100 protein-coding genes, 5 pseudogenes and 1 other annotated feature (2 of these 106 cut by a window edge) are annotated in these 115343 nt (G+C 29.7%); of the genes and pseudogenes, 34 read left to right on the top strand and 71 right to left on the bottom strand.

Features of this window, described 5'->3' with window-relative positions; translation table 11 throughout:
* Nucleotides 1–785, bottom strand: partial view of a methyl-accepting chemotaxis protein gene (locus J2Z42_RS03440; protein WP_209700968.1) — the 5' portion only. 190 nt of this gene lie to the left of the window's left edge; the window shows 785 of its 975 coding nt (coding positions 1–785); the start codon lies at nucleotides 783–785; its stop codon lies off the left edge, out of view.
* Between the two features lie 12 nt (nucleotides 786–797).
* Complete coding sequence (locus J2Z42_RS03435; RefSeq protein ID WP_209700967.1) at nucleotides 798–1889, bottom strand: FIST signal transduction protein; 1092 nt, start codon at nucleotides 1887–1889, stop codon at nucleotides 798–800.
* Between the two features lie 179 nt (nucleotides 1890–2068).
* Between J2Z42_RS03435 and J2Z42_RS03430 the strand changes: the two genes are divergently transcribed.
* Both J2Z42_RS03430 and J2Z42_RS03425 read left to right on the top strand, forming a co-directional pair.
* Nucleotides 2069–2347, top strand: a complete 279-nt coding sequence (locus tag J2Z42_RS03430) for an ArsR/SmtB family transcription factor (protein ID WP_209701049.1) — start codon at nucleotides 2069–2071, stop codon at nucleotides 2345–2347.
* A 23-nt stretch (nucleotides 2348–2370) separates the two neighbouring features.
* Nucleotides 2371–4824, top strand: a complete 2454-nt coding sequence (locus tag J2Z42_RS03425; RefSeq protein ID WP_209700966.1) for a CoA-disulfide reductase — start codon at nucleotides 2371–2373, stop codon at nucleotides 4822–4824.
* Nucleotides 4825–4884: 60 nt separating this feature from the next.
* Here the strand turns inward: J2Z42_RS03425 and glyA are convergent, their stop codons facing one another.
* Nucleotides 4885–6120, bottom strand: coding sequence for a serine hydroxymethyltransferase (glyA, locus tag J2Z42_RS03420; protein WP_209700965.1), 1236 nt, complete (start codon nucleotides 6118–6120; stop codon nucleotides 4885–4887).
* Nucleotides 6121–6267: 147 nt separating this feature from the next.
* Between glyA and J2Z42_RS03415 the strand changes: the two genes are divergently transcribed.
* Together J2Z42_RS03415 and J2Z42_RS03410 are read left to right on the top strand one after the other, a co-directional pair.
* A complete protein-coding gene (locus J2Z42_RS03415) occupies nucleotides 6268–7023 on the top strand; it encodes a threonine/serine exporter family protein (RefSeq protein ID WP_209700964.1) in 756 nt (251 codons plus the stop codon).
* An 11-nt stretch (nucleotides 7024–7034) separates the two neighbouring features.
* The gene (locus J2Z42_RS03410) at nucleotides 7035–7481 is read left to right on the top strand and encodes a threonine/serine exporter family protein (RefSeq protein WP_209700963.1); all 447 of its coding nucleotides are present in this window, start codon (nucleotides 7035–7037) and stop codon (nucleotides 7479–7481) included.
* 52 nt (nucleotides 7482–7533) lie between these two features.
* Here J2Z42_RS03410 and J2Z42_RS03405 read toward each other — a convergent pair whose 3' ends face one another.
* Entirely contained in the window at nucleotides 7534–7806 is a 273-nt protein-coding gene (locus J2Z42_RS03405) for a metal-sensitive transcriptional regulator (RefSeq protein ID WP_209700962.1), read from the bottom strand.
* Between the two features lie 21 nt (nucleotides 7807–7827).
* Nucleotides 7828–8655, bottom strand: coding sequence for a Cof-type HAD-IIB family hydrolase (locus J2Z42_RS03400; protein WP_209700961.1), 828 nt, complete (start codon nucleotides 8653–8655; stop codon nucleotides 7828–7830).
* Nucleotides 8656–8753: 98 nt separating this feature from the next.
* Between J2Z42_RS03400 and J2Z42_RS03395 the strand changes: the two genes are divergently transcribed.
* Nucleotides 8754–9218 carry a DUF4883 family protein gene (locus J2Z42_RS03395; protein ID WP_209700960.1) on the top strand — a complete coding sequence of 155 codons (465 nt, stop codon included), beginning with the start codon at nucleotides 8754–8756 and terminating at the stop codon, nucleotides 9216–9218.
* 84 nt (nucleotides 9219–9302) lie between these two features.
* Complete coding sequence (locus J2Z42_RS03390; protein ID WP_209700959.1) at nucleotides 9303–9956, top strand: DUF4397 domain-containing protein; 654 nt, start codon at nucleotides 9303–9305, stop codon at nucleotides 9954–9956.
* An 88-nt stretch (nucleotides 9957–10044) separates the two neighbouring features.
* Here J2Z42_RS03390 and scpB read toward each other — a convergent pair whose 3' ends face one another.
* The 4 genes from scpB to J2Z42_RS03370 all read right to left on the bottom strand — a co-directional run bounded on the left by scpB (nucleotide 10045) and on the right by J2Z42_RS03370 (nucleotide 13837).
* Nucleotides 10045–10599, bottom strand: coding sequence for an SMC-Scp complex subunit ScpB (gene scpB, locus J2Z42_RS03385; protein ID WP_439897308.1), 555 nt, complete (start codon nucleotides 10597–10599; stop codon nucleotides 10045–10047).
* Nucleotide 10600: 1 nt separating this feature from the next.
* Nucleotides 10601–11353, bottom strand: coding sequence for a segregation/condensation protein A (locus J2Z42_RS03380; RefSeq protein WP_209700957.1), 753 nt, complete (start codon nucleotides 11351–11353; stop codon nucleotides 10601–10603).
* A complete protein-coding gene (locus J2Z42_RS03375; protein ID WP_209700956.1) occupies nucleotides 11322–12503 on the bottom strand; it encodes a tRNA nucleotidyltransferase/poly(A) polymerase family protein in 1182 nt (393 codons plus the stop codon). Before J2Z42_RS03375 ends, J2Z42_RS03380 begins: the two co-directional genes overlap by 32 nt.
* Nucleotides 12504–12571: 68 nt before the next feature.
* Nucleotides 12572–13837, bottom strand: a complete 1266-nt coding sequence (locus tag J2Z42_RS03370) for a D-alanyl-D-alanine carboxypeptidase family protein (RefSeq protein WP_245331468.1) — start codon at nucleotides 13835–13837, stop codon at nucleotides 12572–12574.
* A gap of 188 nt (nucleotides 13838–14025) precedes the next feature.
* On the opposite strand from J2Z42_RS03370, the gene J2Z42_RS03365 reads away from it, so the two are divergent.
* A complete protein-coding gene (locus J2Z42_RS03365) occupies nucleotides 14026–14751 on the top strand; it encodes a DUF434 domain-containing protein (protein ID WP_209700955.1) in 726 nt (241 codons plus the stop codon).
* A gap of 7 nt (nucleotides 14752–14758) precedes the next feature.
* On the opposite strand, the gene J2Z42_RS03360 is transcribed toward J2Z42_RS03365, so the two are convergent.
* From J2Z42_RS03360 to J2Z42_RS03350, 3 genes are all read right to left on the bottom strand, one after another.
* Nucleotides 14759–16195 carry an amino acid permease gene (locus J2Z42_RS03360; RefSeq protein ID WP_209700954.1) on the bottom strand — a complete coding sequence of 479 codons (1437 nt, stop codon included), beginning with the start codon at nucleotides 16193–16195 and terminating at the stop codon, nucleotides 14759–14761.
* A gap of 137 nt (nucleotides 16196–16332) precedes the next feature.
* Complete coding sequence (locus J2Z42_RS03355) at nucleotides 16333–16620, bottom strand: putative quinol monooxygenase (RefSeq protein WP_209700953.1); 288 nt, start codon at nucleotides 16618–16620, stop codon at nucleotides 16333–16335.
* Between the two features lie 106 nt (nucleotides 16621–16726).
* Complete coding sequence (locus J2Z42_RS03350) at nucleotides 16727–17380, bottom strand: pentapeptide repeat-containing protein (RefSeq protein WP_209700952.1); 654 nt, start codon at nucleotides 17378–17380, stop codon at nucleotides 16727–16729.
* Nucleotides 17381–17833: 453 nt separating this feature from the next.
* On the opposite strand from J2Z42_RS03350, the gene J2Z42_RS03345 reads away from it, so the two are divergent.
* Nucleotides 17834–19837, top strand: a complete 2004-nt coding sequence (locus J2Z42_RS03345) for an oxidoreductase (RefSeq protein WP_209700951.1) — start codon at nucleotides 17834–17836, stop codon at nucleotides 19835–19837.
* Nucleotides 19838–19921: 84 nt separating this feature from the next.
* Here the strand turns inward: J2Z42_RS03345 and J2Z42_RS03340 are convergent, their stop codons facing one another.
* The 4 genes from J2Z42_RS03340 to J2Z42_RS03325 form a co-directional block, all read right to left on the bottom strand.
* The gene (locus tag J2Z42_RS03340; RefSeq protein WP_209700950.1) at nucleotides 19922–21679 is read right to left on the bottom strand and encodes an ATP-binding protein; all 1758 of its coding nucleotides are present in this window, start codon (nucleotides 21677–21679) and stop codon (nucleotides 19922–19924) included.
* Nucleotides 21680–21758: 79 nt separating this feature from the next.
* On the bottom strand, nucleotides 21759–23105 hold the full coding sequence (locus J2Z42_RS03335; protein ID WP_209700949.1) for an FIST signal transduction protein: 1347 nt from the start codon (nucleotides 23103–23105) through the stop codon (nucleotides 21759–21761).
* A 300-nt stretch (nucleotides 23106–23405) separates the two neighbouring features.
* Entirely contained in the window at nucleotides 23406–23813 is a 408-nt protein-coding gene (locus J2Z42_RS03330) for a YjdF family protein (RefSeq protein WP_209700948.1), read from the bottom strand.
* Nucleotides 23814–24118: 305 nt separating this feature from the next.
* Entirely contained in the window at nucleotides 24119–25006 is an 888-nt protein-coding gene (locus J2Z42_RS03325; protein WP_209700947.1) for a LysR family transcriptional regulator, read from the bottom strand.
* A gap of 125 nt (nucleotides 25007–25131) precedes the next feature.
* Here J2Z42_RS03325 and J2Z42_RS03320 point away from each other — a divergent pair, with 125 nt between their 5' ends.
* The 5 genes and pseudogenes from J2Z42_RS03320 (at nucleotide 25132) to J2Z42_RS14620 (ending at nucleotide 30015) form a co-directional block, all read left to right on the top strand.
* Nucleotides 25132–26037, top strand: coding sequence for an NAD(P)-dependent oxidoreductase (locus J2Z42_RS03320; protein WP_209700946.1), 906 nt, complete (start codon nucleotides 25132–25134; stop codon nucleotides 26035–26037).
* Nucleotides 26038–26058: 21 nt separating this feature from the next.
* Entirely contained in the window at nucleotides 26059–27000 is a 942-nt protein-coding gene (locus tag J2Z42_RS03315) for an AEC family transporter (RefSeq protein WP_209700945.1), read from the top strand.
* A gap of 32 nt (nucleotides 27001–27032) precedes the next feature.
* Nucleotides 27033–27677, top strand: a complete 645-nt coding sequence (locus J2Z42_RS03310) for a lactate utilization protein (RefSeq protein ID WP_209700944.1) — start codon at nucleotides 27033–27035, stop codon at nucleotides 27675–27677.
* Nucleotides 27678–27808: 131 nt separating this feature from the next.
* A pseudogene (locus J2Z42_RS03305) lies at nucleotides 27809–29132 on the top strand (NAD(P)/FAD-dependent oxidoreductase).
* Nucleotides 29133–29364: 232 nt separating this feature from the next.
* Nucleotides 29365–30015: a collagen-like domain-containing protein gene (locus J2Z42_RS14620; RefSeq protein ID WP_209700943.1), complete on the top strand. Its 651-nt coding sequence runs from the start codon at nucleotides 29365–29367 to the stop codon at nucleotides 30013–30015.
* 198 nt (nucleotides 30016–30213) lie between these two features.
* Here J2Z42_RS14620 and J2Z42_RS03290 read toward each other — a convergent pair whose 3' ends face one another.
* The 3 genes from J2Z42_RS03290 to J2Z42_RS03280 form a co-directional block, all read right to left on the bottom strand.
* Nucleotides 30214–30726 (bottom strand): GNAT family N-acetyltransferase, encoded by a 513-nt coding sequence (locus J2Z42_RS03290; RefSeq protein ID WP_209700942.1) that lies wholly within the window; start codon nucleotides 30724–30726, stop codon nucleotides 30214–30216.
* 508 nt (nucleotides 30727–31234) lie between these two features.
* Nucleotides 31235–31765: a CDP-alcohol phosphatidyltransferase family protein gene (locus J2Z42_RS03285; protein ID WP_245331467.1), complete on the bottom strand. Its 531-nt coding sequence runs from the start codon at nucleotides 31763–31765 to the stop codon at nucleotides 31235–31237.
* Between the two features lie 88 nt (nucleotides 31766–31853).
* On the bottom strand, nucleotides 31854–32780 hold the full coding sequence (locus J2Z42_RS03280; protein WP_209700940.1) for an AEC family transporter: 927 nt from the start codon (nucleotides 32778–32780) through the stop codon (nucleotides 31854–31856).
* Between the two features lie 171 nt (nucleotides 32781–32951).
* On the opposite strand from J2Z42_RS03280, the gene J2Z42_RS03275 reads away from it, so the two are divergent.
* The 3 genes from J2Z42_RS03275 to J2Z42_RS03270 all read left to right on the top strand — a co-directional run bounded on the left by J2Z42_RS03275 (nucleotide 32952) and on the right by J2Z42_RS03270 (nucleotide 34129).
* Nucleotides 32952–33506 (top strand): helix-turn-helix domain-containing protein, encoded by a 555-nt coding sequence (locus tag J2Z42_RS03275; protein ID WP_209700939.1) that lies wholly within the window; start codon nucleotides 32952–32954, stop codon nucleotides 33504–33506.
* 139 nt (nucleotides 33507–33645) lie between these two features.
* Nucleotides 33646–33771 (top strand): hypothetical protein, encoded by a 126-nt coding sequence (locus J2Z42_RS14615; RefSeq protein WP_281063519.1) that lies wholly within the window; start codon nucleotides 33646–33648, stop codon nucleotides 33769–33771.
* A gap of 127 nt (nucleotides 33772–33898) precedes the next feature.
* Nucleotides 33899–34129 (top strand): hypothetical protein, encoded by a 231-nt coding sequence (locus J2Z42_RS03270; protein WP_209700938.1) that lies wholly within the window; start codon nucleotides 33899–33901, stop codon nucleotides 34127–34129.
* A gap of 31 nt (nucleotides 34130–34160) precedes the next feature.
* On the opposite strand, the gene hcp is transcribed toward J2Z42_RS03270, so the two are convergent.
* From hcp to J2Z42_RS03255, 3 genes and pseudogenes are all read right to left on the bottom strand, one after another.
* Nucleotides 34161–35813 (bottom strand): hydroxylamine reductase, encoded by a 1653-nt coding sequence (gene hcp / locus J2Z42_RS03265; protein ID WP_209700937.1) that lies wholly within the window; start codon nucleotides 35811–35813, stop codon nucleotides 34161–34163.
* A 309-nt stretch (nucleotides 35814–36122) separates the two neighbouring features.
* Nucleotides 36123–37835: a methyl-accepting chemotaxis protein gene (locus J2Z42_RS03260; RefSeq protein WP_209700936.1), complete on the bottom strand. Its 1713-nt coding sequence runs from the start codon at nucleotides 37833–37835 to the stop codon at nucleotides 36123–36125.
* Between the two features lie 85 nt (nucleotides 37836–37920).
* A pseudogene (locus tag J2Z42_RS03255) lies at nucleotides 37921–38253 on the bottom strand (EAL domain-containing protein); the annotation flags it as partial.
* Between the two features lie 601 nt (nucleotides 38254–38854).
* Here J2Z42_RS03255 and J2Z42_RS03250 point away from each other — a divergent pair.
* From J2Z42_RS03250 to J2Z42_RS03225, 6 genes and pseudogenes are all read left to right on the top strand, one after another.
* The gene (locus J2Z42_RS03250; RefSeq protein WP_209700935.1) at nucleotides 38855–39454 is read left to right on the top strand and encodes a tyrosine-type recombinase/integrase; all 600 of its coding nucleotides are present in this window, start codon (nucleotides 38855–38857) and stop codon (nucleotides 39452–39454) included.
* 90 nt (nucleotides 39455–39544) lie between these two features.
* A pseudogene (locus tag J2Z42_RS03245) lies at nucleotides 39545–39757 on the top strand (DUF3189 family protein); the annotation flags it as partial.
* A gap of 220 nt (nucleotides 39758–39977) precedes the next feature.
* Nucleotides 39978–40997, top strand: coding sequence for a 2-hydroxyacyl-CoA dehydratase family protein (locus J2Z42_RS03240; protein WP_209700934.1), 1020 nt, complete (start codon nucleotides 39978–39980; stop codon nucleotides 40995–40997).
* Nucleotides 40994–41758, top strand: a complete 765-nt coding sequence (locus J2Z42_RS03235; protein ID WP_209700933.1) for an acyl-CoA dehydratase activase — start codon at nucleotides 40994–40996, stop codon at nucleotides 41756–41758. Before J2Z42_RS03240 ends, J2Z42_RS03235 begins: the two co-directional genes overlap by 4 nt.
* Complete coding sequence (gene queC / locus J2Z42_RS03230; RefSeq protein WP_209700932.1) at nucleotides 41755–42438, top strand: 7-cyano-7-deazaguanine synthase QueC; 684 nt, start codon at nucleotides 41755–41757, stop codon at nucleotides 42436–42438. Before J2Z42_RS03235 ends, queC begins: the two co-directional genes overlap by 4 nt.
* Nucleotides 42435–42914 (top strand): QueT transporter family protein, encoded by a 480-nt coding sequence (locus J2Z42_RS03225; protein WP_209700931.1) that lies wholly within the window; start codon nucleotides 42435–42437, stop codon nucleotides 42912–42914. The genes queC and J2Z42_RS03225 overlap by 4 nt, the downstream gene beginning before the upstream one ends.
* A gap of 13 nt (nucleotides 42915–42927) precedes the next feature.
* On the opposite strand, the gene J2Z42_RS03220 is transcribed toward J2Z42_RS03225, so the two are convergent.
* The 7 genes from J2Z42_RS03220 to J2Z42_RS03190 all read right to left on the bottom strand — a co-directional run bounded on the left by J2Z42_RS03220 (nucleotide 42928) and on the right by J2Z42_RS03190 (nucleotide 53980).
* Nucleotides 42928–46422, bottom strand: coding sequence for an SbcC/MukB-like Walker B domain-containing protein (locus tag J2Z42_RS03220; RefSeq protein ID WP_209700930.1), 3495 nt, complete (start codon nucleotides 46420–46422; stop codon nucleotides 42928–42930).
* Nucleotides 46409–47632: an exonuclease SbcCD subunit D gene (locus J2Z42_RS03215; RefSeq protein ID WP_209700929.1), complete on the bottom strand. Its 1224-nt coding sequence runs from the start codon at nucleotides 47630–47632 to the stop codon at nucleotides 46409–46411. The genes J2Z42_RS03220 and J2Z42_RS03215 overlap by 14 nt, the downstream gene beginning before the upstream one ends.
* An 89-nt stretch (nucleotides 47633–47721) precedes the next feature.
* On the bottom strand, nucleotides 47722–49452 hold the full coding sequence (locus J2Z42_RS03210; RefSeq protein WP_209700928.1) for a penicillin-binding transpeptidase domain-containing protein: 1731 nt from the start codon (nucleotides 49450–49452) through the stop codon (nucleotides 47722–47724).
* A gap of 232 nt (nucleotides 49453–49684) precedes the next feature.
* On the bottom strand, nucleotides 49685–51559 hold the full coding sequence (htpG, locus tag J2Z42_RS03205) for a molecular chaperone HtpG (protein WP_209700927.1): 1875 nt from the start codon (nucleotides 51557–51559) through the stop codon (nucleotides 49685–49687).
* A 324-nt stretch (nucleotides 51560–51883) separates the two neighbouring features.
* The gene (locus tag J2Z42_RS03200) at nucleotides 51884–52864 is read right to left on the bottom strand and encodes a D-isomer specific 2-hydroxyacid dehydrogenase family protein (protein ID WP_209700926.1); all 981 of its coding nucleotides are present in this window, start codon (nucleotides 52862–52864) and stop codon (nucleotides 51884–51886) included.
* A gap of 156 nt (nucleotides 52865–53020) precedes the next feature.
* Nucleotides 53021–53215, bottom strand: a complete 195-nt coding sequence (locus tag J2Z42_RS03195) for an alpha/beta-type small acid-soluble spore protein (protein ID WP_209700925.1) — start codon at nucleotides 53213–53215, stop codon at nucleotides 53021–53023.
* 168 nt (nucleotides 53216–53383) lie between these two features.
* Nucleotides 53384–53980 carry a TraR/DksA C4-type zinc finger protein gene (locus J2Z42_RS03190; RefSeq protein ID WP_209700924.1) on the bottom strand — a complete coding sequence of 199 codons (597 nt, stop codon included), beginning with the start codon at nucleotides 53978–53980 and terminating at the stop codon, nucleotides 53384–53386.
* Nucleotides 53981–54157: 177 nt separating this feature from the next.
* Between J2Z42_RS03190 and J2Z42_RS03185 the strand changes: the two genes are divergently transcribed.
* Entirely contained in the window at nucleotides 54158–54835 is a 678-nt protein-coding gene (locus tag J2Z42_RS03185) for a hypothetical protein (protein WP_209700923.1), read from the top strand.
* Between the two features lie 131 nt (nucleotides 54836–54966).
* Here the strand turns inward: J2Z42_RS03185 and J2Z42_RS03180 are convergent, their stop codons facing one another.
* The 12 genes from J2Z42_RS03180 to J2Z42_RS03125 form a co-directional block, all read right to left on the bottom strand.
* Nucleotides 54967–55899, bottom strand: coding sequence for a ketopantoate reductase family protein (locus J2Z42_RS03180; RefSeq protein ID WP_209700922.1), 933 nt, complete (start codon nucleotides 55897–55899; stop codon nucleotides 54967–54969).
* A 276-nt stretch (nucleotides 55900–56175) separates the two neighbouring features.
* On the bottom strand, nucleotides 56176–56382 hold the full coding sequence (locus J2Z42_RS03175; protein ID WP_209700921.1) for a DUF1657 domain-containing protein: 207 nt from the start codon (nucleotides 56380–56382) through the stop codon (nucleotides 56176–56178).
* Nucleotides 56383–56397: 15 nt separating this feature from the next.
* Nucleotides 56398–57261: a DUF421 domain-containing protein gene (locus J2Z42_RS03170; RefSeq protein ID WP_209700920.1), complete on the bottom strand. Its 864-nt coding sequence runs from the start codon at nucleotides 57259–57261 to the stop codon at nucleotides 56398–56400.
* A 15-nt stretch (nucleotides 57262–57276) separates the two neighbouring features.
* Entirely contained in the window at nucleotides 57277–57483 is a 207-nt protein-coding gene (locus J2Z42_RS03165; protein WP_209700919.1) for a DUF1657 domain-containing protein, read from the bottom strand.
* A gap of 40 nt (nucleotides 57484–57523) precedes the next feature.
* Nucleotides 57524–58489 (bottom strand): rhomboid family intramembrane serine protease, encoded by a 966-nt coding sequence (locus tag J2Z42_RS14395; RefSeq protein WP_245331466.1) that lies wholly within the window; start codon nucleotides 58487–58489, stop codon nucleotides 57524–57526.
* Nucleotides 58490–58663: 174 nt separating this feature from the next.
* Nucleotides 58664–59437: an amino acid ABC transporter ATP-binding protein gene (locus tag J2Z42_RS03155; protein ID WP_281063518.1), complete on the bottom strand. Its 774-nt coding sequence runs from the start codon at nucleotides 59435–59437 to the stop codon at nucleotides 58664–58666.
* 33 nt (nucleotides 59438–59470) lie between these two features.
* Nucleotides 59471–60121 (bottom strand): amino acid ABC transporter permease, encoded by a 651-nt coding sequence (locus J2Z42_RS03150; RefSeq protein WP_209700918.1) that lies wholly within the window; start codon nucleotides 60119–60121, stop codon nucleotides 59471–59473.
* A 13-nt stretch (nucleotides 60122–60134) separates the two neighbouring features.
* Nucleotides 60135–60791: an amino acid ABC transporter permease gene (locus tag J2Z42_RS03145; protein ID WP_209700917.1), complete on the bottom strand. Its 657-nt coding sequence runs from the start codon at nucleotides 60789–60791 to the stop codon at nucleotides 60135–60137.
* A gap of 29 nt (nucleotides 60792–60820) precedes the next feature.
* Nucleotides 60821–61711, bottom strand: a complete 891-nt coding sequence (locus J2Z42_RS03140; RefSeq protein WP_209700916.1) for a transporter substrate-binding domain-containing protein — start codon at nucleotides 61709–61711, stop codon at nucleotides 60821–60823.
* A 15-nt stretch (nucleotides 61712–61726) separates the two neighbouring features.
* Nucleotides 61727–62680, bottom strand: coding sequence for an agmatinase (gene speB / locus J2Z42_RS03135; protein WP_209700915.1), 954 nt, complete (start codon nucleotides 62678–62680; stop codon nucleotides 61727–61729).
* A 288-nt stretch (nucleotides 62681–62968) separates the two neighbouring features.
* A complete protein-coding gene (locus J2Z42_RS03130) occupies nucleotides 62969–64036 on the bottom strand; it encodes a response regulator transcription factor (protein WP_209700914.1) in 1068 nt (355 codons plus the stop codon).
* Nucleotides 64037–64083: 47 nt separating this feature from the next.
* Nucleotides 64084–66756, bottom strand: a complete 2673-nt coding sequence (locus J2Z42_RS03125; RefSeq protein WP_209700913.1) for an ATP-binding protein — start codon at nucleotides 66754–66756, stop codon at nucleotides 64084–64086.
* A 143-nt stretch (nucleotides 66757–66899) separates the two neighbouring features.
* Here J2Z42_RS03125 and J2Z42_RS03120 point away from each other — a divergent pair, with 143 nt between their 5' ends.
* Nucleotides 66900–67994 carry a sensor histidine kinase gene (locus J2Z42_RS03120; RefSeq protein ID WP_245331477.1) on the top strand — a complete coding sequence of 365 codons (1095 nt, stop codon included), beginning with the start codon at nucleotides 66900–66902 and terminating at the stop codon, nucleotides 67992–67994.
* An 84-nt stretch (nucleotides 67995–68078) separates the two neighbouring features.
* On the opposite strand, the gene J2Z42_RS03115 is transcribed toward J2Z42_RS03120, so the two are convergent.
* From J2Z42_RS03115 to J2Z42_RS03080, 8 genes are all read right to left on the bottom strand, one after another.
* Nucleotides 68079–68573: a hypothetical protein gene (locus J2Z42_RS03115; protein WP_209700911.1), complete on the bottom strand. Its 495-nt coding sequence runs from the start codon at nucleotides 68571–68573 to the stop codon at nucleotides 68079–68081.
* A gap of 77 nt (nucleotides 68574–68650) precedes the next feature.
* Entirely contained in the window at nucleotides 68651–70285 is a 1635-nt protein-coding gene (locus J2Z42_RS03110) for an ABC transporter ATP-binding protein (RefSeq protein ID WP_209700910.1), read from the bottom strand.
* A 39-nt stretch (nucleotides 70286–70324) separates the two neighbouring features.
* Nucleotides 70325–70972, bottom strand: coding sequence for a chloramphenicol acetyltransferase (locus tag J2Z42_RS03105; RefSeq protein WP_209700909.1), 648 nt, complete (start codon nucleotides 70970–70972; stop codon nucleotides 70325–70327).
* 72 nt (nucleotides 70973–71044) lie between these two features.
* Entirely contained in the window at nucleotides 71045–72340 is a 1296-nt protein-coding gene (locus J2Z42_RS03100; protein ID WP_209700908.1) for a TIGR02679 domain-containing protein, read from the bottom strand.
* The gene (locus J2Z42_RS03095) at nucleotides 72330–76406 is read right to left on the bottom strand and encodes a TIGR02680 family protein (RefSeq protein ID WP_209700907.1); all 4077 of its coding nucleotides are present in this window, start codon (nucleotides 76404–76406) and stop codon (nucleotides 72330–72332) included. The genes J2Z42_RS03100 and J2Z42_RS03095 overlap by 11 nt, the downstream gene beginning before the upstream one ends.
* Before the next feature lie 15 nt (nucleotides 76407–76421).
* Complete coding sequence (locus J2Z42_RS03090) at nucleotides 76422–77552, bottom strand: TIGR02678 family protein (RefSeq protein WP_209700906.1); 1131 nt, start codon at nucleotides 77550–77552, stop codon at nucleotides 76422–76424.
* Between the two features lie 15 nt (nucleotides 77553–77567).
* Nucleotides 77568–79052 (bottom strand): TIGR02677 family protein, encoded by a 1485-nt coding sequence (locus J2Z42_RS03085; RefSeq protein WP_209700905.1) that lies wholly within the window; start codon nucleotides 79050–79052, stop codon nucleotides 77568–77570.
* Nucleotides 79053–79261: 209 nt separating this feature from the next.
* Nucleotides 79262–80578, bottom strand: a complete 1317-nt coding sequence (locus J2Z42_RS03080) for an MFS transporter (RefSeq protein WP_209700904.1) — start codon at nucleotides 80576–80578, stop codon at nucleotides 79262–79264.
* Nucleotides 80579–80756: 178 nt separating this feature from the next.
* Nucleotides 80757–81029, bottom strand: a binding site (T-box leader).
* A 260-nt stretch (nucleotides 81030–81289) separates the two neighbouring features.
* Between J2Z42_RS03080 and J2Z42_RS03075 the strand changes: the two genes are divergently transcribed.
* On the top strand, nucleotides 81290–82432 hold the full coding sequence (locus tag J2Z42_RS03075) for a hypothetical protein (RefSeq protein ID WP_209700903.1): 1143 nt from the start codon (nucleotides 81290–81292) through the stop codon (nucleotides 82430–82432).
* Between the two features lie 116 nt (nucleotides 82433–82548).
* Here the strand turns inward: J2Z42_RS03075 and J2Z42_RS03070 are convergent, their stop codons facing one another.
* The 7 genes and pseudogenes from J2Z42_RS03070 to J2Z42_RS14800 form a co-directional block, all read right to left on the bottom strand.
* Nucleotides 82549–83397 (bottom strand): helix-turn-helix domain-containing protein, encoded by an 849-nt coding sequence (locus J2Z42_RS03070; RefSeq protein ID WP_209700902.1) that lies wholly within the window; start codon nucleotides 83395–83397, stop codon nucleotides 82549–82551.
* A gap of 76 nt (nucleotides 83398–83473) precedes the next feature.
* Nucleotides 83474–84601, bottom strand: a complete 1128-nt coding sequence (locus J2Z42_RS03065) for an NAD(P)/FAD-dependent oxidoreductase (RefSeq protein WP_209700901.1) — start codon at nucleotides 84599–84601, stop codon at nucleotides 83474–83476.
* A 1-nt stretch (nucleotide 84602) separates the two neighbouring features.
* Nucleotides 84603–84725 (bottom strand): annotated as a pseudogene (locus J2Z42_RS14825) ((2Fe-2S)-binding protein); the annotation flags it as partial.
* On the bottom strand, nucleotides 84701–85099 hold the full coding sequence (locus J2Z42_RS03060) for a reverse transcriptase family protein (RefSeq protein WP_245331465.1): 399 nt from the start codon (nucleotides 85097–85099) through the stop codon (nucleotides 84701–84703). The pseudogene J2Z42_RS14825 and the gene J2Z42_RS03060, both read right to left, overlap by 25 nt.
* Before the next feature lie 531 nt (nucleotides 85100–85630).
* Nucleotides 85631–88894: an SNF2 helicase associated domain-containing protein gene (locus tag J2Z42_RS03055; protein WP_209700900.1), complete on the bottom strand. Its 3264-nt coding sequence runs from the start codon at nucleotides 88892–88894 to the stop codon at nucleotides 85631–85633.
* A gap of 516 nt (nucleotides 88895–89410) precedes the next feature.
* Nucleotides 89411–90571 carry an AAA family ATPase gene (locus J2Z42_RS03050; protein ID WP_209700899.1) on the bottom strand — a complete coding sequence of 387 codons (1161 nt, stop codon included), beginning with the start codon at nucleotides 90569–90571 and terminating at the stop codon, nucleotides 89411–89413.
* Nucleotides 90572–90651: 80 nt separating this feature from the next.
* Nucleotides 90652–90849, bottom strand: a pseudogene (locus J2Z42_RS14800) (transposase); the annotation flags it as partial.
* Between the two features lie 373 nt (nucleotides 90850–91222).
* Between J2Z42_RS14800 and J2Z42_RS03040 the strand changes: the two are divergent.
* Nucleotides 91223–91483: a hypothetical protein gene (locus tag J2Z42_RS03040; RefSeq protein ID WP_209700898.1), complete on the top strand. Its 261-nt coding sequence runs from the start codon at nucleotides 91223–91225 to the stop codon at nucleotides 91481–91483.
* A 42-nt stretch (nucleotides 91484–91525) separates the two neighbouring features.
* Here J2Z42_RS03040 and J2Z42_RS03035 read toward each other — a convergent pair whose 3' ends face one another.
* The 4 genes from J2Z42_RS03035 to J2Z42_RS03020 form a co-directional block, all read right to left on the bottom strand.
* Nucleotides 91526–92839, bottom strand: coding sequence for a type II restriction enzyme (locus J2Z42_RS03035; RefSeq protein ID WP_209700897.1), 1314 nt, complete (start codon nucleotides 92837–92839; stop codon nucleotides 91526–91528).
* A gap of 11 nt (nucleotides 92840–92850) precedes the next feature.
* Nucleotides 92851–93693 carry a DNA adenine methylase gene (locus tag J2Z42_RS03030; protein WP_209700896.1) on the bottom strand — a complete coding sequence of 281 codons (843 nt, stop codon included), beginning with the start codon at nucleotides 93691–93693 and terminating at the stop codon, nucleotides 92851–92853.
* Nucleotides 93694–93780: 87 nt separating this feature from the next.
* Nucleotides 93781–94494 carry a TRM11 family SAM-dependent methyltransferase gene (locus J2Z42_RS03025; RefSeq protein ID WP_209700895.1) on the bottom strand — a complete coding sequence of 238 codons (714 nt, stop codon included), beginning with the start codon at nucleotides 94492–94494 and terminating at the stop codon, nucleotides 93781–93783.
* 345 nt (nucleotides 94495–94839) lie between these two features.
* A complete protein-coding gene (locus tag J2Z42_RS03020) occupies nucleotides 94840–95211 on the bottom strand; it encodes a DUF3783 domain-containing protein (protein ID WP_209700894.1) in 372 nt (123 codons plus the stop codon).
* 518 nt (nucleotides 95212–95729) lie between these two features.
* Between J2Z42_RS03020 and J2Z42_RS03015 the strand changes: the two genes are divergently transcribed.
* On the top strand, nucleotides 95730–96356 hold the full coding sequence (locus J2Z42_RS03015; protein WP_209700893.1) for an ECF transporter S component: 627 nt from the start codon (nucleotides 95730–95732) through the stop codon (nucleotides 96354–96356).
* Nucleotides 96357–96438: 82 nt separating this feature from the next.
* Here J2Z42_RS03015 and J2Z42_RS03010 read toward each other — a convergent pair whose 3' ends face one another.
* The 4 genes from J2Z42_RS03010 to J2Z42_RS02995 all read right to left on the bottom strand — a co-directional run bounded on the left by J2Z42_RS03010 (nucleotide 96439) and on the right by J2Z42_RS02995 (nucleotide 100943).
* Nucleotides 96439–98382, bottom strand: coding sequence for an ABC transporter permease (locus J2Z42_RS03010; protein ID WP_209700892.1), 1944 nt, complete (start codon nucleotides 98380–98382; stop codon nucleotides 96439–96441).
* Nucleotides 98375–99142 (bottom strand): ABC transporter ATP-binding protein, encoded by a 768-nt coding sequence (locus tag J2Z42_RS03005; protein ID WP_209700891.1) that lies wholly within the window; start codon nucleotides 99140–99142, stop codon nucleotides 98375–98377. Before J2Z42_RS03005 ends, J2Z42_RS03010 begins: the two co-directional genes overlap by 8 nt.
* A gap of 114 nt (nucleotides 99143–99256) precedes the next feature.
* Complete coding sequence (locus J2Z42_RS03000) at nucleotides 99257–100270, bottom strand: sensor histidine kinase (protein ID WP_209700890.1); 1014 nt, start codon at nucleotides 100268–100270, stop codon at nucleotides 99257–99259.
* Nucleotide 100271: 1 nt separating this feature from the next.
* Nucleotides 100272–100943 carry a response regulator transcription factor gene (locus J2Z42_RS02995; RefSeq protein ID WP_209700889.1) on the bottom strand — a complete coding sequence of 224 codons (672 nt, stop codon included), beginning with the start codon at nucleotides 100941–100943 and terminating at the stop codon, nucleotides 100272–100274.
* Between the two features lie 160 nt (nucleotides 100944–101103).
* On the opposite strand from J2Z42_RS02995, the gene J2Z42_RS02990 reads away from it, so the two are divergent.
* The gene (locus J2Z42_RS02990; RefSeq protein WP_209700888.1) at nucleotides 101104–102144 is read left to right on the top strand and encodes a M42 family metallopeptidase; all 1041 of its coding nucleotides are present in this window, start codon (nucleotides 101104–101106) and stop codon (nucleotides 102142–102144) included.
* 102 nt (nucleotides 102145–102246) lie between these two features.
* On the opposite strand, the gene J2Z42_RS02985 is transcribed toward J2Z42_RS02990, so the two are convergent.
* From J2Z42_RS02985 to J2Z42_RS02965, 5 genes are read right to left on the bottom strand one after another with little or no spacing between them, the layout of a single operon-like run.
* Nucleotides 102247–103341, bottom strand: coding sequence for an ABC transporter ATP-binding protein (locus J2Z42_RS02985; protein ID WP_209700887.1), 1095 nt, complete (start codon nucleotides 103339–103341; stop codon nucleotides 102247–102249).
* 26 nt (nucleotides 103342–103367) lie between these two features.
* Nucleotides 103368–104096 (bottom strand): glycerophosphodiester phosphodiesterase, encoded by a 729-nt coding sequence (locus tag J2Z42_RS02980; protein ID WP_209700886.1) that lies wholly within the window; start codon nucleotides 104094–104096, stop codon nucleotides 103368–103370.
* A 33-nt stretch (nucleotides 104097–104129) separates the two neighbouring features.
* A complete protein-coding gene (locus J2Z42_RS02975; protein ID WP_209700885.1) occupies nucleotides 104130–105482 on the bottom strand; it encodes an ABC transporter substrate-binding protein in 1353 nt (450 codons plus the stop codon).
* 60 nt (nucleotides 105483–105542) lie between these two features.
* Nucleotides 105543–106364: a carbohydrate ABC transporter permease gene (locus J2Z42_RS02970; protein ID WP_209700884.1), complete on the bottom strand. Its 822-nt coding sequence runs from the start codon at nucleotides 106362–106364 to the stop codon at nucleotides 105543–105545.
* A gap of 26 nt (nucleotides 106365–106390) precedes the next feature.
* Nucleotides 106391–107314: a carbohydrate ABC transporter permease gene (locus J2Z42_RS02965; protein WP_209700883.1), complete on the bottom strand. Its 924-nt coding sequence runs from the start codon at nucleotides 107312–107314 to the stop codon at nucleotides 106391–106393.
* 316 nt (nucleotides 107315–107630) lie between these two features.
* Here J2Z42_RS02965 and J2Z42_RS02960 point away from each other — a divergent pair, with 316 nt between their 5' ends.
* From J2Z42_RS02960 to J2Z42_RS02950, 3 genes are all read left to right on the top strand, one after another.
* Nucleotides 107631–107774 (top strand): hypothetical protein, encoded by a 144-nt coding sequence (locus J2Z42_RS02960; RefSeq protein WP_209700882.1) that lies wholly within the window; start codon nucleotides 107631–107633, stop codon nucleotides 107772–107774.
* Between the two features lie 314 nt (nucleotides 107775–108088).
* Nucleotides 108089–109051, top strand: coding sequence for a biotin synthase BioB (bioB, locus tag J2Z42_RS02955; protein WP_209701043.1), 963 nt, complete (start codon nucleotides 108089–108091; stop codon nucleotides 109049–109051).
* Nucleotides 109052–109087: 36 nt separating this feature from the next.
* On the top strand, nucleotides 109088–109636 hold the full coding sequence (locus J2Z42_RS02950) for a biotin transporter BioY (RefSeq protein WP_209700881.1): 549 nt from the start codon (nucleotides 109088–109090) through the stop codon (nucleotides 109634–109636).
* A 133-nt stretch (nucleotides 109637–109769) separates the two neighbouring features.
* On the opposite strand, the gene J2Z42_RS02945 is transcribed toward J2Z42_RS02950, so the two are convergent.
* Nucleotides 109770–111056, bottom strand: coding sequence for a lactate racemase domain-containing protein (locus J2Z42_RS02945; RefSeq protein WP_209700880.1), 1287 nt, complete (start codon nucleotides 111054–111056; stop codon nucleotides 109770–109772).
* 282 nt (nucleotides 111057–111338) lie between these two features.
* Between J2Z42_RS02945 and J2Z42_RS02940 the strand changes: the two genes are divergently transcribed.
* From J2Z42_RS02940 to J2Z42_RS02930, 3 genes are read left to right on the top strand one after another with little or no spacing between them, the layout of a single operon-like run.
* Nucleotides 111339–112031: a GTP pyrophosphokinase gene (locus tag J2Z42_RS02940; protein ID WP_209700879.1), complete on the top strand. Its 693-nt coding sequence runs from the start codon at nucleotides 111339–111341 to the stop codon at nucleotides 112029–112031.
* Nucleotides 112006–112680 (top strand): response regulator transcription factor, encoded by a 675-nt coding sequence (locus J2Z42_RS02935; protein WP_209700878.1) that lies wholly within the window; start codon nucleotides 112006–112008, stop codon nucleotides 112678–112680. The genes J2Z42_RS02940 and J2Z42_RS02935 overlap by 26 nt, the downstream gene beginning before the upstream one ends.
* Complete coding sequence (locus tag J2Z42_RS02930) at nucleotides 112677–113918, top strand: sensor histidine kinase (RefSeq protein WP_209700877.1); 1242 nt, start codon at nucleotides 112677–112679, stop codon at nucleotides 113916–113918. Before J2Z42_RS02935 ends, J2Z42_RS02930 begins: the two co-directional genes overlap by 4 nt.
* A 100-nt stretch (nucleotides 113919–114018) precedes the next feature.
* Here the strand turns inward: J2Z42_RS02930 and asnB are convergent, their stop codons facing one another.
* Nucleotides 114019–115343 carry the 3' portion of an asparagine synthase B gene (gene asnB / locus J2Z42_RS02925; RefSeq protein ID WP_209700876.1) on the bottom strand. The gene runs 265 nt beyond the window's last position, so 1325 of the gene's 1590 nt are visible here — the last part of the coding sequence; its start codon lies beyond the right edge, outside the window; the stop codon is at nucleotides 114019–114021.

Here is a 115343-nt window from a genome sequence, read left to right as displayed (position 1 = left end):
CTAATGGAACCATTAACATTTTTAACTTTTTCATCAATATTTTCATTAGATTCTTTTATATTTGAAAATAATTCTAAAGATCTATTAGTTTCTTCTATACCAGCCTCCAATTTTTTAAAAATGCTATTCACACTTCCGTTCAATTCATCTGCTGATTTCTCAACACTGCTCAAGCTATCTTCTATTGACTGTGATAACTTTCTAGTTTCATCTGCTAACTTTTTTACCTCACTTGCTACAACAGAAAATCCTTTTCCCGCTTCTCCAGCACGTGAAGCTTCTATACCTGCATTTAATGAAAGAATATTGGTTTCATCAGATATATCAATTATCTCTCCAGAAAATGACTTAATCATGTCCAGTCTTTTCTTCAAATCAGAAAAATTTGATTTGAATGCTTTTACTGACTCAGATATAAAGCCCATTTGCTGCTGAACAGATCCTATACTTTTCTCACCTTCATTTATAATCTTACTTCCCATATTTAAATTATTAAATATATCTTCAGAATTTTCTGCAGTGCAGGATATATTTTTGTTGAATTTCTGAACAGCAGAAGATATATTATTCAATTTATTGTTCATATATTGAACCGACAATTCAATTCTATTAATATTTTCTATAAATCCACTTTCGTTATCCATCAATTTGTCAACTTTCTCTTCTGCTAATTTATTGCCTTCGTTAATAACTTCAATATTTGAATTTTTTTCTTTAATATCCACCTGTTTAAAATCATCACGAAGTATATTTTTTTCTTTCTTACTATTCTTAAAAAATATCATATCCTTCACCCTCTATTCAAAACAAATTAGAAGCATCGTTTGATTAAAATGCCTATTATTAAATTGCTCACCATAACTCGTTAAACCTACAAATTGCCCTAAGTTTGACAATTTTGATACAAAGCTAGAATTCAACTTTTTATTTTTGAATAAAAGAGTTCTGAATATGCAATTAATTACAATCGTACCTGATATAGATGGCATTTCATTCTTAACTTTACTTATAGTATTACTTAAAACAACCATAGGATCTTCAGGCTCCAATATATTTACATAAGAATTTATATATACCCTGCAATAAAAAGATATAGAGTTGTCCTTTTCAACCCTTCTAAAAGATGATATAGATATATCATCACCTATAACCCTGCCTATTGGATTACTCATAAAATAATCTGATATATCTGATTCCGGCACATTAAGTGCTTGTGCATATACTTTAGCTATTGGTTTATTATCAAGTTCAAAAACCTTTCTCTCCTTAAAGTCAGATTTGGTTACTACAAATCCACTTTTTGTTGGTTTGTATATGTTTTCCTTATATATATTTATTTTTCCATTTTTATTATGTATTAACGCTACAAGTGAAGCATTAGTATATACTTCTCCATTACAAGCTACATAAGTTTTCGTAAAAGTTAAATCATCTGCTGCACTAGCTCCAACTACAGGAATATTTTGCTTTTCAAAAACAGCACTTAGTACAGATAAAACCTTCTCTTCTGCATTAGATAGTCCATCTGTCATTTCTAATGCTACAGTATTGGTTTTATTAAAATTTTTTGACATTTCCCTCAATTCTTTTAAATAAATTATAGGTGCTTCTTTTACATTTTCAATAACAAGCGTCTTTACTTCGACATGATTTGAAAATGCAATAATTGATAATCCATAATCTATTCCACCTTTTGATATTTCTCCTGAAGAACTACATCCAATAACAACTGAATTTTTAAATTTAGAGCTTAAAAGTTTAGTTATTTCTTTAAAATAACCCACTTTGCTAAAATAAATTATTAGTTCTGCTTCTCTTATATTCTTAGTAGTCTCATGTATTGCAGTTTCTGGAATATCTGATCTACTAAAACCGCAAAATACGCTCATAAATATCCACTTCTTCCTTATTTTATATTAACATTATTATATTCGTATTTAAAACTGATTTATTTAGTTTTAAGCAAATCTAAATAAGTTATTGACTTTTATATTTTTATATCGTAATATATGGATATAGAGATGTATTAAATAATATTAAAAGAGGTAAGCTAATGAATAAGGATTTTATTGATAAAAATTACACAAAATACAACGATACAGCTGAACTTTTAAAAGTTCTTTCACACCCTATAAGGCTATGTATAGTTCGTGGTCTTATAGATAAAGGCAAATGCAATGTATCATATATGCAAAATTGTCTTGAAATTCCACAGTCTACCTTGTCCCAGCATTTACAAAAGCTGAGAATGACAGGAATTATACAAGGCAATAGAAATGGTCTTGAAATTAACTATACTGTCTGCAATGAAACAGTTATAAAATTAATTAATGTTTTATTTGAATAAAAAAATACTAAGGAGGCGTTCTTATGGGTAAAAAGGTATTAATAGTCGGAGGAGTTGCAGGAGGTGCATCTGCTGCTGCAAGACTTAGAAGATTAGATGAAAATGCAGAGATAATAATGTTTGAAAGAGGAAATTACATATCTTTTGCGAACTGCGGGCTTCCGTATTATATAGGTGAAACAATTAAAGATAGAAATAAATTATTAGTCCAAACTCCAGAAGCTATGAAAAAAAGGTTTAATATAGATGTAAGAATTAACAGTGATGTTATATCAGTTAATTCAATCAAAAAAACAATACAGGTAAAAAGCAGTGACAGAGGTGCTTATGAGGAAAGCTATGATTATTTAATTCTATCACCCGGTGCAAAAGCCATAAGACCAGGTATTGCAGGTATAGAAAGCAGTAGAATTTTAACTTTAAGAAATATTCCAGATACAGATCGTATAAAAACATTTATTGACAAAGAAGATGTAAATAGTGCTGTAGTTATAGGCGGCGGTTATGTTGGAATTGAAATGGTTGAAAACCTGAAGAAAAAAGGGCTTAATGTTACACTGGTTGAAGCTGCACCTCATATTCTGGCACCTTTTGATTCGGATATGGTAGCTTCAGTAGAAAAAGAACTTGAACAAAATAGCGTAGATTTAATTTTAAATGATGGTGTAAAATTTTTCAATGATAACAAAAATAATGTTGAAATAACTCTAAACAGTGGCACAAAAATTACTACTGACTTAGTTATACTTTCAATAGGAGTGTCTCCTGATACTAATTTTTTAAAAAACAGCGGAATAAAACTCGGAGTTAAAGGACATATCATTGTAAATGACAGACTTCAGACAAGTGCTCAAAATATATATGCTGTAGGAGATGCTATTTCTGTAACTGATTTTGTAAACAATCAAACTACTGCAATTGCCCTGGCCGGACCTGCAAATAAACAAGGAAGAATAGCTGCTGATAATATTGCTGGATTGAATTCAACATACAAAGGCACTCAGGGTACTGCAATAATCAAAGTATTTGGATTAACTGCTGCAAGTACGGGAAATAACGAGAGGACTTTAAAAAGGCTTAATATACCATATAAAGTTATTTATGTTCATCCTTCTTCCCATGCTTCCTATTATCCATCATCCTCTCCTCTATCTTTAAAATTAATATTCGATGATAGTGGTAAAATTTTAGGCGCACAGGCAACAGGATATGATGGAGTTGATAAAAGAATAGATGTCATTGCAGTAACTATGAGACTTGGCGGTACAGTATATGACTTAACGGAACTTGAGCTTTCCTATGCTCCTCCATTTTCATCTGCAAAAGATCCTGTAAATATGGCTGGTTTTGTAGCTGAAAATGTTCTTTCAGGAAAAATGGAAGTTATTACTCCTGAAGCTTTTACGAACTATGATAAAGAGAATACTGTACTTTTGGATGTACGTTCACCTATAGAATACAACAATGGTCACATTGATGGTGCTATAAACATTCCTGTAGACGCTCTACGTGAAAGAATAGGTGAATTGGATAAAAACAAAGAAATTATTGAATACTGCCAGGTTGGTTTAAGGGGATACATTGCATCAAGAATACTTTCACAAAATGGATATAAAGTTAAAAACATAACTGGAGGATATAAAAGTGCCTCAATTTTAAATTTCAAGCCTGGTAAATTTACTCATAAAGCACCTATTTCACAGCCAGAGGCAGCATTAGATACTGCTAATATTCCCTATGATGAATCCTTAGATGCCTGTGGGCTTTGCTGTCCAGGACCACTCATGCAAGTTAAAAAATCCATTGATGAATTGGATACAGGAAAAGTCCTTAAAGTAACAGCATCAGATCCCGGATTTTATGAAGATGTAAAAGCATGGTGCACAAGGACAAATAATGAACTTGTTGATTTAAATAAAAATGGCGCGGATATAATAGCTTTTATAAAAAAAAATAGTAAATCCTCAATATTAGAAAACTCAGTTAAAAATACAGTTGTAGAGCCTAAAGACAATAAAACAATTGTAGTATTTAGTGGTGATTTGGATAAAGCTATAGCTTCCTTCATTATAGCAAATGGAGCTGCCTCAATGGGTAAAAAAGTTACTATGTTCTTTACATTTTGGGGATTGAACATTTTAAGAAAACACGAAAAAGTATCTGTAAAAAAAGGATTCATGGACTCAATGTTTGGTTTTATGATGCCAAGGGGCAGCAAGAAATTAAAGCTTTCAAAGATGAATATGCTTGGAATGGGTACAAAAATGATGAGGAAGGTTATGAAAAACAAAAATGTAACCTCTCTTGAAGATTTAATTAAATCAGCTATAGACAGCGGCATACAAATAGTTGCCTGCCAGATGTCCATGGATGTTATGGGAATCAAAAAAGAGGAGCTTATAGATGGCGTAAAAATAGGCGGAGTCGGGTACTATTTAGGTGAGGCAGAAGATTCAAATGTAAATCTGTTTATATAAATTATATTTAATTAAAAGTGATAGCATAATCCATATGCTATCACTTTTAATTAATTCGTATTACTTGTAAATAGGGAATTTGCTGCAAAGTTTTTTTACTTCTTCTCTTAAACCTGATAAATCTTTGTCCCTATTTTCAACTACATAATTTATGAAATATGCAATTTTTTTCATTTCATTTTCTTTAAAACCTCTTGTAGTTACTGCAGGAGTTCCTATTCTAATTCCACTTGCAGTATTTGCACCTAATTTATCAAAAGGTATTGTATTCTTATTTACTGTGATTCCTGCATCTTCTAATAATTTTTCTGCATCTTTTCCTGTAATATTCTTATTTGTTAAATCAATTAAAATCAGATGGTTATCTGTTCCACCGCTTACTAGTCTAAAGCCATAATTTTTAAGCTCATCTGCCAATACTTTGGCATTTTTTACTATCTGGTCTATGTACTCTTTGTATTCATCTGTAAGTGCCTCACCAAAACATACAGCTTTAGCAGCAAGTATATGCATAAGAGGTCCACCCTGAACTCCAGGAAATACAGTTTTATCTAATGCTTTTGCATATTTTTCTTTGCATATTATTGCTCCGCCTCTTGGTCCTCTAAGTGTCTTGTGGGTGGTAGTAGTTACAAAATCAGCATAAGGTACTGGTGACATATGTGCTCCTGTTGCAACTAGTCCTGCAATATGTGCCATATCTACCATCATATATGCTCCTACTTCGTCACAAATTTCTCTTATCTTTTTAAAATCTATTTCTCTTGGATAAGCACTTGCTCCAGATACTATCATCTTAGGTTTGCATTCAAGAGCAATTTTTCTCATTTCATCATAGTCAATTGTTTCAGTTTTTTCATTTACTCCATAGGAAACAAAATTATATAATTTTCCTGAGAAACTTACTTTACTTCCATGTGTCAAATGTCCTCCATGGCTTAAGCTCATTCCCATAACTGTATCTCCAAGTTTAAGTACTGACATATAAACTGCCATATTTGCCTGGGAACCTGAATGAGGTTGTACATTTACATGTTCTGCTCCAAATAACTTTTTCATTCTATCTCTTGCCAGATCTTCAGCTTTATCTACAATATAACATCCACCATAATATCTTTTTCCAGGATAGCCCTCTGCATATTTATTAGTTAAAAAAGATCCCATAGCTTCCATTACTGCCTTACTTGTAAAATTTTCAGAAGCAATTAATTCTATTCCGTCTTCCTGCCTGTTTTCCTCATCATTGATAATATTATAAATTTTTTCATCAGTGTTTTTTAAATTATCAAAATCCATGATTATTCCTCCTTAGAATACAATAAAAATTATAATATTTATTATACAGCTTATACTAAACATAAGCAATTATTAAATTTATTATAGTAAATATATTAAACTTATATTATAATAATTTATAAATATGCATTTGTTCGAGGAGAAAATATGGATGCCAATCGTGTATTAAAAGTAGCTGCCTACGCAGGAAAAATAATTTTACAAAGTGGTGCTGAAATATACAGGGTAGAAGAAACTATAACCAGAATATGTAACTCTTTTGGTTTTACAAAAGTAGATGCTTTTGTAACTATAAATGTAATAATTATATGTGTCGAAAATGGGTCCGGGGAATCTGCATCTATCACAAAAAGAGTAAAGGGCAGAACTCAAAATCTTGAGAAAATATCTCAAGTAAACAATATATCAAGACATATATTAGATTGTAAGTATACACTTGAAGATGTGGAAAACAAATTAAAAGAAGTAGAAAAATTAAAACCATACAGTTATAAAGCTAATATATTTTCTTCAGGCGGTGCTTCCGCTTTTTTCTGTCTGGTATTTGGAGGAAATATAAGAGATTTCATTATTTCATTTTTAATAGGTTGTTTAGTAAACCTAACTTCAATATTACTCAAATATCTTCAGTCTAATGAATTTTTTATAAATACTATTTGTGGTGCTCTTGTTGCATTTATAGCTCTTTTAAGTACAAGTTTAAATCTAGCTGTACATTCGGGCACTATAATAATAGGTTCTCTTATGGTACTAGTACCTGGACTTTCAATAACAAACTCTATAAGAGATACTATAGCAGGTGATTTATTGTCAGGAATTCTAGGTGCAGTTGATGCTATTTTAGTAGCATCCGCTATTGCAGTAGGAACCGGAGTAGTGATGAAATTATGGATTGTTTTATAGGAGGCATAAAAATGATACTTAATTCAATATATGCACTTATAGCAACTTTATGCTTTGGTGTACTATTAAATACAAGAGGTAAAAAATTAATATTTTATTCTATAGGCGGCGGTCTAACCTGGTTTTTATACTTATTTTGTTTTTCTTATATTCATATATCCATGATATTATCTTATTTTTTGTCCTCCATGTTCGGTGCCATATATTCTGAAATTATGGCCAGGGTGCTTAAGACTCCTGTAACTACTTTCATAATAGGTGTTCTAATACCATTAGTCCCCGGAAGTGGTATGTACAATACTATGCTTGAAACAGTACAAGGCAATATAGATAAATCCATAAATACAGGAATCAATACTATAATCATAGCTGCTACTATTGCTGTAGGTATATTTAGCGTATCCTCAATATCAAAGTCTATAGTGCTTTTTAAACAAAAAATCAAGAAAATTAAATAAAAGTGGATTTGTAAAATTATTTTATCAAAATCCACTTTTATAGATATATTTTCTATTTTAAGAACATAGTCAAGGTCGAAACCAGTTCCTCTATTTTCTTTTCTTCAGAACTTTTATCACATTCACTAATAAAACATGATTTGGCATAATTTTGAAGCATTAATCCCCCCACTTTATTTATAGCTGCTCTAACTGCTGCAATTTGTATAAGTACATCCTTACAACATGTTTCGCAATCAATCATCTTTTCAATTCCTTTTATCTGCCCCTCTATCCTTCTCAGCCTAACCTGAATATCTTTTTTTGTTACTACTTTTCCATCCAAATATATCCACTTCCCATTTTGTTAATTTAATATAAATTTGTCTATAATTTCACCTATAGCTCCATCATTATTGTCTTTTAAAGTAATATAATCTGCATATTCCTTTACTTTCTGCGTAGCATTAGCTACTGCAGCTCCGAGTCCTGCAGTTTTAATCATGCTTATATCATTTTCATCATTTCCAACAGCTATACATTCTTCCATTCGTATATTATAATACCTCGAAAGAAGAGTTAATCCTCTTCCTTTAGATATTCCCTTATTCATTATTTCAATATTTCTTATATCTGAACTAGTAACTTCTAAATCTTCTATCTTCTCTATGCTCTTTCTTAACTCATTTAGATAGTCTATGTCATCATCTACTACTACTATTTTATTTATGGACTTCAATGATTTTTCTATAAATTCTTTGGAATCAGGTATAATTCTTATTTCCATCCTATAATTTCTATCTATTTTTTTATTGAATTCATAGAATTTTTCAGTAGACATAGCAAATTTTTCAGTGTACATTATATCTTCATCATAGAAATGATAATATGTATCCTTATTTTCTCTAAGTATATCTATAACTTTAAATATACTGTTTTTATTTATAGGACTTGAATATATTATCTTTCTTTTATTATCTAAAAGTATAGAGCCATTGCAGCAAATTACAGGCTGATTTTTAGCTACTGTCTCAGAGTAAATTTTAACTCCAGTTGGTACCCTCCCTGAAGCCAGCACAAATTTAACTCCCAAGGAAATAGCTTTTCTTATCCTATCTATGTTATATTCGCATATAGCTTTTTCATCATCTAAAAGTGTTCCGTCTAAATCAACAGCTACAAGTTTATATTTCACTAAAATACCTCCTACAAAATTGCTTTGTTTAATATATGTAATAATATACATCATCCAATCATATGTTTATTTATAATAATATGTATTAGGGTGTTAAAATGAAAAAACTATCAATCATATTTATAATAATATTTTTATTTACAGGATGTACTGATTATTTAAATATAATCCCGCTTAATTCAAAAAAGCCCAACAACTTTTACTACACAGAAGTTCTATTGAAAAATTTAACTTCTAAAAAACCTGAAAAATGCACTATAATTGAAACTAATTTTCATAAAGAAAAACAGCTTGATAGTACCAATATTTCAGATATAACAAAAATGTTAAAATCTTTAGACGATACAAATTTTATAAATATTCCTAAAGATCTACCTGCTAAACCAACATATAAAATAATTTTTTCATTCCATGATCAAAAACTGCTTATTAACATATACAATGAAAAGTATATATCTGTATATCCATGGGATGGAGATTATAATATGGATTACATATCCGTAAGTAAAATACCAATATCATTGAATTTGTATAACCTTGGAAATTATATTTTCAAACATTAAATTAATCCTATATATAATTGTATCATAGTTGCATTAGTAAACATACATTATAATGTGAACAAATATAATAAAAGGTGGAGCTTAATGTTTACTTATCCGTGTTTATCTTATAACAATTTTTATAGGATGCCTAATCCAATTTCCTATATGAGAATTTTAAATTCAAGTCCAAATTCAAAGCCATTGGATGTGTACTTAAATAATAATCTAGTATTTAGGAATTTGCCTTACAAAAAATTTTCCGACTATGTATCAATCCCAGCCGGAACTTACAATATTAAGATATTTCCTGCAAGAACTACTAGCGTACCTCTTTTTAATAGCAATATATTTATAGCACCAGAAAAAATATGGACTACAGCCATTATAGACAATTATCCAAATATAAATATATTACCTATAGAAGATACCATAATGCCTAAAATTCCACATAAAGCTTTAATTAGATTTATAAATTTATCACCTGATTCAAACAGACTTAATTTATATCTTCAAAATGGAAATGCCTTATTTAAAAATATGCCTTATAAAGGTCAATCTCCATATAGGCCATTAGACCCAGGCACATATACAATGTACATTACAGAAAGCGCAACTGGTAAAAAACTGCTTAATATTCCAAATATAAGACTTATACCTAATAGATTTTACAGTATATATACTGTCGGCAATAAAACAAAACCTCCTAAAATGCAGGTTCTTATTCCTCTTGACGGAAATAGTTATTTGCCAATGTAAGTATATTTTTATTTTATTATGGTTGGCGTAAAAATGCCAACCATTAAATAATATATTGTATTCTATCCATTAATTATAGTATAAATAATTAAATTTCTTTTTTCAACTCTTCATTGTCACATGCTATCTCATTTAAACTAGGTAGTTCCTCCATACTTTCAAGTCCAAAATACTTTAAGAATTCATCAGTAGTGCTGTAAAGTATTGGTCTGCCAGGTACATTTAATCGTCCACTTTCTTTTATTAAATTTTTTTCCAATAAATTATACACTGCCCTGTCACTTTTTACCCCTCTTATTTCATCTATATCTATTCTAGTTATAGGCTGTTTATACGCAATTATAGAAAGTGCTTCAAGAGATGCCTGTGATAATGACTGATGGGCGTTTATCCCAAGAAGTTTCTCAATGTACTCACTGTTTTCTGATTTAGTCACTAAAGTATATTTGTCTTCTATATTTATAACTTTTATCCCTCTATCTGAATTTTCATACATCTCTATCATTTCATCCATTATGCTTTTTGTAAAATTAAAACTGCATTCTATTATTTTAGCTATCTGACTAATTTTTATCGGTTCTCCAGCTGCAAAAAGTAGTGATTCAATTACTGAAAAATACTTGCTATTATCTCCTAATTTCATACTAATCTGCTTCATTTAAAATTAACCTTTCTACATAAATTTCATTAAAGCTTCCACTTTGAATTACACTAACTACACCAAGTCTTGTAAGTTCTAAAAGTGCAATAAAAGTAACTATCTTTTCAATTTTAAATGAACATTTATTTAAAATATTTGAAAACTTAAATGTTTGTCCAAAATCTACACTGCTTTTAATATACTCCATCTTATCTTCTATTTTAAATTTATCTTTTGGTATTTCCCTATTAATTCTATTTTCAACATTTATCTTTTCCATATATGTATTTATAAGTTTAGAATAAATATTATAAAGTTTAAGCATTGTCATACCTTTTAAAAAATCCTTGGGCTTTAGGTTTTCCATCTTTTTAACTATTATTTCCGGTTTTTTGCCAAAACATTTTCCAGTTTTAATCTCCTTGTTTTTCAAAAGTTCTGCAACTGATTTAAACTTATTATATTCTACTAATTTTTCTATCAATTCTTTTCTTGGATCTTCACCATCATCTTCGTCCTGAACCTGCTGTTTTGGTAAAAGCATTTTAGATTTTATTTCTAAAAGTGATGCTGCCATTACTATAAATTCAGAAGTTACTTCAAGATCCATTTCCCTTATTCTATGTATATATTCCAAATATTGATATGTAATTTCATGAATTTTTACATCATATATGTCCATTTTATTTTTTCTTATAAGATGGAGGAGCAAATCAAATGGTCCTTCAAAATTTTCTATCTTTATATTCAAGGGCATTTTGTATATCTCTCCTGTTCAAATCTTTCTCTATACCTGTATTTAGTTTTAATTTCTTAATATATCTTAATATACTTCCAACAGATTTTCCATCCTTTATACCAAAATCTTTTACCTTATTACCATTTATACATAATATACAATCTTTCAAATTGTATATGTAATTGTATATTTTATATGTTAATTTAAAATTCCAGCTTAAATAAGCTAACTCATATCTGCTCATATTTTTAAGCTGTCTAAAAATTTCATAATTGTCAATGGTCTCTTTCAAGAAATTTTCCACATCGATATTCTTTAATTGCATCATGGATTTTTTCAAGTCACTATCCATAATAGAATTATCCACTAAAATATCTGCATCCCTTTTATCTTTAAATGAGTAAAATAAATTTAAAAGTCTTATATTTACATGGTCATAATTTACTACTGGATTAGATTTACCTATAAGATTACAGTTTAAATCAAATATATTTAACCTTGCAAATAATAAAAAAGCATCTTTCCAATTTTTTTCAGTGCAAAGCAGACTTATTTCTTTTGCAATCCTATCATTACTTATGGTTTTAAATATTCCTTTACTTGCACAGCTTATTATTTCATCTCTGTCATACAATAAAAACTTATACCGTATGCTGTATTTGATTGCTCTAAATACTCTAGTGGGATCTTCTTCATAACTATTACTATGTATTTTCCTAATTAATTTATTTTTTATATCTCCTATTCCACCATATAAATCTATTAACTTATAGTATTTCAAATCATATGCAAGCGCATTTATTGTAAAATCCCTTCTAAACAAATCGTGATTTATATCAGAAGGTATAATTTTAGGCAGTGTTCCATACTCTGGATAAAATTCTCTTCTGCATCTTATAATGTCTATACTAACGCCTCTTTTAAATTCTACTGAAGCAGTTTGAAATTCACTATAATATTTGAATTCTTTAATCTCCTCCAAACTTTCAACAATTAATTTTGGATCTTTAGTTACACATATATCTATATCTCTTACTTTTGCATTAAGGAGTGCATCTCTAACCGCACCCCCAACTATATATGCATCTATATTTTTTAATATGCAAATTTTCTTTATAGAATTTATAACATATATCTGTTCATAACTAAGTCCACTCAATATATTCATTTTATCTCTCCATGCCATAATTAAAGGCAGAAATTTTTCTGCCTTTATTATACCATTATAAATTTATATCAAACACCTTTATTTAATATGCTTGTAAAATTGTTTTTTAAGTTTTCCATAATTCCAGGCAATTTTACATCTCTATCACTGCACAACTGAGATTTACCAACTATTTTGCCATTTATATATACATTACAGTAACCTATTGTATCACCTTTTTTATATTTTTTCTTATTCTTATTCAAGACACATTCATAAACAACCCTATCTTTATTACTTTTTTCAACTACAGCATTCAAATCATCTTTAGCTACTGCATAGAAAAATTTATCTCCTTTTTTGTTTATATTTATTTTCTTGACTTCTTTTCCCTTAGTAAGTACCTTTAAGGATTTATATTTAGAAAAGCCATAATTCATCATCGTGCTTGCGTCTTTATTTCTAATTTTATAACTTGGAGATCCCATTATAACCGCCAGCATCCTTACATTGTCTCTAGTTGAAGTAGCTGATATACAATATTTAGCTGCATTTGTAAATCCAGTTTTAAGTCCATCACAACCTTTGAAAAATCTAACAAGCTTGTTGTGATTTACAAGCTCTATAGGTGATTTTCTGCCTTCTGATATTGTCTCCATATAAGTACCTGTATATTTCAGTATTTTAGGATGCTTTAGCAGTTCTCTTGACATTATGGATATATCATACGCAGATGTAACATGACCTGGAGCTGTAAGTCCTGTACAGTTTTTAAAAGTTGTATCCTTCATTCCGAGTTCTTGTGCTCTTTTATTCATTAAACTTACAAATGCAGATTCGCTGCCTCCTAAATATTCTGCCATGGTAACTGCCGCATCATTTCCTGAAGCTATTCCTATACCCTTTATAAGTTCTTCTACCGTTCTTACCTCACCTGTATCCAAAAGCATTGAACTTCCGCCCATCTTTTTTGCGTTTTCACTTACAGTTACTTTATCTTTCAAGCTTATTTTCCCGGAATCTACAGCTTCCATAGTTAAAAGCATTGTCATTATCTTAGTAACAGATGCCGGTTCCAATTTTTCATGAGCATTTTTTTCGAATATTATTTTTCCTGATACAGGCTCCATAAGCAAAGCTGACCTAGCATCCACATTCATTCCTGTAGAATTTTCAGTTTCATTTTCTTTAGCTTGACGTTTATATGTACTTTTCATACTATACTTATTCTGCAGCATTTTATTACTTGAAGATGCCTCATAAGCTTTAACGCCAAACACACAATTCATACAAATTGTAATTGTAAAAAATACAACCAATAATCTACTAAAAAGAATTTTTTGTATTTTCTCCATTGTTCTATCTCTCCCTTCAAAAATATTTTGCCAAAAATTCTATAATATTATTCTCATTTTATTTCGAAATAAAAAAGCACCTAATTTTTTTAATCGTTCCCCTATACATTAATAAGACATAATAGTACGATATTGTTATTAAAAACATAGCGTAAATAATGAACTGAGAGAAATGGAAGTGTTTTGAAATGAAATACAATTTAAAATCAGTTAATCGTGGAAGCAGCCCCAAGGATAATATATGGTTTTCAAGTGAAGCTGTTTTAAAACTTCAAAAAGCACAAAAAGAGCTGCTCTGGCTTTTAAACAGAGATTATAATATACATTCAGTTATAGAACTTGTTGGCAATCATTATCAATTTTCAACAAGGCAACGGAATGCACTACAGAGAGCTACCTCACCAAAAACAAAGTGCAGAAATAGACTATTAAAATGCCTTCACCCAGTATCTGCTTCTAAAGACTGCTTATACATAGATGGTTTTAACCTAATCATAACATTAGAAGTTGCCATTTCCAGGGGAATAATTTTATTATGTAATGACGGCACTATACGTGATATAGCAGGACTTAGGGGTACTTATAAGATTATAGATAAGACAGATGCAGTTCTAAATATAATAGGAAAAGAATTTAGTAATTTATCTGTACCTAAAGCTAATTTTTTTCTAGATTCTGCAGTTTCAAATTCAGGCAGGCTTGGAGCCTTTATTCTGGAACATTCGAAAGAATGGAATATCCCGGTAGAAGTTGAACTCTCCTCTAAGGTTGATTCCATTCTTTCTAAAATGCCAAGAATTGTAACAAGCGATTCTATTATACTTGATAGCTGCACAAGTTGGTTTAATATAGCTAAAAAAATAATAGATGATTACATTCCTTCAGCTCACATAATAAATTTAACTAGTTATTAATATAATTTTAATTTTTATCATGATGTTTTTTATTTCTGCGTTTATACAATTTTTTCTTGCCATGTGATAACTCTTTGGAAAACTCTGTATTTAAGCCTAATTGATGCCTTATCCTGTTTAATCTGTTGTAATCAACGGCTGTTTTACTAATCTTTTTATATGGTTTCATTATCGTATATATCAGTAAATATATGCCAATAATCATAAGTCCTACTATAAGTCCTGATGTCTGTCCCGAAATAAACGGCATACTAAAAAGAATAACAATCAGACTTATTAAAGTTATCCATGAAATAATATATATGTTTAAATTATTCTTTCGTAGTTTAATTTCAGATGCAACAATCATTATATATGTAAAAATCACTGCAAAACCGCCAGAGCTTACAAGGAATACATAAGCTCTTGGAAATAAAAAGCTAATTACAAGCCCTAAAAGCATTGTAAAACCTGAAAATAGCATTCCCCTATAAGGTACATCTTTTTTATCCTTTAACCAAGCAGGAGCATAGTTCTCATTTGCAAGGGAACGAATCATTCTGCCAAGTCCAAACATGGCCGCAAGCATAGTTGAAAGTATGGCTGTAACCATAACAAAATTCATAGCATTGCCTGCCCAAGTTATTCCCCAACTATTAAGAGCCATTACCATTGGACTGACATTTTCACTAACAGCTGCAGTAGGAATTAAAAGTATAAGTACAATAGTGGAAATTATATAAAGTCCAACAAGACTAAATGTGGTATATCTAATAGCTTTCGGAATTGTGTTTTGCGGATCATCTGCCTCTGAAGAAGCTAGACCAATTATTTCAAATCCAGCATATGCAAACATAACTATGAGCATACTTCCTGCAATACCTTTTATTCCTGAAGGAAATAAAGGCTGATGTGTTATTTTGCTAAAAGTAATTACCGGAACTTTACCTATAACTCCTGTAACTAGAAGTACTCCAGTAATTATAAAAAATATTATTGCCATAAGCTTAAAAGCTGCAAGAATACTTTCCAGATTGCTTAATTTTCTGGCACCCAGGAGATTAAGCAAAGTAATACTAATAATGGTTATACTTCCAAACACTGCTGTAGATATGCCTGGAAACCATTTGCGCATCAAAATTGATACTGCTACAGCTTCACTTGACATAGCCAAAGTCATTCCAGTCCAGTAAACCCATCCAACAACAAATCCTGTTCTATGTCCAAAAGCTTTTTCAGAAAAAGATCGAAAGGAATCCTGTGACGGATCAGATACTGTCATTTCTGAAAGTGCACGAAGTATAAAATATACTAAAATTCCACCCAATATATAAGAAATTATTACAGAAGGTCCTGCAGCATGAATTGCTATAGATGATCCTAGAAAAAAAGAACCTCCAATAACGGTTCCTAATGCCATCATTGTAATTTGCCATGCTGAGAGTCCTTTACGTTTGTTTTTCATTATTGCATCACCTCAAGGTTATATAATCTTGAGATTAGTGTCTCTTAAAAATAAAAAAATATTCTACAATAGAAAAGAGATTGTCCTATAATTTTTTTAGAACAATCTCTCTAAGAAACCATTTGTAACTAAATATACTATAAACAGATAGTATATATATTTATTTCCATATCGTTTTCTTGTAGATCTACAAGTTTTGCCATAGTATTTACAAAATGATCTGTCTTCATGTGCTTGTCAAGTCCAGCTTTGTCCTTCCATTCTTCCATGAAAGTTAGTATTTGATTATCTTCAATATCTTGATAAAGACCATAAGCTATATTTGCCTCTTCTTTTCTACTCTTTTTAATCATTTCAGAAGATAATTCTTTAAATTTTTCTGTTTGTCCAGTCTTAACATGAGCCTTCGCTACAACTTTAACCATAATATCACATACCTTTCCTTTATTTCATATATTTAAAATATATCATTATTATATTATCTCATCTTAAAAAGTACAAGCTCATTTCTTGATTCAATATACCCTCCTGCTATTCTTTAATTATAATACCAAGCAGCTTTGAAATTGAAATAGCCTGTATAGGTGTTACTACGATTCCTTTTACATCTTCAATTCTAGCTGACATTCCATCAATTTTACAGCTTCTAAAATCTATTCCTTCAAGACCTATACCAAAAAATTGACACTGGGTCATATCTGTATTTTTAAACTCAACTTTTAAAAATTTGCTATCCTGAAAATCAGAAAAACCAAAATCACAATTATTAAATAACACTTGTCTACAATCTGTAAATCTAAAAGAACCATACCTGCCACTACACCCATTAAAAACAACATTCCTAAGTGTAGACTCACTTAAATTAATACCAACAAGCTTACAATTTATAAATTCTGCTCTATGTATAGATGACTCCATAAAATCTGTATTTGATAAATCACAATTTTCAAATCTTACATTTATAAACTCACTGTGTTCAAGTAAAGTATTTGAAAATTTCACATTCTTAAATACTGTTTTATCAAAAGAAACTCTATCTGCTTTGCAATTTTCAATATGACAATCATTTAAAATTACTTCTGAAAATGACATCTCATCTAATATATTTTCTTCTTGAAATTTGAGCACAGATAATTCTTTTGGAATTATTGGGCTTAATATTTTTGTATTGTTTTTACTCATCATTACATTATTTCCTCCTCAACTTTAACTATTTATTATGTTTTTAATTATTTTCAAGTTTATACAGCATATGTTACCATAATATATGCTAAAATTCATATTAGTTTTTAAAATATAGTATAGGTAAATAAGCATTAGAAAAATCGTTTACTTTATGGTATTTACTTAGAATTTATTATTATTTGCTTTTAAATAGTAAAATTTGTTGAAATATGATATTTATATGCTATTAACATTACCTTATCTTAAGTAGTATAATTTAAATAGTAAATACTTCTTTTTTACTTTCATAATTTCAAAATTTTTATTTCCCTGTAATTTATGTTTATTTAAAATATGTTATTAACTTTGCTGATACATTTTTATTCTATGTAATGTAATCGTTTATGTAACAGTAAAGTAAAATATAAAAATACTAATGTTTAAATTTAAAAATGTATGAGGGAGGTAAGTAGTATGAAAAATAATTCTTTGTTTAAACCTATCAAAATAGGTAATGTAGAAGTAAAAAACAAAATATCAATGGCACCTATGGGAGCTTTTGGACTTGTCGATAATGAAGGATGTTATAATCAAAGGGCTATTGACTATTACGTGGAAAGAGCTAAAGGTGGTACAGGACTTATTATAACGAGTATTACAAAAGTTGAGAACGAGCTAGACAAAGTTGTACCTGGTATAATTCCAATTGTCTCAATAAATCCAGGAAGATTTTTAATGACCTCCTCAGAAATGACAGAACGGGTTCATGCTTACGGTTCAAAAATATTTTTACAGTTAACAATGGGTTTTGGGCGAAGCGGTGCACCTGGAGCACTTTTAACGTCTCAGCCTGTTTCTGCTTCAGATATTCCAAATTATTGGGATCCAACTGTTACCTGTAGAGCACTTACAACTTCAGAAGTAGAATGGGTAGTTACAAAATTTATCGAAAGTGCCATTATTGCAAAAAAGGCTGGATTTGATGGTGTTGAAATACATGCAGTACATGAGGGATACTTACTTGACCAATTTACACTTTCAATATTCAATAGAAGAACAGATAAATATGGCGGAGATTTAAGAGGAAGACTTGAACTTCCTATAGAAATAGTACAAGGAATTAAAGCCGCCGTAGGAGAAGATTTTCCTGTTGGCTTGAGATATAGTGTTAAAAGTTGCATAAAGGATTGGAGACAAGGCGGACTTCCAGGCGAAGATTATATTGATAAAGGTCGTGATTTAAAGGAAGGACTTGAAGCTGCAAAAATTCTTGAGGCAGCAGGATATGATGAACTTAATACAGATATAGGAACATATGATGCATGGTACTGGTCTCATCCACCTGTTTATCAAAAAAATGGGTTATATCTTCCGTACACTAAAGAATTGAAAAAAGTTGTAAACATACCTGTTATAGTTGCAGGAAAACTAGGCATACCTGAAGATGCTGAAAGAGCTCTTGATGATGAAGCTGCTGATATGATTGGACTTGGAAGACCGCTCCTTTCAGATCCATACTGGCCTAAAAAAGTTCTTACAAATCATCCTGAAAGAATTCGTCCTTGTATTGCCTGCCATGCTGGGTGCCTTGGAAGAGGATTTGAAGGAAAACCTTTGAGTTGCGCAGTAAACCCTGCTGCTGGAAGAGAAAGATATTATGAAATAAAACCTGCTCTTAAATCAAAAAAAGTATTGATAGTAGGTGGCGGAGTTGCAGGAATGGAAGCTGCAATAACTTCTTCAATGAGAGGACATAAAGTTACAATTTATGAAAGTACAAATGAACTTGGCGGCGAAGTTATTCCGGGTTCAGTACCTGATTTTAAAGTAGATGACAGAAGATTAATCGCCTGGTACAAAAATGAAATTAAAGAACTTCAAATTGAAGTGGTTTTAAATACAAAAGTAACAGAGGAACTTGTAGAAAAAGAAAAGCCCGATATTGTTATTATTGCAACAGGTGCAAAAGAAATTAGGCTAAACTTACCAGGTATAGAAAAAGATAAAGTGGCAACAGCAGTTGAAATTTTAAATGGCAAAAAGAAAGCTGGCGAAAATATACTCATGATAGGCGGCGGACTTGTCGGATGTGAAACAGCTCTTTACCTTGCAAAACAAGGTAAAAAAGTTACAATTGTTGAATCAAAGGACAGCATATTGAGTGCTGGAAAACCAATTCCACATATGAATAAGATCATGCTTATAGATCTCCTTAAGAAATATAATGTAAAAACTATTACAAATAACTCTTTACTTGAAGTAACTGATGATGGTGCCATACTTATTAGCAATAAATTTAAAAAACAAAGTATGTCCGCTGATACAGTTGCAATAGCTGTTGGTTTTAAATCTGATAGAGAATTGTACAACAAACTTCATGGTAAAATTGCCGATTTATATATAATTGGTGATGCATATCAAGCTGCTAATATAATGGATGCCATCTGGAGTGCTAACGAAATTGGCCTTAACTGTTAGATAATAAAAGTTTAGTAATTTCAAATATAACTGGATTGATGATAGATTATTATTTTATATAAATCTATTATCAGTCCATTATTTTTAATTGTATATATCGGAGAATTCCAATTTAATTTTTTCAATACGGTTTTCATCTATTGTATTATCACATGATTTATCATTAGAAGTTTCACTATCTACTAGTTTACATGGAATATGTACAATAAATTCAGTTCCATAACCTTCTTTGCTTTTTACTGATATATCTCCACCATGTAGTTCTACTAATGCCTTTACCAGTGAAAGTCCTATTCCACTCCCTTCATGCTCTCTTGTAAGAGATTTATCAACCTGCATAAAGCGTTCAAATATAAAATTCAATTTTTCTTTAGGAATGCCTTTTCCAGTATCTTTTACCTTTATACAAATATTTTCAACGCCATCTTCCACATTAACCATAATATTGCCTCCACAAGGAGTAAACTTTATTGCATTTGATAATAAATTCAAAATAATTCGTTCTATTTTTCCTGGATCACAAGCAATAATTTTTTCCTCCACATCTGTATCAAATACTACAGATAAGCCTTTGTTTTCTATATAATCAGCTACAGAAAGAGTTATATCCTCTATGAGACTTACTATATTATTATTAGTTTCATTTATGGAAAAATATCCAGAATCTATCTTTGTTATATCAATCAAATTATTAACCAACCTCAAAAGGCGATAACAATTTTGCTTCATTATATTCGTATATTTATATTTGTCTATAGAAGCATCCTTCCAAATACAATCTTTTAGTTTGATATTATGCACCTGTATAGCAGAAAAAATAACATTAATTGGAGTTCTTAATTCATGAGAAATGTTAGCAAAAAAATCCGTTCTAATTCTATCATACTCTTTAATCTCATTTAATTTAACCTTTTCTTCTTCAATACGCTTTTTTAATTCATCAATACGCTTTTTTTCAGTTATGTCCATAGCCACTTTAACTAGCATATTACGTCCATCATCTAATCTTCCAATACATGCTGAATAAAAGTTCCAAATTCTTATACCTTCATTTTTCGTTTTCACAGAATATTCCCCGTTATTTTGCTTTTCATCCAAACTAAATGTACTAAATTCAACATTTTGTAAATTCTCTTTAAATATATCAGATACCTTCGCCCACTCAGATGTTGTTGGAATATCTTTAATCGTATATCCTGTGATATCAGCCCATGCACTATTGACCTTTATCACTTCACCATCATCAGCATATAACATTATAGGTACTGGTGCTTCCTGTACAGAATAGCGGAATTTTTTCTCACTTTCCCTCAGAGCTTCTTCAGTTTTTGTACGTTCAGTAATTTCTTTATCTAATACAACATTAAATTCCCTAAGTTCTTGAGTTATTTCTTCCAGCTGCTTATTTCTTTCCTCAACCTGTTTTTGCATATCATTATTCATTTTCATCAATTTTTCCATTTTAAGACTCATAAATCGTAATTGTAGATGAGTTTTAATACGAGCTAAAACTTCTTTACAATTAAATGGCATAGTTATATAATCCACAGCTTTAGAAGTAAATACCTTATTCTTGTCAATAGTTTCATTTTCACTGATAATAAAAATAATTGGAATTTCCCTTAGATTCTCATAATCTTTTAAAATTTCACAAGCTTTATATCCATCCATATTGCATATATTAGTTTTAAGTAAGATTATATCAGGTGGATTTTCCAATGCAGATTTCAGCCCTGCTTCATAACTTAGAGAACTTCTTACCTTATATCCATTTGGTTTAAGGATACTAATCAACGTTTCCGTATTATAATAAGAATCATCAGTAATAAGTACACTATCCATGATTTATTTCCCCATTTCACAAGATTTTATTCAAGATTTCATCTATACTTTCTTTTAATAATTATGTAAATATTTTCTTTTATATGTTTGTTTTTGATCTAAAGGCCAGCATAGTAGCTGTTTGACTTACATGACCTATAAATTCTTCACCATAACAAGAAAAACCAATGGTAGGAATATCACTAAACAGTTCGCCATATTCTTTTTCAAGATTTTTTTTCTCCAATTGAAGTGTACGCTCTATACAATTAAAATTTATAATTCCATCAATTTTTCCAAATTCATCAACTTCATCTTTAATTGCTTTTTTAGTATCCTCAATAATATTGGTAGATTGAAGCAATCTAACTTCCATCCCCTTTAGTATATTGCAATAAAATAGTATGCTTGTACCCTTTACTTGCTGTGGGCTCCTTACAAATATATTATTTTTTCCTATTAATAAACCTACAGGATTGGTCATAAAATGTCTTTTTGCATCTTCAATTGAGTCTGCTCCTACAGCATCTGCATATGCCAAAATAGCTGGTCTGTTATTAAATTCAATAACTTCTCTATTTTCTTCATTTACCTCATTTGCAGTCAATACAGTATCTAAGCACTTAAAACTTTGAGTCTTAATAATGCTGAATTCAGTATTATCATTTATCTTAAGCATTATAAGAACTGCTGAATCAGTATATGCTTTTCCATTTGCACAAACATATGTCTTTAAAAATCTACAATCATCTCCAGCAGAGCCGCCAACAAAGAAAACATTAGTTCTATTGCCAATTAAGTCCATAATTTTTTCTTCTTTCTTGCTCACACCATCTATTAGAATTATACCTACAAATTTTGTTGTATTCATCATATATGAACTCTCGTTAAAGTATTCTTCAAAAGAAGTAAATGCTGCCTCCACGTTTAAATTTTTTTTCATATTTTCAATTACTTCCACTTTTACATCAGAAACAATATTTGAATTTAAGGCCATTGCTACAACAGAGTTTTTTAATAATTTACCACTTACTATTTCACCAGAAGTAGAACATCCAACTACTATACAATCCTTAAAAGCTTCTTTCATTAAATTACTAAGGTTATATTGGTCAAAATTAGAAGAAGCAAAATATATTATTATCTTAGCGTTATAAACATTTAACTTACTTTTAATATCTGCTGCAACTTCTTTTTCTGAAAATTCAGTTGAAAATGCATATTTTATATTGATTCCATCATATTTTGAATTTTTTGAATCCATTTGTTTAGAAATTTTAAAAAGTTTTTCTATAATTACAGGGTCATCCTCAGAGTAACTATCAAATTTATTTGGATTAATACCTTTTAAAATAAATTTAGCTTTAGTCATTTCTGCAATAGCCGGATTGCCCTTAGACCTACGTTTAATAATATCATCGATAATTTTTTTTATTTTGCCAGCCAAGAATACCCACCCCTTTACACATTTACAAAGCTTAATACTGGATTTAAAATTAATTTGGCTTATATCTAATTATCTCAATCGAGTGAGTCCTTTTTTATATGCTATATGGAAATTTTAATATTTAATTCTATATATTTAAAAGGCTTACTTATAAATTCAATTTATACTTAAATATAAAATTATTATACCATAAGTTTCCTATAATTTACTTAATTTTCATTAAATTTATTTATTTACTTTATATTTTTGTTAATATACGAAAAGTACTTAAGGATTCCTCCACTAAGTACTTTTTATTTATTAATGTCCTCTTTTCTTCTGTTTTTTCTTTTCCTGTCTTTTTTGATATTCCAATTTTTCTATTTCTTCCCGTTTTTCTTTATATATTACCCTTCTTTCAATCTTTCTATTTTCATAATCAAGTTTCATTGCTTGCTGAGATTTTGTACCAATTCCTTTTTTCTGTAGCGTTCTTCGAATTTTTCTCTGCATTTTCTTAGGGTTTAATTTCAATTCAAGCTTTTCATCAACCAATAATGGTTTACTGAATTCAAGTTTATAATAATTTTTTAAAACGAACTCATATATTTCATAATCCTTGGGTTCTTTCCCAAAAACCACTTTGCATATTTCAAGCTTGCCATTACAAATTTTTTCGAAAACTCCCTTCCAAAATGGATCTTCAAAAAAAACCGTCAATTTAATCATTTTTCTCCTCCTGTTTATACACAAAGCTTATATAGAGAATGGACAACCCCAGGAGGGTAGGTTACTTACGTATAAAACGCATCCGGACTACCAACCGAATAGTGTTTTTATCTCAAAGCTTATTTATTTTACTATTATTATATCATTAGTATTAGCAATTTTTACTGCTTTTTAATTTAATGATAATAATTGTTGCCTTTAAAACTTAAATTTTATCTTTCTATTTATTAATTTGAATGTTTTAAAACAACACCGTGATGTTTTCTTATAAATCTTCATCATATATTTCTCAGGTATTGCTATAGTTAAAGGTAAGAATTAACACCCTCTATGTTTTTTACTTTTTTATCAAGTAATTGCAACAAAAATTTTATTAATTTCTTTGGTTGTTTCCCTAAAATATAATAAATAATTCTATCTGGAGGTCCATCTTCTATTTTGCAAACTTCAATGTCAACTGTCTTTGCAATTTTTAATGCTACTGATACAGGTACTACTGCCCAGTTTTTCTCAATATCTAAAAAATATTCCATCATGGACATTTGATCAAGTGTTACTCTCGGTTTTGCAAAAGTATTAAACCAATAATCATGCCATATATCAAATTGTGGACTCCAGGGTATCTTGATTTCATGAGCTACATCCAGTCTGGATGGATGTATTTTAGCTGAAATTGACACATTCTTTCCCGCAACAAAAACCATGGGTTCACGAAATGCAGGAATTGTTTCAACATTTTTGGAATACATGGCATCGGAAATAAAAGCAATATCTGCCAGCCCACTTTCAATGAAGCTATATGCTTCATAAGAATGATGATTTTGGATAGATAGACTTAAATCCTGGCTTTTATTTAAAAATTTTTGAAATACTTCTGGGAAAATATAAGTGAGCAGGCTTCCTATAGCAGATATGTTCAGATTCAGATTACCATCCAGTTTTGAAATCCTACCTGTCTCGCCCCACAGCATTTTCCATTTATGTGCAACGGCAACAAAAGCTTTTCCTTTCTCTGTAAGTTTTATTGATCGGATTCCCTTTCCACGTTCCATAAGACTGTATCCAAGTTCTTTTTCAAGTGCTGCAATCCGTCTACTTAATGCAGGCTGTGTAACATATAGTTGTTCAGCTGCAGCAGTAATACTTCCAATCTTTACAACCATAAGAAATGCATCTATTTCCAAAATCGTCATATATTCATCTCCTATAAATATGCATTATAGTTTATATATTAGATGAATTAAAAGCATTTTACAAGTATTTTTATGTGAGATAAAATAGCACTATATTAAAATATAATTTAAAGAGGAAGATTTTTATGAAAGTATACTTAAGTGAAAATATCGCAAAATCTGCCTACAACAGATTAGCTGAAAGAGCAGAAATTGTTACGAATTTTAAACATCCTGAGAAATTGGATGCAATAATGGTAAGACGTGTACATGTTACAAGAGAAATCATTGAAAAAGCAGTAAATCTAAAAGTAATTTCCATGCACGGTATTGGTCGTGATACCATCGACGTTGAAGCTGCAAGAGAACATGGAATACCAGTACCAAATGTGCCAAATCAAAGTATGGAATCTGTTGCAGAACTGGCTGTTGCACAGATAATGATTCTAAGCCGAAACATAAAAAAAGCAAATATTGGAATATGTCAAAATCGCTATAATTCTCATGGCCCAATAGAGCTAATTGGAAATGATATATATGGGAAAACATTGGGAATGGTTGGCATTGGAAAAATATCTTTGCGTATTGCTGAAATGATGGGTGCTGCATTCCATGTAAATTTAACAGGTTATGATCCATTTGTATCAAAGGATGAAGCATCTTCTCTTGGAATTAAAAAAATTAATACCATTCAGAAATTATTTTCAAATTCAGATTATGTAAATATCAGTGTTCCACTGACGGATTCAACTAAAAATTTAATTGGTAAAAATGCATTAGATGCAGCAAACCCTAACCTTATACTGGTTAATACCTCAAGAGGCGGAATTGTAGATGAAAAAGCTCTATATGATGCTTTAATCAATGGTAAAATAAAGGCTGCTGCTTCAGATGTTTTCTTATCTGAACCACCGAAAAAAGACAACCCCCTCGTATTACTTGAAAATTTTGTTGCTACACCACATATAGGTGGCAATACTAAAGAATGCCTGGAACGAGTTGGCAACACTGCCGTAGATAATCTTTTTACTGTAATTGATGCAGAAAAATAAGTTGTAAGGAGCTTTACTATAATGAAATTATTTTTACAGATGTTGAATTTACAACTTTCCATGTTGATTTTGATTATTATTGGAATTATTTCAAGAAGGCATAGAGTCATAAATGTAAGTGCTCAAAAAGGTCTATCCAATTTATTAATTTATTTGATATTGCCATGTAATATAATTGTTTCATTTCAAGGAAAACTAACACCTGATTTAATTAAAAATTCACTTACAGCTTTTTGTATTTCCATCGTTGTTCAGATTATTTCTATATTTTTAGGAAAGTTACTTTTTAGACGTTTTTCAGACAAGATGCAGCCTGTTATGAATTATGGACTTATATGTTCCAATTCCAGTTTTATTGGATTACCTGTTGTAAATAATATTTTTAATTCTACTGGTGTACTTTATGCCTCCATTTTTCAAATACCTATCAGAATTACAATGTGGACATCTGGATTAACTCAATTTACAGGTAGAAAAGTGGACGAAAATGGCAAAGAACAACTTGCTTTTACAAAACAGACAATTAAAAATTTAATTTTTCACCCGTGTATTATTGCGGTATTTCTGGGCCTTCTCATTATGGCTTTTAGTATAAAACTACCTGATTCTATAAATCGCAGTATTACTTTCATGAGTCAGTGCACAATTCCAATATCAATGATAATAATAGGTTGTATTTTATCAGCATGTAAAATAAGTCAGATTTTTGACAAAGCAACATTTTATTTTACATTTATTCGCTTGATTGCTTTTCCTTTACTTGTTTTTGTTTTATTAAAATTATTAAAGATAGACCCTCTTATTATAGGAATCTCAACTTTATTGACTGGAATGCCCGCAGGTACTACAACTGCAATACTTGCTGATAAATATGAATGTGATGCTGCTTTTGCTTCAGCCATTATATTTATATCCACTATATTTTCCATTGTTACCGTACCAATTTTATGTGCATTATTTTAATAATAAATTATTATAGAAAAGAGGTATATTATATGTCAAACAAAAAAGAATATTATAAAAAACTCGCAAATACAATTATCAACAATCTTTCACATAGAGGGATGGAAGGTTTTTGGACCAGTACAAAAGAAGAAGCTTTAGAAAAAGCCATATCATTTTTATCTCATAAAGATAAAATAGCTTGGGGAGATTCTCAGACTTTAAGAGAAATTGGTTTTTTTGATGCAGTAAAGTCGGATAAATATTCATACACTGATGTAGAAGATTTATTTAATGAAAAACTATTAGATAAAGGAGATGAAACCTATAGTAAAATAGTAACAAGTGACTACTATTTTTTAAGTTCTAATGCTATCACAATAAATGGTGAACTTGTAAATATTGATGGTAGTGGTAACCGTTTAGCTGCAATGATGTACGGACCCAAACATGTCGTTGTAGTTGTAGGAATGAACAAAGTATGCTCTGATATAGAAAGTGCTTATAAGAGAATTAAGTTAATAGCGTGTCCACAAAATACCATCAGATTTAATTACAAAACTCCGTGCTCTATTACGGGAAAATGTGCTGACTGTGTAGGAACTAACTGTATATGTACATATACAGTTATTACGCGTATTGGAAGGTTTCCAGGGCGAATCAAGGTAATTCTTGTTGGAGAAGAATTGGGATATTAAAATTTTAAGTAAAAATTATTTGTATAGTATACAAATAAATAGTAATATTTATAATCCAAATTAGTCTATTTTATACTAAAAATCCGTGTATATTACAAAAAAAGTGGAATACTAAGCATGAGGTGATTTACATGGAAAGTGTATGGAATTCTGAGGCTAATTTTAGAAGAAGAGAATCCTTAAATAAGGATATACAATGTGATATTATTATAACTAGGAGCTGGAATGGCTGGTCTTCTAACAGCATATATGCTTAATAAGGTCGGAAGAGACGTTGTTGTTATTGATTCCAAAAGTATTGCGGGCGGAGTTACAAAAACACAACTGCAAAGATAACATGCCAACATGACTTAATTTAATAAAAGAATTTGGTGAAGAAGGAGCAAGGCAATATGCTAAGGCTAATGGACTTGCAATACAAAAATATAAGGAAATAATTAATAAAGAAAACATTGATTGTAATTTTGAATACAAAGATGCATATGTGTATTCTTTAGATAATACTCAAAGTCTTGAAAATGAATATAATGCAGCTAAGAAATTAGGAATCGATGCAGAATTAGCAGATAAAGTAAATTTTCCCTTTAAGATTAAAAAAGCGTTAAAGTTTAAAAATCAAGCACAGTTTAATCCACTTAAATTTTTAAGAGCAATTTCAGAAAAATTGACTATTTATGAAAATACAACAGCACTTGATATTACTGAAGAAAATTCTGTAGTTACAAAAGATGGGATAGAAATTAAAGCAAATAAAATAGTAGTAGCAAAACATTATCCATTTTTAAATACTCCAGGCTATTACTTTATGAAAATGCATCAAGAAAGATCTTACGTTATAGCTTTAGAAAATGCTCAAGATGTAAATGGAATGTATATAGGCGTTGATAAAAACTCCTATTCATTTAGAAATTATAAAAATTTATTATTACTTGGAGGCATAGCTCAAAGAACTGGTGAAAACGAAGAAGGTGGAGCTTATAATAAATTAAGAAAAGTAGCCAAAGAGTTTTATCCAAATTCCGTAGAAAAATATCATTGGTCAGCACAAGATTGTATGACTTTAGATAGTATACCTTACATAGGTCATTACTCATCAAAAACTCCTAATATTTATGTTGAGACAGGATTTAAAAAATGGAGAATGACAAGTTCAATGGCAGCTGCAATGATAATAAGTGATATGATTCTTGAAAATGAAAATGAATTTTCAGAAATATTTTCACCTGGAAGATTTAATATATCCACAGCTATCAAAATGCTGCTAATGATCTTATAATAACAGCAAACAACTTTATTGCACAAAGGATTGATATTCCAGACGAAAATCTTGAATATATTCAAAAAGGCCATGGCGAGGATGAATTAACTTGAGATTGTCCTTGCCACGGTTCACGGTATGATTATAAAGGGAATTGGATACAAAGCCCTACAAATAAGTCTCTTCCTACAATATAATTTTATAAATAATTTATAATGTCCACTTTTTATATAAACATATCAGAACTGATACAAATAAATGTGCCTGATTCTTATTTTTCTAGAATTTTGTCGCAATATTAATAAATCAGCATATTATGTATTAAGGAGGAAATCCTTAAATTAAGTAATCCTTATTTCTACTAATTTTTAATTTGATATGACTTTAGATATGTTATCTAAATTATTATAAAAAGGAGGAAATAAATATATGGCAAAGCATAGAAGATTGGGGCACTCAAAAAGTAGCCGTGAATTTATTGATAAAAATGGAAGTGAAGATGTTGAGATACAGGAAATGAAATTTGATGAGACAAATAAAAACAATATGGAGAGTTCTGAATGCCCTGATAAATCAAAAGATGGTTGTTATCATAAGTGTATAACAGTTTGTGGTAAGGAAGGTCCAAAAGGCGATCCTGGCTGCACTGGACCTAAAGGAGATAAAGGAGATCCTGGGTGCACTGGACCTAAAGGAGATAAAGGAGATCCCGGTTGCACTGGACTTAAAGGAGATAAGGGAGATCCCGGTTGCACTGGACCTAAAGGAGATAAAGGAGATCCCGGTTGCACTGGACTTAAAGGAGATAAGGGAGATCCCGGTTGCACTGGAGATAGAGGTCCAAAAGGAGATTCTGGTTGTCCTGGACCTAGAGGACACCATGGAGATACAGGCTGTCCTGGACCTAGAGGTCCAAAAGGAGACCCTGGTTGTCCTGGACCTAGAGGTCCAAAAGGAGACCCTGGATTGGATGAAATGGAATTAAAGAAGATAAAGGAGATTTTGGCCGTCTTAGACCTAAAGAAAATAAAGCAGATTCAGGATGAAATAGAGCTAAAGGAGAACCACCTGGGTCAGTAAGCCACTGTTATTGTGAAGCTAGAGGCCTGGTTATTAGATTTTTATAATAAATATAACTATATTCAATTAATAATATAGGCATTCCTTTTAGGAATGCCTGAATAGTAACAAAAATTTATATCAACAACATTGATTACATTAATCTAATCTCAAAATCTTATAATGCTGATACTAAAAAAGTATACTTCATTTATTGAGTTATCCTTCTAAAGGCATTTTAGGTCCTGCTAAATTCAATTGATAAAAAGCAAGGTCTAGCCATTTACCAAATTTAAATCCTGCTTTTGTTACTGTACCTGAATACTTAAATCCTATTTTCTCATGCATTTTTATACTAATTTCATTTGATGCGTCAATTCCAGCAACAATCGTTGCATATTCTCTTTCATTAGCAATTTTTATTATCTCTTTCATTAATTTTGTTGCAATCCCTTGATTTCTATAATCCTTATGAACATATATGGAATGTTCTATTGTATATTTATATGCTGGCCAGTTCCTAAAAGGTCCAAATGTAGCAAATCCAACAACTGTATTATTTTTTTCAAATACTAACAATGGATATCCATCTCGTTTCTTTTCTTTATACCATTGTTTTTTCTCCTCAAGAGTCTGAATTTTATAAGCATAGATCGCTGTTGTGCTCAATATAGCATCGTTATAAATTTCTAAAATGCCCTTTAAATCTTTTTCACTTGCTTCTCTTATCATTTTTTACTCCTTTTACAATTACAATAAATTTGTTTTTCTATATATTATATTAAAAACTACTAATACAAACAGTAAAATTGATTTTATTAATCACCAGCTATAGAATAACGTTATAGCAAAGCACTTTATATGACTTAACCTAGGTGTCAGCAAATCTGATGAATTATTTTTTAGTATTAACTATTTCCTCGCTTTGCCGGAAATGTGCTCAATATTAATTTTTATTACTTTAGTTGCTTTACTTGCATTTTTAATATATTCCTTTCCTTTTTCAATATAATCTGTCGAATATTTATTTAATATTTCTAAAAGAACTGTATTTTTTTCATCATCAAAAACTTCAACCACAGTTCCAAATACAATTACACTTTTTATTTATATGATATATCATATTATTCAATTTTCAAAGAACATTTTTTTCTGGCTAATTCACAACATAAGAAAGTTATGTAAGAGATTGCTTTCCTAATATATTCAACAAATTGGAATTTGTAAATTACGTGCATTTTCATAATGAAAATATGGACTTAATATCTCTACATAACTTTTTAGAAACAGTATTAATAATTAATTCTTCCATCGCCGAAATGCTTGCAATAAAGCAAACTAAAATAGTTGTTGTGTATAATCCTAATCCAATATACATAAATGGGAAGCAAAACAAAACTATCCCCGTTAACTTATTAGCATAAGTGTGTAAAAATGTAAGCTGTTTATAACGTATAAAGCCAACACTCAACGATGTCAAGCGAATAATTAAAATAATGATTACCCAATGCGTACCAAATAAAGGGAATTTAAAATTAAGCATAAATATGAACACCAAAACTATAACCATAAAAAAGTCTGCAATACTATCAAGAATCTGCCCATTTTTACTTGCTAAATTCATCTTTCGTGCAATCATTCCATCTAAAATATCACTGATACCACATATAGAATATATGATAAAGAATGGTTCCGAAAATGGTTTTATAAACACCAAAACCGTTGTTCCTAATATTCTTGTTATTGTAATTAAGTTTGCAATATTCCTCATTTGTACCACCATCACTCTAATATAAATTTAGTACATTTTTATTGACTTAGATCCAAAATTGTTAAATTAAACATGAAAGTTGTAAATATCATTTATAAAAAACTATTAGCTGTATTATTGACATAATAAAAGGTATAGTAATTATAGATAAAACTGTAGTTAAAAAAGCACATTTTGAAGCATTGATTTTATCCCCATTATATTTCTCGGCAAATACCCCTATTAAACTTGCAGTTGGCATTGCTACTAAAATTGCGCATATATACAGAAGAGTTTTATTACTGCCTAAACTCTTTAATATAAAAGAAACTAGAAGTGGAGCGACTATAAGTTTTACAAAATTTAAATAGTAAATATCAATACCCTTAAACACATCTTTTAATTTAACATCTGCAAGCATAACTCCTATTATAAACATTGAAATTGGAGTTGTCATATTTCCTATACTTTCTATAGTTTTAAGTAATGGTGATGGGAGTTTTATAGAGAAAATAAATATTATGATACCTAAAGCAGTACACATAAGAGGCATGTTTATAAGATTTTTCTTTATACTTTTTATGTCACTTTTACCTGTAAAAAGTATAACTCCATAAGAAAACATAAAAATATTAAAAGGAATTGTAAAAATTGCCGTATAAAATACTCCTATATTTCCAAACATACCTTGGACTAAAGGAAATCCTACAAAACCACAATTTGAAAATACTGTTGCAAATTTAAATACACTTTTCTTAGAATTTTCAAATTTAAAATATAATAATTTACTTAAAATTATTAAAAAAATATGTATTCCAACAGAATATAAAAATATTGTAATGCCTTCTTTTAACATATCCATTGAAAACTTAAAATTAAAAGAATATAGAATCATAAAGGGTAATGTTACATTCATCAATATATTTGAAAGCCCCTTATTAACTTCATCTGTAACTATTTTTGTTTTTCTTAAAACAACCCCTACCATAATCATGAGTGTTAATATAACGATCTGATTTATAATAGTAATATTCAAAATATTACCTCCTTTTATTAAATTCCTTATTTAAATTTATAATATTGACATTAATTACTAATATGTTATAATGCATGCAGGTATATTATAGTATATAGTGTACATCTTATACATTATAATATATATTGCACAAAATGTACATTATAGTATTTAATGAAAAGGAGAATTTTTATGGAAGATTTAAATTCATTAATTGCCACTAATTTTAAAAAAATTCGTGAAGATAGAAAATTAAGTCTTGACAAAGTATCAGAATTGACAGGAATAAGCAAAAGCTTGCTTGGACAAATTGAAAGAGGAAAATCAAATCCTACAGTTACAACAGTAAGTAAAATTGCATACGGGTTAAAAATTCAAGTTGCTAAACTTATTACAACACAAAAGGCAAATACTACTGTTATGCATAAAGTTAATATTAAACCTCTTACAGAAGATGATGGTAAATATAAGCTTTATCCTTTTTTTCCATATGAAGACGGTAGATGTTTTGAACTTTACACATTAGAAATTGAAAAAGGTGGTTACTTAAAAGCTGATCCTCATATAGATAATACTGAAGAGTTTTTAACTATATTCCGAGGTGAAATTACAATAAAAGTAAACGACGAAAAGTATATAATAAAAGATGGCGATTCTATTAGATTTAAAGCTGACAAACCACATAGTTATCGTAATACAGGCTGTACTCTTGCTGAAATAGATCTAATAGTTTATCGTCATGCATAATGATCAGTAACTACACAGTAATTTACCATTGCACATCAAACAATATAGTAAATGTATATGATTATGAAATCACATCCAATTGAGATAACAAAAACATTTAAATAATTATATTTTATTAAGAATAGGTGGGTTCTATTAAATGACAGATAATTTTGAAAGGAATATAGATTTAAAACTAATTTTATCAATTATTGCAACAGGACTTATGTCCTTTACTGGAGTTGTCATTGAAACGTCAATGAATAATTCATTTGTCTATTTTTAAATTTAAGCCATTCACTTTTAGTGTTTTCGTCATAAGCCTGATTCAATTTATATGTTTAGGTTTTGGTTTTTTAATTCCAAATTATTCTCAATTGGTATCAGGTAAAAGTCCGCTTATTGCAGGCTGCTTGTTACTACCCGGTTGCTTAATCGGGGCTTTTCTAGCACCTGTAAGCGGACGTATATTAAATATCCTAGGTGCTAAGAAACCTATTCTCTTTGGAAATACTTGTATAATTGTTGCTGCATTTTCTTATAGTATACTGGCAATTTTAGCATTGATTTGTTCTCTTTATGTGTTCCATTATTCTAATCATCAATTTAACAATATAACACCAGAAGAATCCATTGAAGCTTAAGATATAAGACACCAAATGATCTTTATATTCATTAGTTCATTTGTTTAAGTGAGCTCTTTAAATCATCCTCTGGTGTACTTATAGGTCTTATGTTAAATGTGTCTACTAGATATTGCAATACATTTGGAGATATAAAAGCTGGCAGACTTGGTCCTAAGTATATTCCTTTTATTCCAAGTGATAAGAGTGCTAATAAATCAGCAACAGCCTTCTGTTCATACCAAGAAAGTACAATAGTAAGTGGTAATGAATTAACATCTGTTTCAAATGCATCTGCCAGTGCCGTAGCTATTCTAACTGCTGAATAGGCATCATTACATTGTCCTACGTCTAATAACCTTGGCAATCCAGCTACTGTTCCAAAATCTAATTTGTTAAATCTGTACTTACCACAAGCTAAAGTAAGAATTATACAATCTTGTGGAACCATTTTAGCAAAATCAGTGTAGTAGCTTCTTCCTGGTCTTGCACCATCACAACCTCCTATCAAGAAGAAATGTCTTATCTTTCCTTCTTTAACCGCCTTTACTATAGCTTCAGCATGTGATAACGTTGCATTATGTCCAAAGCCAACTAGTATTTCTTTTTCTTCTTCATCTTCTTTAAAGCCGCCTAATTCTAATGCTTTATTTATTATTTCACTGAAATCCTTAGTTCCATCTTCTAAAGTATCTATATGTTTTACTCCGTCCCAACCTACAACACTTGTTGAAAATATTCTATCTTTATATGTTTCTCTTGGTCTCATTAAACAGTTAGTAGTCATTAAAATACATCCTGGAATTCCATCAAATTCTTTTTGTTGATTTTGCCATGCAGAACCAAAGTTACCTACTAAATGTTTGTATTTTTTTAATTCTGGATATCCATGCGACGGCAACATTTCTCCATGAGTATAAATATTAATTCCTTTACCTTCTGTTTGCTGAAGAAGCATTTCTAAATCCTTCAAATCATGACCAGATACTATAATAAATGGACCTTTTTTAATATTAACATTTACCTTATGAGGTGAAGGATTTTTATAAGTAGTAGTATTAGCTTCATCTAAAGTTTGCATTACCTGTACAGCCATATCCCCTACTCTCATAGTCATACGTATCATATCTTCAAGAGTTAATTTGTCATCTGTGGTAGCCTCAAGTCCTAAGAAATAAATATTATCTACTTGTTCATTATTATATCCAAGAAACCGTGCCTGATGACCATAAGCACTTATGCCTTTTAATCCATATAATATAGTTGATCTTAGAGAACGAATATCAGCGTCAAGCTTTTGATCATACATAATACCTGCTTTTACTGAATCCTTTAGCATAGTTTCTTTAGTATCGCTTAGATTATATGTAGCTGCTTCTGTATATTCTCCTTCAGGTGCCTGGTCCCTTAAAATTTCTTTTATTTTTTGTGATTCCTTTAATAATCTTACATGAACCTGAGCATCAAAATTTACATTTGTTAATGTTGTAAACAGAGCATTTTCTACAAATTTTACTATTTCTTTATCAATGATTTTTCCTTTTTCAATAAGAGGCTTTGCATAGCAAGAGATTCCTTTTAGCTGATATATTAATAAATCTTGTAAGTTTGCAATTTCAGGCGTCTTTCCACAAACCCCACTTTTTGTGCAGCCTTTGCCCCCAGCTGTTTGTTCACATTGGTAACAAAACATTGAATTTTCCATTTATATCTCTCCTCCATAATAAAAATATAATAAAAACAACTTTTATTATTGTATTAGTGTTTCCACTCTCTACGTAAATTATAAATATATTTTTATCAATTGTTAGAATTGCAGATGTTCATTCATATTTTCAAGGAAATTAATGTTAAAAAATAATGATATTAAATATAATGTTCGGTATATTCCACTTGGAATGGCATTTGGGATATCTTCAGAGGGCTTCATCAACAGTTCTTGTTTTTGTAAATTTTCTTAACTGTCTATTGAAGCCCTATAATGCATTTAATGTAGATTTACTTAATTACTAAATTATAACTTAAATTTGTGTACCATTTCGTTAAGCTTTTGTGCAAGTTCTGACTGACTTTGTGCAGTTAAGGCTACTTGTCCTATTGCTTTTGTTGTTTCATCTACGCTTGTTTTTATTATTTCTGCGTGTTCTGAAGATTTCTGTGAAACTCCAGACATATTCTGTACTGCTTCGCTTACTTGAGCAATTGTGGCAGTAAGTTCTTCTGACATTGATGCTATTTCTTGTGACATACTGCTTACAAAGTCTGAATCACTATAGTATTGATTTCCCATATTTCCAAAGTCCTCAAACTGTTGGTGTACATTTTCATTTATAAACTTTAATACATCATTACCATTTTCAGAAAGGTTTTTAAAAGCATTATTTACTTTATCAATGGTGTCCTGTATACCTGTAACTGCCTGAGCAGATTGTTCTGCTAGCTTTCGTACTTCTTCTGCAACTACTGCAAATCCTTTTCCATGTTCACCTGCTCTTGCAGCTTCTATCGCTGCATTAAGGGCAAGAAGATTTGTCTGATCAGCTATACTTGCAATGGTGTTTGCCATTACGCCTATATCTTTTACTACTTTTCCATCCTCAATAGCTTTTAACATTTTTTCTCTTTTGTCCTTATATAAATTTTGTGTTTTATCTATAGCAACTTTCCCATTATTTTGTACATCTGTGGCTCTTTCTTTAGATTTATTTGCATTATTGCTTCCTTCCATAGCTTTTCCGGATAGTTCATTAATACTGGAATCTACTTCTTCTATAGACGCAGTTATTTCTTCGGATGATGCACTTGTTTCCATAATTCCAGATGTTATGTTTGTTACTGAACTGTCTATTTGTTGAACTTTTGCTGTAAGTTCTTCAGAAGTTGCAGAAAGTTCTTCACTTGATGCACTCATATCCTGTGAATTTTCAGTAATTAACTTAACTAAATTATTTACGTTTTTTAGTGATGCATTTAAAGCATTTCCTGTTCGTCCAAATTCATCTTTTCTTGTTAAAGTTATTGGTAATGAAAAATCAAATTTTTCAAGTCTTTCTGCTAAAGATTGTATTTTCAATAATGGATCAATTATATCTTTTGATATAATTAATCCAAGTCCAATTGCAATTAATAACCCTACTATTATTAATATTATCATAATCCTATGTGAACCCATATATATTGAATGATTATCTATATTAAATGTTTTTGCACTATCAAGATTTAAATTAATTAGTTTATCAAGACTTTGAAATGTTGCATCTCTTACAGCAGGTATTTTCTGATATTGATTAACTGCTTCATTAAAGTTTCCAGCATCACCAAATTTAATAACATTATCTCTTAAAGTTCTGTATTGCTCAAGCTGATTTTTGAATGTTGACCATATTTGTTTTTCTGTATCTGTCATAGTTATTTTTTCATAATCTATGATATATTTATTACTTTCATCTTTGTTTACTTGAATATCTTTTTCTAAGTCAGCTTTTTTAGAATTATCCCTTACATAAGCCAACTGTAGCAGATCACTTTTAGCTTCTGTTAAATTTTGTCTCATATCTGTCAACTCATAAATAATCTGTAATTTATTGCTGTACATTTCTTCAGAATTTGTATCTACAGTTTTTAATGACAGTATACCAATAGCACCAACTATACCAATTAATATAGCCACAATAATAAAAGATACAATTAATTTTATCCTAACTTTTATGTTTTTTAAAAAACCCATTATAATTTCCCCCTCATATATTTTAAAAAGCAATTAATTTTTTGTTTTTAAAACTCCATAAGCCTTTCTTGTATTCCTTCAACACTTAACTAATTTTCAAAATTTCGCCTTGACTTTTTAATAAGTTTTCAATTTCGTTTTCTGGAAGAGGTTTACTAAAATAATAACCTTGAATTATATTGCATCCCAATCCAGTAAGTAAATCCATTTGTTCTTTTGTTTCTACACCTTCAGTAATTATTTTATATTTTAAAGATTTTGATAAATGCACTATACTGTTAATTACAGCTTTATTTTTATCACTTTTAATATTATCAATAAATGATTTATCTATTTTCAATGTGTTAACTGGCAAAGTAATTAAATAGTTTAGAGAAGAATATCCCGTTCCAAAGTCATCTAGTGCAATATTTACACCACTAATGAACATCTGATCTTTATTTATATTCCATTCCCAAACTCCAACATTATCCATACTAAATACACGTTTATATATCCTGTCAGTTTCTATTTTCTTTAAATTATATTTGTTTTTTCTATACACGTTACCCTCCCTTTTTGCATTAAAAAATAATAATTTCTATCTTACTATTTTGTTTTTCAAATAAACCATTAAACACCTACCTCATATCTTTTATAAATGTATCTTACCAATATGTCTTAATTAGTTTTTATCCCATCTAACAGTAATTTTGTATTGCTTGATTTTACATCCTCTTACTTACTTATTTATATAATATAAGAATTTTAAATTGTTATTTTGACTTTACATAAAGATAATTATATAGTTGTTAAGACAAAATAAATATTTTGTACAGTTAAATAGGAATATATTCATAAATAATTCCATTTAATATACAAATTTTTATAATATATAGGAGAATAATATATATAAAATTTTTCATTACGACTTTATATTACAATTTATTATGCAGTATTTTCATATTATGCTATTTGTAGTATACTAAAATTGTACAAAATATTTATTTTGTACAATTTTTTATTTAGGGAGATTAACTATGGGAAAAAACGATGAAAATAGAATTAAATATTTAACTCAATCCGAAACGAAAAATCTTTTTAATGCAATAAAGAAATCTTATACTTCTCATTCTCTTAGAGATCTGGCGATTTTTAGAATTGCTTATAGATGTGGTTTAAGAGTTTCAGAAATTCCTTTAATAAAACTTCAAGATTATAATATTTCAAAAGGTGAACTATATTGTAAAAGACTTAAAGGAAGCAATAACAATACTTTAAGATTGGATTATAAAACAAAAACAGTTTTAGACAAATACATAGCTCAAAATAATATAACTTCAACTTCAGAAATATTATTTAAAAGCCAAAAGAATGCCCCTATTTCTAGACAAACCTTAAATTATTTAATGAAAAAATATTGTTCACTTGCAGGTATCGAAGATGAATCAAAACATCATTTTCATACTATTAAACATACAACTGCCGTTCATCTTGCAGAATCGGATATGGATATAAAAGAACTCCAATGGTGGTTAGGACATAAAGATGTCTCAAATACAGAAATATATTTTCAGTTTACAACCAAACAGCAGGAAAAAATGTATCAAAAGTTAGATGAAAAAAGCGAAATGGTATAAATATTATTACTTTGAGTTTTAATTATACTTTTTATAATATAGACCATACTATGAATGTACTTACAAAAGTTTAAGGAGGCCTAAAATAATATGATAGTTATATACCATGATGTGGGAGGAGCCCATTCCACAGCAGTTGCAGCTAATATACACATTAACAAGTTGCCGATTAATAAAATACCTAGTAAATCTGAACTACTTAACTTGCCAACTTTTGATAAAATTGAAAAAAATCAAATTGGAAGATTAATATATATTGGTAAAGATGAATTTAATGCTAGAGTATATACTTTAGATGCGAAATCTCTGTTTTTTTATTAAAGTCCTTGATTTTAAACACTTTATAGTATACAATAAGGCATGTAAAACTACATAAGACAGTTCGTAACCATCCTGTCTATATAAACAAAACTATGGATTAACTATAGATTATATAGTTTGCTAATTATAAGGGTGGAGGTTTCTCTGCCCTTTTTTATATGCTTCTATATTAAAACTTAATTAGAAATAAAGTGAGGTCATAATGAAAAATAAAACTGTAGGAATAACTACTACTATCCCCTGCGAAGTTTTAATTGCTGCCGGATATAATGTAGTTGATTTAAATAATATTTTTGTAACTTCAGAAAATTATAAAAAGTTTATTGACATAGCAGAAACAGAAGGATTTCCCAAAAGCTGCTGTGCATGGCAAAAGGGGATTTTTGGAGCATGTATTGATAAAAATTTCAAAGAAATTGTAGGTGTTACTGAAGGTGATTGTTCCAATACTAAAGCTTTGGAAGAAGTTCTGGATATGAAGGGTATTAAAATATATCCTTTTAGTTTCCCTCAGAGTCATAACATTCAAGATATAAAGTTATCCATTGATAATTTTATGAATACTTTTAATGTCTCTTTTGATAAAGTTGAAAAAGTTAGACAAAGAATAAACAAAATAAGATGTCTTGTAAAGTATTTAGATGAGCTTACTTATAAAGAAAACAAGGTTTCTGGCTTTGAAAACCATCTGTACCAGGTAAGTTCAAGTGATTTTAATGGTGACATTTATAAATTTGAAAGTGATATTAAAAATAAAATTGAAGAAGTAAAAAAGAGAGAGCCTTTTACCCAACAATTAAGGCTTGGTTTTATAGGTGTGCCTCCAATGCCCTGTGATATATATGACTATGTTGAAAAATTTAATGCCCGTTTCGTTTATAATGAAGTTCAAAGAGAATTTGCATTTCCAAGAGCTTTACAGGCAAAAAACATTTATGAGCAGTACTATGACTATACTTACCCATATGACATAAAATTTAGGCTTAAGGAAATAAAAAAGCAGATTAAAGAAAGAAAAATAGATGCTTTGATTCATTACACTCAAGCATTCTGTCATAGACAAATTGAGGATATAGTTATAAAAAATGAATTAAATATACCTGTATTAAATATAGAGGGCGATAGGTTGAACTTTTTAGATGCCCGAACAAAAATAAGATTGGAAGCATTTCTTGATATGCTGCAGGATCTAATTATCATGAATAAGCAGGTGACATTATGAGAAGACTTGGCATCGATTTAGGCAGTAGAGAAGTAAAAATAGCTTTAATGGAAAATGGGAAAATTGTATTTAAAAATAAAATAAGCACAATGAGTTTTTATAGAGATTTCTGTAGTTATGATGGCAAAATGATAGTAAACCTTAAAAAATTAAACATTAAAAATATAGATTCATCAGTTTCAACAGGATATGGTAGAAATAATATAAATCTAAAATTATTTAAACCCATAAATGAAATAAAAGCACATGTTTATGGAGCAATTTTTCAAACAGGTTTAAAAAATTTTATACTTCTTGATATAGGTGGACAAGATATTAAAGTAGTTAAAGTAGAAAAAGGATTAATAGTTGATCTTGAACTTAACGAAAAATGTGCGGCTTCCAGTGGAAGATATCTTGAAAATATGGCAAACATATTGGAGGTTCCTCTAGATAAATTATTCACATTTTATAAAAATCCCGTAGAATTAAATTCTACCTGTGCAGTTTTCTCCGAATCAGAATTGATTGGTAAAATAGCAGAGGGAATTGAAATTGAAAGGCTATGTGCAGGTGTTAATTATTCACTTTACAAAAGAATCAAACCATTTTTAACTAGATTTCACGGGAAAAATCTTATTTTATCAGGTGGAGTTGCTGGAAATGAAGCTATAAACAATTATTTAAAGGATGATTACGAAAAAATAATAGTTTTAAAGGATGCCCAATTTAATGGAGCATTAGGATGTTGTTATTACGCTGAAAGGATGGATTTAAAATGAAAAAAGCAGTAGTTTTATTGTCAGGTGGACTTGACTCCACCACGACTTTGTATTTAGCCAAAAGTCAGGGTTATGAAGTTTATGCTCTGAGCTTTAACTATGGTCAAAGGCATAAAAAAGAAATTGAATGTGCCAGAAATGCAGCAAAAAGTGCAGGCGCAGCTAATTTTATCCTTGTAAATACAAATATGGATGCCTGGGGTGGTTCTGCACTTACAGATAAAAATATAAATGTACCTGAATCAAACACTAACTATGAAAAAATACCTGTTACTTATGTTCCTGCAAGAAATATGATATTTTTATCTTACGCAGCTTCCTATGCAGAGGCAATAGGAGCTCAAGACATATTCATAGGTGTAAGTGAAGTTGATTACTCAGGATATGTGGATTGCAGACATGAATTTATAGATTCTATGGAAAAAGCAATAAATTTAGGAACTGTATGTGCTGTAGAAGATGGAAAGAAAATAAAGATACATGCACCATTTATCAACATGGCAAAATCAGAAGAAATTAAACTTGGTATGAAATTACATGTAGATTATGGCAAAACATGGACATGTTATAAAGGTGGAGAACTTCCTTGCGGAGTTTGTGACAGCTGCAAATTAAGGCTAAAAGCATTCAAAGAAGCCGGATATGTAGACCCATTAAAATATGAAGGAGAAAATAAATGATGGTTAAAAAAAATTTGTCAAATGTAAATAAAATTGCTATTTCCGGTATTGTTATAGCAATGTATGTTATAATAATGTATTTTACACAGAGCTTTGCTTTTATGCAATTTCAGATAAGAATAGCAACAGCCCTATATTCTTTATCCGCTATTTTTCCATTTCTTATTATACCAATGGGAATAAGCAATCTCATTAGTAATACTCTAATGGGCGGACTTGGAATTCCCGATATGGTCGGAGGAGCACTTGTAGGTATGATAACTTCATTTTTAGTATATTTAATAAGTAAATATAAATTAAATGATTGGTTTATCGTTATTCCAATTATCTTAATACCTGGATTTGGAGTACCAATATGGTTATCCTACCTTCTCCATATTAAATACATCATACTTGCCTCTAGTCTATCAATAGGACAGATAATTCCAGCTATTGTAGGCGTGTTATTGGTTAAACAGCTCAGAAAATTCTATTAAAAAATAATACGTTTTAGCTTCTCTCTATATTTACATGGCTTCCACCTACTCCAGCTTCCGCAGGCGTTACTATAAGTTTTACAGGTACTCTGTTTTTAATAGACTCTAAATGGCTTATTATACCTATAGAAAGTCTCTTATTTTGAATTTTTTCTAGAGAATCCATTACAATTTCAAGAAGGTTATCGTCAAGTGTACCAAAACCTTCATCCAGGAAAAATAATTCCAGGGGAGCAGTCCCCTTCAATTGTATCTGAGCTGATAGTGCTAAAGCTAGCGCAAGAGATGTTATAAAAGTTTCTCCACCAGATAAAGTGGATGCATCTCTTTCAGCTCCTCCATTTTTATAGTCCCTAATTATAAATTTTCCATCTTCATCTACTTCCAACCCATAATTTCCACAGGTAATCTCCTTGAGTTTTTTATCTGCTTCTATAGATATATACTTAAGCTGATTTAGAGCTACAAATTCTACAAATTTTTTTCCTTTAAATAATTTTTCAAGATCATCCAAAAGGCTTAATTTATGATCTGATTTTTCCTTCTGTTTTAAAATTTCTTTTAACTCAAGCATTTTTTTACTCATATCCAAAACTTCTTTTTCTAGCTCTATTTTATCCTTTTTAAACTTTTCCAGAGATTCTTTATTATCTTCTGTAGTGCTCTGCATTTTAAGCCATCTTTCTTCACTCAAATATCTATTTCCTATTTTATTGCTCAGATTTTCTATTGCTCCAGTTATTTTGAAAACAGTATTTTTGTAGTCCTCTACTTTAAGCTTTAATTCATAAATATGATTTTTATCCATATAACTTTTTCTGGCTTCATCTATATCCTTAATATTTTCCTCTGACAATGCTTTAATTAATTTTTCTTTGTCTTCTATATATCTTTCCTTTAGGCTGACTAAATTACTCTGTGCTGCTATTATATCCCTATTACATTTATTATATCTGTCTTGTATTTCCTTGCTTTCATTTTCAGCTGTCTCATATTCCTTTTCAATTTTTTCTATATAGCCCGATATTTCTTTTTTAAAATCCTCTAAGTTTTCTCTATTACAAGCTTTACTTTTTATGCTTTGTTTCTTTTCCTCTATATTCTTATTTTTTTCAATTAAAACAGCTTTATTCTTACTCAAATTTTCCCTTAACTCTGACGCCATGCTGTTCAAATTTTCTTTATTTTTTTGTTTTAGTTCTAATTGACATCTTAATTTTTTTAAACTACTTTCAATTGCTGCTTTTTCTCTCTCTTTTTCAATGATTTCCTCATTTTTCTTTATAAAATCTTCAATATCAAGCTCTTCTTTTAATATAAAAAGTTCGTTATTTGTTTTCTCAAATTCAAATTTTATTTTTTCGAAGTCCTGCTTAAGCTTTTTTAACTGCCTGCTTCCTTCTACTTTACTTGTAGTTGCTTTGCTGTATTCAATTTCTAAATCATTCTTATCTTGAGTTAAAGCTTTGATCTTATTTTCCAAATCCGATTTTGTACTATTGAATTTGTTTATATCCAGTTTCAAATTTGCAAATTCATCTTCAATACTCTTTAATGAATTAGTTTTAAAATCATCACCCAACTCATTTAATTTTTGAACATTTTCAGCCTCATCCCTTTTACTGTTTTTAACACTAATTTCTATTCTTATTATTTCATCATTTAGTTTTTTATATTTTTGAGTTTCATCATCTATAATGAGTTTTAATTTTTCTGAATCCACCTGTCTTATAATTTCTATGTTTTCTATATTATGATGAATTGCCCCACACACAGGACATGGTTCTCCATCTACAAGAGAATTTCTTAAAACCTGTGCTAAATGTTCTTTTTGAAGTTTACTTATCTCTTTATTTAAATCCTCTATTTTCTGATTTAAAATCAATTTTTCATTTTTTCTATCTTTAAGTTCACTATTGAAGTTCTCTATCTCTGTTCTATCTTTATTTAAAGCACTGCTATAATCCTTATATTTTTTCCATTTGTCCTTTAATACCGTAAGCTTTTGCTGTAAATCTAAAAGTGAATTTTCATCCCCAGGACACTCATCTATTAATTTACTTAACGAATCTTTTTTGACATCTATAACTCCAGATCTTTCATCTATTTTTTTTGATAATACTTCGCTTTTCTCTTCTGAATTTTCAATACTCGACTTTACTGCTTCCATATTCTTGTCTGCATCATTTTTCTGCTTCATAAGACTTTCAAAGCTATTTGAAAGTAGCATTCCTCTATTAACTTTTTTCTTATATTCTTCTGATATTTTTAAAGCTTCCACTTTTTTATCTTTAACATTTATTTTACTGTTTATCTCATCAATACTTATTTCAATATTTTTAAAATCCTCGTTATTATTTTGGAGGCTTTTTTCTAATGCAGCAGTACTTTTCTCAATAACTTTCTTATCATCAATTAATTTGTTTAATACTAATTCTTCTTTTATTGCCTCCAAAACTTTTTGTTCTTTTATCTTTAATTCAGGTAATTCTCTGTCATTTTTACTTTTTGCATCATTTAATAAATTGTCTAATTTGTCCTTATTTTTATTTATAATCTCTATATTATCATTTAAACTTGAAAGCTCCTTTTCAACAACTTTAATCTTTAAAAGTGTATTCTCATATCCTTCAATATATGGTTTTAGCTTAAGTGAACTTTCTCCTAAAGATACTTTTTTCTGGATTTTTATTATAGAATCTTCATTTTTCTTAAGTTCTTCCTGTTTAAGTAATTGTTCTTTCAGGTCATTTTGAAGATTCCTTAATTCTCTACATTTATTAAACTCAATTTCTAAATCAGAAAGTTTCTTTTTGCATTTATCATAATTTTCATTTATCTCTTCAAGCGCTTTTTTCTTCTCATCTAAAATTTCTTCACTTATATTTTCATAACCTTTTAGCTCACCTTGAAGTAAATTTGACTTTTCCCTTTCTCTTTTAATTTCTCCTGCTAACTTAAAAGAAAGTTCATCTCCATACTTTCGAAGATTGAAAAGCCTCTCAAGCATGGTTCTCCTGTCTTTTCCCTCGAGCTTTAAAAATTCACTGAACTTTCCCTGAGGTAGGACTACTGTTCTTGTAAAGTCTTCAAGTTTAAGCCCAATTATCTCCTCACACTTTTCAGTTACATTCCTTGAGCCTTCTTCAAGTATATCTTCAGCATCATTTGTAATGTCTGTTATTTTAGCTGATTTACTTCTAACACTTCCAGTTTTATTATCCCTTTTGAATTCCCTTTCTGCCCTATACCTTTTTATCTCTTTTCCAGATATCTGAAACTCAAAACTCACATTCAAAGTTTTGCAGTTAGTATTCATATAATTTGAACTTTTCCTTGCCACTTCTCCATATAGCGATAGAGTAATCCCGTCCAATATAGTGGATTTACCACTTCCCGTAGGTCCAAATATACCAAATAATCCTCTATCAGTTAATTGTTCAAAATCTATCTGCTGTGGCTCTATAAAACTGTTTAGTCCTTTTATCTTAAGTTTAATTGGTTTCATTTTCTCCATCATCTCCATTCACAACAGATAATAACAAGTCTACTAGTTCTCTCTCAGGGTTCATACCTCTTTCTTTTAAGTAAAATTCTTTAAAGATTTCATCAAAGGATTTATTTGAAAAATTATTTATATCTATATCCTCATTATTTTTGTCTTTAATTTTAGGCATAATTTCCAGTATATCTTTTTTGGCAGCTTTCATTTTCTTTATATCTTCTTCACCTATATAAGTATCAGTTTCTATTTCTAAGTATACCCAGCAATCTTTATCCTTGTTCTCAATGCATTTTTCTATAGCAGCCTGAATGCTTTTACACCTCCATACTTCTATTGGCTTATACGTTTTAAACTCAACCTCTTGAACCTTGCATTTTTCTCCCACTTTTAAATCTACAATAAAGCACTTCTTTTTAAAATTTATCTCTTTTTTGTTGTATTCAAGTGGTGATCCTGAATACCTGGCTCTTTTATCTGTTCCTGGTACTATCTGAGGCTTATGTATATGTCCAAGAGCTATATACTGAGCTTTTTTGGGGAAACAGCTGCTATCAACTATAAAGCTTCCTCCAAGCTGAGAATTTTTATCGATACCTGTATCTTCATTTCCCATGGTAAATAGATGCGAAACAAGAATATTTATTGTATCATCTCTATAATTTTTACTCAAATTATCAAATAGCTTCTTTATCCTTTCACTATATGACTTAATTCTAGCTGAATCCTCATCCATTTCTCCATACAATACCTCATTCAATCTTTTCTCACTTGGATATGGAACTGTTATAATTACTGCTCTTTCTCCGTTTATTTGAAGTTCAATGAAACCCTCTCCCGAATTTATAACTCTATGTTTTCCGTATTTGCCTACAGGTACTATTGACTTTGGAGTACCAACCATTATGATTCCATGTTCCATTGCCAGAGGTCCTGCTGCTACCAATCTATCTGGGTTGTCATGATTTCCTGCTATAACAACAGTTATTCTATCACCATCTGATGATAATTTTTTAAGTGTATCATAAAACATTTTTTCGGCTCTGGCCGGCGGATTAGCTCCATCATATATATCACCTGCAATAATTGTCATATCTATATTATTCTTTGAAACAATATCTACAAAATCATTGAGGAAAGCTTCTTGCTCGTCCATGCGGCTGTGGCCTTCCAAATTTTTGCCTAAATGCCAGTCAGAAGTGTGTAAAATTCTCATTTATTTACCTCCACAAATTAAACTACAGTATTTAATTAATTATAACACAAGCCGGTGACAGCTTTAATATCACCGGCTTGCAGTAAAAGTCATTTATTCATAAAATCAGTGTGATTATATATTTCATCAAAAAGTTCTTTAGCTACTGGTGCTGAGGTTTGTGATGCATAATAATTTGAAGAATCAGGTTCATCTATAGACACAATAAGTGTAACCTTTGGGTCTTCATATGGGGCCATTCCTGCAAAAGACGAAACATACTTGCCGGGTTCATATCCGCCACCATCTGGATTTGCTTTCTGTGCAGTACCTGTTTTACCAGCAATATCATAACCTTTAATATAAGCATTTTTACCTACACCATCTGAAACAACTTTTTCAAGATAACCCCTTAAATTTTTTGTCATATTCTCATCCATTATCCTTTTTTTACTAAAGTCATTAAATTTACTATCCTCTATAAATTTGTTATCTTTGTCCATATGACCAACTTCACTCATGATATGCGGTCTTATCCACATACCTCCATTTGCTATTGCATTAAAGGCTGTCATATATTGAATCTGAGTGGTAGCTATTCCTTGTCCAAAAGCAGTATTTGAAAGATCTACATTCCCTACAGATTTCACATCTTTAACTATTCCAGATGCTTCTCCCGGAAGATCTATGCCTGTCTTACTTCCAAATCCAAATTTATTTATATAACTATAAAGATTTTCTTTCCCAATTTTAAGTCCAAGCTGGGCAAATCCCACATTATTTGAAGTCTTGAGAATATCAACAAAACTCAGCATTCCATGGCTGGCTTTGTCCCAATTATATATTTTTGTGCCATTAATTGTTATACTGTCATTACAAAGGAAATATTGATTTTCATCAGAAGTTTTAGTTTCAAGCGCTATTTCTGAAGTTATCGCCTTAAATATTGATCCAGGTTCAAAAGTTCCCTGTATTGCTTTATTATACCATTTATCATTCAAATTATTTGCAGAATTAGAACTTTTAGCTGATTTATTTGTCATGGCAAGTATCTCACCATTTTTGGGATTCATTACTGTAATTGTTACAGATTTAGCATTATTGTTTTTAAGAGCTTTTTCCGCTTCTTTCTCAACAAAGAGCTGCAAATTTGCATCTATAGTTAAAGCCAGATCTTTTCCATCTACAGGCTTTGTATACACAGATTGCTGATAAGGAAGATCTGATCTCTTGCTGTCCACCTGTGATATATTTAAACCAGGTGTACCTGTAAGTATCTTATCATAGCTGAGCTCAACACCACTTACTCCTTTTCCATCAGAATCAGTATAGCCTAGAACCTGAGATAAAAAACTTCCATTTACATAATATCTTTTAGTATCCGGTGAAATTATTATTCCATTAATGCCTAGTTTTTCTACTTTATTTTTCTGATCATTCGATATTCCCCTTTCAAGCACTTTGTATGAATCACTGGTTTTTATTATTTTATCGATACTTTCTATATTCATTCCAATTATGCCGGAAAGTTTACTTTCAACATCATCCATAGTAAGTTTTTTCGTTTTTATAGATTGCTTTAATGTTTTCAAATCGATATCAATTCTATAATCATTTTCATTAGTTACAAGTTGATTATAATTTCTATCAACAATTTGTCCCCTAACAGGCTTTATCAAAGTTTTATCTGTCCATTGTTTTTCAGCCAAAAGCCTGAGCCAGTCACCTTGAGCTATGGCAATATAAGATAATCTGCCAATAATTACAATTAGTACTATTAAAAATATAAAAAATATAGCAAGCAGCCTATTCCTCGACGAAAAACTTTTCTTTTTACTCAACTTTTACTCTCTCCTCTAATCGTTTAAGCTTCATAATTAAATTTTACCCTCTAGTGAATTATAATCGGTATTTTTATATAATTCAATTCTTTTTGCAATTTTATATTTTATCTTCTTTCATTGCCTTAAGAATTTCTTTACACTATTTTAAAAAATCAGTAAAATTATTGTATAATTTGGAATTACATATAAAAAACTGCCGTCCTAAGCTAGTGCGGCAGTTCATGATATTTTATTTAATCAAACAGCTTACATCATTTGCAAATTGTACAGGGTCATCTACTGGAAGTCCCTCAATTAAAAGTGCCTCATTATAAAGCAAATTTGAGAACATTTTTAACTTATCTTTATCCTCTGCAAATGCTTTTTTAATAGCACCAAACATTTGATGATTCGTGTTTATCTCCAAAATTTTATCAGCTTTTATGTCTTTATTATCCGGCATCATCTTAAGTACTTTCTCCATTTCAATAGACAGATCACCATCATTTGCAAGGCAAACAGGATGATTCTTAAGTCTTTTTGATGCCCTTACTTCTTTAACCTTACCCTTTAAAGCTTCTTTCATAAAATCAAATAATTCTTTGTTTTCTTCTGTTTCCTTCTTGTCTTCTTTCTCATCGGATTCAAAGCCTAAATCCTTGCTTGAAACTGATTTAAATTCCTTTTCATTGTATTTCATAAGCATTTTAATTGCAAATTCATCAACATCATCATTAAAGTACAATATTTCAAAACCTTTGTCTTTAACTACTTCAGTCTGTGGTAATTTTTCTATTCTTTCTATGCTTTCACCTGTTGCATAATATATGAACTTTTGGTCTTCTTTCATACGTGAAACATATTCGCCAAGACTTACGAGCTTTTTCTCCGTTGATGAATAGAACATAAGTAAATCCTGCAGAACATCTTTGTTGCTGCCAAAATCAGAATAAACACCATATTTAAGCTGTCTTCCAAAGTTCTTATAAAACTCAATATATTTATCTCTATCATTTTTAAGCATTAGCAGAAGTTCACTTTTTATTTTTTCCTTTATTTTCTTTGCAATAAATTTAAGCTGTCTGTCATGCTGTAAAAGTTCCCTTGAAATATTAAGTGAAAGATCAGCTGAGTCAACCAAGCCCTGTACAAAGCTAAAATAATCTGGAAGTAAATCAGCACACTTTTCCATTATAAGTACTCCATTTGAATAAAGTTCAAGACCCTTTTGAAATTCTTTTGTATAAAAATCATAAGGTGCCTTGGCAGGAATGAAGAGTAAAGTATTGTAGCTTACTACTCCTTCAACTTTTGAATGAATTACTTTAAGTGGTTTTTCATATCCAAAATGTTTATCCATATAGAATTGGTTATAATCCTCAGGTTTTAATTCATTCTTGTTTTTTCTCCAAATTGGTACCATACTATTTAAAGTCTCATCTTCAAAATAGTCTTCGTATTCGTCCTTGCTTCCTTCCTTTAATTTGCTTTTCTTTACAAGCATTTTAATTGGATATTTTATAAAATCAGAGTATTTTTTTATTAAGGATCTTATTTTATATTCATCCAAAAATTCATCATATTTTTCATCATCAGTACTTTCTTTAATTTTTAATATAATTTCAGTTCCTGTGTTCTCTTTCTCACAAGGTTCTATGCTGTAACCTTCTACACCTTTTGACTCCCATTTATATGCCTCATCTGAATTTACAGCACGACTTTTCACAGTTACTAAATCTGATACCATAAAGGCAGAATAAAAGCCAACTCCGAATTGGCCTATAATATCCACTCCATCTTTTGCTTCATTTTCATTTTTAAATGCAAATGATCCGCTTTTTGCAATAATACCAAGATTGTTTTCAAGTTCATCTTTTGTCATGCCTATACCTGTATCATTAATTGTAAGTGTTCTTTTTTCTTTATCTGCAGTAATTCTAATATAAAAATCATCTTTGTTGAAACTAACATTTTCATCGACAAGCGAACGATAATAACTCTTGTCAATTGCGTCGCTTGCATTTGATATAAGCTCTCTTAAAAATATTTCTTTATTTGTGTAAATTGAATTAATCATTAAATTAAGTAATCTCTTCGATTCTGCTTTAAACTCTTTTGTAGCCATTTTTACCATTTCCTTTCTTCAATAATTCAATATTATAGTATGTTTTAATAAAACCACTTCAATAAAACCACAGCCAGCATTATAATTGACGTGGTTACTCAAGAATCATTTTTATTAGCACTTATATTACTTGAGTGCTAACTTTATTTTAGCAATTATTTCATCTTTGTCAATATGTTTTTCATTTTTTATTCTTCAACACTTTTACAGCATTATTTATCTCCTCAGATATAATAAAAATATACCTTCTTTTAATAACTATCTATAAATATTAAAGGATATATATCCTTGTTATACGATACATATCCTTCAAAAAAAACTTGCTTATTTAACTTCCCATGGATTTTCTTTACCCTCACTAAATAAAATGCAGCTTAGAATAGAATGTTCTACCATATCGCTTACAGCCTGATCTGTATAAAAAGCTGTATGTGGTGTTACAATTACATTAGGATAAGATTTTAAAATTGCCAAATCTCTATTGTCTAATATCTGACATTTTAAATCATTATAATAAATATTTGATTCCTTTTCAATAACATCTAGTGCTGCTCCACCTATTTTCTTCTGCTCAATGCCCTCAATAAAATCATCAGTATTAATAAGAGTACCTCTAGCTGTATTGATAATAAATACACCATTTTTCATAATTGCTATGGAATTCTTATTAATTATATGATAATTATCTTTTGTTGCAGGTACATGCATCGTAATGATATCACTATTTTTAAAAAGTTTTTCAAGAGGAACATACTCAACGTATTTCTTCATTTCTTTATTTTCATATAAATCATAAGCTAATATTTTGCAGCCAAATCCACTTAAATGTTCAATCACTGTTTGTCCAATTCTTCCCGTACCAATAACTCCTACAGTTAAATTTTGTAATTCTTTTCCCTGAACACCTTTTAAAGAATAATCCTGTACATTACTTCGTTCTATAATAGCTTTCATTTTTCGTGTTACCATAAGAATCATCATAATTGTATAGTTGGCTACACTATTTGGTGAGTAAGTTACATTTCCTACATGAATACCTAACTCCCTTGCTTTTTTTATGTCTATATGATCATACCCTATAGTTCTAGTCGATATAAATTTTACTCCAACTTCATGAAATTTTTCCATTAATTCAGCATTAATTTTAGTTGTAATAATGCTAATGCAATCAAATCCTTTTGATAAATCTGCATTTTCCATAGTTGGTGCATCATTACATAATTTAATTTCTACTTGATACTTTTTGCTGAATTCTTTAAAATATTCAGTTTCATCCGATCTATAACTATACACTAAAATTTTCATTAATCACTAATTCCCCTTTGTATCTTTTAAATTTATTATACCATATATTATATTTACTATATTATTGTTATCATATAATTACTTTATATAAATCAAACTCATAATAAAAAATCTGCACTCTTAATTAAGGTGCAGATTTTTTATTACATATCTACTCTACTTTAAATTTTGTTCATAGGCTTCAATCATTTTCTTAACCATATTTCCACCTACAGAACCAGCTTCTCTAGAAGTTAAATCTCCATTATAGCCTTCTTTTAAGTTTACTCCAACTTCTCTAGCTGACTCCATTTTAAACTGATTTAATGCTGCTTTGGCTTGTGGAACTACTGGTTTATTACTGTATGCCATAATAATCACTCCTTTTTATAGTAATCTTTACTGCTTACGATTAAAGTTTATGCATTATTGTAAAAATTACTCCAAGTAATTAAATGAATATTTGTCAACACCTATAAAATTTCCGTTAAATTATACTTATTGCTAAAACATGCTATTAGAATCTGAGTCTTCATTACTTTATGGCAATTGATTTTTATATTGATTATTGCTTATTCCTTCTATTGGATCAGAATATTCTTCATCTTCATCTATATATTCTTCAACTATATTTTTCCTTCTATTGAATTTTTCAACTGACTGATAACTGTCATCAAAGTCCAAACCAGCTTGACTGTCATATCTATGTTCCATAGTATTTTTAAGAACACTTTCTTCTGTAGATCTATTTTTTCTCTCTTCAGGTTTTAAATTATCAATGCTTTCTTGACAATCAATACAGTATTCCGCATATGGAACATATTTCAACCTTTCTATATCTATTTCTTTCCCACATTTTTTGCATATTCCATAAGTACCATCCTCTATACTTTTTAACGCATCGTCTATTTTTTCTATAATAATTCTTTCATTCTTTTGAAAAGCCATTCCTCTTTCCTTATCATATATGCTGCTAGCATTATCTGCTGGATGATTGTCATAAAAAGATAATTCCCCGGACATTTCAGAATTAGATTTTATTGTTTCATTCTTCTCCATTTGCTCCAATAAATTAAATACTTTATCTCTTTTTAATTTTAATTTGTCTTTAAAATTTTCTAATATCCTATCATCCATCTTATAGAACCGCCTCCTATTTATATTTCAGCATATATATATTTTAACTAAAAAAGCATTGTTTATTCTACAATCATAATGTTATATTTTACATTTTATTTCAAAAATTTTAAGGTAATTTTAAGGAATTATTTATATAATAAAAAAAATATAACAAAATTTGGAGAGGTGAAATTAATGAATACTATAACTAACAATCAGGATACAATTACCTGGTATGAAAAACTTATAAAAGCTCAAGAACAAGCTAGAATTCAACGAAATAGTCAGCAGGAACAAACTTCTACAACAGCAGTTAACAGTCAATCTCAGAATTTTAATACTATCCAATCAACACAAAATACAATTGATAACAAAATAACTGATTCTTTGGACAGTCTTGTATCTGCCGGAACAATCACGAAGGATCAGGAAAGTGCTATACAAACGGCTTTTCAATCTGCTTTTCAGTTCAATAAGTCAAATACAGGAACATATAACAAAGTAACTAATCCACTTGATAGTCTTGTATCTGCCGGAACAATTACAAAAGATCAGGAGACCGCTGTAAAAAATGCTTTAAAACCTTCAAAGCAACCAAGGCCACCAAAAGATGCGGCTGATGATTTAAGCACTGCACTTGACAGCCTCGTATCTGCTGGAACAATTACAAAAGATCAAGAAGATACCATTAAAACATCGATACAATCTGCTTTTCAATCAAGTAAATCTCAAGAAAATTCAAATCAAGAAAACCAAGATAACGGATTAAAAGATATTTTGGATACTTTAGTATCTGCCGGTACAATTACTCAAGAACAGGAAGATACTATACAAAATAGTTTTCAATCTAATCTTGAGCTTCAATTTGAATAATATACAATAATTTATAAATAAATATAACTATTTTTAACAACATATTAAAGACCCCTTCATATTAAATAATACTTAATGTGGAGGGGTTTTTATTTTATATGATTAATAAAATCATTATATAAAACTAAGGATTAATATAAAGTTTCTATTACTTTAATAATATTGTACAATGTAGCATTTATTGGTGTCGCTACATTATATTTTTTGCCAAGCTTTACTACCGCACCACCAAATATATCAATTTCTGTTTTTCTTCTAGCCTGTACATCCTGAAACATAGATGTTTTTACAATAGGTGATAGCTTGTTTAAAATTTTCATCCAATCATTCATGTCCTGTTCATCAAGATTAACTTCTGCTTTTTTTGATATCAAGATAACTTCCCGCATAGCACCTTCCATAATTTCACGTGCAGCACTTTGATCCTGAAATACTCTATAATTTGCTTTTAGAACAGCAGAAGTTTGATTTACGCCAACATTTACCATCAACTTCCACCATAACATTTTAATCATATCTTTTGGAACTTGATATTTTATTTTTGCTCTATCAAAAAAATCCTGTGCTGCTAAAACTTTTTCCGAAATCACATCATTATTTTTTTCTCCAAAGTAAATGCATCCAATATTTTCAAATGTCTTAAACATCACTTCATTGTTTTCTCTAACTGCACCTACTCCTACTGAAATTGAATACAGAACTTTTTCCATTCCATATACTTTACCAATTATTTCTTCGCTTGTAATACCATTTAATAAAGACAATATAATCGTATCTTTTCCAACATGATTTTTTACTTGCTGTATGGCTTCATCCAAATGATCAAACTTAACAGAAAAAATCAATAAATCAGCAACTTCACATTTTTCATCTGGATCTACAACATGATAAAAATATTTTTTCCCATTTATTATAAACCCATCTTTTTTATATCTTTCAGCTCTTTCACCTTCTGCTATTATTCTTATATTTACATCATCAATATTATTTGAAATTTCACTTACATATGCGCAACCTATTGCACCCATTCCAATAATTGATACATTCTTTATTTTTTTAACCATTATAGTAATGTCTCCCTTCAAGTAATAAATTAATAATATAATAATACCATCATGAAATTACTAATTCAATAATAATATATAATATTTTTTACTAACCTATCGTTTTCATTACTATGTTGTTATTATTACTATAAATTTATTTTATTGTATCATTTATTTAAATATCTTTTTTTAGACTAATTGTTATAAAATATTAAAAAGAGAGAATACCTATAGTTTAAGTATCCTCTCTTTTTAACTCTATAAAATAATTTCATTAGCTAATTCATCTAACTTTTATTCTTGCTTATATTGAGGTTCCTGTTCCTGAATATATTTTAATCTTCCATTTAGGACTTGCAATGAATCCTCAAAAGTTTTAGATAATTGTTGAAAATCTTTTTTTGCACTTTGATCTTCTGTCTGCAATGCAAATGTTTTCATTGTAGCTGCTGCCGATTGGACTCCAGCTATAGCTTGCTGCATCTGTGTTCCTACTGTCATAGTTCTCACCTCCCTTCAAGAACGTAATAAATATGGCTCTAATTTATCCATCATTCTCTTTATTGTGTTTGCATTATTTGAATACATTTTTTTAGCTTTGGAATCATTCGTTTCTAAAGAAAAAGCAAATAAATCAGCTTGAACCTTTGAAATACTCGCATAGAGCAATTCTTTAACTTTTGGTTGTGTGATCTCCAATGAATCATCAAAAGTATCTATAAATAAATCACCTGAAGAATCCACCTGCCCGATAAATACATTATCTATTACTACTCCCAAATTTGATAATTGAACTTGTAACCATTCACGATTCAAACCTCTATTTGATAAAGCGCCATCTAGAATATTCCCATCTAATATTACTGTTTCCGGCTCAGATACTGGTGCAACTTCTATCTTCAAATCATGAGGATTAATAGGTTTTTTATCTGATTTCAATAAAACATTTATATCTCCATTTGATTCCATTACAGCAAATTGAACATCTGATAGATTGAAAACATTCTTTGATCGTAATTCTCTCAACAAGTCTTCACCTGTATATCTTATTTTACTTAAGTTTTTTTCCATAACCTTTCCATCTTTTATTAATACAGTTTCCTTGCCATTTATAAGATCATGTATGAGTTTGCTTTTTATTGACAAATAATCCAGTGCCAATGGAAGTAAAGTCCATATTCCTAATACAATAAATGCAAATACACTATTTGCCACTAAACCTAAAGAAATAAATGCAGTAATAATAGCAATTACAATATAATTTATTAATTTGAAAGGCGTGGATTTTGACAAATTTACATTTCCAATAAATTTAACTATTGCCAAAACTAAAAAAAACAAAATTGCAGTTCTTAAAACTAACATAATCCAGCTCTGCATACTATCTTTTCTCTCCTATTTTCGTTTGTATTGTGGTTCTTCAAATTCTATTGTTTTCAATCTGTCCTGTATATTTTTAGTAACTATTTCTGTAGTTTTGAAAGCTTCTTTGTAAGCCTTGATTTCTTCGTTATTCTTACTTTGTAATGAATAAATTTTTAATGTGCTTTCAATTCCCTTTAAATTAGCTAATGTTTGGTTTACTCTTGAACCCACTGTCATTATCATCAACTCCATAAAATATTACTAAAATTATTATTACCTAAACTTCTAAAAATATTCCCAGAATAATTCCACTTATCAATCCTCCCAAATGTGCAAAATTATCAATTCCCGACAGATTTATTCCCATTATTAAATTCATAATTACTACAGATAAAATATTTATAAGGAATGATTTTCCAAATGTCTTTCTTTTTTTTATCGCAAGTACAAATACAACACCCAGGAGTCCAAATATAGCTCCAGAGGCACCAATAGAAACATAATCAGAAAACCAGAAACTAAAAAGTGATGAAATTATACCGGAAACAAAATATATAATGATATACCTGTACTTTCCATATAACTGTTCAACGAACGGTCCTATAGCATAAAGTGAATACATATTAGCTGAAATATGTAAAATCCCTCCATGTAAAAACATACATGTAATAAGTCTAAACCACTGCCCTTGTTCTATAGCCAGATTATATTTGGCACCCAGATTAATAAGCACCCGGGTATCTATGTCTATAAAGTTTTTAGATAGTACAGCAGAAATAATGAACATAATTATATTTATGCCAATTATCACATATGTTAAAAAAGCATTTTGTTTATTATTTGGCATTCTAGTATTATTAGAGACAATACTTGATATTTGATTTGCTATAGTTTCCATTTTAATGTCGGATATTTTTATTTCTCTATTTATTAAATCTAAAATAACAAAATTGCTGCCAAATGCATTAATATTTTTATTTTTCCCTATTATTACAGTAATAATGTCTTCCATGCGGCAGTTAAATTTAAAACTTATATTATTTTTTACACTCTCATCTGAAATTTCATTATCTTGATAAGTAAAACATATTATTGTTTTACTTCCATCTTTAAATTTTTTTGAAAGTCCCCAGGGAATATAATTTTCTTTGATAAAACTAAAGTCTTCTATAATATAATCATAATGTCTGTACATTTCATATATTATTTGTTTTGCAAATTTTTGAACTTTATCTGCATTCATAATTTGTTCTCCTCTCAGTCAAACTTAAATATTGATTATGATTGTTTAAAAATTATATCATAAAGAACCTCCATAAGAAAAATACTCAATGCATAAAAAAACATCTGAGCAAAATTAATTACTCATGATGTTTTTAACAATTCATAAAATTAAAATCAATTTCTATTATTTTTTCTATTTTAGTACACTTGAGAAAAACTTTTTTGCACGTTCTGTTTTTGGATTATGAATTACTTCATCTGGAGTTCCCTCTTCTACTACATAGCCTTTTTCCATAAAAATAACTTTATCTGCTACTTCTGCTGCAAATCCCATCTCATGTGTAACTATAATCATAGTCATGCCTTCTTTTGCTAATTCCTTCATAACATTCAGCACTTCTGCAACCATTTCGGGATCTAAAGCAGAAGTTGGCTCATCAAATAACATGATATCCGGCTGCATCGCCAGTGCCCTTGCAATTGCTACACGCTGCTGCTGTCCACCTGAAAGTTGATGTGGATAGCAATCTCTTTTTTCTAACATTCCTACTTTGCTTAACAAACCATCAGCAGCTTTTTCTATTTCTTTTTTCTTTGCTTTTTTTACTAAAATCGGTGCTTCAATTAAATTTTGCAGTACAGTTTTATGAGGGAATAAATTAAATGATTGAAAAACCATACCTACATGTTCACAAATTCTTTTTGCTTGTTCTTTATTATTTTTTATATCCTGCTTATTTTTCTTGTCTTCACCTTTTATAGTATTACCAAAAATGGTGATCTCTCCTCCAGTAGGATTTTCCAAATAATTCAAGCAACGTAAAAATGTACTTTTCCCTGAGCCGCTGGGACCAACTATACATACAACCTCTCCTGAAGTTACTTTAATATTTATATCTTTTAAAACTTCCAAATCGCCAAATTTCTTACTTAAGTTACATACATTAATCAAAATATCCTCACTCATTAACTTAATCCCCTTCCGCTTTATTTTCAAAATTTACTTTTGTAAAACTGTCTTATATTCAATGTATTTGCCTATACGTTCGATACAAAGATTAATAGCCCAATACAATATTCCAGATAAAACATAAACTTCAAAAGGACTAAAAGTAATACCAATTGCCTCATTTGTCATCATAGTAAGTTCGGCAATAGTAATAACCGACAATACGGAAGATTCCTTTACTGTTGTAGCAAACTGACTGGTTAAAGGTGGAACAATTACTCCAAATATCTGTGGTAAAATAATTCGTCTAAGCATAGTAAAATACGGAATATTCAATGCAATGCTTGCTTCATATTGTCCCTTTGATACTGATCGCAATCCACTTTCCAAAATGATGGCTATATATGCTCCTGTATATAATGCCAGTACAATAACACCAGTCCAAAATGCATTTACATACAACCCTAATGCTGGAAGAGCATAATAAATCAAATATATTTGTATCATAAAAGGAATATTACGAAATATCTTAACGTAAGCATAAGCTATACCATGTAAAAGTTTATTTTTAGATATATACAACGACCCTACAATACTTCCTGCAACGAGGGAAAATAAAATTGCTAATACAGAAATACAAACTGTTAATTTTAACCCTTTTAACAAAAGAGGAAATGTTATTTCCAATATATGCATGCTCATAAATCATTCCTCCTCATTTTCCTAGATTTACTTTTTTCTCTAACACATTTGCAAAGAACTCCAGTATTGAATTAAGTATAAAATACATAATCGCAATAGTAATATAAAATGGTAGAGAAACATATGTCGTATTAGCAATCTTTTGTGCTGATCTTGTTAATTCCACTACTGCAATAATTGATAATAATGGAGAAATTTTAATAACTGAAATAAATTCACTTAATAGCTGCGGTAAAATAATACGAAATATCTGTGGAAATATAATTCTTGTTAATGTTTGAAATTTATTTATTCTAAGTGCTTTAGCTGCCTCGTATTGTCCTTTAGGAACAGAACTCAATCCTCCTCGTATAATTTCCGCAATAAAACCTCCACTATTTAAACTAAGTGCAATAACTCCAGACTGAAAAGATGGAATATCTAAATGAATCATAGCTAATGCATAATAAATAATAAAAATTTGCACTATAATTGGTGTACCTCTTACGAAACTAATATAAACATTCACAAACCAATCTACAATTTTATTTTTCCCCATACGAAGAATGGATAGAACAATACCTACAGTAAACCCAAGCCCTATTGCTTGTGCTGAAACTAAAATTGTGTACATAAGTCCCTCTAACAAATTAGGCATATACTGCATAACTAAATCTATTGAAGTCTTCAAAAATATCACATCCTTCTTTGCCTTTTCTATTATTTATCTGGAATATAATTTTTTTCTGGTAAATCTTTTGTTTCAGAACCGAACCATTTTATTTGTAATTTTTTCAATGTTCCGTCTTCTTTCATCTTATGAATCTCTTTATTGAAGAAATCATATACTTCTTTATCTTCCTTCCTAAATGCCCATGATGTATAGCATTTATTTCCAACTTCACCTACTATTTCATAGTCATTTGGATGATCTTTAATTAATACATTAGCAATAGCAACACTTTGCGCAACCAAATCAACTCTGCCATTTTTTAATTCCATGTAACCTTCTGGATAAGTCGCATACAATTTCAAACTAGTATATCCTTTTCCGCCATTTTTCTTTAATGACTGATTATAGGTATTAACATCTGCTTCACTGTAAGAAGCTGTTTGAGTAGCAACAACTTTTCCTTCCATATCTTTTACACTTTTAATCTTGTCATTACCTTTTTTCTTAATTAAAACAGTTGTACCTTCTTGAATTGGATAAGTTAACAAGTACTTCTGTCCTCTCTCCTTAGTAACACCAAGAGCTGCTGAAACCATATCATATTTTTTAGCTTCCAATCCTGCTAAAATTCCTTGAAATGGTAAATCTATCAACTGTAATTTCACTCCCATATCTTTGCAAATATAATTTAAAATATCTACGTCGTAACCGACAATTTTATTATTATTTAAATACTCAAATGGTTCATTAGCAGCTTCTGTAGCTGATACTAATTTACCTGCTTTTTTCAATTTTTCTATAGTTAATGCTCCATTATTAGAAGTATTACTTACTGCAGCATCACCTGTTGAGCTCTCAGATTTTCCACATCCTGAAAAACTTGCCACTACTAAAATTACCAATACAAACATAGTTACTAATTTCTTAATTTTGCTCATAATTTTTCATCCTTTCTATAAGTTTTTCTTTTTCTTTTTATATGCCAATATAGACATGAATTCAAATCCAATATTTGCTGCTAAATATGCAGTAATTTCACTACAGTCATAATCCGGTGCCACCTCTACAATGTCAAATCCTACAAAATTAATATCTTTTAGTTGTTGAATATATGATAATGTCTCATACGATGTAAAGCCTCCAACTTCAGGAGTTCCAGTACCAGGAGCATAAGCCGGATCTACAAAATCAATATCAAATGTTAAAAATACCTTTGTATCCCCTACTCTTTCTTTAATTTTCTGTCCTAGTTCTTCTGCTGTCATCTTGTGTAATTTATATCCTGGAATAACCTCAAATCCTAAATCTTCTGCTATTTTAAAGTCATTTGGATCATACAGTGAACCACGCATACCAATTTGAATTGATGTAGATGGATCAATCAACCCTTCTTCTAAAGCCCTTCGAAATGGCGTTCCATGGTTATATGCTTGTCCAAATACGCTTTCATTCAAGTCTAAATGAGAATCAAAATGTATCAAGGAAACTTTTCCATATTTCTTTCCCACAGCACGTAATTCACCTAAAGTAATCGAATGATCTCCACCTAATGACAATGGTACAGCTCCTGCATTCAAAATTTCAGAGACACTTTTTTCAATAGCATCATAGCTTTCTCTTATATACCCTGGAATAATTGGAACATCGCCCAAATCCGCTGCACTTAAGCTGTCCATGATATTTACTTCCATTGTTACATTGTTAGGTTTAATCATTGCAGAAATTTTTCGAATACTGCTTGGACCAAATCTGGAACCAGTACGGAATGAAGATCCAGTATCAAATGGTATTCCTAAAATCCCTACGTCTAATCCATTTGCGTTTTCTTGTTTTTCCAATCTCATAAAATTACCCATGTTACAAAATCTGGGTGATGTAGAAGCGTTTGGCGGCTGCTTTTTACTCATAATAACCCCTCCTATTATTGATTTTCTTTTGTTGACTTTCTATAAAATGTTTTAATCTATGTATAAAATTTTATACTCTATCTAGAGAAAAGAATACATAAAAAAGCAGACATTTTACTATAAAAAAAAGTAAAATATCTGATTTTTTTAGTTTTTTATTAAAAATTCAGTGCATTTTTTTTCATATTATTAATATTTAATAAAAATATCTAACAATTTATAGTCAAGCATTAAATTATATTTAATTTCAAATATTCTAACTATTTTTATCATATCGTCCATATAATGCTATATAACTTTTCTAAATTCCATAGGAGTATAACCAGTGTAATTCTTAAATAGCCGACAAAAATAATCGACACTGCTATAACCTAATTTGTCACATACTTCATAATTCTTATAATAACCAAGTTTTATAAGATATTTTGCATGTTCCATTTTTACATTTATTACGTATTGTTTTAAATTATATCCTGTTGCTTGTTTAAAAAGTTTTCCAATGTAATCCTTGCTGGTATGTGTCTCAATTGATATTTTTTCAAGGCTTATTTTTTCTTCAATATGCTGTAATATATATTCGCAAGTAATTTTAATCAAACTATCTGTTTGATGTAGTTCAAATTTTCTCACTAATTGCACCATATTTTTTATATTTTCTATAAATCCAGTTTCAATTTTCTCTATTGATTCTGAAGATACAATTGTTTCATCAACTATTATATTTTGAAAAAATTTTAACCATGGCCATATTTCAAAAATTTCTTCCTGCAGCCTTAAAAGTAAATTATTAAATACTAATTCTATTTTCAATAAATTATTATCTCTTATATAGGATATATTTTTAAATAATTTTTGTCCTTCAACTATAGCTTCATAATCTCCAGCGGTTATTAATAACAACAATTCATTAAAACTATTTTTAGAATAATACGATGTTATATTTTCCTCCAAACTTTTTTTCTCTTCTTCTATAACATTTTTATCTAAATACATTTCTGCTCTTTTAAGTGCTTCATCCAGCATTTTATCATTTATTGGCTTTGTTATATAATCAAAAGCACCCAACCTAATTCCCTGTTTAGCATATTCAAAATCACTATAAGTACTTAATAAAATGACACATATATTATTATATTTTGTTTTTTTAATTTCACTAAGAAATTCTATTCCATTCATTCCCGGCATTCTAATATCAGTAATCACAAGATTGATTTTTAATACTGTAAGTTTTTTTAAAGCTTCCTTTCCATCACAAGCTTCACCTTCAATAGAGAAATTAAACTTATTCCATTTCTTATATCTTCTAAGAATATATCTTGATACTTTATCATCGTCAACTATTAATACCTTATACATATCTATCACTCCTCGTACAAATAATAGCAATTCTAAAATTTAGTATATTAGCTTGTTCTTTTATTAATAAGTTCAATAACATCTTTACATGCATCTTCAAATTCATAATTGTAAATTTTTTTATTTAATTTGTTATAAACATCTTCTCCAAATTTTTTTATCAAGTAATCCCCGCATGTATAAAAAGTTTCCTTAGCTTTCACATCCCCACTTTCAAGTAACTTAGACAATTCATATAATTTTTCTTTATTATCTGCTGTGAATATTTTTTTATTATCATCTTCTTTTATATCATTATTTTCAATAAATCTATTCCCATCATCAATAACCTGCTTAAGTAATATTTCAAAGTCCTTTTCAAAAATCAGCAAATTTTTTTTATCCTCTTTTTTAATAGCTTTCTCCATCAATAAACAATGTTTCATAAGTTTATATGCACCTATATTGCCAGAAACCCCTTTCATCGTGTGTAAAAGTATTTTCGCAAGATCCATTTTCCTAGATATTATATAATTGTATAGTTTTCTACCATCTTCACTGTGATTAACTATAAATTTTTCCAGTATACTTTTATACTTTTCTTTTTTGCCGCCAATCTTTTCAATTACACCATTGTAATCTATGGAACATTGATGATTTTTATTTGGTTCCGCAGTATTGTTAAATATTATTTTATCAATTTTAACATACTTTTTTATAACAGTAACTAAATTATTAATATCTATGGGTTTAGTTAAATAATCATTCATTCCAGCTCTTTTAGTTTTATTAATTACACCATCTACAATCTCTGCAGACAATGCAATAATTGGCAGCTCAATCGCTCCTTTTATTTTTCTTATATTAGCTGTAGTTTCATATCCATCCATATCAGGCATTTGTATATCCATTAATACTACATCATAAGAATTATTAATCACTTTATTTATTGCAGAAATACCATTTCTGGCAACATCCGTTTCAAGGCCTATGTTCTGCAAAATTTCCTTTGTCATTTCTAAATTAATCACATCATCCTCGACAAGCAATACTCTTTTATTCTTAAACATAATCTTTTCATTTTTTTCGTCTTTATCAATTTCATCCTCGCTTGATATTTCAAGCTTTATATTAAAAATAAAAGTAGTGCCCTTCCCAAATTCACTTTTCACATCAATTTTGCCACCCATTAATTCTACAAGATTTTTACTTATAGCTAATCCTAGCCCTGTACCACCATATTTTCTCGTTGTAGAAGCATCGCCTTGAATAAAAGGCTCAAATAAAGACCTCTTTTGTTCTTCTGTTATCCCTATACCAGTATCCTTAACTCTAAATTCCAAAATTACTTTTTCATTAATTTTTTCCAGCAATTTTACATCAATATTTATTTCGCCTTTTTTTGTAAATTTTATTGCATTTGAAAGAAGATTTAATAATATTTGTTTAATTCTCACTTGATCGCCTTTTAAGTACTCAGGTACATCTGATGATATGCAGAAATCAAATTTTATCTTTTTTCTTCGAATTTCAAAATATAGAATACTAGAAAGTTCATTAATCATATTATTAATATCAAACGTCACAAATTCAAGTACAAGTTTTTCAGCTTCTATCTTAGAAAAATCAAGAATATTATTTATAATACCGAGGAGATTTTTAGCTGAGATCCCTATTTTATCGGTATATACTTTCTGTTTAACCGTAATATCAGTATCATTAGAAAGCAAATATTGATGTCCTATTATGGCATTTAGTGGTGTTCTTATTTCATGGCTCATATTTGCAAGGAAATCACCTTTAGCCTTATTCGCCATTACTGCTTCATTTTTTGCTATTTTCATTTTTTGTTCAGCCTCTTTACGTTTAACCAGCTCATTTTGCAATGAATGATACATTTCATTAAAATTATCTGCAAGTGTCCTTAACTCTTTAGAACCTTTAGGAATAAGCTTGAAATTATTACTAAATTTTAAATTCAAAAGTGCTTCTGCATAACTTTTAACCGGATTTATAAGTTCTGTATAAATTATTCTCAAAAGAATTATAATAGCAATCACAATTATAAAATCCAGAACTATCTGCAAAATCTCAGCCTGTACCCTTGCCTCACGAGCAGCATCAGATTCTCTTTCAGATGTATTATTAATTGATATTTGGAATTTTTGAATAGGGTCCATTATTGCTTTTAAATTTGATTCATATTTAGCATCAAACATTATATCAATTGCTTTTTTTAATTTTTCATCCTTATTTAGCTTCTTATCAGATTCACTTAAATCATATCCTGCAACCTGTGCCGATATATTGTTTTCTGGCTCCTGAGTTGCTTCTAATACCAATTTCATAGCTCTTTTATCTGTTTCTATAAGTCCATCAGAATTTTTCTTGGCCTCTGACAAAAGGTATAATTCATCTGTAGATGTATTTAATTTAAGAATCTTGTAGATAACCTTGTCCCTGCTCCTTTTAACATTAATTTCTTTCCAGTATTCGTCTAAATACACCAAATTTTTAGTTACTACAAATTTTCTAGCCTCATTTGTAAGATAACTTGACGCATCCGCTAAATCTATACCCAACTGTTTAAACTTCTCTTTTCTTGCAACTGCTGCTTGCTCTGCATCTATACTCTTTTTCATGTAAATAATACTTTCACCAAGTAATACCACAATTAAAAGAAAAATAAACAATGTAAATATACTAATTATAGTTTGGCTGATTTCTATCTTTTTTCTCATATAATCTCCTCATTTGAAATATTAAAGAAAAAGTACACTATTTTTTATATTCTCTTGTATAAACATGATATTTAAATTATAATTACTATATAATCAAATTGTCAATAATATATGTATTATTTTAATATTCCAATATTATGGAGATGTTGTTTTTGAATTATTATCAATTAATGGGACAAAAAGAGATATTGCTAGTAGATGATACACCAGAACATATTGAATTTATAGTTTCCATACTTAGTGAATACAACTTTAAAATTAGAGTTGCAACCAAAGGAAAAACTGCTTTAAAATTACTAAAACAACATAGACCTGATCTTATTTTACTTGATGTATATATGCCTGTTATGAATGGTTTTGAAGTTTGTAAATTAATTAAAAGTGATAATTTTTATTCTGATATTCCCATAATATTTTTGACTGCAAGTAATGATGAAGAAAGCATAGAGAAGGGCTTTGAACTGGGTGCTCAAGATTATGTAGTTAAGCCCTTTAATTCAAAAGAATTACTTGCCCGCATAAATACCCATATAAAACTAAAACAACAAACCGAAGCAATAAAAGAGGCTTATAAAGAACTTGACAGTTTCTGTTACTCAGTATCCCACGATCTAAAAGCACCTTTATTTTCAATTAATAAATTAATTGAATTCATATTTTCAGACTATTCTAATCCATTAAATCCTGAATGTATGGAACTTTTGAATAACATAAAAGAAAAATCAGATGAAATAATAAAAATGATAAGCCGTCTTTTAGAATTCTCCAGGATGTGCAAGCTTGAAATGAAAAGTGAAGAGATTAATTTAAAACAGGTATTTCTCGATGTTTATGCTGAATTAAAGAATCTCGAACCAGAAAGAAATATAAGTTTTAATATTCAAGAACTGCCAGTTATAAAAGGTGATTCTATAATGATAAGAGTTTTAGTTCAAAATATTCTTTCCAACGCTTTAAAATATACAAGTAAAAAATCTCATGCCATTATTGATGTTACTCTAAAAGAGACAAAAAATAATTACATAATTTCAGTAAAAGACAATGGAGCTGGTTTTGATAATAAATATTCCTCCAGATTATTCGGTGTATTTGAAAGACTTCATTCTGAAAATGAATTTAAAGGCACCGGAGTTGGCCTTGCAATAACCCAAAGAATATTAAAAAGACATAATGGGAAAGCGTGGATAACAGGTGAAGTTGGAAAAGGTGCTGTATATTCTTTTAGTTTACCAAAATGATTGGTAATTTTGCTGCCAATGCCCCTTATTTTTTAATACAAAACAAGTACCAATTATACTATGGTGCTTGTTTTGTGTACTTTTTTATTTAGACTTAACTTCATAATAAGCTACTTTATGTGTAATAACCTTGTCAGTTGTTTTATTATTATTAAATTGAGCAATATCAACTCTATGTTTGCCCACTTTAAGAGCATTACCCTTTAGATTAATACTTGATTGACTATTTGATAATTGTTCTTTAGTATTAAATATACCATCTATAAATATATAGCTTAAATTTTTTCCATCAAAATCACTCGTGTTTACTCCAATCTGCTCAACTTGAACATCTTTTGCAACATATATGACTGGAACAGATCCATCTTGTGAAGTTCCAGATGGTGTGGATATATAAAAACTTCCTGTGCCCATATTTGCTTGTAGATCTTTTGGAATTTTTATCAAATCGTTTTTAGTTTGTTCTGGTGCATTCTGTACTTTATTTTTGATTGTATTTGCATTATTCCCAATCCCGCAGCCTCCTAAATTTATAATAAATAACAGGCTTATAATAATTAATGAAAGTTTATTTTTCATCTAAGCATCTCCTTTAATATAAAGATTTTAATATATTATTAGTATGCTTATTTTAAAAAATAATATTAATTTTACTTCTATATTTCAACAATTTTATCAATAAAATTTATTTCATTTATAATATGAGAAATAATTATTAATATTGCATTAATTTTTCTAATTTTTAAAATTTTCAACATGATTTCTTTTGTTTCAGCGTCCACATTAGATATAGGTTCATCTAAAATAATTACATCTTTATCAGAAAGCATTGCTCTTATAAAAGCTATAACCTGGGCCTGTCCTCCTGAAACTCCTTCTGTGTTTTGACTTATCTCAGTGTCCAATCCTTTAGGTAATCTATTAATATATCCAGTCAACATAAATTCATCAATAAGCTTTTCTACATCTTCGCGATTTTTATTTGTCTGACCATACAATATATTATCCAATACCGTTCCCCTAAATAAAAATATGTTTTGAGATACAATTCCCACTCTGTTTCTCAAACTTTTATTATTAATCTTTTCCATATTTAAATTATTATAAAATATTTTACCGCTTGTAGGAGTATATAATCCAAGTAAAAGTTTTATAAGAGTTGTTTTTCCAGATCCGTTTTCACCTTTAATAAGAATTTTTTCTCCTTTATTTATTTTAAAGCTTAGATTTTTAAAAATATATTTTTCAGAACCATTATATTTAAATTTTATATTATTCAATTTTATAGATTCAATTTTTTCATTTAAATATTGATGTCTTCCATAATTTTCATCTTGCATATCAAGAAGTTGATATATTCTTTCAATACTTAAGCATACTGGTTTTATTGTAGTCCCTATAGTTGCTAAAGCCTGAGTACTACTAAAAACTTTAGCTATATATAATGAAAAAGAAGTATATAACCCTACAGTAAACTGCCCTTTTAAAATCATTATACCTGCAATTAAAAGTATTAAGAGTGTTCCAAAATTATTAATAAGTGTTATATTTTCCATGAATAATAATATAGAATTGCTTTGCTTCGTGCTATTCTTTATAAGTTCATCAAGCTTATTTTTAAATTTTAAAAGGCTGCTACTTTTGCCATTAAGTACTTTTATGTCCTCAATTCCATTGATTATCTCAAAGGTATCCCCATTTAAAATTGCATTAGATTCCATCATCTTTTGTGTATTTTTCATAAACCCATTTGCAGATTTTTTAGAAGTAATAAAAAAAACTGGAGTTAAAAGCAAAATTACTATTGATAATTTATAATTTATAACAAACATAGTGATTAACGCCATCACTGTATCAATCAAACTCAGAAAAATACTTATAATTTGAGGCGAAAAAATACTGCCCACAGAACTACATTCTGATATTCTAGCTTGAATATATCCTTTTTGTGTAGAGGATAAATAATCCATTGGCAAATCCACTACCTTATCCATTACAGAATATCTCATTTCATTAACAACTAAATTACTAATTTTAACAAACATATATTTTGAAATAACCGCAATAATATATCTTAAAATGTATAATACTGCTATTATAGAAATCAATTCATAAAATTCACTATAACCACGTTTAGCTATAAGTACTTTGTCTATTATACGTCCTATTATATATGGAATAGGATTCGATATAATTGAGCTAAAAATAATGCCAATGATTCCTATAGTAAAAATCGTACGATATTTTTTTACAAACGGTATTAATTTCAATAAGCTGCTAAATTTGCCCATTAATAATCCTCCAAAATGTGAAATATATTATAAATTAACTTAACCTAATATAATTTTGTCTAACATTATCTGCAAATCATTGATAAATTTCGATGTATGATATCCATCTGCTGCAGCATGTGATATATTCACAGAAAATGGCATCATTAATTTTCCATCCTTTTTTTGATACTTCCCATAAGTAATTATTGGGAATAGATTTGGTGTCCCAGCAGGTGTTGACGTAGAATATCCTGTGAAAGACAACCATGGAACACATGATATACAATAGAAATTTTTTGGCTGCCCATCTTTCACCTTAATACCTTTTACATTTTTATAAATTGATATATCTGATAACATATTGTGGTAAAACACATTAAATTCATCATCATATTCCGTCCACAAATCTGAAAATGTGTTGTCATCCTTATGAAAAATAGTATAGTTAGGATGCATACAATCATAATATCCAGGTTTCTCGTCTTCATTTAGTCCCATTCTAAATTCTTTTGTTTGCTTTATTAATTTTGACACACAATATACAAAAGCAGGGAAAAATTTTATGCCTTTTACCTCCAGCATCTTTTTAAATTTAGTTATGTTCAAAAAAGCAGTCAAACTGTAAGCACACTTTACAGTATTTCTGTAATAATCAAAATGTGTCTTCCTTTCCCAATTTTCAATATCTATAATAGAAAATTTCATTTCAACATCCCCCAAATCAATTTATCTTCTCAATTATAATGTTATGTATTAGCTAAGTCCATTTAATACACATTAATTCCAAATATCCTCAATATACTCTTCAATTAATAATTCCTGATATCCAGCCATGCCATTCTTTTTAATCTCCTGTATCAAAGGTTCTAATTCTGCATTTTTAATATTACGCAGCTTTGACATTCTAATACTTGATATAGCTTTATTTGATATAATCTTTAAGTAATCCTCTACATCAAATCTCCAAAACTTTAATTTGTCTCCATACCTGATCTTTAACTTATCAGCTATGGCAATTCCCTCTGGATCGAAATCCCCGGAGTAATAAATTTCTTCTACATTTTCAACTATCTTATCTAATAAAACTACTGAGGCAAGCTTTAGTTGTCCACTTGTACACAAAATAGATGGCTTAAACTCACCTGTTCTCTTTATAATTTCACTAAATAATGATGGATTTTCGAAAATAAACAGTCTATTTTTATTACAAATAACTTTATCTATTTTAGACAAATTTCCTAAAGTAATAATAAGAGGCTCTCCAATTTCCGTAAAACCATACATAAACTTCAACTCAATTTTTCCTCTATATGCTCTTAAACCAAATGTTGCAATATAACTAGAAACATCATCTTTCGACAATCCAGCAGAGTACAATACCTCTGCAGTCTCTTCTGCATCTTTTGGAAATTCTATTCTTAACCTATAACATATTGCATGTATTAAAATTTTCCCTGCAGTAGTATTTATATCAAAATAATGAGGATCTTTTGTAATTCTAGAAGAAAATATGGGTAAACTTTCAAGATCATTAGCATTAAAAGTAAGTGAATCAATTCCACTTAAAACATTATTTAAAAATGTCTTAAAATCCTCTAGTTTGTTGTTTTTATTATAATCTTCATAGTTTTTTATTAATATATTATAGCCGAATTTCTTGGCTTCCAATGCTTCTTGAAGCCATACTACTGCTATTGTACGTTTATTTATACTCAGTAACTCTTTAAAAAATTCTTCCTTTTTTCTCTGTTCATCTTCTTTTTCTTCTCTATAAGTTGTCAAATCATCTTTAAAATATATTTCCAAAACCTTAGCAAAATCCAGTTCTTCAAATTTTCCACTGCAAAAATAGTCAAGAAATTTTTTTACAGATATTTTAGCTTCCTTAGCATTAAAATACTTATAATTAAGAGGGGCTAGTATTCTTTTCTCCTCCTCAGTTAAATCTTTCAACTCAAAAATTCCAGTAAACTTGCCAAACCTTTTATACTTTTTAAATATTTCACTAAGTATCCTCTTATATTCATTTTTACTTTGAAAAAATTTTATTGCTTCCATTTCTTTACTCAACATCTTCATCTTCCAAAACTACAACCTTTTCTTTCCCATTCCACTGAAATCTCTCAACTACAATAATATCATCTTCTTTATCTCTCGTCAGTTCACAAATTGCCAATGCCTTTACAGTTTCATAGTCTCCCCAGAGAACCTGTGAATTCAGTACATAATCTAAGTTCATATTTTCTAAAAGCTTAAACATATCACTTATGTTATTTTCATCAACTCCTGCAAAAGCTTCATCTAGAGCTATAATCCTAGGACAATCCTTTTTATCTGCTCCATTATATTTTGCATTCACAGCTGCAAAAAGTGGAACATACATAGCCATAGCCTTTTCTCCACCAGAAAACTTAAAGAATTCATTGTCTGTAAGTTCTTTCTTTCCTTCTAAAGGCTTAGTAAAATAAAGTCTAAATTCATACCACTGCCTATAATCCAAAATATCTTTTATAATGCTCTGATAATTTACTATCTCACCGCTAGCTTCAAGATCTCTTTTTTGCTGTTTAAGCTTTTCCTTAAAATGTTTAGATAATTTATCTATATCCTCTTCTGTTACTATAGCTCCTCTTTCAAGAATACTTACTAAACTTGAAACATCCATTTGATTTTCACTATCTGCTTTTCTAGGAATCCATTTTAAGCTGAACTTAAGTCCACTTGACGTATTCATAGACTCCATTAGATCATTCATCTGATCTACCCATATCTTTGTTTGATATATTTTTCCAGTTATTTTAGTACTGATGGTGTTTATCAAAGTTTCTTCAAAAATTTGTCTTTCTTTCTCACTAATAATTAGTTTCTGCTCTTCTATAACTTCCTTTAATAAATATGTTAAATTGTATATGGACACTCTTCCATTAAACCTAAGCACAATATCATATCTCTTGCCCTTCATATAAAGTCTTTTTTTTTCTTCATCCTCTATATTTTCTTCTGGTTTAAAAATTTCCATATGCTTTAAATTATACTCTCTTAAGTCTCCCTCATTCCTTTGTATACTCTCAAATAATTCTCCACCATAAGTTCCTGCATCCTTATTTTTACCTTCCTTATAATTTTCCAATATATACTTAGCTTTTTCCTTTAAACTATCTGATGTATTTATCTCTACATAATTAAGTTCAATTTCCTTTATCAAGTTTTCCTCTAATATTTTAAGCAGTTCTTCTTCTCTTTTAATCTTAAACTCTTTTTCCTTTTCTTTTTCAATATTATTTTCAATTTTATTGCCTATAGTAGTTATTGCATTATTTATATTTGTGCTCTTTTCTGGATAGTTATCCACTATATATTTAGAATCCTCTATCGCTCTTTCTATTTCATTTAAACTGCTTTTAGCAAGAACTTCCTTGAGTCCTTTTATTTTAACATCCTTATCATTTGTCTTCTTTTTTAAACTGGATATATTTTGCCAAAGTCTATCTATATCTTCTCTCAAATATTCTATTTGTTCATTCATTGATAGTATTCTTAAACTGCAGCTCTTCAACTTTTCCACCTTAAGCTGTATTTCAATTAAAGCTTCCCTGTAATCTCGCAGTGCATCTAAAGCATCTTCAAATGCTTTAGAATTTTTTTCTAAATTTATCTCATCTGTCTCTTCAAAAACCTTTATTTTAACCTGTTCTAAACTCTTGCTTAATTCAGAATATCTTTCCTTAATTATAAGCAAACTTTTACTTTGTCTCTTAACTTCCTCTTCTTTTTCTTCAATAATCTCTAAGTTTGTTTTTAAATCATCTGTACCAGGAAAAGCTTCATATTCTTTCTTAAGATCAGCCATTCTTTTTTCTAAACACTTTAAATCTTCTTCAATAGAATTTATTTGCAACCTTATATTCTCAATTTCCTGAAGATTTTCCTTTATTAATGTTTCTCTATGTCTCTTTCTGCTTTGCTCTCCTATATATTTTAATTCATAATTAGATGATACTTTTCCCTTTATAATACCTATGTTATAGTTACCATCATTACTTAAATATGTAGATGTTTCTCTATCTTCTTCTACAGATATGCTTCGCAGCACAGCTTCAAGCTCATCTTTATATGGTAAAGTAACTTCTTCATCTTCTAATTTTAAAAACTCTGAGAGATTATTTTCTATGCTTTTGTCATCTGCAAATAAATATTTGTCCCTGCAGGTTACATTCATTAATTCACTTTTATACTTATTAGGAATTATAAGTGCATTTATTATACCCATATCTATTAATGAGCTTTCAATAAACTTTTTTTCATCTTCTGACAAAGATTCTTTAAAATCAAAAGCTTTGTAAAAAGGTAAGAAAGGTATTCCTCTGTCTTTAAGGCTTTGCCTGCTATTTCTTACATCTTCATCTAATACAAACTGCGCTTTCTTTTTTTCTTTTAATATCTTTATATGTTCCTCTAATTCTTTAATGTTATTTAAACAATTTTTCTTTTTTTCATCAAAACTTGCTTTATCTATTAAAAATTTTCCTCTAAAATTATTGTAAGCATCACTTATTATTGGCTTTAAATTTTCAATATCGCCTTTTTTTTCTACGTCATTTACTATCTTGAATAACTTTTGGATTTCTTCGTCTTTTAAAATAAACTCCTTATTACCGCTATTATAAATGTTGATTTTTTCCATATATTCTTCTTTGATATGTGTAAAGTACTCATAACTTTCCTTTAACTCACTATTTAAACATTCTACAATTTTATTTACTTTATCTCTTTCTAATTCACATTCTTCTTTTTTTAATTTTACATCCTCATATTCTTTTATAACATTAAAGCCATCTTTTAATTTTTCCTCTTCTTTACTTAAAGTCTCTTTTATAAATGTAAAATCATAATTTTCTATATCTTGAAGCAGTTCATTCCTTAATAAAGCGCCTTCCTCAAAATTAAATTCTCCACTATATTCTTCTGATTCATTAAGCTTTCTTGTTATCTTTTCTTTTATATAATCTTCTTCTTTTTTTATTTCATCTAATTTATTTTCCTTTTCCTTTAACTCTAAATTTTTTTTTTCCAAATCTTCTTTTAACTTATTAACTTCTTGTTCTTCTTCTTTTACTTCTATTTTTAAATTTTCCAGCTCATTTTTGGTACTAAAAATATCATTTTTTATAAGCTTTTCATATTCCACACGTGCTTTATCATATTTTTCTTTTAAATTATCCGATTCGCTTTTCTTTACCTGTTTTTCATTTTCGAGTTCATCAATACTTGAGTGTAATTTTTCTATTTCTTTTCTCAAGCTGCTTACATAAGTTCCCTTTTCCAAATAATCTTTAGACTTTGAGAAAAGTATATACTTATTGTAATTGTGAAAGCTTTCCTTAAGATTTTCCGCTGCCTTTAAACTTTTTTCAAAAGCCATAAGTCTCATGTTTAAAGAATCCATATTATCCATAGCTTCTGCCATAGGTCTTAAATCATCCTCTGATAAAGTCTTTTGAGAATTATTCAATATGTTATATATTTTAGTAGGCTTAAATTCTTTAGAAAGCTTGGGACTTCTTATTTCAATTAAAAGCTTTAGAAGTTCTTCATAATTTTCAATATCACTAAAGCCAAAAAGATGTTCATTTACTTTATACATATACTCCTTTTGGCTTTCAGTAAAGAAATTTCCATCGCCCAATGCATTTTTAAACTGCTGCTTTGTTAGAGGATATTTTCCTCCCAGATCTTTATAGAGCTTAAAGTCCTTATTTACTCTTCTTCCATCCTTTAAGATGAAGTACCATGAATTCATTGGCTTAGATTTTTGGGCTCTCATTCCCATACCAATAGTTATATATAAATTACTTTGAGGCTTTTTAAATTCTATATATAAATATCCAATCCTGTCCTCATAGTCATCATAGAGAAGATAATTTTCCATCTTTCTTGCAGTAGATCCAAATGGATCAAGCCTACTTGGTGATTTATTTCCATCCAAAAGCAGTGGAATAAAACTCTGTGTAGTTACAGATTTTCCGCTTCCATTACTTCCTCTTAAAAGAATCTTTCCATTTAAAAGTTGAAATTCTTCTTGGTCATAATACCAAAAATTAAAAAGTCCAAACTTATTTGCAATCCATCTTTCCTTCATATTTCCTCCATATTACTAATTATCATTTGCTAAATAATCCTTAGGGTAATCTCCTACAACCTTGCCTATAACCGGCTTCAAGACTATACTGTCTCCTCTTTGCTCAAGCATAAGAAATTGTTTCATATAGTTTAATAATACATCTATAAAATAATCATTTTTACTATCTCTGAGCTCCTTCTTAAAGCCGCTTCCTTTTTTATCTCTTAACTCCAGTAAAAGCTTATTAAAATCTTCCCTTCTCAAAACTATTTCATCATCTATATTTAAAGAAAGCTTTCCTTCTTTAAGCTTTTCTCTTATGAGCTTTGCAAGCAGAAGTACAACTTCACTTTCCCCCTTCATGCTTGGAAATACATTTCCTATTTTATTATCATCGCTTAAAACTATAAGAGCACCGTTTTTATGTACATGCAAGTCCCAGCCTAAATTATTTTCAAAATTTTGTTGAAGACTGCTTCTAAACCTTTTTATGTACTCATAGTCGCTGTCTTCTATTCCTCCATTATAAACGACCGGTGACAAAAGTATCCTTCTATAAACCCTATTTCTTCTCACTACGCCTTTATCTTGTTCTATTCCCTCCCAATTGAGTTTCATAAGATCTTTGGCATTCTCACATTCCATAATATCCTTTGAAAAAGCTCTCACTATATATCTTGAAATACCAGTACTTTCATACAGTACATCTGCATTTTCATCACTTGAAAATTCGTCTTCATCACCATCATTATTTTTCATAATGCCTAAACTTAAAGCTAACTTTATAACTTTGACCAAAGATCTTCTGTTGCTGTATTTTGTCCAATCAATCTTTTCACCTGGGTATTGGTTTGATATGTACTCTGTTACAAAAGACAACACAAATTGTTCTTCTTTATTTTTATCCTCAAGATACATTAAAAGCAGCATAAAAAATATGTATTCTTTTACATCAGTAAAACCCTCTATACCCATCCAGTCTTCCGGCTTGCCAGGTATCTTTTCAAGTTTCACAAAATCCTCATAGAAAATAAGATTGTAACCAAGCTTTTCATTTAAAAAATCATTAAAATTCTCATAGTTATCTTTTATAGAATAATAAAGTTCTCTATTTCTTTCTCTTAAAATAATATAATTTTCTAGTAACGCTAGAAGTTCTTTCAAAATATCACCCCCAAGCTACTTATTAAAAAGAAGGGTGTAATTTGGCATTTTAAATTCACCATCTTCACAATGCAGCGTTATGTATTCTCCATTTTTAGACTTTACTACATTGTAAGTCTTGCCATATTCTGTCTTGCCAATACCATCTTTATTACTTTTTCCTTTAGAAAGCCATCTAAGCAAAATTCCCCTTTGATTTTTAGATATAACCCCAAGTTCCGAAAAAGTAATTTTTTCATTTCTTATCAAACTTTCAACTAAACTTCTCTCTTCTTCTCTTTTAGCCATTATCTTTTGGATTCTTATCCTTTTTTCTTGACTTTTATCTTTTACTGAAACTCTGCTGGCAGTCTTTTCTCTATACTGCCTTATTCTAGGTTTTACTGTAACATAATAAGGTTTTTCTTCATATATACTACTCGTAATACTTTCCGTTTCCCTAACAGGGTTTCCTTTAATATGCCTTGGTTTAAAAACTCCAAATACAACTGAAGAAAGTTTATGAGCATCTTCTATGGTAATACATTTAGAAAATAGCTCAGCAATTTTCTTGTACTCTTCTTTTCTGTTACCACTTACATATTTCATTTCTGTAAGCTGCATGGCATACCTTGTTATTTTTCTTATTATTTCATTAGTACTGTCTAAAAGCTGATCTACCATAGAACTTTTATGGTTTTCCCCTAAGAACCAACGTTTAATACTATAAAATCTTCCTTTATTATTTTCAACATAAACTTCTTCATTTAATTTCTCTTCGAACCTTGGCAAAGATTTTTCATGCTCCAGAGCCTTTTGAATTACAGCATCTACAACATTTTCATCTAGTTCCTGCAAAAAGTTTTTAATACCACTTGCATTTACTTGAAGTCCCTTTATAAAATCTCTTAAATAGGATATAAAGCTCTCTTTGAAAATCAAAAACTGTGTAGTTTTCATAAGTTCTTCATTCTTAGGTGAATAAAATTTGCTTATATAATCTTGATAATTTTCGTTAAGAATCTTAAAATCTCTGTTTAATCTCTTCCACCAATCGTAGACTTGATTATTTTTCTTTGAAGGTATAAGCGTTATCTCTTTAATTTCTTCTTTAAATCTTTCCACCAAACTAGCTTCCAGTGAGCCTCTACTTTCGTCCTTTAGATTTTCAAGTCTAATGAGCATTCTCTCTATTTCAACAGTATACGGTGAAACCTGATATTTATATTGCTTATTTTTAAATTCCTCAAGCGTTCTCATCTTTCTTGTATCATACATGGTAATCAAATTTTTCCAATTCACCAGAGCATCTAAATCCTGCTTTAAACTTTCTATATCATAATCTTTAAAATCGTCATATCTTATAAGTTCTTCATAAATCTGTTCTTTTAGCAGCCAAAAATTCATTTTTTCATAGTTTTTAAACATTATCCTTATTATTGCCCTATACCGCCAGGTATTTTCTACAGATAAATATTTGGCTTCTATAATTTCTTTTTTTAATTTACTATTTAAAAGCATTGCATTTTTCCTTCACTTTTTTCATCTTAAATAATCCCTTCACTTAAAACTTTTAACACTTATATGACGTATCCTTTGTATTTAACTATGTATTAAATATTATACCATGATTTTCAACATAAAATTCATAGAAGCAAAAGTTCTATTTACTTTAAATAACCCCCAGGTTTCCCGGGGGTTTGCAGTCAAAATAAACTATTGTGAAATTATTATCCTAATTCTTTATTTAAGTTATTGTCATCTTTCTCGCATGACACATCAGCATGGACTTTTTTCTTAAGTGTAAGCATAGTAACACCTGCAATTACAAGTGATACAGCCAGGCAAATATATGCTGCTGTATAAGAGCCTGTACTTCCTTTTACAAAACCAACAAAATAAGGTCCAGTAAAACCTCCTAAATTTCCTATAGAATTAATTAGACCAGTAGCACCAGCTGCTGCAGGACCTGACAAGAATGATATAGGTACTGTCCACCATACTCCCATTCCTACATATACACCAATAGCAGTAACGCAAGTAAATATAAAGCTTAATACAGGATTAGATACTAAGGTTCCTAAAGCCATACCTACGGCACCAATAAACAGTGGAAGAGCTATATGCCATCTTGTTTCTCCTGTCTTTGACGTAGAATTACCATTAATTACAAAACCAACAAGTGCTGCAGACATCGGTATTATAATTAACCAACTGACACTAGAATTACTCAATCCTGATACCGATTTGAGTACTGTTGGCAGCCAGAAACCAAATCCCCAAAATCCTGTAACCCACATAAAATATATAAAACATAATTTGAGAACTGTTTTATCACTAAGTGCTTCCCATAATGTATACTTCTTTACGGAATTTTTTGCAGCAACTTCTCTTTCATAATCTGCTCTTATTGCCTTTTTCTCTTCTTGAGTTAACCAATTAACATCTTCAGGCCAATCCTTGAGCCAAAATATAAGAATGATTCCAAATATAAATGCCATAGTTCCTTCTAAAATAAATAACATCTGCCAACCTTTAAATCCAAAAGCTGTAATACCTAAGATCATTCCTGCTAGAGGAGAACCAATAATACTTGAAACTAACATAGAAGTTAATAATATTGAAAGTGCCTTAGGTCTCTCCTTTGCATTAAACCAGCGCGGAACGATAGCTGAATAACAAACTGGATAAAAACTTGCTTCTGCAGCTCCTACCAAAAAACGAACAATATAAAACTGAAGCTCCGTATGCACAAAGCACATAAGTGAAGTAACTATGCCCCAGGTAAGCATGATTCTAACAACCCATTTACTTGGACTTCGTTTCTCTGCAAATACGGTTCCAGGTACTTCAAACACTACGTACCCAAAGAATAAAATTCCCGCTCCCATTCCAAAAATCTGAGCAGTAAATCCAAGATCTTTATTCATTGTCAAAGCTGCATAAGATATATTAAGTCTGTCAATATATGCTATCATAGATGCGATAAATAATGGTAAAATAACATTTAAATACTTTCTTTTTGTAACACTGCCTTTAATAGTCATGACTTTTTAAGCCCCCTTCTTTACTTTTACAAAATAATATTATTGCATTGTAATTTGCCCCAATTTTTAAAATATTCTAATATTAATTTGCCCTCCTTTCTTATTTGCATATTTTGATTTGTATATATTTTGGTAAATAAAAAAATCTTCCATCCTTATAAACACATTTTTATATGTTCATAAGGACGAAAGATTGATTTCCGTGGTACCACCTTACTTGTAATTAGATAACTAATTACCTCTCATTCAGGTCAACTTTAAATAAAAAACTTTATTCATTGTGAACCATAACCATATATCGTTGGTATACGTCCTCGCTTACTTGGTAAAAACCTTTCTACTTGGAAGCTCCAGAGTGATATTACATACTTTCATTAACACCAACTTTCACCAAACGTTGGCTCTCTTAAGTTAATATACTAAATATGTCTTTCTCCATCAAAGCCTGTATTGTTAATATGCTACTAAGTATACTACCTTTTTATAAATTGTCAAGTCATTTTTAATCCAGATTTTAAAATTTTCTGATCAAAATTTTAAAATCATAATTTCTTTCAAAACTTCATAATTTAATTCTATCATAGGATTTTAATCATTATAGAATTTAGTTAACATAAAATTCAAAATCTGATGGCTAAATAAGTTTGACACAAGTATTTATCTACTTTATAATTTATTAAGTAATCGGAAAGGATAAGGAAGCGAATTAATATGATGAATGTTATTAAAACTGCAATTGTGACTATAATAATATCAATTATATCTGGGTTATTGTTAGAGTATTTTAAAAATCTAGCGCCTAAAATATTATGTACCATGGGAAATGGAAAGCTTATAAAAAAGAATGGCAAAAAAATTTATGCATGTACTATTACTGTTAGAAATCTATCAAATAAAATAGTTCATGAATTAACTCTAAATATACAAAGCCTGCAAAGCAACTTAAAGATTACACGTGCTAGAATAACAGAAGGTTTAAAATTTGATTCTTCAATAAATGATAATGCTTTAGATATTGATATTCCTTTTTTAAGTAAGGATGATGAATTTTCAGCTACTATATATGTAGAAAATCAATACGGAGTATATGATAAGCCTTCAGTTGTACTCAGATCACCTGAAAATTTTAAGGAAGTAGACTCTCCAAAGCAGGTTGGATTTTTTACTTCACTATTTAATATACCTAAAGATATAAGTCAGTCAGTCTCAGGTATACCAAAAAATAACAATACAGTAGCTACTGGTGACAAAAATGATCTTACACTTGTTATGAATAGAACACCTGGTGCCAGAAAAGCAATAAATAATGGAAGCAGAAAAGCTCTCCGAAGAAATAGTAGCGTTAATACAGGTAAAAAAGCACTTATAATTACTGTATCAATTGTTTTGGTTATAAGTACTGGAGTTTTGGCAAAATCTTATTTTAAAAATAAGGCTAATAATACACCAGTTCCAACTTCAGAAACTAATGTTAACAAACAATCTACTGATACAACAGGATCATCAAAAGGAACAACTAAAACTTCAGGTTCAAAAACACCAACTAGAAGCTCAACTGGAAATACAAATTTAAATACATCAACTGGATGGACAAACAGAAATACTGATACAAAACAATCAACTAGTGGAACAACTGAAAACACAAATTCAAATACATCAACTGGACAAACAACTAATAATACAAATTCAAAGCAATCAACATCAACCAGTGGGACAACCCAAAATACTGATACAAAGTCATCAACTAGTGGAACAACCCAAAATACGAATACAAAATCATCAACTACTGGAACAACCGGAAATTCAGGTTCAAGCACATCAACTACTGAAACAACCGACAATGCCGGCAAATAATGTAGTAAAATAATAGATATCTTGAAAAAATATACCCCATATTTTGGAGTATATTTTTTCATATAATAATTTACCTGATTTTTAAGAAAAATCTTTATTTTAATTTTTCTCCATTACTAAACTATGATCAGTTTCTTATTGTATTGAGCCTTTCTTAATGAATATATATATTTATTTGGAGTAGTATTTGTAAACTTTTTAAAATCCTTAATCATATGAGATTGATCATAATATCCTAATCTCATGGCTATTTCTGTAAGATCAGTATCAAATATGTCCAATTCTAAATTATTTAAATTACTTAAAAGATCTTGAAATCTCATCATTCTAGAAAACACTTTTGGTGTTAACCCAAATTCTTGAACAAATATTTTGTTTATATATCTAACAGAATAATTTGTTTCATCTGCAAGTTCTTTAATTTTTATTTGACCTACATTTTTTATTATATTGGCAATAAGAAACTTATCTAAATTTTCATATTTATTTATCACTTTAGAATTATAATATAATTTCAAATACATATCCATAAATAACTTTATTTGATAATTAAAATTTCTACTAGAAGTTATTCCTTCAACCAATTCTCTATCTTCTATAACATCTAAAAATGGGATTTTTGACTCCACGAAATTTGACATAGCAGCATTCTTAAATCTAATACTATTTCCCGGTAAAAATCGCACTCCAAATAAATACTTGTTTTTTTCAGTAAAAGCAATTTCCGGATGAAAAACAGTCCCACAAATATATGCATTAGGCTCTTCTTCATCACAGCAAAAATATATGTCAATGCACCCATCCGGTATTGCAAAAACAGAACTGTCTATAGCTCCATCATTATAAAAAGCATAAAAATGAGAAATTCCATAATTCATCACAACAGCTTTATAATATCGTGATGAATTCATTACAAAATAAGGCTGCTTAGGAGAAATTATTTTTTTTTGCTTCTCTAGAATCATATTTTCACCACTTTTTAAATTTAATAATATTTTATTATGAATATATCATATTTATAAGCAAATTAAAATAATTATTTTATATTTTTGCCTTAAATCTATCATAACGGAAAGCATTTATATCAAGAGTAGTTTCTCTTCCTTCTACCATTTCTGATAAAAGCATACCAACCGTTGGCGAAATTCCAAATCCATGTCCAGTAAAGGCGCATGCAAGTATAAGTCCCGGAATTTCTTCTACAAAGCTTATAACTGGTATGTGATCTTTACAGTCATCTATCCAACCAGCCCAGGTACGAACAATTTTTGCATCCTTTAACATTGGAAAGTATTTCATTATTCCACGGCAGATACATGATGCTGTAATACTTGAAGTTGTAGGTGTCCCATTATCTTTATTGAAAGCTTCATAACCTGATGAACCACCAAATACAAATGAACCGTGTTTAGTCTGGTGTCCATAAAAATCTGCGGCTGCAGTACCTAACATTTGATAAAACATTGACGGCTGGGCTTCTGTAACAAGCGCCTCCAGTAAAACCTTGTTCATTGGAATATCAATTCCAACAGTAGCAGCTATCCTGCGGCTTTCGTAACCGGCAGCAATAATAATATGTTCTCCTTCATATATATTTTCTTTAGTTAATACTTGTCTTGCTTTGCCATTTATTTTCTTTATCTCAATAACTTCTTCTCCTGTAACAAAGCTGGTGCCTAATTGCCTTGCTTTACGATAAAAACCTAAAGTTGTCTTTAATGGGTTTGCATGCCCATCAGTAGGACACCAGCTTGCACCAATGACTTCTTCTGAAAGATATGGATTAATTTTTCTAGCTTCATTACCTGAAATCATTCTTACATCAAGGCCGCACTCTTTAGCATTGTTTGCAAGCTTCTCCAATATCTTAATGTGTTCTTTTGTCTTGCCAAGTCTTAAATTACCTTTTTTATAATATTCAACGTCTACCCCTAATTCTTCCGATAAGGTTGGCCAAAGATTTTCTATACCATACATAGCTAGTGGAAGTTCTCTCTTATCACGCCCTGATTGACGAACTCCACCGCCATTTCTTGATGAGCCGCCATTTCCGATACTGTAGTCTTTATCGAGGACAATAACAGAACAGCCCTTTTTTGATAAATAGTATGCTGCAGCATTACCTATTACTCCACTTCCAATAATTATTACATCCGCACAATTTTTCATGTTATTTCCCTCCTTTTTTCTCATTTCCAAAAACTTTCATCTCTATTGGTCTCATAGGTGCACGCGATATAGCCGGCTCTAACTCTAAAGGAGAAATGCTTAATTCCATGGCAACAATTCCTTTGGTATTTCTACTCGCCTAACGGCTTTGGGACGATAAGTCCCATCCAGTATACTTGCTATTAAAGTTTTACCATTTTGTTTTAGGTATTGTAGAAGTTCATCTACTTTCATTCCATCTACTCCATGGCTTCCTTTGTTGGATTTTACTCTTTTATAGGCAATATTCATGTTTTTCCTATCGAGTATCCTTTCTAGCAAATTATTGGCGTATAGCTTTCCATCGTCTTGTCCTCTATTAAATGCCGTAGAAATACTATGCGCTCTCATACTATTTTGGGGTTCCACTCCTATTTTATATGACCAGCCTTCTTTATACGAAGTTGTCTGCAATTTCTGCATTTCTCTCGAATTTTTCAAGTTTCCAAGACCTCCCATTGTTCTGTCCTTCCCGGTTCATTCATGACTGGACTGGTACTATGACTTCTGCTGACTTCTGATAATTCAACTACATATCACTATGCAGGTTATCATACAGAAATTTCATTCTTTGATGATTTATCTATCAGACCTCCCCAGGTAATAACGATAACCTTCATCTCATATATCTGCCACATTTACTCCTTAGAAATTCGGATAGTGTTGGACTTTGTTTTGTGTAGCAAACTCGTCCTTTCTAAGTAAGCCTTATATGTGATTTGTATTCCTCAGACCGAGACTTTGCCTATGACTTCCTTCAGATTCCTCCTCACGGAGGACACCCTTGTCTTCGGCTAGTGGTTCCCACTATCAAGCCCACAGCAGACTTTCACCGCCAAGTTATCGCCCATGCTGGGCGCACTACAAAAAGCTTCATCCTTGATATAACAAGGGTGAAACTTATAAGCAATAAAATATTGATTTCTTTCATAATTTACTTCTTAAGCTAAATCTATGATGTCCTTACCTAGTTAACTTTTCTTTCACTATTTAACTGAAAAGTTCCTCAATATCCTTCTCTTCCATATTGGAAAGCAAAATTTCCTCTCCAGTATTTTTTTCTATAACATTGTTTATTATTTTCTTCTTTTTCTCCTGTATTTTGTGTATTTTCTCTTCTATAGTTCCTTTAGCAATAAGTCTGATAACCTCTACAGTTTTCTTCTGTCCAATTCTATGAGCTCTGTCCGAAGCCTGATTTTCTACTGCTGGATTCCACCAGGGGTCATAATGAATAACTATATCTGCAGAAGTTAGATTTAGTCCTGTTCCACCAGCTTTAAGAGATATTAAAAATATAGGAATTTTCCCTTCATTAAACTTCCTGACCATTTCCCCTCTGTTTTCTGCTTTTACGCTACCATCAAGGTACATATACTTTATATTTTCATTTTTGAACATATCTCCAATATTTTTAAGCACAGAAGTAAATTGAGAAAATAACAATATTTTATGCCCATCATTTACACTATTCTGTACTATATCCTTAAGAGCTTCCATTTTCCCGTTATCACTTTTATAGTTTTCTATAAAAGTAGAGGGATCACAACATATTTGTCTGAGTCTTGTGATTATAGAAAGTATTTTTATTTTACTTTTATTAATGCCTTTATCTCTTATTTCATTATTTAATTCCTCTTTAGCTTGCTCAAGGTAAGCTGCGTATACTTTCTTTTGATCCTCTGTCATATCAACCACCATATTATGTTCAATTTTAGGTGGAAGTTCTTTTATGACATCCTTCTTAAGCCTTCTAAGAATAAAAGGTTTAATATGCTTATTCAATTCCTCTAAAGCTTTTTTATCACCATTTTTTATAATAGGTGTTTCATATTTTTGGCTAAACTTTCTATTACTCAATAAATATCCCGGCATAATAAAATCAAAAATTGACCATAATTCTGTAATAGAATTTTCAATAGGAGTTCCTGTTAGTGCAAAATAGCTGCCAGCTTTAATGGATTTTACACTTTGGGCATTTAAAGATTTAGGATTTTTTATATTTTGAGCTTCATCTAAAAAGCAGTGTCTAAATTTTATAGCTTTATATTCTTCTATATCTCTTTTAATAAGTGCATAGGAAGTTATAACTATGTCCGCCTCATTCATCTCTTTTAACTGACTTTCTCTTACATCCCTGCTACCTGATACAACTAAGCATTTTAAATCCGATTGAAATTTATTTATTTCACTTTCCCAATTGTAAACCAAGGATGTAGGACACACCACCAAAGAAGGTTGCTTTTCCTCATTTTCATCTACCTCTGATTTTATAAAAGCTATAGTCTGAAGAGTTTTTCCAAGACCCATTTCATCTGCTAAAATGCCTCCAAAACCACAGCTTGAAAGAGTTTTAAACCACTTAAATCCAAATTTTTGATAACCTCTCATAATATTATCCAGTTTTTCTGGAATTGTATAATCAATGTCACCAATATCCTTTACATTATTTATCAGTTCTCTAAACTTCTTATTCCTTTGTACAAAAGTTATATTATTTTCCTTAAGGCTTGTATCTATGTAAACAGCATTATATTTAGAAAGAACTATTTGATCCTTTTTAAGATCTGAAGTGTTAATATTTAAATAATCTATCATATCTGATATATTTTGAAGCTCGCCAGCCTGCAGAGGGATAAATCCTCCATTCTTAAGTCTATAATATTTTTTCTTTTGTTTTAATGCATCAAATATATGCTTTAATTCTTCCCTATTTACCCCATCAATATTAAAAGTAAATTCTAAAAGATCCTCATCATTTAATCTTATGTTGGATTTATAGCTTTTAGATGTATAAATTCTTATATCTTTAAATGCGTCCGAATAGTAAATTTCTGCGGATTCCTGAAGTTTTTCAAGCCCTTCTCCTACAAAATCTAAAATTTTATCCTCATCTTCTAAAATGAAATTAGATTTCCCCTTTTTAAATTGAAAAGCGGTCAGGGTATCTACTATCGCTGCTTCTTCCTCAATATCTCTAACTAATACCTTTCCATCTTCCCTTGTCTCATTATCCTTTAAGGGGTTTATATCTATATTTCCATATTTAAATATTACATCACAAACTACAGCATCTTTATCCTTATCAAAATAGAGACAAGCCTTTAAAGGTTCTTCAGAAAATTTCTCTTTAATTCTGTTATTCACCGTTACCTTTGTACCTATCTTTTTTAAGGCTGGAATTATATAAGAAGCTATTTCTTCACTTTCACTTTGCTGAAAAGTAATTTCAGAACTTCTCCGTTCAATAAAAGTATTGTAAAGTGCTTTATACACTCTTACTTGTTCATTTGCTGGCACATATATCTTGTTATTATAATAAAAATAATTTCCGCTTTTGACTAAAGCTTTAGGAAGCTTTGAAATTTGAGATAAAATTATATTATTCCCCTTGCTGTCTAATTTAAATTCCAAAGGGAAATTTTCTCTTACTACTTTAACTTCACTGTAGTTATCATCATTTATGACTAAATCTATAGCTATTTCCCCTATATTATCAAGAAATTTTTTTAAGTTACTCTCCGTAAGTCTTGCCTTTTTTCCACTTAAAAATTTCGCTGTTTTGTTGTAATGATAGCCATACATTACCATGTCCTCTGTGGCCCTGTCTATTTCATATAGATCTTTGAGCATACTCAGAATAAATTTATCCTCATCTTTGAACCTGTGTAAATGTGAATTATATGTAAAGCTTTTACCAAACTCCAACTCATTATGTTCTATAACTGCCTCTAAAAAGTTCTTCATATTCTTTACTACATAAAGCTTTTCTTCCCCTACCTTTAATTCTAGAAAAGCTTCACTTTCTCTGCGGCTAATATTAAATTGAAGCTTATACTGTAGATTTAAAGTCTTAGTTTCCATCTTTGCCTTAGTGGATATTAGACTTTTCTTTAATTGTTGAATTAATTTGCTATTTTTCTTTATTACTGATTTTCCTTTTTCTCGAGCATATTTTATAAGCACTGCAGCTATATGCTTACATGGAGCATTATAATTATAATATGCTTTGCAATTACAATAACAGCTTATGTTTTTACTGCTATTTGGATATATTATTTTTACATTATACTTTATAGGCATTTGTGAAGAAGACTTCACTTTTCCTTCAATAGTAGTTTCTTCCCATCCTAATTCTTCTTGAGTACTTACACTCAACTTTTCCACTTGATCATTTTCATAACATCTAACACCTTTTTTGTACGTTTCAAAATTTAAGCTGTCTTTTATTGCATCTTCATTTATTTCAAACAAATTTATTCACTCCTGTTTATCTTCTTGTTAAACATTCTAGCACATAATAATATTTTTAAACATATTACTAAATTATTTCTAAGTTAATTATTGAGATAAAGTTTCTTGGTATTCACGTAGAAATTAATGACAAAGAGAATAATAAAATTTTCTTTCTTCCTGTAAAACTTTTCTGCTTCTTCTTTTAGCAATTTCCGGACACATAACTGCATTAAAACTTAATGCTGAAACCATTCCATTATCAAAAGTATGACTATATTATTGGAATGGATGGCTACAACATAAGAAATATTCTCAGAATAATTGGACAAGATGTTGAAAAATAAAGCTTCATGTAAAAATGCTTCATCCTTGATACAAAAATGGTGAAGCTTATAAGCAATAAAACACTAATTTCTTTCATCATTTACTTATTAAGCTAAATCTATGATGCCCTTAATAAGTTCGTGTTTATCATTTTCAATTTTAGCTACTATATTTATTTCCTTAGGTAAAAATTTTGGCTCCTGTTCTTTATTAACCTTGAGCATTCCTTTTTCTCCTAACTGATATGTCTAATCTTATCCTCATAATATCTTTGTCTAAATCTCCCAAATACTTTCTTAAATAGTTAAATATATCTTCAAATTCTTTTGTGTCATATAAATTTTTATTTAATAATTCATAGACTTTATTTAGTTTAATTGTAATATCCTCATTTCTTAGACTATTAAGTTTCATAGTTGTGCTTAAAATATCTCCAATGCTCTTACCATAAGTTTCATTTAAATCTCTATTATCAACTAACTTAATACCATCTTTTTCTTTCTTTATTATACGCAGTTGTTTTAACTCAATATCTCCAATAATATGTGGAGAATGAGTTGCAATAATTAATTGATTATTCTCGCCTATACTTTCATATACATCAATTATCCTCCCTTGCCACTCAGGATGAAGTGATATTTCTGGTTCATCAATTAATATTATTGAATTATTAACTTCCAAAAACTTCAGTGATAATGCTCTTAAAAATAATTGTTTTTCTCCCGATGATAAACCTGTAATATCAAATTCCTTGCCCAAGCTATTTCTAAATATAGGCTTTGTTTCACTAGTTTCAGAAAGTCCCACTAACTTAACATCTAAATCCATAACAGAAAATATGCTATTTATGTCATCACAAACTTTATCTATAACTTCTCCTATTGTTTTGTTTCTATTTTTAAATATTTCTTTATTTATTTTAGTAGCTATAAAAGAAGGTATATTTTGAGTCATTCTTTGATCAATAATATTTCGAAAGTCTGGTACAAAATTTAATGTATTATCCACCTTATTAATCTTTTCAAAATTAATTTCTGTTGACATATATACAACTTTAGATTCATTAATACTACATCTTTTTTCCAAAGAAACAACTTCTAGCTGTAATATTCCAATTTCATTATTTTCTAACTTAACTGTTGCTGTATATAGTGCAGGAGTCAATTCTACTTTATTATCTTCTAATTCTTTATAACCACGTTCATCTATATCAAAAGCATCATATATACTTTTTAATAAAGTGGTTTTTCCAGATCCATTTTCGCCAATAATAACAATAGTATCTAATATCTTTCCATTATTATCTTTAAAATCTATCTCTAAATTGTTGAATATTTCATGATTATTAAACTTGATTTTTTCTACCTTCATCTTTTACATCTCCTTTCCCTAAAACTATTATATCAATCGATTCATTAATAATTATAGGCAAATCTTAAATATAAATATAGTTACAGATTTTTTAATATATCAACCGATTTCTTTAGATCATTTATCTTTCGTTGTTTTTCCCTAAGTTGTTTTTCAAGTTCATCTATTTTAGATTTTCCTGGATCTTTTTTTCTTTTTCTATTATTTATCCATTTTCTTAAAGTTTGAGCATTTATCCCTAAATCCTTTGATACACTGATTATAGACCTGTCTTCTTCTAATACAGACTTACAGCATCAGTTCTAAATTCTGCATTATACTTTCTACCATTACCTAATATTTCTTATCTCATCCATATGATTATTATATCTAACCCATATCCATATGTATTCATCAATTCGAGTACAGATCAGGTGTCATAAAAAATTTAAATAAAGAAAATATTAAAATTTTATATAAATGACTGATATTTTTTACACTTTTTAGGTGTGGAAAAACGTTTCTCTTCTTTTGGGAATTTTTTAATAATAACAATATGTAAAAACATCCTTTAATTACTTTTTAAAGAAAAAATAAAGATAATTTTTAAAATATAATCAAAGCAGGAATTTTAAATTTTTTATTGAAATATAATCAAAAGGAGTGATTATATTGTCTAAAATATGCAAATACTGTAATAGGCCTCTAAGTGAAGCTCAGTATAAAACTGTAAATGGAATACAGTATAAATCTTGTCCAAGATGCTCTGAAGCAAATGGAATTTATCATGTATACCATATATACCCTCAATTATTTGGTACAACTCCTGCTAGAGCAACTTCAAATCATCCAGAAGGACCTCAAAGCTACTGTGTTCCTTGTAGAAATCCTTCAAATAAACCTAGTGGTGGCATCACATGCAATAATCTTTAAAATTAAAGCGTTACCAATATATATTTGTGGTAACGCTTTAATTTAGCTTTGACTTATACTTACAATTTCCATTATCCAATTTATCCATTTTCTTATAGTTTGAGATCTTCTTTTATACATATCTTCTGTGTTAACATGATTTAATTTACAACTTTTCATAACTTGCACTATTTCATCTCTTGAGGGTAAATCTAATTTTTTCAAAAACATTTTCATGGCTTCATTAAAAGCTTTATGCGATAAAATCAGCTTAAATAAAGTTAAATATTTTTCGCTACTTCTCATTCCAATAATTTTTTTACCTAAATTCGACAATGTGACTTTTCCCTTTCCCTTATGTCTATCAACCAATCCAAGATAAGCAGCAGCATTAGTATAATAATCAGCTTGTCTCTTATCAAATCCAAACTCTATAGTAACCTGATCTTTTGTATCGAAATCCGGATCATCATACATCTTATTTATTAAACTTATTATATTTTCAAATGTATCTGCCTGTGGAAAAGGAACATCCATTGACTCTTCAACTATTTGTATATTATATAATATGTCTTTTACATCATCAACAGTAATGTTAAAATCATCAATCATATACCTTTTAACTTCTCTTAACTCAAGAGAATTATAGTGATTTATATCATTAAATTCATAAATGTAAAAGCTAAATATGTTATTAGAATAAGTTAAAAATGCAGGTACTACCTTCTTTGATACTCTATTTTGAATTACTCTATATGGATAGTATAACTGCCTCACAATAAAATCTTCAAATATATTATTTTTAGCCTCCAATAAAAGTATATTATCCCTGCTTTCAAAAGCACCATCTATCTCGCATTGAGCTTTTGACACATCTACTTTGCAATTTTTATTATTTACATCATTAATATAAAAGCTAAAATCTCCAGAACCCATTCTACCACTTAAAGTTGGATAAATTTCTGTATCTCCTAAAATATCACCAAATATTTTGGATACATAAGCACAGTTAATAGCACTTGCTTCAGAATAAAGATTTTTATAATCAATTCCTTCTATCCATTCTGGGAATTCTATCTTTTTTACATTTGTTTTTACTGTTTCAAAATCTTCATAAGCTTTATATTTTCCAATAATATAACTTCCCCTAGTAATAGGTAAAATAGTTAATGAATTTTCAACAAATATACTTGGTAAACTGTCCTTATAATCAAATTTTGTCATCAGTCTAGGCTCATAGACCTTTTTTATTTCATTAGCGGATATTATACATTTTCCTTTACTTTCAACTTCTTCAACTATGTTCATATCATTAAATATTTCTATCCAATATTTATCTATTTTTCTAGTTTTATTTTCATTACCTTTACGCCCCATAATATTCCCTTCTATTCCAAATCATAATTTCTAATTAACACTTCTTCCACTTCTCCTCTTTTAGTAGCCTTACTATTTATCGCCCTTGTTGCCCCAACAACTTTAATTTTATCGTTGTAATCCTTATAGAGTTCTCTAATAAACTCAGTATTACTATTAGATAATAAAAACTTAACTCCTTTTTTATTCAGTTTATCACATAACTTTTTTAGTCTAATTTGCTCATCTCTATTAAATCCACTTGCCGTGTATCCTGTAAAATTAGAACTATCACTCACAGGATCATAAGGTGGATCAAAGTAAACAAATGAATTTTTTCTAATTCCTTTTAATGCTTCTTCAAAATCTACATTCCGTATTGCTATTCTGCTTTCATTTAAGTATTTATGTACAGTTCTCAATACTGTATCATTTACAACATTTGGGTTCTTATACTTACCAAAAGGAGTATTAAAGTATCCAGATGAATTCACTCTGTATAATCCATTATAACAGGTTTTATTTAAGTATATAAATCTACTTGCTTTTTTAACTTTACTATAAGTTTTATATTCTTCACTTCTATCCTCTGATCTTAGTTCATAATAATATTTTTCTGTAATTTTATGATTCATTAAACTTCTTATTAATCCTTCTACATCATTCTTTATTACTTCATACACATTTATAAGTTCTGAATTCAAATCATTTATTACGGCATTTTTCCGTTGAAGGCTAAAAAACACTGCTCCTCCACCAACAAATGGCTCATAATATTTAAAATTTCCTTTAGGTATATATTCTTTTATTTCGCTCAATAATTGTCGTTTTCCACCAACCCATTTTACAAAAGGTTGTATTAAATTATTTTTCATTCTATCACCTTTTCAAATCATTTATATCTTCCTCTTATGTTAATATGCAAATTTAATTATAAACGTTTGTTCTTATTTAGTAAATTACTATTTCTTTAATACAAAAATATATTCATGAGCTATAAGATAAAAATTTTTCTTTTTACTGATTTCTCTCCACTTTTCTGTTGAAGAACAATTATGTTGTTCCTTTATAATTATTTCTTTTAATTTAAAACCGTTTTTTATAAATATATTCATTACATTAAAAGCTAAAGGTATAATATAACCATTTCTTCTTGTATCTCCTAACATAATACAACAATATGAATCCATTTTTAATACTCTATAACACTCTTTTGCCACACTGCTTATTGCATAATAATAATTTTCTAATGTAAAAAGAGAAATGTCATTTTTATTATCATTACTATATCTTATTATATTTGAATAAGGTGGATGAGTACATATTAAATCTATTGTTTGATCTTTTATATTTTTTAGCTTTCTGGCATCTCCAATTGCAATTATAGACTCTTTATCTATATATGCTAAACTCCTTTTCTTTGATATTTCAATTGCTTTATCATTTATATCTAAACCTATAATTCTCCTTTTTAGTAATAGTGCTTCTATTGCAGTAGTTCCACTACCTAAAAACTGATCTAATACCAAATCATCTTCGTTACTATATCTTAAGATTATATTTCTAGGTACATATGGGCTCCAATTACCAGGATAGTCTCCCTTATGACTTGCCCAATTTCCCCTATTTTTAAAGCTCCATAGAGTGGTTTCTTCCATTTTAAAATCTTTCTCCATAAACAAATCACCTCTATAGAAAGTATTAACTTATTTTTCTTATTTTAACAATAAAATATACATAAAATTAATAATATTTTGAAATAATTCTATATTATTATATTTATTTATTATATTTATATAGATAAATTTAAACATATTTTACACGACGCAGCCGCCTGATCTTATTTTCATTGTTTTACTTACTTTCAAATTTATTTATTACAGTCATATTAATTACTCTTTTTACATAAAATTTCAAATTATACTATTATTTTATAACATATTGGATATTTTTTAAAGAGAAACACAGAGATTTAGCACCTAAATCTCTGTGTTTCTTACATACTACTTTCCAGCAGCACATTATTTATTCAATTGTTCGTGTTCTTTTGCTAATTGCTCATATAACTGTACTGGATTCCATTTTTGGTTATTCTGAGTCAAAACAGCTTTAAGATTGATCCTGACAGCTGACTTTTTCAGAGAAAGCAATAATTGATTTAATTTCATATCTGTAAAGTCTGAAATAAGAAGCATTTCATCGCCAAGTTCAGGCCCCTCATACTTTTCCTCAACAGGATCAATGTCCTTATTACCAACTAAATATCCAATTGGCTGAAGGTAATCCTCCCTGCCTACTTTCTTAATTTTTGCCTTAAGTGGTAATACCGCCTTTATAAATTTGTTATATCGAGTTTTATCCGCAAAATTAAATACTAAAATTGTCGGTTTCATTTGCTCATCCCTTTCATAAAACTTTTATGGCATACAATTAACGCAGTTCCTACATATATAAAAATTGTATAGCAACTTTACATAAATTGCTATACAATTTTATACATTATTCTCTATAGATACATACAATAAATTCTACTATCCCTATATTTCCATAAATTTTGCTTTGCTTGAAGATAATTTTAGTATTAGAAAACTAGTTTAAAATAATTATATTTTCTTAAGTTTATGCTAATCATAAAAATATCTTTACACTTTGGATGATTTAAATTATGAAAATCTGCAAAAGAAATGTGATTTCCTATAAAATCTAATACCATTAAGAATCCTATTTCCTTAGTAGCTACACATCAAATCATATATGCCCTAATTTCTGGAGACCATTCTACTATCTTTTCTTAATTAGCTAAACTTGAGATCTATACAAGCGTACCGATACATTAGTTATATAATCCTTCTAATGCTATAATATCCGTAATGTTTGACAAAATGCCATTTATTACAAGGGGGACATTATAATGAGAAACAAAAATTCAATACTACTCAAATTAATTCAAACTGCATTATTAGCAGCATTATGTTTTGTATCATTTACTTTTCTTCAAATTAAAATTCCGGTGCCAGGAGGAGATGCAACTTCATTACATGTGGGCAATGCCTTTTGTGTACTTGCTGCTTTGCTTCTTGGCGGATGGTATGGCGGACTTGCTGGAGCTATAGGAATGACACTATCGGATGTTTTAGATCCTGTATATATTTTAGGAGCACCTAAAACTTTTGTATTAAAATTGTGTATTGGACTTATAACAGGGTTAATTGCCCATAAATACGCTAAAATAAATGACAGTAATGATAAGGCTTATGTGCTTAAATGGGCCATTATTGCTTCAGCTTGTGGACTTGCATTTAATGTAATTTTTGATCCTATTGCAGGATACTTTTATAAACAGTACATTCTGGGACAACCTCAAAAAGCTGCATTAATTTTAACACAAGTTAATGCAGTTACTACACTTATCAACGCAATAGTATCTATAATATTGGTAGGTTTAATTTATAGTGCCATACTTCCGGTTTTAAAAAAATCAGGATTTTTATTAACAGAAGAAAAGACAATGAAATCAGACAATAAAAATGTCTCTTAATCAGCAAAAACATGGCTTTTACCACTATGAATTGTATATGCTGCAATTCATAGTGGTAATATACATATTGGCGTTTTTTATATTATTCAACAATTTTATAATATACCCTGGCAGTTAATGAAAATACAATTGTATAAATTGCTGCAAAAACAATTATTGTCCCTGCGGTTGAGAGTATAAATAAGTTTACATTTTTCAAGCCTAAAACAGCAAGCATCTTTGTAATTATTGGAAATGCAAACGCAATATGGATTACTGTAAAAACAAGAGGTAGGAAAAATACCATTAGTACTTGACTTCTTATTGTCTTCTTTATTTCTTTTTTGTCCATTCCAACTTTCTGCATAATCTCAAAACGTTCCTTATCTTCATATCCTTCTGATATCTGCTTGTAATAGATAATGAGCACCGTTGCCATTAAAAATAGTGTGCCTAAAAATATGCCTAAGAAGAACAATCCACCATATAAGGAAAGAAATTCTTCCTTACCAGATACAGCACTTTCAGCATTAGCTTTCATTTTATTTTCCACAAATTTTTTATTTAACTTATTAGCTGTGGATAGGATATCTTTATTTGTACTATTAATATTAAAGCCAATTGTGTATTCCTTGAATCCATTTTTTCCTACAGCATCTATATTATTTACAAATATTACATAGGTATCTACTATATCCGTCATAGCATTATTTAAACTAGATACTGGTTTATCCAATCTCTGTTTAACTTTAAAACTTTTATTATCAATATTAATTGTATCACTAGTATAATTTTTTACTTTTGAGAAAAGAATTACTTCATTATCTTGAAGAGTAATATTCTTTCCTTCCAATCTATTATAATCTGAAATAGGAATAACCTCTATCATAGAAATATTTGTCTTTCCTGGATTTTTTTTGACAGATAAAAATTTGCCGTCTTTTTTTACAACTTCCAGACTATTATCAAGATAGTAAAGCTTATCTTTCATATCTATTTTACCGTTTTTTAATCCGGCATTTAAAGTTTGATCCAGTTTTTGTATTTGATTTTTATTAGTTTCTCTAGCAGTTACAACTATATCTCTAGGGTAGCAAAGTTTTAGAAGATCTTCCATACCTGCATATAAAGAAATTGTAGTTGAGAGCATGACAAGCACAGCAGTACTCAAAATACAAATATTTGCAAGTCCTACTGCATTTTGTTTCATTCTGTACATCATACCTGAAACAGATATAAAATGGCCTGTCTTATAGTAAAAGTTCTTCTGTTTCCTGAGAAACTTTAATACTGCAATGCTTCCTGCCGTAAAGAGTGCATAAGTTCCTATCATAACCAGAATAACTGCACCAAAGAACAAGTTAAGCGCAGCAAGAGGTGATTTGACATTTAAAGCTATTCCATATCCGCCGCAAAGAGCTGCCAATCCTATAATAGTCATAATCCATTTTGTTTTTGGCTCTTTTTCCCCCTGCTCGGACCCTTTTAAAAGTTCAATGGGCTTTAATATTTTAATCTGAAATAAATTTGATAATAATGTTGCAAAAAAGATGCTGCAAAAAACAATCAAGGTTTTTATAATAGACGGCACCGAAATAGAAAATCCAAATGTTACTTTAAAATTAAGCATCTTTATCAGAAGAAGAAACATAAGCTTATTTAAAATAATTCCACCAATAAGTCCAACCGTTAAACTGATAGCTGAAGTAAAAATACATTCAAAGCATAGTATTTTTGCAATATGCTTTTTTTCAAGACCAAGCACATTGTACAACCCAATTTCTTTTTTACGCCTTTTAATAAGAAAACTATTTGTATAAAAAAGAAATATAGCTGAAAATATTCCTATTACTATTGTTCCCAAAAAAAGAAGCGTTTTTAGGGTCTCAGAGCCACTAGCTCCATCCAATCCCTTATTTATTGAAATTGCATGCATTATATAAAACATCATAATTGTACATATGCAAGTAAGTATAAATGGAAAATACGTCTTGCTATTCTTTTTGATGTTTATTACTGCTAGTCTCGGATAAAACAGCTTATTCATTTGCCGCACCTCCAGTAGTAATTACTGTAAGTGTATTTGAAATTTTTTCAAACATCTCCTCTTTTGACATTGAACCTCTATAAAGCTGATGAAACACCTCGCCATCTTTTATAAAAAGTACTCTTCCTGCATGGCTTGCTGCCTTGGTACTATGGGTAACCATAACAATTGTCTGCCCTTCATTATTAATCTCTGAAAATAATTTTAAAAGCTGATCTGTTGATTTTGAATCAAGTGCTCCTGTGGGCTCATCTGCTAAAATAAGCTGTGGATCTGTAATTAAAGCCCTGGCAACTGCCGCCCTTTGCTTTTGTCCTCCTGATACCTCATAAGGAAATTTCTCCAGTATATGCTCTATCCCCAATTTCTCTGCAATAGGTTTCAATCTTTTTTCCATTTCTCCATAGGATTTTCTTGATAAAACAAGTGGTAAAAAAATATTATCTTTTAAAGAAAAGGTATCAAGTAAGTTAAAATCTTGAAATACAAAACCTAAATTTTCTCTGCGAAATGCAGTAATTTCGCTTTCTTTAATTGCTACAATATTCTTACCCTGCAGTAAAACTTCACCGCTGGTTGGTTTATCTAAAGATGCCAGTATGTTAAGTAATGTAGTTTTTCCTGATCCCGACTCTCCCATAATTGCTACATATTCACCTTTTTCTACTGAAAAGGTTACATTGCTTAAGGCTTGAACCTGGTTTCCTCCAAATCTTGATGAATATATTTTCTTTAAATTATTTACTTCTAATAACTTCATTTTCTTCCTCCCTGTTCACTTTGACTATACTATAATTATAAAAAAAAGAGAAATGCCTAGCCATAACTTTGGCTTACATTTCTTCTTTAAATCTTACATATTCGTAAGGTTGGATTATTCAATTATAGTTTTCACAGAAGAAAGATTTATCCTTACTGTTGTTCCAACGTTAACCTTAGAGGTAATTGTTATTGTATGAGAAAGCTTGTCTAATATCTTTTTGCAAAGATAAAGCCCTATTCCCGTTGCCTTTTTATCGGCACGTCCATTATATCCAGTAAAACCTTTTTCAAATACCCTTGGTAAATCTTCATCTGCAATACCTACCCCTGTATCTTCAATTACAAGCACCTTCTGTGAAGTATCTTCCATATATATTGATATTTTTCCGCTGCTTGTATACTTTAATGCATTCCATACTATTTGTTCAATTACAAATACCAGCCACTTTTCATCTGTCAGTACAGTACACTCCATTTCTTTTAAATCAAGGGCTATATTTTTTCTAACAAATACATGGGCATACTTTCTAATAACTTGTTTTACAATTTGAAGCAAATTATAGTTTTTAAGCACCAGATCCGATGAATCACTGTCAATTTTCAAGTAACTCAAAACCATTTCAACATACTGCTCAATTTTAAAGGTTTGCTCCAGCAGTTCCTTGTTTTGTTCAGTATACTCACTTTGCAGTATTAATCTCATTGCCGCAATTGGTGTTTTAATTTGATGTGCCCAAAGAGTGTAATAATCTATCATTTCTGTTTGCTTAATATCTGTTTTTGAAATCATTTCCGTAGTTTGCTCATAGAGTGTCTGCAGAATACTTTGATAGTCAGCTTCAATAAAATTATCTGCGGTTGGCATTTTACCTAATCCTATGTTTATCTGCTTTTCAAAAATACATAGTTTATTGTGCTTTTTATAACACTTGATAAAATCATAAACTATGAAAATAACAGCTGCAATAGCTGATAAAAACGAAGCATATAAAACTGGTTCAAGTTCTAAAGAATATAATGAAAATACCACAGCAAAGATTGCAACGAAAATGCTGTCCATTATTATTGTTTTCTTATGTCCTTTAATATACCATAATAGAATCTGTAAAAAATATTTTTCTTTCATATTATTCCACCATATACCCAATACCTTTTTTTGTTTTAATAAAGTCGCAAATGCCAGCATCTAAAAGTTTTTTTCTAAGACGAGTGACATTAACAGTTAAAGTATTATCATCTATATAGCTGTCACTTTCCCAAAGTCTTGTCATAATAGCATCCCTTGGAATTACCTTGCCAACATTTTCAAGTAAAATTTGAAGGATCTTAAATTCATTTTTTGTAAGCTCAATCTTATTATTCTCATATTCAATAGCAGCATTACTTAAGTTTAACACTACACCATTATGCTCAATTATGTCCATCTTCCCACCAAAGGAATATGTCCTTCTTATTAATGCCTGCACTTTTGCCACAAGAATATTTAAATCAAAAGGTTTAGAAATAAAATCATCACCGCCCATATTTACAGCCATAATGATATTCATATTATCAGACATAGAAGAAACAAAAATAATAGGAACCTTTGATATCCTGCGAATTTCGCTGCACCAATGATAACCATTGAAAAATGGCAGTGATATATCCAAAAGTAAAAGATGTGGACCAAACTTAATAAACTCTGCAGTAATGTCTTTAAAGTCAGTTATAAATTCAGTTTCATAATTCCACCCACTCAGACAATTTTTCATTGACTTCGCAATTACCATATCATCTTCAACTATTAAAATTTTATACATATTTTACTCCTATTCAGATTCTTTCCTATTCCTCTTGTAAATTTCTTTTTTCATTATACAATATATTTCTATTGGATACACATAAAACTTTTACATACTTACGCCAATTTATGCTAATCATAATCATAAAAATATCTTTACACTTTGGAGGATTTAAATTATGAACTACGACAAAAATACCATTATAGATAGTTTAAAAACTATTCTTTCTATACCAAGTCCTACAGGATATACCGAATCTGTAATACAATATCTTAAAAATGAACTTAATAAAATGAATATTTTTTATAAAACTACAAATAAAGGTGGACTTATCATATCTTTTCTTGGGAAAAATGATGATTATCAAAGGACTTTTTCAGCCCATGTTGATACATTGGGTGCAATGGTTAAGAGTATAAAAGCAAACGGTGCTCTTTCTCTGCTGCCTATTGGAGGCTATATGATGTCAACACTTGAAGGTGAAAATTGTACCATAGAAACTCTAAATGGTGTGAGTTATTCTGGTACCATTCAAACTACAAAGCCTTCCGTTCATATAAGCGGTGATGATGCTCGTAATCTTAAAAGAACTGCTGAAAATATGGAAGTGATATTGGATGAGAAAGTATTTTCTAAAGCTGATGTAGAGACACTTGACATTGATGTAGGAGATTACATATGCATAGATACAGAAACAACTATCACCCAAAAAGAATTTATTAAAAGCAGATATCTTGATGATAAAGCCAGCGTGTCTGCTGTTATGTATGTAATTAAATATCTTCATGATAACAACATAAAACCTCCCTGCACAACTAACTTTTACATGAGTACTTATGAAGAAGTTGGTCATGGTGCAAGTGCTGCCATTCCACCAAATACTAAAGAATTTATAGCTGTTGATATGGGTACCCCTGGCTGTGAACAAAATTCATCAGAATATGCTGTATGCATCTGCGCTAAGGATTCTTCTGGTCCTTATGATTATAACCTTAGGAAAAAGTTAGTAAATATATGTAAGAAAAATAATATTCCATATAAAATTGATATATATCCTCATTACAGTTCAGATGCTTCTGCTGCACTATCCGCTGGTTGGGATGTTAAAACAGCACTTATAGGTCCAGGTGTTTTTGCATCTCATGGATATGAAAGAACTCATATAGATTCAATATTAGCTGCAGTTGACCTTATAATAAAATACATTAATGAAGCATGAATATTTACAAATATCTTTAATGTGTGCAAAACATAAATGGTCTGTTTCACTAAAAACAGACCATTTCAATCTTAGAAATTGCTTTGTTTGCTTCTTCTATATTTATAGTAAGATATTCAACTTGGTTTTGCTATCAAAAATATGAATTTTATTTAAATCAAATCCTATATTCATAATTTCCCCTGATTTTGCATCACATATGCCATTTACTCTAGCTGTTATATTATTTTCTGCATTTGACAGATAAATATATGTTTCTGCTCCCATTATTTCCGTCATATCAACTTTAAATTGATATCCATTCTTTTCTAAAATACTTATATTTTCAGGTCTTACACCAAGTATAACTTCCTTGCCAACATAATTTTTTGTTTTCAAAATATTTGAAATATCATCCTCTAAAGACAAAGTTTCATTTCCAAATAAAGCCTTAATTTTACCACTATCATCCTTCACAATTTTTGCATTAATAAAATTCATCTGAGGACTTCCTATAAATCCTGCAACGAATATGTTAGCAGGTTTTGTATATATATCCTGAGGTACACCTACCTGCTGTATAATACCATCTTTCATAACTACGATTCTTGTACCAAGTGTCATGGCTTCAACTTGATCATGAGTAACATATATAAAAGTAGTTTTTAATTTCTTGTAAAGCTTTGATATTTCCGTTCTCATCTGTACTCTTAATTTTGCATCCAAATTTGATAATGGCTCATCCATCAAAAATATTTTAGGATTTCTAACTATGGCACGTCCCATAGCAACTCTCTGTCTCTGACCACCAGATAGCTCTTTAGGTTTTCTATCAAGAAGTTGTTCTATATTCAATATTTTAGCTGCTTCTTTAACCTTTTTATCTATGTCAGCTTTAGAAAGTTTTCTCAATTTAAGTCCAAATGCCATATTATCATATACTGTCATATGAGGATAAAGTGCATAATTTTGAAATACCATAGCAATATCCCTATCTTTAGAAGATATATCATTTACACAAGTATCACCTATATAAACATCTCCGCTCGTTATATCTTCAAGTCCAGCAATAGTTCTTAGTACTGTAGATTTTCCACAGCCCGATGGACCTACAAGTACAATAAATTCCTTATCTCCTATATTTAAATTAAAATCCTTAACAGCTTGAAAATCATCCGAATAATTTTTACATATATGTCTTAAAGATACATCTGACATTTTCAATCACTCCCATTAAATATTGATTATCTAACTAATTTTCCGAGCACATCAGGGTAATTTGTTATAATTCCATCTATGCCTAATTGTATAAGTTTCTCCATATCTTTTTCTTCATTTACTGTATAGGTATTTATAGCTATACCCTGTTTTTTGATATTATCCACTACAGTTTTATTCATAACAGCCGGGAAATATGGGTGGAGAGCATCCGACCCAACCATTTTTGCATATTCCTCAGCCTTATAAAGTACAGCTTCATATAAAAGTCCTGTTTTTATGCTGATGTCTATATCTTTCACCTTTACCATAGCATAATGATTAAAAGATGATAGTATAACTTTATCTTTCATTCCATACTCATATATTTTCTCTACAACTTTTTCCTCAAGATTTTTATAATGAATCATATCATTTTTAAGCTCAATATTCACAAGTATGTTTTTATCTTTAACATAATCTAAAAACTCGTCTATATCAGGTATAGCTTCCCCTTTAAATCTTTCTCCAAATTTTAAACCAGCATCTAATTTTTTTATCTCATCATAAGTAAAATCTTTGATAAAGCCCTGCCCGTTTGTGGTTCTATCCAGCTTTTCATCATGACATATAACAATAGCCCCATCTTTTGTCATATGCACATCCGTTTCAATCCCATCACTTCCAATTTCAACTGCCTTTTTAAAAGCTATCATAGTGTTTTCAGGATACTTTCCGCTAAAACCTCTATGTGCAATATTTAAACTTTTGGTCATGCTCTATATCTCCTTATAATTTTATTTAAACTCTTATTTTTTATTTGCATCATTATATTTTTTAATTGATTCATTTATGCTGTCTGCAGCATTTTTCAATGTCTGATCTGGAGTTTGCTTGTTTTGAAGCATCTGTTCTATATTAGTTTCAACAATCTGTCTTGCTTCAGGGAATACTGACATAAGTGCTCCTTTTGCAGTTTTTGGTGATGCATGAAGCTGGTCTATAGCAGTTTGGAATTGTGGTTTTTTCTTTAAATTGTCTTTCATAAGCTGAACATCATAAGCTTTCTTTGTTACAGGGAAATATCCTGTCTGTGAAGCCCAGTAAGCCTGCTCCTCTGGTGATACCATGTATTTCATAAATTCCCATACTGCCTTTTCCTTTGCTGTATCTTTGCTGTCAAGTGCCCATAATGAAGCTCCTCCAATTGAAACGCCGCCATTTTGTGTGCCATCAAAAGATGGGAGATACGCAGTTCCTACATCAAATTTTCCACCGACTCCTTTTAACACTGCCGATAAATCTGCTGTAGATTCAATGTACATTGCTGTTTTTCCTGCTATAAATGCGTTTTCCGTATCATCTTCATTTCTTCCAAAATTACCTGCATTTCCGGAATCAACTATCTTTTTCCATTCATTTAATACCTTAAGTCCTGCACCATTTTTATCAAATTCAACTGCTGTAGGAGCTTTTTCTCTTCCATTACCATTGTTTGCATAATTTTGTCCCTGTTTAACTATAAATTGTTCAAAAAACCATCCATATATGGCCATTGAATATCCATACTGAGTTACTTTTCCAGATCCATCTTTCTTAGTTAACTTTGCAATTGCTTGTTCAAGCTCAGAAAATGTCTTTGGTGGATTATTCGGATCTAATCCTGCTGCTTTAAATTCATTTTTATTATAGTACATTATAGGAGTTGATGAATTAAAAGGCATAGAATTAAGTTTATTATTAACCGTGTAATAACTTAATATGTTTGGCTCTAAACTTGAAGTATCATATTTATCCTGGTCTATAAATTTTTGAACAGGTACTGTCCAGCCACTATCTATCATAAATCTTGTACCTATATCATATACCTGCATGACATCAGGTCCATTTTTTGCTCTTTCAGCACTCTTTAATTTATTTATTGCATCATCATATTTACCTTGAAATTGAGCATTAACCTTTATATTTTTATGTGAACTGTTGAAATCATTCACCATTTTAGTAAGTGCTTGACCATTTTTTCCTGCCATTGAGTGCCAGAATGTAATTTGTACTGGCTTTCCATTTTCTCCAGATGACTTGCTCGTATTATTTCCACATCCGGTAAAAATACCTCCTATTAAAAGTGATGTTAAAAGTGCACTTATAATCTTTTTCTTCATTAATTTTCTCCTCTCAAAGCTTATTTTTATTATAATTAATGCTGTATTATATAATTAAATTTAGCCTTTAACTGCACCAGATGTCATACCTTCTATAAGCTGTTTTTGACCAAATATAAATATTAAGATTGATGGCAAAAGTACCATTACAATACCTGCCATTATAAGTCCAAAAGACTGATTCTCAGAAAATTGCAGCATACTTATACCTATTTGCACTGTTCTTGAGCTATCTTTACTAGTAACAAGAAGCGGCCACAAATATTGATTCCATGTAACCAAAAATGTGTAAATTCCAAGAGAACCTACCATAGGTTTTGACATTGGAAATACTATTTTGGTAAAAAATTTAAAATTATTGCAGCCATCTATTTTAGCAGCCTCATAAAGTTCTTTAGGAAGAGTGAGATAGTACTGCCTCATCATAAATATTCCCATGGCGGAACTCAAATAAGGTATAATAAGCGATTTATAACTGTCAAGCCACCCAAAAGAACCAACAGTTAAATAATTTGATATCATAATAGATTCACCAGGAATCATCATGGTAGCAAGCATTAGTATAAATAATATTTTTTTACTTCTGAAATTGAAAAATGAAAATGCGAAAGCTGCTGTACATGAAGTAATAATCTGCCCTATAGTTACTGCTGAGGAAACTACAAAACTATTTATTATAAATTTTATTATAGGTGCCGTATTCAATGCTTCTATATAATTTTGAAAATATATTCTCCCAGGTATCAACTTAGGTGGATAGGAGAATATTTGTTCTGGTGGCATTAAGCTAATGTCCAGTGCATATAAAATAGGTGCTATAGCTATCAATCCAAGCACTATATTTAGAACATAAAGAACTGCTTTATTCATGTTTTTTCTCATATATCTATTCCTTTCTATTTTAATTTTTATTTATAAAATACTTTTTTCTTTTCATATCTAAATTGCAAAAGAGTTATAACCAGCATAAGCAAAAATAAAATTACCGACTCTGCACTTGCCATGCCAAATCTATTGTTGAAAAACGCATCCCTATAAATGGAATACACAAGCACATTAGTAGCTTCTGCCGGTCCTCCAAGTGTCATTATATTTATTTGTCCAAAAGTTTGAAAACCATTTATGATATTTATTACGAGAACAAAGAAAAGTGTAGGTGAAAGACATGGTAGTATTACACTTTTAAGACACTGGAAATAATTTGCCCCATCTATAGATGCGCTTTCTTTTAACTCTTTAGGAATGTTTTGAAGTCCTGCCGTTATAAATATGAAGTTTACACATATATTAAGCCATATGGCAACTATTGAAACTGCCATGAATCCCCAAAATGGTTGAGTAAGCCACCCTATATTTTTCTTTAATATAAAATTTACAAGTCCTATGCCTGGATTAAATAAAAGCATCCATATTATAGCTGCTGATGCAGAAGATACCGCCATAGGCATCGCATACATTGTGCTAAATATACCTTTAAATTTTAATTTTGTATTACAGATAAGTGCCAGCATCAAGCCAATTATTATAGATGGTATTGTAGTTACTAAAACAAACTTAAAAGTAACAATTATGCTATTTATAAAAGAGTGTGATTTAAATAAATCTATATAATTTGATAGTCCTGCAAAAGAACTCATTTCTCCCTGTGCATTAGTGTTGTATAAACTCAAATATATAGTTTTAAAAAATGGGAAATATGTGAAACCTATAAATATAATTAGACAAGGAACAATATAAAAATATGGTTCTAATAAATTTATCAGTTTCTTTTTTTTCTTTTTTTGAAAAACTTCTTCTTTACTTACCCGCAGCTGTTCTACCGTTTTTTCCATCTTAATAAATACCTCCATCACTTTTTGTTTACTTTTTAAATTCTACTCCAGATAAATTAATTTAAATTTATGTACACGTTAAGAATAATTTACCTAACCTCACTTTTGTTAACAATAAACAATCATCCAATATCTAAATCAAATTGCATAAATATTTAAAAAAGTGTTCACAAAATAGAAGTAATTTAATATAATATATGTAAGGAAGATATTAGAAACAGTTATGATATTAGCTTTCTGTAAACGTATACTTAGCCAAGACTTAATAATCTTAAAATGTTTATTAAAATATAAAATTATATAGGAGGGATATACTATGGCAAACTTAAAATCTTTAAATCAAGAATCAAATAAACTCAATGATAAATCCAAAGAAGAAAGTAACCTATTTACTGTATTTTTAGTTCTAGCTGCATTTATTCCTATGGCTATATTAATTATATTATTCACATTTTTTTAATTGATAAACAAGTATTTTATTTTGTTTATCAAATGAAAAAGGCAGTTATGCCTTTTTTATTGAGTCTGCATAAATATTAAGCATCATGCTTTTAAAGCTCTTTCCTTTCTTTGTCATTTTCTAAATTATGATATTAAAGTATTTATATTGTTAATCATTATTCTAAAAATGGTTGACAATACTCTTATGTTCATATATACTTCAATATATATCAAGCACTATTTTTGATAATTTATAATAACAACGTCCATGTAGTTTTAATTAAACTCAGGATGTTCTATTTACATTCAAGTATTTATATGGGGGCATTTAATATGAAAGTAAAAGATTTAGCAAAAGAAATTATTGCAGGCAGACGTTTAAAAAGAGGAGAAGATTTCAGTTTCTTTTTAACTGCAGCTGAGGATGAACTGCTTGAAGGTGCAAATATGATTCGTGAAACATTATGTGGCAATAAAGTTGACCTTTGCACCATTATAAATGGCCGCAGTGGTCGCTGCAGTGAAAACTGCAAATTTTGTGCCCAGTCCGCTCATCATCACACTGGAATTAAAGAATATGAATTTTTAGATCCAGATGTAATTTTAGAAGATTGTAAGAGAAACGAAACAAGCGGCGTACACCGATATTCTATTGTTACTGCCGGCAGATCCTTAACAGGCAAGGATTTTGATAAGGCTATTGAAGCATACAAAAAAATGCATGAGGAATGCGACATTAATCTTTGTGCCTCTCATGGTCTTTTAACTGAAGAAGAATTTATTCGTTTAAAAAATTCTGGAGTTTCAATGTATCATGCAAATATAGAAACTTCCAGGCGCAACTTTCCTAATGTTTGCAGCACTCATACATATGAAGATAAAATTCAAGAAATCAAGCTTGCAAAGAAAGTAGGTCTTAAAGTTTGCTCCGGAGGTATCATTGGTATGGGAGAAACCTGGAATGATCGCATCGATATGGCTGTAAGCCTGTCAGAATTACAAGTAACTTCTATTCCTGTCAATGTACTTCTTCCTATTAAAGGGACAGCCTATGAAAATTTAAAACCTATCTCTGAAGATGATATTTTAAAAACTATTGCCATCTTTCGTTATATCAATCCTACTGCATATATTCGTATGGCAGCAGGTAGAAACTACTTTAAAAATGGTGGCTCAAAGATATTCCTATCAGGTGCTAATGCTACAATCACCGGTGATATGCTTACAACTATAGGAAATAACACTAAACAGGATAAAGAAATGTTGACCAATCTAGGCTTTGATATTTCAAAATAACATTTAATATTAACAAAATTAAAATGGAGGAAAATTATGAAAAAGAAATCTAATATCTATCAAATGGCAATTATCGGTGTCATGGCTGCAGTCATCTGTGTTCTTGGACCTTTATCAATTCCCATTGGCGTGGTGCCAATTTCTTTCACAAACCTAGCAATATATTTTGCACTTTACACACTTGGCATGAAAAAAGGCACTGTCAGCTACATAGTATATATGTTAGTTGGTTTTGTTGGCATTCCGGTGTTTTCCGGTTTTACTGGAGGTCCTTCTAAACTCCTGGGACCAACCGGTGGATACCTTATCGGATTTATCTTTATGGCAGTAATTACAGGATTTTTCATCGATACTTTTTTTGACAAATGGTATTTATGCTTTATAGGTATGGTACTAGGTACCATTGTGTGCTGTACCTTTGGTACTATCTGGTTGTCATATCAAACTCATATATCAGCAAGTGCAGCTATTGCTATTGGTGTAATTCCTTTTATACCTGGAGACCTTGCTAAAATGCTAATTGTCATTTTAATAGGTCCTCAAATTCGCAGGAGACTAATTAAAGCTAATTTATTTCTAGCTTAATTAACCTAAGCCAGTATATTATAATCAATTATCAATTCTGCAAATTTAAAATTTAACATTTAAAGTATTCTTATTAAAATAAAAAATAGTAGCCGCTCTGACAATTGGCAGCTACTATTTTTATTTATGAATTTTAAACTAGTCTTGGAAGCGTATTTGCTCCATTATACATAAGGCTAATTGTACGATTTTTATCTCCATCATATGCAATTTCAAGTGCCTCTTCTAATGTTTTAGACAAAATAATTTTCGTCTTTTTAAGTAAATCAGGGTTAATTTCAGAAACTAAAATCAATTTACACTTTTCAGCTATATCACAGAAAAAATATCCAACATATTTTGAAATAGTATACCTTTCTCTAAGTTCTTTTTCCCTATCAAGCATATTATCATAATTTAGTATCATATCCTTAATATCTTTAATTTCTCCAATACCTTCGCTGCACTGTGTAAGAATTATCATTGTGCCGCCATCCACCATTGCTTCTTTTGCATTCATTAAAGTTTTTATAGATTGATAAAGATTTATATCTTTAGGATATCCACCTGCAGTAGCAATAACTATATCCGCTTTCTTTTTTATATTAACACCATCTATATTATCTACTAATTTTCTTCCTGCTGCATGAGCTGTTATATAATTTCCTGCAACTGCATTGGCTATATTGCCATCTGGTCCCATTATTACATTAAACATGAATGAAGGCTTTACCATGGCAGCTGCCTGCATCATATCATCATGTACAATATTTCCTTCAACATTTCCTGAACGTACATTATCTCTCATTCCACTTCCAAGTCCCTCATTTAAAGAAAGTGAATGATTCATCGATATAGTCTTGAATGATGAAATACCAGGAAGGATAGATTTTTTACCTCCCGACCAACCAACAAGAAAATGATAAATAATAGCTCCGGTAAGTACTACATGGTCACACTCAACAGCTTTTTTGTTTACTATAATAGGTGTTCCATGGCTTGTATCGCCCAAGTGTACCATACCCTTTTCATCAAAACAATCATGATCATAAACTTTGAACCTTTTTGATAGTTCTCCCCCAAGAAGTTTCTCATGTTCTTCTTTCGTTTGTTTTCTATGAGTACCTAAAGCAGATAGAAATGTGATATCCTCATCCTTAACTCCACCTGCATTTAGTTCCTCAACAATTTTATACAAAAATTTGTACGGCTTTTGCCAGCTTCTTGTGACATCAGAAATTATTACGCAAACTGTTTCACCCTCATTCACTATATCCTTGAGCCTCTTGCTATCAATAGGATTATGAAGTGCATCCGATATAATTTCATCTTCTGTCTTGTCCTGTTTAACAGTATTGCTTCTTATTACCTCCATCACATTTTTTTCTTCAATTAAAGCCTTCATGGTACCTCGACCATATTTCATTTCAATTTCTTTCATTTGTAAAGCCCCCTAATGACTGATTCATTAATATTTATAAATATATATTTAAAATTTTACAAAATTGCCCCATTTGTTTCTTAATATAATACAATATAAAGTCATATTTAGTCAACACTAACCTTTCATGCTACTATTAAAATCACTACCTAATTTAAGCTTTTCCAGTTCATATGATAAATTATTTATTAACATCATTCAATTTTAACCTATATTTAAGGTTACACTGCTATTTTTATATCAAAAGCTAAAAACAATTACTTTAGCGAGGAGGAATACTTAATGCAGCAATCTAAATGTGACATTAAATATGAAACACTGTCACCTGAACATAAATTTTATAAAGAATCTTATATCCTCTTAGAGGGAGCTATTAATGAAGTTATTTCAAGATTGAATATTATTCAAAAATATAGAGTAACACAACAATTTAAAGACCCAATTGAGCATTATAAAACAAGAATTAAATCAGCTAATAGTATGAAGGAAAAATTGAGGCGAAAAAATTTGCCTGTTACAGTAGAGAGTGCTTTAAATAAAATCCATGATGCGGCCGGTATACGTGTTATTTGTCCATTCTTAGACGATATTTACTGGATTGTAAAGATGTTAAAAAATCAGCAGGATATTAATGTTATTAAGGAAAAAGATTATATTCACAATCCAAAACCAAATGGCTATCGCAGTTATCATATGATTTTACAAGTACCAGTACATTTAGAAAATCAAGTTAAATTGGTATACTGTGAGGTTCAAATACGTACCATTGCAATGGACTCATGGGCAAGTCTGGAACATCAATTAAAATACAAAAAAAACATTCCTAATGACAAAACGATTGTTGAAGAATTAAAGCGATGTGCAGATGAAATTGCTTCAACAGATTTAAATTTGCAGACTATTTCCGATATGATAAAAGAAATGCAATATGAGGATGGAGTAGATATATATGAAAATTTTACTTGCAGAAGATGAAAAAGAATTGTCGAATGCCTTGGTTGCCATTTTAAAACACAGCAGTTATTCAGTGGATCCCGTGTATGATGGAGCAGCTGCATTAGAATATGGATTATCAAAAAATTATGATGCGATTATTTTAGATATTATGATGCCAAAAATGAATGGACTTGAAGTACTAAAAACATTAAGGGAAAAAGGACTATATACGCCAATCTTGATGCTTACTGCAAAGACTGAAATTGAAGATAGAATACTTGGACTAGATACAGGAGCAGATGATTACTTAAGCAAGCCTTTTGCTATGGGAGAGTTGTTAGCTAGAGTTCATGCCATCACAAGACGAAAGTCTGAATTTACACCAAACCTAATTAAAGTAGGCAATATTAGTCTTAACAAAGAAAACTATGAATTATCAAATGAAAAATCCTCTCTAAGACTTGGAAACAAAGAATTTCAAATGCTTGAGATGCTAATGAATAACCCAAAATGTTTGATTTCCACAGAACAATTCATGGAACGAATTTGGAAGCATAGTGCTGAAGATGAAAACAATGTAGTATGGATATATATTTCCTATCTGCGTAAAAAATTAGCATCCTTGAACGCTAATATAAAAATTGAGAGGGAAGGTGATATTGGTTATACATTGGAGGAGATTAAATGATTAAAAAATTACAAAGAAAATTCATTATGATTACAATGAGTTCTCTAGCTTTAGTAGTATTGATTCTACTCGGTTCGATTAATGCAGTTAACATTTACCAGATGAATCGTAAAGTAAATGGTGCCATTAATATTCTTTCAGAAAATCATGGAAAATTTCCAATATATAAAAAAGGCAAGCCACCATCCGGTGAACGAAAATTTGGTTTTCAAATGAATGAGGAAACACCTTTTGAAACACGATATTTTGTAGTAAAAATCAATGAAGACAATACTATTCAAGAAATTGATACAGCCCATATTGCTGCTGTTTCTTCAAAGGATGCAGCAGAGTATGCCAATAAAGTACTAAACAGTGGTAAAAACAGTGGTAAAAATAGTGGATATAAAGACATTTATAAATATACAATAATAACTAAGCCAAATGGTTATATGATTGTTTTCATGGATTGTAGAAGTCAAATTCAGATGGCTACTTTATTTCTACTAACTTCATGTGGAATTGCAATAATAACTCTTTTGCTCATGTTTATTCTTGTATCAATTTTTTCTAAAAAAGCAATTAATCCAATTATCGAAAGTATGGAGAAGCAAAAAAGGTTCATTACAGATGCAGGACATGAGATTAAAACTCCACTTGCCATTATTTCAGCTAATGCAGATGTGCTTGAGCTAACTCACGGCAAAAATGAATGGATTACAAGCACTCGAAATCAGATCATTCGTCTTGATAAGCTTGTAAAAAATCTACTTACTCTTTCAAAAATGGATGAGGGCAATATTAAATTGGTATTTACTGATTTTGATTTAAGTGATGCAGTTTTTAAAACAACAAATCCATTTGAGGCCATTGCAAAAACACAGAATAAAAAGTTTCTAATGGATATTAAACCAGGACTTAAATTACATGGAGATGAGAATAGTATCAATCAACTTATTTCTACCCTCGTTGACAATGCCATAAAATATTCTAATGATGAGGGAACCATTAAAATTTCTTTGTCTGCTGCAAAAAAAGGAATAAAACTAGAAGTGTATAATACAGCAGATGAGATTGATAGAGAAAACTTAGACAAGTTATTTGACAGATTTTATCGTTCGGACTCCTCAAGATCCAGAGAAACTGGTGGATATGGAATAGGACTTTCCATTGCCAAATCTATTGTACAAGCTCATCACGGAAAGATTTCAGTCAAAAGTGATGATGGAAAGTCAATTTGTTTTACTATTATAATCTAGTTAAAGTATCTAAGTGTTTTAAAAGTAAAAAATGTGCCTTAGGAACACATATTTTTATATATGTTTCTAAAGCACACTTGCTTATCTTAAATTTTCTTAACTATTTACCACTAGCACCATAATTTGATAATACTCTAGCACTAGGATCATTTACGTTACAGCCTTCCCATTCTTTATTTGGCATCCAAAAATCTTTTACCATTTTTGCTTGTCCTTGATAGTATTTTTCAAAAATCTCCCTGTATAACAATGATTCTTTTGTGAATGGTTTAGACTGATATTCATAGTTTTCACATAGTTTTTCAAATTCTTCATCAGAATAATGTGCTTCTGCATATTCCTTTAAATAATCAACCATAGAATGTCCTACAGCATCACTAAATGCTGCTTTTTCACGATACAAAATATCTTGTGGCAAATAATCACCTTCAAATGAATGTCTCAAAAGATATTTACCCTTGTTGTATTTGTTTAATTTCTTTTCAGGATCGATAGCCATAACATATTTTACAAAATCTAAATCTCCAAATGGTACCCTTGCTTCTATAGAATTCGAGCTTATGCAGCGATCTGCACGAAGTACATCATACATATAAAGCTCTCTAACCCTTTTCTGTGATTCCTTTTGAAATTCTTCTGCATTTGGAGCAAAATCAGTATATTTATATCCAAATAATTCATCAGAAATTTCACCAGTTAAAAGCACTCTTACATCAGAAATCTCATGTATTTTTTTACAAAGCAAATACATTCCCATACTTGCTCTTATTGTCGTAATATCATATGTTCCAAGAATTTTAATAACTTCATCAAGTGATTCAATTACTTCTTCTTTTGTCATATAAACAACAGTATGATCACTATGAATATAGTCTGCAACTTCTTTTGCATATTTTAGATCAATTGCATCTTCAGTCATACCTATGGCAAATGTTTTAATCGGTTTTTCAGGATTCATTTTTTGAGCAACTGCACATACAAGTGAACTGTCTAAACCGCCGCTTAACAAAAAACCTACAGGAGCATCAGCATCCATACGTTTTTCTATAGCAGTAACCAATTTATCATGAATATTATTGCAAATAACTTCTAAGTCATCTTTGCAATAGTCACCCTCTGTTGCTGCAATATCACAATAACATGTGAATTTACCGTCAGCATAATAATATCCTGGTGGGAAAGGCATAATCTTATCTGTAAGACCAACTAAATTTTTAGCTTCACTTGCAAATATGATTTTTCCCGATTGAGAATATCCATAAAATAGAGGACGAATTCCAATTGGATCTCGTGCTGCAATGTAACTGTCCTTTTTTCCATCATATATAATAGCTGCAAATTCTGCATCTAATTTTGAAAACATATCTAATCCATATTCATAATACATTGGAAGTAATATTTCACAATCACTATTAGAAATAAACT

Origin of the sequence: Clostridium algifaecis (genome assembly GCF_017874415.1) — a bacterium.
Taxonomy (GTDB): domain Bacteria; phylum Bacillota; class Clostridia; order Clostridiales; family Clostridiaceae; genus Clostridium_B; species Clostridium_B algifaecis.
Note: the sequence above shows the minus strand (reverse complement) of the source record. Positions and strands in the feature narration are given on the sequence as shown.

What these genes read in the sequence shown, in the direction of transcription:
- J2Z42_RS03435 (WP_209700967.1), bottom strand. Translation starts at nt 1,889, where the DNA reads ATGAGCGTATTTTGCGGTTTTAGTAGATCAGATATTCCAGAAACTGCA.
- J2Z42_RS03425 (WP_209700966.1), top strand. Translation starts at nt 2,371, where the DNA reads ATGGGTAAAAAGGTATTAATAGTCGGAGGAGTTGCAGGAGGTGCATCT.
- glyA (WP_209700965.1), bottom strand. Translation starts at nt 6,120, where the DNA reads ATGGATTTTGATAATTTAAAAAACACTGATGAAAAAATTTATAATATT.
- J2Z42_RS03415 (WP_209700964.1), top strand. Translation starts at nt 6,268, where the DNA reads ATGGATGCCAATCGTGTATTAAAAGTAGCTGCCTACGCAGGAAAAATA.
- J2Z42_RS03410 (WP_209700963.1), top strand. Translation starts at nt 7,035, where the DNA reads ATGATACTTAATTCAATATATGCACTTATAGCAACTTTATGCTTTGGT.
- J2Z42_RS03395 (WP_209700960.1), top strand. Translation starts at nt 8,754, where the DNA reads ATGAAAAAACTATCAATCATATTTATAATAATATTTTTATTTACAGGA.
- J2Z42_RS03390 (WP_209700959.1), top strand. Translation starts at nt 9,303, where the DNA reads ATGTTTACTTATCCGTGTTTATCTTATAACAATTTTTATAGGATGCCT.
- scpB (WP_439897308.1), bottom strand. Translation starts at nt 10,599, where the DNA reads ATGAAATTAGGAGATAATAGCAAGTATTTTTCAGTAATTGAATCACTA.
- J2Z42_RS03380 (WP_209700957.1), bottom strand. Translation starts at nt 11,353, where the DNA reads ATGCCCTTGAATATAAAGATAGAAAATTTTGAAGGACCATTTGATTTG.
- J2Z42_RS03375 (WP_209700956.1), bottom strand. Translation starts at nt 12,503, where the DNA reads ATGAATATATTGAGTGGACTTAGTTATGAACAGATATATGTTATAAAT.
- J2Z42_RS03370 (WP_245331468.1), bottom strand. Translation starts at nt 13,837, where the DNA reads ATGGAGAAAATACAAAAAATTCTTTTTAGTAGATTATTGGTTGTATTT.
- J2Z42_RS03365 (WP_209700955.1), top strand. Translation starts at nt 14,026, where the DNA reads ATGAAATACAATTTAAAATCAGTTAATCGTGGAAGCAGCCCCAAGGAT.
- J2Z42_RS03360 (WP_209700954.1), bottom strand. Translation starts at nt 16,195, where the DNA reads ATGAAAAACAAACGTAAAGGACTCTCAGCATGGCAAATTACAATGATG.
- J2Z42_RS03355 (WP_209700953.1), bottom strand. Translation starts at nt 16,620, where the DNA reads ATGGTTAAAGTTGTAGCGAAGGCTCATGTTAAGACTGGACAAACAGAA.
- J2Z42_RS03350 (WP_209700952.1), bottom strand. Translation starts at nt 17,380, where the DNA reads ATGATGAGTAAAAACAATACAAAAATATTAAGCCCAATAATTCCAAAA.
- J2Z42_RS03345 (WP_209700951.1), top strand. Translation starts at nt 17,834, where the DNA reads ATGAAAAATAATTCTTTGTTTAAACCTATCAAAATAGGTAATGTAGAA.
- J2Z42_RS03340 (WP_209700950.1), bottom strand. Translation starts at nt 21,679, where the DNA reads ATGGATAGTGTACTTATTACTGATGATTCTTATTATAATACGGAAACG.
- J2Z42_RS03330 (WP_209700948.1), bottom strand. Translation starts at nt 23,813, where the DNA reads ATGATTAAATTGACGGTTTTTTTTGAAGATCCATTTTGGAAGGGAGTT.
- J2Z42_RS03325 (WP_209700947.1), bottom strand. Translation starts at nt 25,006, where the DNA reads ATGACGATTTTGGAAATAGATGCATTTCTTATGGTTGTAAAGATTGGA.
- J2Z42_RS03320 (WP_209700946.1), top strand. Translation starts at nt 25,132, where the DNA reads ATGAAAGTATACTTAAGTGAAAATATCGCAAAATCTGCCTACAACAGA.
- J2Z42_RS03315 (WP_209700945.1), top strand. Translation starts at nt 26,059, where the DNA reads ATGAAATTATTTTTACAGATGTTGAATTTACAACTTTCCATGTTGATT.
- J2Z42_RS03310 (WP_209700944.1), top strand. Translation starts at nt 27,033, where the DNA reads ATGTCAAACAAAAAAGAATATTATAAAAAACTCGCAAATACAATTATC.
- J2Z42_RS14620 (WP_209700943.1), top strand. Translation starts at nt 29,365, where the DNA reads ATGGCAAAGCATAGAAGATTGGGGCACTCAAAAAGTAGCCGTGAATTT.
- J2Z42_RS03290 (WP_209700942.1), bottom strand. Translation starts at nt 30,726, where the DNA reads ATGATAAGAGAAGCAAGTGAAAAAGATTTAAAGGGCATTTTAGAAATT.
- J2Z42_RS03285 (WP_245331467.1), bottom strand. Translation starts at nt 31,765, where the DNA reads ATGAGGAATATTGCAAACTTAATTACAATAACAAGAATATTAGGAACA.
- J2Z42_RS03275 (WP_209700939.1), top strand. Translation starts at nt 32,952, where the DNA reads ATGGAAGATTTAAATTCATTAATTGCCACTAATTTTAAAAAAATTCGT.
- J2Z42_RS14615 (WP_281063519.1), top strand. Translation starts at nt 33,646, where the DNA reads ATGACAGATAATTTTGAAAGGAATATAGATTTAAAACTAATTTTATCA.
- hcp (WP_209700937.1), bottom strand. Translation starts at nt 35,813, where the DNA reads ATGGAAAATTCAATGTTTTGTTACCAATGTGAACAAACAGCTGGGGGC.
- J2Z42_RS03260 (WP_209700936.1), bottom strand. Translation starts at nt 37,835, where the DNA reads ATGGGTTTTTTAAAAAACATAAAAGTTAGGATAAAATTAATTGTATCT.
- J2Z42_RS03250 (WP_209700935.1), top strand. Translation starts at nt 38,855, where the DNA reads ATGGGAAAAAACGATGAAAATAGAATTAAATATTTAACTCAATCCGAA.
- J2Z42_RS03240 (WP_209700934.1), top strand. Translation starts at nt 39,978, where the DNA reads ATGAAAAATAAAACTGTAGGAATAACTACTACTATCCCCTGCGAAGTT.
- J2Z42_RS03235 (WP_209700933.1), top strand. Translation starts at nt 40,994, where the DNA reads ATGAGAAGACTTGGCATCGATTTAGGCAGTAGAGAAGTAAAAATAGCT.
- queC (WP_209700932.1), top strand. Translation starts at nt 41,755, where the DNA reads ATGAAAAAAGCAGTAGTTTTATTGTCAGGTGGACTTGACTCCACCACG.
- J2Z42_RS03225 (WP_209700931.1), top strand. Translation starts at nt 42,435, where the DNA reads ATGATGGTTAAAAAAAATTTGTCAAATGTAAATAAAATTGCTATTTCC.
- J2Z42_RS03220 (WP_209700930.1), bottom strand. Translation starts at nt 46,422, where the DNA reads ATGAAACCAATTAAACTTAAGATAAAAGGACTAAACAGTTTTATAGAG.
- J2Z42_RS03215 (WP_209700929.1), bottom strand. Translation starts at nt 47,632, where the DNA reads ATGAGAATTTTACACACTTCTGACTGGCATTTAGGCAAAAATTTGGAA.
- htpG (WP_209700927.1), bottom strand. Translation starts at nt 51,559, where the DNA reads ATGGCTACAAAAGAGTTTAAAGCAGAATCGAAGAGATTACTTAATTTA.
- J2Z42_RS03200 (WP_209700926.1), bottom strand. Translation starts at nt 52,864, where the DNA reads ATGAAAATTTTAGTGTATAGTTATAGATCGGATGAAACTGAATATTTT.
- J2Z42_RS03195 (WP_209700925.1), bottom strand. Translation starts at nt 53,215, where the DNA reads ATGGCATACAGTAATAAACCAGTAGTTCCACAAGCCAAAGCAGCATTA.
- J2Z42_RS03190 (WP_209700924.1), bottom strand. Translation starts at nt 53,980, where the DNA reads ATGGATGATAGGATATTAGAAAATTTTAAAGACAAATTAAAATTAAAA.
- J2Z42_RS03185 (WP_209700923.1), top strand. Translation starts at nt 54,158, where the DNA reads ATGAATACTATAACTAACAATCAGGATACAATTACCTGGTATGAAAAA.
- J2Z42_RS03180 (WP_209700922.1), bottom strand. Translation starts at nt 55,899, where the DNA reads ATGGTTAAAAAAATAAAGAATGTATCAATTATTGGAATGGGTGCAATA.
- J2Z42_RS03175 (WP_209700921.1), bottom strand. Translation starts at nt 56,382, where the DNA reads ATGACAGTAGGAACACAGATGCAGCAAGCTATAGCTGGAGTCCAATCG.
- J2Z42_RS03170 (WP_209700920.1), bottom strand. Translation starts at nt 57,261, where the DNA reads ATGCAGAGCTGGATTATGTTAGTTTTAAGAACTGCAATTTTGTTTTTT.
- J2Z42_RS03165 (WP_209700919.1), bottom strand. Translation starts at nt 57,483, where the DNA reads ATGACAGTGGGTTCAAGAGTAAACCAAACATTAGCTAATTTAAAGGGA.
- J2Z42_RS14395 (WP_245331466.1), bottom strand. Translation starts at nt 58,489, where the DNA reads ATGAATGCAGATAAAGTTCAAAAATTTGCAAAACAAATAATATATGAA.
- J2Z42_RS03155 (WP_281063518.1), bottom strand. Translation starts at nt 59,437, where the DNA reads ATGAGTGAGGATATTTTGATTAATGTATGTAACTTAAGTAAGAAATTT.
- J2Z42_RS03150 (WP_209700918.1), bottom strand. Translation starts at nt 60,121, where the DNA reads ATGAGCATGCATATATTGGAAATAACATTTCCTCTTTTGTTAAAAGGG.
- J2Z42_RS03140 (WP_209700916.1), bottom strand. Translation starts at nt 61,711, where the DNA reads ATGAGCAAAATTAAGAAATTAGTAACTATGTTTGTATTGGTAATTTTA.
- speB (WP_209700915.1), bottom strand. Translation starts at nt 62,680, where the DNA reads ATGAGTAAAAAGCAGCCGCCAAACGCTTCTACATCACCCAGATTTTGT.
- J2Z42_RS03130 (WP_209700914.1), bottom strand. Translation starts at nt 64,036, where the DNA reads ATGTATAAGGTATTAATAGTTGACGATGATAAAGTATCAAGATATATT.
- J2Z42_RS03125 (WP_209700913.1), bottom strand. Translation starts at nt 66,756, where the DNA reads ATGAGAAAAAAGATAGAAATCAGCCAAACTATAATTAGTATATTTACA.
- J2Z42_RS03120 (WP_245331477.1), top strand. Translation starts at nt 66,900, where the DNA reads ATGTTGTTTTTGAATTATTATCAATTAATGGGACAAAAAGAGATATTG.
- J2Z42_RS03115 (WP_209700911.1), bottom strand. Translation starts at nt 68,573, where the DNA reads ATGAAAAATAAACTTTCATTAATTATTATAAGCCTGTTATTTATTATA.
- J2Z42_RS03110 (WP_209700910.1), bottom strand. Translation starts at nt 70,285, where the DNA reads ATGGGCAAATTTAGCAGCTTATTGAAATTAATACCGTTTGTAAAAAAA.
- J2Z42_RS03105 (WP_209700909.1), bottom strand. Translation starts at nt 70,972, where the DNA reads ATGAAATTTTCTATTATAGATATTGAAAATTGGGAAAGGAAGACACAT.
- J2Z42_RS03100 (WP_209700908.1), bottom strand. Translation starts at nt 72,340, where the DNA reads ATGTTGAGTAAAGAAATGGAAGCAATAAAATTTTTTCAAAGTAAAAAT.
- J2Z42_RS03095 (WP_209700907.1), bottom strand. Translation starts at nt 76,406, where the DNA reads ATGAAGGAAAGATGGATTGCAAATAAGTTTGGACTTTTTAATTTTTGG.
- J2Z42_RS03085 (WP_209700905.1), bottom strand. Translation starts at nt 79,052, where the DNA reads ATGCTTTTAAATAGTAAATTAAAAAAAGAAATTATAGAAGCCAAATAT.
- J2Z42_RS03080 (WP_209700904.1), bottom strand. Translation starts at nt 80,578, where the DNA reads ATGACTATTAAAGGCAGTGTTACAAAAAGAAAGTATTTAAATGTTATT.
- J2Z42_RS03075 (WP_209700903.1), top strand. Translation starts at nt 81,290, where the DNA reads ATGATGAATGTTATTAAAACTGCAATTGTGACTATAATAATATCAATT.
- J2Z42_RS03070 (WP_209700902.1), bottom strand. Translation starts at nt 83,397, where the DNA reads ATGATTCTAGAGAAGCAAAAAAAAATAATTTCTCCTAAGCAGCCTTAT.
- J2Z42_RS03065 (WP_209700901.1), bottom strand. Translation starts at nt 84,601, where the DNA reads ATGAAAAATTGTGCGGATGTAATAATTATTGGAAGTGGAGTAATAGGT.
- J2Z42_RS03060 (WP_245331465.1), bottom strand. Translation starts at nt 85,099, where the DNA reads ATGGGAGGTCTTGGAAACTTGAAAAATTCGAGAGAAATGCAGAAATTG.
- J2Z42_RS03050 (WP_209700899.1), bottom strand. Translation starts at nt 90,571, where the DNA reads ATGAAGGTAGAAAAAATCAAGTTTAATAATCATGAAATATTCAACAAT.
- J2Z42_RS03035 (WP_209700897.1), bottom strand. Translation starts at nt 92,839, where the DNA reads ATGGGGCGTAAAGGTAATGAAAATAAAACTAGAAAAATAGATAAATAT.
- J2Z42_RS03030 (WP_209700896.1), bottom strand. Translation starts at nt 93,693, where the DNA reads ATGAAAAATAATTTAATACAACCTTTTGTAAAATGGGTTGGTGGAAAA.
- J2Z42_RS03025 (WP_209700895.1), bottom strand. Translation starts at nt 94,494, where the DNA reads ATGGAGAAAGATTTTAAAATGGAAGAAACCACTCTATGGAGCTTTAAA.
- J2Z42_RS03020 (WP_209700894.1), bottom strand. Translation starts at nt 95,211, where the DNA reads ATGAAACCGACAATTTTAGTATTTAATTTTGCGGATAAAACTCGATAT.
- J2Z42_RS03015 (WP_209700893.1), top strand. Translation starts at nt 95,730, where the DNA reads ATGAGAAACAAAAATTCAATACTACTCAAATTAATTCAAACTGCATTA.
- J2Z42_RS03010 (WP_209700892.1), bottom strand. Translation starts at nt 98,382, where the DNA reads ATGAATAAGCTGTTTTATCCGAGACTAGCAGTAATAAACATCAAAAAG.
- J2Z42_RS03005 (WP_209700891.1), bottom strand. Translation starts at nt 99,142, where the DNA reads ATGAAGTTATTAGAAGTAAATAATTTAAAGAAAATATATTCATCAAGA.
- J2Z42_RS03000 (WP_209700890.1), bottom strand. Translation starts at nt 100,270, where the DNA reads ATGAAAGAAAAATATTTTTTACAGATTCTATTATGGTATATTAAAGGA.
- J2Z42_RS02995 (WP_209700889.1), bottom strand. Translation starts at nt 100,943, where the DNA reads ATGTATAAAATTTTAATAGTTGAAGATGATATGGTAATTGCGAAGTCA.
- J2Z42_RS02990 (WP_209700888.1), top strand. Translation starts at nt 101,104, where the DNA reads ATGAACTACGACAAAAATACCATTATAGATAGTTTAAAAACTATTCTT.
- J2Z42_RS02985 (WP_209700887.1), bottom strand. Translation starts at nt 103,341, where the DNA reads ATGTCAGATGTATCTTTAAGACATATATGTAAAAATTATTCGGATGAT.
- J2Z42_RS02980 (WP_209700886.1), bottom strand. Translation starts at nt 104,096, where the DNA reads ATGACCAAAAGTTTAAATATTGCACATAGAGGTTTTAGCGGAAAGTAT.
- J2Z42_RS02975 (WP_209700885.1), bottom strand. Translation starts at nt 105,482, where the DNA reads ATGAAGAAAAAGATTATAAGTGCACTTTTAACATCACTTTTAATAGGA.
- J2Z42_RS02970 (WP_209700884.1), bottom strand. Translation starts at nt 106,364, where the DNA reads ATGAGAAAAAACATGAATAAAGCAGTTCTTTATGTTCTAAATATAGTG.
- J2Z42_RS02965 (WP_209700883.1), bottom strand. Translation starts at nt 107,314, where the DNA reads ATGGAAAAAACGGTAGAACAGCTGCGGGTAAGTAAAGAAGAAGTTTTT.
- J2Z42_RS02960 (WP_209700882.1), top strand. Translation starts at nt 107,631, where the DNA reads ATGGCAAACTTAAAATCTTTAAATCAAGAATCAAATAAACTCAATGAT.
- bioB (WP_209701043.1), top strand. Translation starts at nt 108,089, where the DNA reads ATGAAAGTAAAAGATTTAGCAAAAGAAATTATTGCAGGCAGACGTTTA.
- J2Z42_RS02950 (WP_209700881.1), top strand. Translation starts at nt 109,088, where the DNA reads ATGAAAAAGAAATCTAATATCTATCAAATGGCAATTATCGGTGTCATG.
- J2Z42_RS02945 (WP_209700880.1), bottom strand. Translation starts at nt 111,056, where the DNA reads ATGAAAGAAATTGAAATGAAATATGGTCGAGGTACCATGAAGGCTTTA.
- J2Z42_RS02940 (WP_209700879.1), top strand. Translation starts at nt 111,339, where the DNA reads ATGCAGCAATCTAAATGTGACATTAAATATGAAACACTGTCACCTGAA.
- J2Z42_RS02935 (WP_209700878.1), top strand. Translation starts at nt 112,006, where the DNA reads ATGAAAATTTTACTTGCAGAAGATGAAAAAGAATTGTCGAATGCCTTG.
- J2Z42_RS02930 (WP_209700877.1), top strand. Translation starts at nt 112,677, where the DNA reads ATGATTAAAAAATTACAAAGAAAATTCATTATGATTACAATGAGTTCT.